Source organism: Nocardioides sp. Z38_18 (assembly GCF_058215695.1).
On sequence record NZ_JBZAJE010000002.1, the window covers coordinates 724,479 to 839,177 of the forward strand.

104 protein-coding genes, 1 tRNA gene and 1 riboswitch (2 of these 106 running past the window's edge) are annotated in these 114,699 nt (G+C 69.2%); of the genes, 45 read left to right on the top strand and 60 right to left on the bottom strand.

Translation table 11 applies throughout. The features are described from left to right. Nucleotides 1-423, top strand: partial view of an MFS transporter gene (locus AC4BGC_RS14660; protein WP_490556408.1) — the end only. It extends 849 nt beyond the left edge of the window; the window shows 423 of its 1,272 coding nt (coding positions 850-1,272); its start codon lies off the left edge, out of view; it ends in the stop codon at nt 421-423. A 31-nt stretch (nt 424-454) separates the two neighbouring features. Here the strand turns inward: AC4BGC_RS14660 and AC4BGC_RS14665 are convergent, their stop codons facing one another. The 9 genes from AC4BGC_RS14665 to AC4BGC_RS14705 all read right to left on the bottom strand — a co-directional run bounded on the left by AC4BGC_RS14665 (nt 455) and on the right by AC4BGC_RS14705 (nt 8,341). Beyond that, a complete protein-coding gene (locus AC4BGC_RS14665; RefSeq protein WP_490547686.1) occupies nt 455-964 on the bottom strand; it encodes an SRPBCC family protein in 510 nt (169 codons plus the stop codon). Nucleotides 965-1,086: 122 nt separating this feature from the next. Beyond that, nucleotides 1,087-2,718 carry a chaperonin GroEL gene (groL, locus tag AC4BGC_RS14670; RefSeq protein ID WP_490547685.1) on the bottom strand — a complete coding sequence of 544 codons (1,632 nt, stop codon included), beginning with the start codon at nt 2,716-2,718 and terminating at the stop codon, nt 1,087-1,089. A gap of 452 nt (nt 2,719-3,170) precedes the next feature. Continuing rightward, nucleotides 3,171-4,097 (bottom strand): ATP-grasp domain-containing protein, encoded by a 927-nt coding sequence (locus AC4BGC_RS14675; protein ID WP_490556409.1) that lies wholly within the window; start codon nt 4,095-4,097, stop codon nt 3,171-3,173. 4 nt (nt 4,098-4,101) lie between these two features. After that, entirely contained in the window at nt 4,102-4,566 is a 465-nt protein-coding gene (locus AC4BGC_RS14680) for a PPOX class F420-dependent oxidoreductase (protein WP_490547682.1), read from the bottom strand. Between the two features lie 103 nt (nt 4,567-4,669). Further along, entirely contained in the window at nt 4,670-4,945 is a 276-nt protein-coding gene (locus AC4BGC_RS14685; RefSeq protein WP_490547681.1) for a MoaD/ThiS family protein, read from the bottom strand. A 45-nt stretch (nt 4,946-4,990) separates the two neighbouring features. After that, nucleotides 4,991-6,280, bottom strand: a complete 1,290-nt coding sequence (gene thrC / locus AC4BGC_RS14690) for a threonine synthase (protein WP_490547680.1) — start codon at nt 6,278-6,280, stop codon at nt 4,991-4,993. An 11-nt stretch (nt 6,281-6,291) separates the two neighbouring features. Then, nucleotides 6,292-6,427: riboswitch (SAM riboswitch) on the bottom strand. Nucleotides 6,428-6,556: 129 nt separating this feature from the next. Further along, entirely contained in the window at nt 6,557-7,402 is an 846-nt protein-coding gene (otsB, locus tag AC4BGC_RS14695) for a trehalose-phosphatase (RefSeq protein ID WP_490547679.1), read from the bottom strand. Nucleotides 7,403-7,520: 118 nt separating this feature from the next. Beyond that, nucleotides 7,521-8,033, bottom strand: coding sequence for a LytR C-terminal domain-containing protein (locus AC4BGC_RS14700; RefSeq protein WP_490547678.1), 513 nt, complete (start codon nt 8,031-8,033; stop codon nt 7,521-7,523). Between the two features lie 5 nt (nt 8,034-8,038). Then, nucleotides 8,039-8,341: a DUF3263 domain-containing protein gene (locus AC4BGC_RS14705; RefSeq protein WP_490547677.1), complete on the bottom strand. Its 303-nt coding sequence runs from the start codon at nt 8,339-8,341 to the stop codon at nt 8,039-8,041. A 148-nt stretch (nt 8,342-8,489) separates the two neighbouring features. Between AC4BGC_RS14705 and AC4BGC_RS14710 the strand changes: the two genes are divergently transcribed. Continuing rightward, on the top strand, nt 8,490-9,494 hold the full coding sequence (locus tag AC4BGC_RS14710) for a Gfo/Idh/MocA family protein (RefSeq protein ID WP_490556410.1): 1,005 nt from the start codon (nt 8,490-8,492) through the stop codon (nt 9,492-9,494). Then, nucleotides 9,491-10,939: an alpha,alpha-trehalose-phosphate synthase (UDP-forming) gene (locus AC4BGC_RS14715; RefSeq protein ID WP_490547675.1), complete on the top strand. Its 1,449-nt coding sequence runs from the start codon at nt 9,491-9,493 to the stop codon at nt 10,937-10,939. The genes AC4BGC_RS14710 and AC4BGC_RS14715 overlap by 4 nt, the downstream gene beginning before the upstream one ends. 31 nt (nt 10,940-10,970) lie before the next feature. Here AC4BGC_RS14715 and AC4BGC_RS14720 read toward each other — a convergent pair whose 3' ends face one another. Next, on the bottom strand, nt 10,971-12,566 hold the full coding sequence (locus AC4BGC_RS14720) for a glutamate synthase-related protein (protein WP_490556411.1): 1,596 nt from the start codon (nt 12,564-12,566) through the stop codon (nt 10,971-10,973). 97 nt (nt 12,567-12,663) lie between these two features. Here AC4BGC_RS14720 and AC4BGC_RS14725 point away from each other — a divergent pair, with 97 nt between their 5' ends. The 5 genes from AC4BGC_RS14725 to AC4BGC_RS14745 all read left to right on the top strand — a co-directional run bounded on the left by AC4BGC_RS14725 (nt 12,664) and on the right by AC4BGC_RS14745 (nt 18,667). Next, a complete protein-coding gene (locus AC4BGC_RS14725; RefSeq protein WP_490556412.1) occupies nt 12,664-14,106 on the top strand; it encodes an alpha/beta fold hydrolase in 1,443 nt (480 codons plus the stop codon). Continuing rightward, nucleotides 14,103-14,990, top strand: coding sequence for an SGNH/GDSL hydrolase family protein (locus AC4BGC_RS14730; RefSeq protein WP_490556413.1), 888 nt, complete (start codon nt 14,103-14,105; stop codon nt 14,988-14,990). The genes AC4BGC_RS14725 and AC4BGC_RS14730 overlap by 4 nt, the downstream gene beginning before the upstream one ends. A 100-nt stretch (nt 14,991-15,090) precedes the next feature. After that, entirely contained in the window at nt 15,091-15,729 is a 639-nt protein-coding gene (locus AC4BGC_RS14735; protein ID WP_490547671.1) for a potassium channel family protein, read from the top strand. A 113-nt stretch (nt 15,730-15,842) separates the two neighbouring features. Then, on the top strand, nt 15,843-17,240 hold the full coding sequence (locus tag AC4BGC_RS14740) for an MFS transporter (RefSeq protein WP_490556414.1): 1,398 nt from the start codon (nt 15,843-15,845) through the stop codon (nt 17,238-17,240). Next, a complete protein-coding gene (locus AC4BGC_RS14745; RefSeq protein WP_490556415.1) occupies nt 17,237-18,667 on the top strand; it encodes a pyridoxal phosphate-dependent decarboxylase family protein in 1,431 nt (476 codons plus the stop codon). Before AC4BGC_RS14740 ends, AC4BGC_RS14745 begins: the two co-directional genes overlap by 4 nt. Nucleotides 18,668-18,698: 31 nt before the next feature. Here the strand turns inward: AC4BGC_RS14745 and AC4BGC_RS14750 are convergent, their stop codons facing one another. Then, a complete protein-coding gene (locus AC4BGC_RS14750) occupies nt 18,699-19,106 on the bottom strand; it encodes a hypothetical protein (protein WP_490547668.1) in 408 nt (135 codons plus the stop codon). Between the two features lie 86 nt (nt 19,107-19,192). Here AC4BGC_RS14750 and AC4BGC_RS14755 point away from each other — a divergent pair, with 86 nt between their 5' ends. Together AC4BGC_RS14755 and AC4BGC_RS14760 are read left to right on the top strand one after the other, a co-directional pair. Then, nucleotides 19,193-19,885, top strand: a complete 693-nt coding sequence (locus tag AC4BGC_RS14755; protein ID WP_490556416.1) for a uracil-DNA glycosylase — start codon at nt 19,193-19,195, stop codon at nt 19,883-19,885. 40 nt (nt 19,886-19,925) lie between these two features. Beyond that, nucleotides 19,926-20,711 (top strand): dioxygenase family protein, encoded by a 786-nt coding sequence (locus AC4BGC_RS14760; protein ID WP_490556417.1) that lies wholly within the window; start codon nt 19,926-19,928, stop codon nt 20,709-20,711. Between the two features lie 225 nt (nt 20,712-20,936). Here the strand turns inward: AC4BGC_RS14760 and AC4BGC_RS14765 are convergent, their stop codons facing one another. Then, complete coding sequence (locus AC4BGC_RS14765; RefSeq protein ID WP_490556418.1) at nt 20,937-22,520, bottom strand: succinic semialdehyde dehydrogenase; 1,584 nt, start codon at nt 22,518-22,520, stop codon at nt 20,937-20,939. 58 nt (nt 22,521-22,578) lie between these two features. Further along, nucleotides 22,579-24,204, bottom strand: a complete 1,626-nt coding sequence (locus AC4BGC_RS14770) for a GMC family oxidoreductase (protein WP_490556419.1) — start codon at nt 24,202-24,204, stop codon at nt 22,579-22,581. Nucleotides 24,205-24,322: 118 nt separating this feature from the next. Between AC4BGC_RS14770 and pdxY the strand changes: the two genes are divergently transcribed. Both pdxY and AC4BGC_RS14780 read left to right on the top strand, forming a co-directional pair. After that, nucleotides 24,323-25,174: a pyridoxal kinase PdxY gene (gene pdxY / locus AC4BGC_RS14775; RefSeq protein ID WP_490547663.1), complete on the top strand. Its 852-nt coding sequence runs from the start codon at nt 24,323-24,325 to the stop codon at nt 25,172-25,174. A gap of 218 nt (nt 25,175-25,392) precedes the next feature. Then, complete coding sequence (locus AC4BGC_RS14780; RefSeq protein WP_490556420.1) at nt 25,393-26,886, top strand: mannitol dehydrogenase family protein; 1,494 nt, start codon at nt 25,393-25,395, stop codon at nt 26,884-26,886. Nucleotides 26,887-26,963: 77 nt separating this feature from the next. Here AC4BGC_RS14780 and AC4BGC_RS14785 read toward each other — a convergent pair whose 3' ends face one another. From AC4BGC_RS14785 to AC4BGC_RS14795, 3 genes are all read right to left on the bottom strand, one after another. Continuing rightward, a complete protein-coding gene (locus AC4BGC_RS14785; RefSeq protein ID WP_490556421.1) occupies nt 26,964-28,616 on the bottom strand; it encodes a copper resistance CopC/CopD family protein in 1,653 nt (550 codons plus the stop codon). A gap of 75 nt (nt 28,617-28,691) precedes the next feature. After that, nucleotides 28,692-29,441: a YcnI family copper-binding membrane protein gene (locus tag AC4BGC_RS14790; protein WP_490556422.1), complete on the bottom strand. Its 750-nt coding sequence runs from the start codon at nt 29,439-29,441 to the stop codon at nt 28,692-28,694. A 151-nt stretch (nt 29,442-29,592) separates the two neighbouring features. Then, a complete protein-coding gene (locus AC4BGC_RS14795) occupies nt 29,593-30,825 on the bottom strand; it encodes a monooxygenase (RefSeq protein WP_490556423.1) in 1,233 nt (410 codons plus the stop codon). 340 nt (nt 30,826-31,165) lie between these two features. Between AC4BGC_RS14795 and AC4BGC_RS14800 the strand changes: the two genes are divergently transcribed. From AC4BGC_RS14800 to AC4BGC_RS14810, 3 genes are all read left to right on the top strand, one after another. Next, complete coding sequence (locus tag AC4BGC_RS14800) at nt 31,166-31,849, top strand: response regulator transcription factor (protein WP_490556424.1); 684 nt, start codon at nt 31,166-31,168, stop codon at nt 31,847-31,849. Continuing rightward, the gene (locus AC4BGC_RS14805; RefSeq protein WP_490556425.1) at nt 31,846-33,285 is read left to right on the top strand and encodes a HAMP domain-containing sensor histidine kinase; all 1,440 of its coding nucleotides are present in this window, start codon (nt 31,846-31,848) and stop codon (nt 33,283-33,285) included. The genes AC4BGC_RS14800 and AC4BGC_RS14805 overlap by 4 nt, the downstream gene beginning before the upstream one ends. A gap of 235 nt (nt 33,286-33,520) precedes the next feature. After that, nucleotides 33,521-33,994, top strand: a complete 474-nt coding sequence (locus AC4BGC_RS14810) for a DUF2231 domain-containing protein (protein WP_490557189.1) — start codon at nt 33,521-33,523, stop codon at nt 33,992-33,994. A gap of 16 nt (nt 33,995-34,010) precedes the next feature. Here the strand turns inward: AC4BGC_RS14810 and AC4BGC_RS14815 are convergent. Together AC4BGC_RS14815 and AC4BGC_RS14820 are read right to left on the bottom strand one after the other, a co-directional pair. After that, a tRNA-Thr gene (locus AC4BGC_RS14815) sits at nt 34,011-34,083 on the bottom strand. Nucleotides 34,084-34,142: 59 nt separating this feature from the next. Continuing rightward, entirely contained in the window at nt 34,143-36,020 is a 1,878-nt protein-coding gene (locus AC4BGC_RS14820; protein ID WP_490556426.1) for a glycoside hydrolase family 2 protein, read from the bottom strand. A 116-nt stretch (nt 36,021-36,136) separates the two neighbouring features. Between AC4BGC_RS14820 and AC4BGC_RS14825 the strand changes: the two genes are divergently transcribed. From AC4BGC_RS14825 to AC4BGC_RS14835, 3 genes are read left to right on the top strand one after another with little or no spacing between them, the layout of a single operon-like run. Further along, nucleotides 36,137-37,486 carry an extracellular solute-binding protein gene (locus AC4BGC_RS14825; protein ID WP_490556427.1) on the top strand — a complete coding sequence of 450 codons (1,350 nt, stop codon included), beginning with the start codon at nt 36,137-36,139 and terminating at the stop codon, nt 37,484-37,486. A 55-nt stretch (nt 37,487-37,541) separates the two neighbouring features. After that, nucleotides 37,542-38,486, top strand: a complete 945-nt coding sequence (locus AC4BGC_RS14830; RefSeq protein ID WP_490556428.1) for a carbohydrate ABC transporter permease — start codon at nt 37,542-37,544, stop codon at nt 38,484-38,486. Continuing rightward, nucleotides 38,483-39,343 (top strand): carbohydrate ABC transporter permease, encoded by an 861-nt coding sequence (locus tag AC4BGC_RS14835; protein ID WP_490556429.1) that lies wholly within the window; start codon nt 38,483-38,485, stop codon nt 39,341-39,343. Before AC4BGC_RS14830 ends, AC4BGC_RS14835 begins: the two co-directional genes overlap by 4 nt. On the opposite strand, the gene AC4BGC_RS14840 is transcribed toward AC4BGC_RS14835, so the two are convergent. From AC4BGC_RS14840 to cysS, 3 genes are all read right to left on the bottom strand, one after another. Then, on the bottom strand, nt 39,336-40,874 hold the full coding sequence (locus AC4BGC_RS14840) for a metallophosphoesterase family protein (RefSeq protein WP_490556430.1): 1,539 nt from the start codon (nt 40,872-40,874) through the stop codon (nt 39,336-39,338). The two genes, AC4BGC_RS14835 and AC4BGC_RS14840, sit on opposite strands and share 8 nt — an antisense overlap. Then, nucleotides 40,874-41,851 carry a 23S rRNA (guanosine(2251)-2'-O)-methyltransferase RlmB gene (gene rlmB, locus AC4BGC_RS14845; protein ID WP_490556431.1) on the bottom strand — a complete coding sequence of 326 codons (978 nt, stop codon included), beginning with the start codon at nt 41,849-41,851 and terminating at the stop codon, nt 40,874-40,876. Before rlmB ends, AC4BGC_RS14840 begins: the two co-directional genes overlap by 1 nt. Nucleotides 41,852-41,962: 111 nt before the next feature. Continuing rightward, entirely contained in the window at nt 41,963-43,441 is a 1,479-nt protein-coding gene (gene cysS / locus AC4BGC_RS14850; protein ID WP_490556432.1) for a cysteine--tRNA ligase, read from the bottom strand. A 127-nt stretch (nt 43,442-43,568) separates the two neighbouring features. On the opposite strand from cysS, the gene AC4BGC_RS14855 reads away from it, so the two are divergent. After that, the gene (locus AC4BGC_RS14855) at nt 43,569-44,861 is read left to right on the top strand and encodes a C39 family peptidase (RefSeq protein WP_490556433.1); all 1,293 of its coding nucleotides are present in this window, start codon (nt 43,569-43,571) and stop codon (nt 44,859-44,861) included. Nucleotides 44,862-44,882: 21 nt separating this feature from the next. On the opposite strand, the gene AC4BGC_RS14860 is transcribed toward AC4BGC_RS14855, so the two are convergent. Next, nucleotides 44,883-45,653, bottom strand: coding sequence for an SDR family NAD(P)-dependent oxidoreductase (locus AC4BGC_RS14860; protein ID WP_490547648.1), 771 nt, complete (start codon nt 45,651-45,653; stop codon nt 44,883-44,885). Nucleotides 45,654-45,702: 49 nt separating this feature from the next. Further along, nucleotides 45,703-47,319 (bottom strand): molybdopterin-dependent oxidoreductase, encoded by a 1,617-nt coding sequence (locus tag AC4BGC_RS14865; protein ID WP_490557190.1) that lies wholly within the window; start codon nt 47,317-47,319, stop codon nt 45,703-45,705. 87 nt (nt 47,320-47,406) lie between these two features. On the opposite strand from AC4BGC_RS14865, the gene ispF reads away from it, so the two are divergent. The 4 genes from ispF to AC4BGC_RS14885 all read left to right on the top strand — a co-directional run bounded on the left by ispF (nt 47,407) and on the right by AC4BGC_RS14885 (nt 50,153). Next, the gene (gene ispF / locus AC4BGC_RS14870; RefSeq protein ID WP_490548448.1) at nt 47,407-47,892 is read left to right on the top strand and encodes a 2-C-methyl-D-erythritol 2,4-cyclodiphosphate synthase; all 486 of its coding nucleotides are present in this window, start codon (nt 47,407-47,409) and stop codon (nt 47,890-47,892) included. Between the two features lie 53 nt (nt 47,893-47,945). Next, nucleotides 47,946-48,509, top strand: coding sequence for a YqgE/AlgH family protein (locus tag AC4BGC_RS14875; RefSeq protein WP_490547646.1), 564 nt, complete (start codon nt 47,946-47,948; stop codon nt 48,507-48,509). 76 nt (nt 48,510-48,585) lie between these two features. Beyond that, nucleotides 48,586-49,455 carry an alpha/beta fold hydrolase gene (locus AC4BGC_RS14880; protein ID WP_490556434.1) on the top strand — a complete coding sequence of 290 codons (870 nt, stop codon included), beginning with the start codon at nt 48,586-48,588 and terminating at the stop codon, nt 49,453-49,455. Then, nucleotides 49,452-50,153, top strand: a complete 702-nt coding sequence (locus tag AC4BGC_RS14885; RefSeq protein ID WP_490556435.1) for an IspD/TarI family cytidylyltransferase — start codon at nt 49,452-49,454, stop codon at nt 50,151-50,153. The genes AC4BGC_RS14880 and AC4BGC_RS14885 overlap by 4 nt, the downstream gene beginning before the upstream one ends. On the opposite strand, the gene AC4BGC_RS14890 is transcribed toward AC4BGC_RS14885, so the two are convergent. Beyond that, nucleotides 50,137-50,739, bottom strand: coding sequence for a 2-C-methyl-D-erythritol 4-phosphate cytidylyltransferase (locus AC4BGC_RS14890; RefSeq protein ID WP_490556436.1), 603 nt, complete (start codon nt 50,737-50,739; stop codon nt 50,137-50,139). The genes AC4BGC_RS14885 and AC4BGC_RS14890 overlap by 17 nt on opposite strands. 96 nt (nt 50,740-50,835) lie before the next feature. Continuing rightward, nucleotides 50,836-51,321 carry a CarD family transcriptional regulator gene (locus tag AC4BGC_RS14895; RefSeq protein ID WP_490547642.1) on the bottom strand — a complete coding sequence of 162 codons (486 nt, stop codon included), beginning with the start codon at nt 51,319-51,321 and terminating at the stop codon, nt 50,836-50,838. Between the two features lie 214 nt (nt 51,322-51,535). On the opposite strand from AC4BGC_RS14895, the gene AC4BGC_RS14900 reads away from it, so the two are divergent. The 3 genes from AC4BGC_RS14900 (at nt 51,536) to AC4BGC_RS14910 (ending at nt 53,661) form a co-directional block, all read left to right on the top strand. Then, complete coding sequence (locus AC4BGC_RS14900; protein WP_490556437.1) at nt 51,536-52,264, top strand: UbiA family prenyltransferase; 729 nt, start codon at nt 51,536-51,538, stop codon at nt 52,262-52,264. Between the two features lie 112 nt (nt 52,265-52,376). Beyond that, entirely contained in the window at nt 52,377-52,898 is a 522-nt protein-coding gene (locus AC4BGC_RS14905; RefSeq protein WP_490556438.1) for a hypothetical protein, read from the top strand. 10 nt (nt 52,899-52,908) lie between these two features. After that, nucleotides 52,909-53,661, top strand: a complete 753-nt coding sequence (locus AC4BGC_RS14910; RefSeq protein WP_490547639.1) for a phosphoglyceromutase — start codon at nt 52,909-52,911, stop codon at nt 53,659-53,661. 156 nt (nt 53,662-53,817) lie between these two features. Here the strand turns inward: AC4BGC_RS14910 and AC4BGC_RS14915 are convergent, their stop codons facing one another. Beyond that, nucleotides 53,818-54,675, bottom strand: coding sequence for a hypothetical protein (locus AC4BGC_RS14915; protein ID WP_490556439.1), 858 nt, complete (start codon nt 54,673-54,675; stop codon nt 53,818-53,820). Nucleotides 54,676-55,001: 326 nt separating this feature from the next. Then, nucleotides 55,002-55,652: a phosphate signaling complex protein PhoU gene (gene phoU / locus AC4BGC_RS14920; protein WP_490547637.1), complete on the bottom strand. Its 651-nt coding sequence runs from the start codon at nt 55,650-55,652 to the stop codon at nt 55,002-55,004. Nucleotides 55,653-55,775: 123 nt separating this feature from the next. Between phoU and AC4BGC_RS14925 the strand changes: the two genes are divergently transcribed. The 4 genes from AC4BGC_RS14925 to AC4BGC_RS14940 all read left to right on the top strand — a co-directional run bounded on the left by AC4BGC_RS14925 (nt 55,776) and on the right by AC4BGC_RS14940 (nt 59,934). Continuing rightward, complete coding sequence (locus tag AC4BGC_RS14925; RefSeq protein ID WP_490556440.1) at nt 55,776-57,002, top strand: sensor histidine kinase; 1,227 nt, start codon at nt 55,776-55,778, stop codon at nt 57,000-57,002. Nucleotides 57,003-57,057: 55 nt separating this feature from the next. Continuing rightward, nucleotides 57,058-57,735: a winged helix-turn-helix domain-containing protein gene (locus AC4BGC_RS14930; protein ID WP_490556441.1), complete on the top strand. Its 678-nt coding sequence runs from the start codon at nt 57,058-57,060 to the stop codon at nt 57,733-57,735. A 56-nt stretch (nt 57,736-57,791) separates the two neighbouring features. Next, nucleotides 57,792-58,898 carry a carboxylate-amine ligase gene (locus AC4BGC_RS14935; RefSeq protein WP_490556442.1) on the top strand — a complete coding sequence of 369 codons (1,107 nt, stop codon included), beginning with the start codon at nt 57,792-57,794 and terminating at the stop codon, nt 58,896-58,898. Between the two features lie 88 nt (nt 58,899-58,986). Beyond that, nucleotides 58,987-59,934: a DMT family transporter gene (locus AC4BGC_RS14940; RefSeq protein WP_490556443.1), complete on the top strand. Its 948-nt coding sequence runs from the start codon at nt 58,987-58,989 to the stop codon at nt 59,932-59,934. Between the two features lie 9 nt (nt 59,935-59,943). On the opposite strand, the gene AC4BGC_RS14945 is transcribed toward AC4BGC_RS14940, so the two are convergent. After that, nucleotides 59,944-60,504: a type III secretion system chaperone family protein gene (locus tag AC4BGC_RS14945; RefSeq protein WP_490556444.1), complete on the bottom strand. Its 561-nt coding sequence runs from the start codon at nt 60,502-60,504 to the stop codon at nt 59,944-59,946. A 111-nt stretch (nt 60,505-60,615) separates the two neighbouring features. Beyond that, complete coding sequence (gene mshA / locus AC4BGC_RS14950) at nt 60,616-61,929, bottom strand: D-inositol-3-phosphate glycosyltransferase (protein WP_490556445.1); 1,314 nt, start codon at nt 61,927-61,929, stop codon at nt 60,616-60,618. A 146-nt stretch (nt 61,930-62,075) separates the two neighbouring features. Here mshA and AC4BGC_RS14955 point away from each other — a divergent pair, with 146 nt between their 5' ends. Continuing rightward, the gene (locus AC4BGC_RS14955; protein WP_490556446.1) at nt 62,076-62,834 is read left to right on the top strand and encodes an SDR family oxidoreductase; all 759 of its coding nucleotides are present in this window, start codon (nt 62,076-62,078) and stop codon (nt 62,832-62,834) included. A gap of 128 nt (nt 62,835-62,962) precedes the next feature. Here the strand turns inward: AC4BGC_RS14955 and AC4BGC_RS14960 are convergent, their stop codons facing one another. The 3 genes from AC4BGC_RS14960 to AC4BGC_RS14970 all read right to left on the bottom strand — a co-directional run bounded on the left by AC4BGC_RS14960 (nt 62,963) and on the right by AC4BGC_RS14970 (nt 65,512). Further along, nucleotides 62,963-63,925, bottom strand: coding sequence for a hypothetical protein (locus tag AC4BGC_RS14960; protein WP_490556447.1), 963 nt, complete (start codon nt 63,923-63,925; stop codon nt 62,963-62,965). Between the two features lie 104 nt (nt 63,926-64,029). After that, entirely contained in the window at nt 64,030-64,974 is a 945-nt protein-coding gene (locus AC4BGC_RS14965) for an N-acetylmuramoyl-L-alanine amidase (protein WP_490556448.1), read from the bottom strand. Nucleotides 64,975-64,987: 13 nt separating this feature from the next. Further along, the gene (locus tag AC4BGC_RS14970; RefSeq protein WP_490547627.1) at nt 64,988-65,512 is read right to left on the bottom strand and encodes an arsenate reductase/protein-tyrosine-phosphatase family protein; all 525 of its coding nucleotides are present in this window, start codon (nt 65,510-65,512) and stop codon (nt 64,988-64,990) included. A gap of 181 nt (nt 65,513-65,693) precedes the next feature. Here AC4BGC_RS14970 and typA point away from each other — a divergent pair, with 181 nt between their 5' ends. Further along, nucleotides 65,694-67,580 carry a translational GTPase TypA gene (gene typA, locus AC4BGC_RS14975; RefSeq protein ID WP_490547626.1) on the top strand — a complete coding sequence of 629 codons (1,887 nt, stop codon included), beginning with the start codon at nt 65,694-65,696 and terminating at the stop codon, nt 67,578-67,580. Nucleotides 67,581-67,642: 62 nt separating this feature from the next. Here typA and AC4BGC_RS14980 read toward each other — a convergent pair whose 3' ends face one another. The 8 genes from AC4BGC_RS14980 to AC4BGC_RS15015 form a co-directional block, all read right to left on the bottom strand. Next, on the bottom strand, nt 67,643-68,545 hold the full coding sequence (locus AC4BGC_RS14980; protein WP_490556449.1) for a protealysin inhibitor emfourin: 903 nt from the start codon (nt 68,543-68,545) through the stop codon (nt 67,643-67,645). 229 nt (nt 68,546-68,774) lie between these two features. Further along, entirely contained in the window at nt 68,775-69,662 is an 888-nt protein-coding gene (locus AC4BGC_RS14985; protein ID WP_490556450.1) for a hypothetical protein, read from the bottom strand. 33 nt (nt 69,663-69,695) lie between these two features. Next, nucleotides 69,696-70,622, bottom strand: coding sequence for an alpha/beta hydrolase (locus tag AC4BGC_RS14990; RefSeq protein WP_490556451.1), 927 nt, complete (start codon nt 70,620-70,622; stop codon nt 69,696-69,698). A gap of 106 nt (nt 70,623-70,728) precedes the next feature. Next, a complete protein-coding gene (locus tag AC4BGC_RS14995) occupies nt 70,729-71,922 on the bottom strand; it encodes an alcohol dehydrogenase catalytic domain-containing protein (protein ID WP_490556452.1) in 1,194 nt (397 codons plus the stop codon). A gap of 77 nt (nt 71,923-71,999) precedes the next feature. Then, on the bottom strand, nt 72,000-72,290 hold the full coding sequence (locus AC4BGC_RS15000) for a DUF2516 family protein (protein ID WP_490547622.1): 291 nt from the start codon (nt 72,288-72,290) through the stop codon (nt 72,000-72,002). Between the two features lie 178 nt (nt 72,291-72,468). Beyond that, nucleotides 72,469-73,134 carry a hypothetical protein gene (locus tag AC4BGC_RS15005; RefSeq protein WP_490547621.1) on the bottom strand — a complete coding sequence of 222 codons (666 nt, stop codon included), beginning with the start codon at nt 73,132-73,134 and terminating at the stop codon, nt 72,469-72,471. A 1-nt stretch (nt 73,135) separates the two neighbouring features. Beyond that, nucleotides 73,136-73,570 (bottom strand): helix-turn-helix domain-containing protein, encoded by a 435-nt coding sequence (locus AC4BGC_RS15010; RefSeq protein WP_490556453.1) that lies wholly within the window; start codon nt 73,568-73,570, stop codon nt 73,136-73,138. Between the two features lie 157 nt (nt 73,571-73,727). Next, complete coding sequence (locus tag AC4BGC_RS15015; protein WP_490556454.1) at nt 73,728-74,690, bottom strand: asparaginase; 963 nt, start codon at nt 74,688-74,690, stop codon at nt 73,728-73,730. 42 nt (nt 74,691-74,732) lie between these two features. Here AC4BGC_RS15015 and cysC point away from each other — a divergent pair, with 42 nt between their 5' ends. The 5 genes from cysC (at nt 74,733) to AC4BGC_RS15040 (ending at nt 81,049) form a co-directional block, all read left to right on the top strand. After that, entirely contained in the window at nt 74,733-75,983 is a 1,251-nt protein-coding gene (gene cysC, locus AC4BGC_RS15020; RefSeq protein WP_490556455.1) for an adenylyl-sulfate kinase, read from the top strand. Further along, nucleotides 75,980-76,954 (top strand): sulfite exporter TauE/SafE family protein, encoded by a 975-nt coding sequence (locus AC4BGC_RS15025; RefSeq protein ID WP_490556456.1) that lies wholly within the window; start codon nt 75,980-75,982, stop codon nt 76,952-76,954. The genes cysC and AC4BGC_RS15025 overlap by 4 nt, the downstream gene beginning before the upstream one ends. A gap of 256 nt (nt 76,955-77,210) precedes the next feature. After that, nucleotides 77,211-78,671: a sugar transferase gene (locus tag AC4BGC_RS15030; protein WP_490556457.1), complete on the top strand. Its 1,461-nt coding sequence runs from the start codon at nt 77,211-77,213 to the stop codon at nt 78,669-78,671. 180 nt (nt 78,672-78,851) lie between these two features. Beyond that, nucleotides 78,852-79,766, top strand: a complete 915-nt coding sequence (gene cysD / locus AC4BGC_RS15035; RefSeq protein WP_490547614.1) for a sulfate adenylyltransferase subunit CysD — start codon at nt 78,852-78,854, stop codon at nt 79,764-79,766. After that, complete coding sequence (locus tag AC4BGC_RS15040) at nt 79,766-81,049, top strand: sulfate adenylyltransferase subunit 1 (RefSeq protein WP_490556458.1); 1,284 nt, start codon at nt 79,766-79,768, stop codon at nt 81,047-81,049. Before cysD ends, AC4BGC_RS15040 begins: the two co-directional genes overlap by 1 nt. A gap of 568 nt (nt 81,050-81,617) precedes the next feature. Here AC4BGC_RS15040 and AC4BGC_RS15045 read toward each other — a convergent pair. Then, entirely contained in the window at nt 81,618-81,968 is a 351-nt protein-coding gene (locus AC4BGC_RS15045; RefSeq protein WP_490556459.1) for a phosphomannose isomerase type II C-terminal cupin domain, read from the bottom strand. Between the two features lie 577 nt (nt 81,969-82,545). Between AC4BGC_RS15045 and AC4BGC_RS15050 the strand changes: the two genes are divergently transcribed. The 4 genes from AC4BGC_RS15050 to AC4BGC_RS15065 all read left to right on the top strand — a co-directional run bounded on the left by AC4BGC_RS15050 (nt 82,546) and on the right by AC4BGC_RS15065 (nt 87,105). Beyond that, nucleotides 82,546-84,126 carry a sugar transferase gene (locus AC4BGC_RS15050; protein WP_490557191.1) on the top strand — a complete coding sequence of 527 codons (1,581 nt, stop codon included), beginning with the start codon at nt 82,546-82,548 and terminating at the stop codon, nt 84,124-84,126. Between the two features lie 103 nt (nt 84,127-84,229). Beyond that, nucleotides 84,230-85,330, top strand: coding sequence for a glycosyltransferase (locus AC4BGC_RS15055; RefSeq protein ID WP_490556460.1), 1,101 nt, complete (start codon nt 84,230-84,232; stop codon nt 85,328-85,330). Nucleotides 85,331-85,341: 11 nt separating this feature from the next. After that, nucleotides 85,342-86,388 carry a glycosyltransferase family 4 protein gene (locus AC4BGC_RS15060; RefSeq protein WP_490556461.1) on the top strand — a complete coding sequence of 349 codons (1,047 nt, stop codon included), beginning with the start codon at nt 85,342-85,344 and terminating at the stop codon, nt 86,386-86,388. Nucleotides 86,389-86,421: 33 nt separating this feature from the next. After that, the gene (locus tag AC4BGC_RS15065) at nt 86,422-87,105 is read left to right on the top strand and encodes a class I SAM-dependent methyltransferase (protein ID WP_490556462.1); all 684 of its coding nucleotides are present in this window, start codon (nt 86,422-86,424) and stop codon (nt 87,103-87,105) included. A gap of 72 nt (nt 87,106-87,177) precedes the next feature. Here the strand turns inward: AC4BGC_RS15065 and AC4BGC_RS15070 are convergent, their stop codons facing one another. The 4 genes from AC4BGC_RS15070 to AC4BGC_RS15085 form a co-directional block, all read right to left on the bottom strand. Further along, entirely contained in the window at nt 87,178-88,953 is a 1,776-nt protein-coding gene (locus AC4BGC_RS15070; RefSeq protein WP_490556463.1) for an ABC transporter ATP-binding protein, read from the bottom strand. Nucleotides 88,954-88,961: 8 nt separating this feature from the next. After that, a complete protein-coding gene (locus AC4BGC_RS15075) occupies nt 88,962-89,816 on the bottom strand; it encodes a hypothetical protein (RefSeq protein WP_490556464.1) in 855 nt (284 codons plus the stop codon). Nucleotides 89,817-89,907: 91 nt separating this feature from the next. Further along, entirely contained in the window at nt 89,908-90,387 is a 480-nt protein-coding gene (locus AC4BGC_RS15080) for a lasso peptide biosynthesis B2 protein (protein WP_490556465.1), read from the bottom strand. A gap of 33 nt (nt 90,388-90,420) precedes the next feature. Continuing rightward, nucleotides 90,421-90,561 carry a hypothetical protein gene (locus AC4BGC_RS15085; protein ID WP_490556466.1) on the bottom strand — a complete coding sequence of 47 codons (141 nt, stop codon included), beginning with the start codon at nt 90,559-90,561 and terminating at the stop codon, nt 90,421-90,423. Nucleotides 90,562-90,703: 142 nt separating this feature from the next. On the opposite strand from AC4BGC_RS15085, the gene AC4BGC_RS15090 reads away from it, so the two are divergent. After that, the gene (locus AC4BGC_RS15090; RefSeq protein WP_490556467.1) at nt 90,704-91,528 is read left to right on the top strand and encodes a hypothetical protein; all 825 of its coding nucleotides are present in this window, start codon (nt 90,704-90,706) and stop codon (nt 91,526-91,528) included. On the opposite strand, the gene AC4BGC_RS15095 is transcribed toward AC4BGC_RS15090, so the two are convergent. Continuing rightward, complete coding sequence (locus AC4BGC_RS15095; RefSeq protein WP_490556468.1) at nt 91,504-92,703, bottom strand: asparagine synthase-related protein; 1,200 nt, start codon at nt 92,701-92,703, stop codon at nt 91,504-91,506. The genes AC4BGC_RS15090 and AC4BGC_RS15095 overlap by 25 nt on opposite strands. A 17-nt stretch (nt 92,704-92,720) precedes the next feature. On the opposite strand from AC4BGC_RS15095, the gene AC4BGC_RS15100 reads away from it, so the two are divergent. After that, on the top strand, nt 92,721-92,978 hold the full coding sequence (locus tag AC4BGC_RS15100) for a PqqD family protein (protein WP_490556469.1): 258 nt from the start codon (nt 92,721-92,723) through the stop codon (nt 92,976-92,978). A 19-nt stretch (nt 92,979-92,997) separates the two neighbouring features. Here the strand turns inward: AC4BGC_RS15100 and AC4BGC_RS15105 are convergent, their stop codons facing one another. Then, nucleotides 92,998-93,801, bottom strand: coding sequence for a class I SAM-dependent methyltransferase (locus AC4BGC_RS15105; RefSeq protein WP_490556470.1), 804 nt, complete (start codon nt 93,799-93,801; stop codon nt 92,998-93,000). Between the two features lie 219 nt (nt 93,802-94,020). On the opposite strand from AC4BGC_RS15105, the gene AC4BGC_RS15110 reads away from it, so the two are divergent. Beyond that, nucleotides 94,021-95,043 (top strand): polysaccharide pyruvyl transferase family protein, encoded by a 1,023-nt coding sequence (locus AC4BGC_RS15110; protein ID WP_490556471.1) that lies wholly within the window; start codon nt 94,021-94,023, stop codon nt 95,041-95,043. Nucleotides 95,044-95,052: 9 nt separating this feature from the next. On the opposite strand, the gene AC4BGC_RS15115 is transcribed toward AC4BGC_RS15110, so the two are convergent. The 4 genes from AC4BGC_RS15115 to AC4BGC_RS15130 all read right to left on the bottom strand — a co-directional run bounded on the left by AC4BGC_RS15115 (nt 95,053) and on the right by AC4BGC_RS15130 (nt 99,773). Beyond that, nucleotides 95,053-96,228, bottom strand: a complete 1,176-nt coding sequence (locus AC4BGC_RS15115; RefSeq protein ID WP_490556472.1) for a nucleotidyltransferase family protein — start codon at nt 96,226-96,228, stop codon at nt 95,053-95,055. A 40-nt stretch (nt 96,229-96,268) separates the two neighbouring features. After that, on the bottom strand, nt 96,269-97,234 hold the full coding sequence (locus AC4BGC_RS15120; RefSeq protein WP_490557192.1) for a glycosyltransferase family 2 protein: 966 nt from the start codon (nt 97,232-97,234) through the stop codon (nt 96,269-96,271). A gap of 62 nt (nt 97,235-97,296) precedes the next feature. Then, nucleotides 97,297-98,385, bottom strand: a complete 1,089-nt coding sequence (locus AC4BGC_RS15125; protein ID WP_490556473.1) for a glycosyltransferase family 4 protein — start codon at nt 98,383-98,385, stop codon at nt 97,297-97,299. Between the two features lie 59 nt (nt 98,386-98,444). After that, nucleotides 98,445-99,773 carry an FAD-dependent oxidoreductase gene (locus AC4BGC_RS15130; RefSeq protein WP_490556474.1) on the bottom strand — a complete coding sequence of 443 codons (1,329 nt, stop codon included), beginning with the start codon at nt 99,771-99,773 and terminating at the stop codon, nt 98,445-98,447. Between the two features lie 160 nt (nt 99,774-99,933). On the opposite strand from AC4BGC_RS15130, the gene AC4BGC_RS15135 reads away from it, so the two are divergent. Continuing rightward, nucleotides 99,934-101,244 carry an oligosaccharide flippase family protein gene (locus AC4BGC_RS15135; protein WP_490556475.1) on the top strand — a complete coding sequence of 437 codons (1,311 nt, stop codon included), beginning with the start codon at nt 99,934-99,936 and terminating at the stop codon, nt 101,242-101,244. On the opposite strand, the gene AC4BGC_RS15140 is transcribed toward AC4BGC_RS15135, so the two are convergent. From AC4BGC_RS15140 to AC4BGC_RS15180, 9 genes are all read right to left on the bottom strand, one after another. After that, nucleotides 101,183-102,457 (bottom strand): hypothetical protein, encoded by a 1,275-nt coding sequence (locus AC4BGC_RS15140; protein WP_490556476.1) that lies wholly within the window; start codon nt 102,455-102,457, stop codon nt 101,183-101,185. The two genes, AC4BGC_RS15135 and AC4BGC_RS15140, sit on opposite strands and share 62 nt — an antisense overlap. Before the next feature lie 145 nt (nt 102,458-102,602). Then, nucleotides 102,603-103,565, bottom strand: a complete 963-nt coding sequence (locus AC4BGC_RS15145; protein ID WP_490556477.1) for a glycosyltransferase family 8 protein — start codon at nt 103,563-103,565, stop codon at nt 102,603-102,605. Between the two features lie 76 nt (nt 103,566-103,641). Beyond that, a complete protein-coding gene (locus AC4BGC_RS15150; protein ID WP_490556478.1) occupies nt 103,642-104,526 on the bottom strand; it encodes a glycosyltransferase family 2 protein in 885 nt (294 codons plus the stop codon). Then, entirely contained in the window at nt 104,523-106,001 is a 1,479-nt protein-coding gene (locus AC4BGC_RS15155; RefSeq protein ID WP_490556479.1) for a tyrosine-protein kinase domain-containing protein, read from the bottom strand. The genes AC4BGC_RS15150 and AC4BGC_RS15155 overlap by 4 nt, the downstream gene beginning before the upstream one ends. A gap of 278 nt (nt 106,002-106,279) precedes the next feature. Next, entirely contained in the window at nt 106,280-107,248 is a 969-nt protein-coding gene (locus tag AC4BGC_RS15160) for a glycosyltransferase family 2 protein (protein WP_490556480.1), read from the bottom strand. 615 nt (nt 107,249-107,863) lie between these two features. Continuing rightward, complete coding sequence (locus AC4BGC_RS15165; protein WP_490556481.1) at nt 107,864-109,828, bottom strand: glycoside hydrolase family 16 protein; 1,965 nt, start codon at nt 109,826-109,828, stop codon at nt 107,864-107,866. A gap of 155 nt (nt 109,829-109,983) precedes the next feature. Continuing rightward, nucleotides 109,984-112,683 (bottom strand): glycoside hydrolase family 16 protein, encoded by a 2,700-nt coding sequence (locus tag AC4BGC_RS15170; RefSeq protein ID WP_490556482.1) that lies wholly within the window; start codon nt 112,681-112,683, stop codon nt 109,984-109,986. 98 nt (nt 112,684-112,781) lie between these two features. Then, nucleotides 112,782-113,393 (bottom strand): CAF17-like 4Fe-4S cluster assembly/insertion protein YgfZ, encoded by a 612-nt coding sequence (gene ygfZ, locus AC4BGC_RS15175; RefSeq protein ID WP_490556483.1) that lies wholly within the window; start codon nt 113,391-113,393, stop codon nt 112,782-112,784. 39 nt (nt 113,394-113,432) lie between these two features. Continuing rightward, on the bottom strand, nt 113,433-114,699 hold the 3' portion of the coding sequence (locus AC4BGC_RS15180; RefSeq protein WP_490556484.1) for a UDP-glucose dehydrogenase family protein. It continues 47 nt past the right edge of the window; the window shows 1,267 of its 1,314 coding nt (coding positions 48-1,314); the start codon falls outside the window, past its right edge; its stop codon occupies nt 113,433-113,435.

Below are 114,699 nucleotides of genomic sequence, written 5' to 3' on the forward strand. Positions count from 1 at the left end.
GCGGGACTGCTCACCACCCGGCTGCCCCAGGTGTTCCGGCTCGAGGCCAGGATCGCCTGCGCCGGCGCCCTGGTCGCTCTCGGCGGCCTGGCGAGCTCGGTCTCGGAGCATCCTGCCCTGCTCGCCGCTTCCTGCCTGCTGCTCGGCGTCGCCCTGGCACCGGCCCTGGTCAGCTCCTACGCCCTCGCCGAGCGCTCGGCTCCCGAAGGGTGGGGCACCACGATGATGACCATGCTCGGGACCGCGAACATCATGGGGATCGCAGCCGGTGCTGCGATCGCGGGCATGCTCGTGGACTCGGTCTCCCCCGGTGCGGCGCTACTCGTCGACGCGGTCGCCGGTGTGCTGGTGCTCGCTGCCGGCTGCGCGGCGCTGCTCACCCACCCCGCTGGCCGCGCGGAGCGGCAGCACCCGGCCCGCTAGGCGACCCCGCTCACCCGCGAGCTCCAACCGCTCAGCCGACGGGGTCGCCCTCGAGGTCCGCCTTCATCGCGGCCAGCGTGCGCGCGATGTTGCCCCGCTGGAACTGCGAGAAGAGCCGGCCACCGGTCGCGGCCTTGTCGAAGATCGCCGCGGCCCAGTCCGGCCACCGGTCGCGCAGGTCGGTCCAGGTCTCGGTGACGCGGGTGCCGTCGGCGACCGGCTCGAAGGTGTACTCCCACGACGCGATGCGCCCGGCGAGCAGCGGCTTGCGCGGCCCGATCTTGCGCACGTCGAAGGCGAACCGTTGCCCGGGCTCCGCGGCGATCACCACGCACTCGGTGCTCCACCGCGCACGACCACGCTTGTTCGACCCGTCGAAGACCTCACCGACGCGCAGCGTGCGACCGGCGCTCGTGGTGGTCGCGCCGGTGTTCTCCGGGCTCCACCGGGCCATCTGGGTGGGGTCGGCCACCTGGTCGTAGATCGTGTGCGCGTCGATCTCGATGACGATGCTGTCGCTGACCTGCATCTCGCGGCCCATGGATCTCCTCGGTGGTGGGTGTGCCCTGCCTGTGTACCCCGGACATACCCGAAAGGGCCCCCGCCGAAGCGAGGGCCCTTCCGGGTGATGCCTGTGAAGCGGTGGTTCCTGAGCGGGTGGGCTCAGAAGTCCATGCCGCCCATGCCGCCGGTCGGGTCGCCGCCACCCATGGCGGGCGCCTTCTCCGGCTTGTCGGCGATGACCGCCTCGGTGGTGAGGAACAGCGCGGCAATCGAGGCTGCGTTGAGCAGCGCCGAACGCGTCACCTTGGCGGGGTCGGGGATGCCGGCAGCGAGCATGTCGCCGTACTCCCCGGTCGCAGCGTTCAGGCCGTGGCCGACCGGAAGACCGGCGACCTTCTCCGCCACGACGCCACCCTCGAGACCGGCGTTGATCGCGATCTGCTTGAGCGGAGCCGCGAGCGCGACCTTGACGATGTTGGCACCGGTGGCCTCGTCGCCCACGAGCTCGAGCTTCTCGAACGCGTTGACGCCAGCCTGCACCAGGGCCACGCCGCCACCGGCGACGATGCCCTCTTCGACGGCAGCCTTCGCGTTGCGAACGGCGTCCTCGATGCGGTGCTTGCGCTCCTTGAGCTCGACCTCGGTGGCCGCGCCGACCTTGATGACCGCAACGCCGCCGGCCAGCTTGGCCAGGCGCTCCTGCAGCTTCTCGCGGTCGTAGTCGGAGTCGCTCTTCTCGATCTCGGCGCGGATCTGGTTCACGCGGCCAGCGAGCTGGTCGGTGTCCCCGGCGCCGTCGACGATGGTGGTCTCGTCCTTGGTGACGACGACCTTGCGGGCCTGGCCGAGCAGCTCGATGCCGGTCGACTCCAGCTTGAGGCCGACGTCCTCGGACACGACCTGCGCGCCGGTCAGGATCGCGATGTCCTGCATCATCGCCTTGCGGCGGTCACCGAAGCCCGGAGCCTTGACGGCGACGGACTTGAAGGTGCCCCGGATCTTGTTGACGACCAGGGTGGACAGGGCCTCGCCCTCGATGTCCTCGGCGATGATCAGCAGCGGCTTGCCGCTCTGCATGACCTTCTCGAGGAGCGGCAGCAGGTCCTTGACCGTGGAGATCTTCTGGTTCGCGATCAGGATGTAGGGGTCGTCGAGGACGGCCTCCATGCGCTCCGGGTCGGTCATGAAGTACTGGGAGATGTAGCCCTTGTCGAAGCGCATCCCCTCGGTCAGCTCGAGGTCGAGCCCGAAGGTGTTCGACTCCTCGACGGTGATGACGCCTTCCTTGCCGACCTTGTCCATCGCCTCGGCGATGGCCTCGCCGACGGTGGTGTCCGCGGCGGAGATCGAGGCGGTCGCCGCGATCTGCTCCTTGGTCTCGACGTCCTTGGCCATTCCGAGCAGCTGCGCGGAGACGGCCTCGACGGCCTTCTCGATGCCGCGCTTGAGCTCCATCGGGTTGGCGCCGGCGGCGACGTTGCGCAGCCCTTCGCGCACCATGGCCTGGGCCAGGACGGTGGCGGTCGTCGTACCGTCACCGGCGACGTCGTCGGTCTTCTTGGCGACCTCCTTGACGAGCTCGGCGCCGATCTTCTCGTAGGGGTCCTCGAGCTCGATCTCCTTGGCGATGCTCACACCGTCGTTGGTGATGGTGGGCGCACCCCACTTCTTCTCGAGTACGACGTTGCGCCCCTTGGGACCGAGCGTGACCTTGACCGCGTCGGCGAGAGTGTTCATCCCTCGCTCGAGCCCGCGGCGGGCCTCCTCGTTGAATGCAATCAGCTTCGGCATGGCTAGGTGATTCCTCACGCTAAAAAGTGTGGTGGCCGCTTCGTCGCCCGCGACGGACGATCCGGGCTGACCCGGCGGACCCTTCCCGCCAGCGCCTTCGAACCTCGACTCAGACGGCCATGGATCGATGCTGCGTTGTCACTCTCATAGGGAGAGTGCCAGCTTCATTTTTAGCACTCGCCCTATCCGAGTGCAAACACCGGGGGGCCTGTTCCCGGCGCGTGCCCGACGTGGGGCTCAGCGAGGCCGCCCTCCTCGTCACCGTCGTTCTGGTGGATGACGGTGTCGACGTTCTTGGTCCGGATGATGCTCGTCCGAGCGGCCACTAGGCGGTCCTCCCTATGCGCCGACAGCCGGTACGTCGGCAACCGGTACGTCGGCAACCGGGGCACACAGACTGTTCGCGTCACCAGTTCGTTGTGACGCTCAACCTTTCCGGTGCCCCGTTCCCGTCAGGGAGATCGCAAACGATCACGCACCAGGTCTGCGAACGCGCTCGCGTTCTGCGGCAGGACCTCGAGGTAGAGGCCGGGTTCGGTCAGCTCGAGCTCGCTGACGGCGAGGGTGCCGTCGACCAGGCGCATCAGGTCGACGCGGGCGTAGTCGAGCCGCTCCTCGAGCAGTGCCTGCGCCGCGGTGACCGCGCGGTTGGCCACCTCGGCGGCCTCATCGGTCAGCGGTACGGCGACCGTCGACCCGCCGTACCGCTCGTGTACCCGGAGCTCACCGCTCGCCGGCACCTTGCGGGCCGAGGAGACGACGCGGCCGTCGAGCACGAACACGGACGTCTCGCCCTCGGTGCGCACCGACTCGACCAGGGGCTGCACCACCCAGGGTCCGTCGCTGAGGCCGGACTCGTCGAGGTCGGCCGGGCCGCCGTCGACGCCGTCGAAGACGACCAGGCCCCGCCCTCCGGCCCCCACCGTCGGCTTGACCACCACGTTCGGGACGCCCGGGTCGCCGGGGGCCTCGCGATCCATGGAGAGCTCCGCGATCGCGGCCGGCAGCTCCTCCTCGTGCTCCACGACGAGGGTCGGGACCACGGGGACGCCGGCTGCTGCGAGCTCGACCAGGTAGCTCTTGTCGGTGTTCCAGGCGAACACCGCGGCGGAGTTGAGCATCCACGGCACCGTGCCCGCCCAGCGGAGGAACTCCTCGCGGCGCTGGTCGTAGTCCCAGGTCGAGCGCACGGCGACCAGACCCTGGGACCAGTCGGCCCCGGGGTCGTCCCAGACCACCCAGCGCCCCTCGATCCCCCGCTCGGCCAGCGCCGGCAGCAGGTGGTCGGTCCCCGCCCACTCCTCGCCGGCGGGGAACCAGGAGCAGGTGGCGAGCAGTACGACGGGACGCGGCGGCGCGGCGCCGTCCTCGACGGTCATCGGCTCAGTCGGCCAGCTCGGGCGGGAAGCCGCCCGTGGCGATCGGACCCCAGGAGTCGATGGTGACCCGGATCAGGGACTTGCCCTGCTCGCGCATCGCCTCGCGGTACTCGTCCCAGTCGGGGTGCTCCCCGGAGATGCTGCGGAAGTAGTCGACGAGCGGCTCCACGGAGTCCGGCAGGTCGATCACCTCGGCGGTGCCGTCGAGCTGGACGTAGGGCCCGTTCCAGTCGTCGCTGTGGATCAGCAGGGTGACCTCGGGGGTGCGGCGCAGGTTGGCGACCTTGGCGCGCTGCGGGTACGTCGAGATCACCACCCGGCCCTCCTGGTCGACGCCGCAGGTGACCGGCGAGACCTGCGGCCGGCCGTTCCTGCGGGTGGTCACCAGGGTGGCGTTGTGGCGGGGCCGGACGAACTCGAGCAGCTCGTCTCGGCCCACCCGGTCGGCGGTGGCGAGTTTGCGTGGCATCACCACAGTCTGCCCGATCGGGGTGCCGGCGAACCGGCCGATCACCGCGCCGATCACCGCGCCGATCTCCGCGCCGATCTCCGCGCCGATCTTCGCGCCGGCCTCAGCCGCCGGCGACCGCCGGGATGATGCTGATCTTGGTGCCGTCGGGAGTGCTGCTGTCGAGGCCGTCGAGGAAGCGCACGTCGTCGTTGCCGACGTAGACGTTGACGAAGCGACGGATCTTGCCGGCGTCGTCGAGGACGCGCGCCTTGATCCCGCTGTGGTTGGCCTCGAGGTCGTCGAGCACCTCGGCCAGGGTGTCGCCCTGAGCCGCGACCTCGGAGGCGCCGCCGGTGTAGGTGCGCAAGATGGTGGGGATCCGGACCTGGACGCTCATCTGTCTCTCCTGCTGTGGTGTGGGAATGCCTGCTGCGGCTGGGACTCAGACCAGGCCGCTGGCGCTGAACGCGGCGTACGACGGCTCGATCGTGGCCGCCGGGCCCACCGCGTCGCTGACCGCGTCCAGGGTCTTGAGCCCGTGCCCGGTGTTGATCACCACGGTCTCCAGGGTGGTGTCGAGCTGGCCGGTGTCGACGAGCTTCTTCAGCACGCCCACGGTGGTGCCGCCGGCGGTCTCGGTGAAGATCCCCTCCGTGCGGGCGAGGAGCACGATGCCCGCGCGCACCTCGTCGTCGGTGACGTCCTCCACGGCGCCGCCGGTCTCACGGCAGACGTCGAGGACGTAGATGCCGTCGGCCGGGTTGCCGATCGCCAGGCTCTTGGCGATGGTGTCCGGCTTGACCGGGCGGATCGCGTCGATGCCGGCCTTGTAGGCCACCGAGACCGGGGAGCAGCCCGTGGCCTGCGCACCGAAGACCCGGTAGGGCTTGTCCTCGACGAGCCCGAGCTTGATCAGCTCCTGGAAGGCCTTGTGCACCTTGGTCAGCTGGGAGCCGGAGGCGACCGGGATCACGATCTGGTCGGGCAGGCGCCAGCCGAGCTGCTCGGCGATCTCGTAGCCCAGCGTCTTGGAGCCCTCGGCGTAGTAGGGCCGCACGTTGACGTTCACGAACGCCCAGCCCTCCTCCTCGCCGGCAATCTCCGAGGCGAGCCGGTTGACGTCGTCGTAGTTGCCGTTGACGGCGACGAGGTTCTCGGTGAACACCGCGGAGTTGACCTGCTTGGGCTTCTCGAGGTTCGAGGGGATGAACACGACGGTCTTGATGCCGGCCCGGGCCCCGGCCGCGGCGACGGCGTTGGCCAGGTTGCCCGTCGAGGGGCAGGCGAACACCTTGCTCCCGAACTCCCGCGCCGCGCTCAGCGCGCAGGCCACCACCCGGTCCTTGAAGGAGTTGGTCGGGTTGGTGGAGTCGTCCTTGACCCAGAGGTTGTCGATGCCGAGCTCACGACCGAGGTTGTTCGCCTTGAGCAGCCGGGTGAAGCCGGGCTCCATGTTGGGGCTCTGCTCGATGTCGTCGGGCACCGGCAGCAGCGCCTTGTAGCGCCAGATGTTGCGCGGACCCGCCTCGATGTCCTCCCGGGTGACCGCCGGGAAGTCGTAGGAGATCTCCAGGGGGCCGAAGCACTCCGGACACGCGTAGTTCGGGCCCAGGGCGATCTGGTGCCCGCACTCACGACAGGACAGGCCGGTCGCGTTGCCGAAGGCGCGCTCCCGGAGAGTGGTGCCGGCGCCGGTTGCGGTGGCGGGCGAGAGTTCTGTTGCAGTGCTCAAAGGAGGCCTCCTTCTCATCTTCCCTGGACCGGATTTCGGACCAAGACGGATTTGGCACCGCACCACACGAATCCGAAAGATCGGAGGCTCGGTGTGGCGGTTGCCGGGACTTCAACGGGCCGTTCCCTCAGTCCCTCTCGATGAGCTGTGCACCACAGTAGGTAGCCGTCTCAGAATGTGCACACCGATTCCGCCATTCGAGACGGCGCGGTCTCGCACCGCGGGAGACCCACGGCCCGGACAAGGGCGACATGGGTTGTCCGGGGGTGATCCGGCTCAGGCGCGGGCGTTCTTGATGTCGGCGGTGAGCTCGCGGAGCAGCTCCAGCACGCCGTCGGGTCCCTGCACCACCACGTCGGCGAGGTCGGCGAGGGCGTTCTCCTCCTCCGAGGCCGAGCACACCAGCAGGCCGGGGAAGCCGCGGCCGCGCAGCTCCTCGACCGCCTTGAACGCCTCCACGTCGCCGAGGTCATCGCCGCAGAACACGAACGCCCGGGCACCGAGCTCGTCGCTCAGCCGGCGTACGGCGGCACCCTTGTTCATCCCGTGCGCCCGCACCTCCACGACCCAGCGGCCCGGCTCGATGTCGAGGTCGTGACTCTTCGCCGCGTCGGCGAGCAGCGGCAGCAGCCGCTCGAAGGCGCCCTCGGGGTCCGGCAGCCGGCGGGTGTGCACGGCCACGGCGAGGCCCTTCTCCTCCACCCAGGCGTCGCTGGCGTCGGCCTTGCGCAGCAGGCGCGGGATCTCCCCCATGAAGCTGGCCAGGCCGCGCGGCGGCTTGGGCGAGATCACCCGGCGGTTGGTGGAGGTCCAGCGCTCGTTGCCGTACTGGCCGAGGACGAACAGCTCCCGGCCGGTGTCCCCGATGGCGTTGCCGACCTCCTCGAGGCCGCCGAGGTCGAGGGCCTGCCGCGCCGGGCGCCCCGTGATCACCGCGACCGCACGCACCTGGGCGGCGAGGTCGACCAGCACCTGGTCGGCATCGGGGTGGATGTGGGCCCGCTCCGGGTCCTCCACGATCGGGGCCAGGGTGCCGTCGAAGTCGAGTCCGACGACGAGGTCGTCCGCGGTGCGCACCAGCGCGGCGTACTCCTGCTCACCCGACGTCGAGCCGAACTCCATGGGGCCCATCGTCCCAGCCCGGTTCGGCGCTTGTCCAAACGGGCCACCAGGCGGGCGGCACGCACGAGCCGCCCGGAACGGTCGCCGTCAGGGCGAGCCGGTAGAGGAAAGCGGCAGGTCAGCGGTAGTCGTCGGTGAGGATCACGGTGACACGGTCGAAGCGCATCGGCTCCTCGGCCGGGCGCAGCTTCTTGATCCCGAGGTCGCGGCCGAGCTCGCGCGCGGCCTCCTTGAGGCGCGGCGGGAAGTAGACCGAGGTGCCGTCGATGGTGCCGTACCAGTTGTCCGAGCCCACGACGTTCCACCCGGCGGACTTGGCCTTGTCGGCGACGCCGCCGGCCAGGCCCTTGGTGCGGGTGTTGTTGAAGACCTCGACGAGCACCTCGCCGCGCTTGATCGGCTTGGGCTTGGGCTTGACCGGCGCCGGGTCCGCGGTGGGAGTGCTCGAGGGAGTGGCGGACGGGGTGCTCACCACGGGTGCTGCCGTCTCGTCGGGCGCCTGGTCGGGGTCGTTGGCCACGAACACGAGGCCCGCAACGGCGACCGCCGAGATGCACAGCACCAGCAGGCGCGTGGGCAGTACGACGCCGCGCTCGTCGCGCGGGCGCGAACCCCCAGGCAGCCTGGACATCGAGGTCACTCCGAGAGGTCGAAGCCGAGTCGGCGCGCGGAACGCTGGCGCTGACGGGTGGCGCGCAGGCGGCGCAGGCGACGCACGAGCAGGGGGTCGTGGGCCAGCGCCTCGGGCCGGTCGATCAGGGCGTTGAGGACCTGGTAGTAGCGGGTCGAGGACATGTCGAACTTCTCGCGGACGGCCTGCTCCTTGGCGCCGGCGTACTTCCACCACTGGCGCTCGAAGTCGAGCATCTCGGCGTCCCGGGCGGACAGCTCCGCGGGTCCCTCCGACTGGGAGTGGTTGAGCGCGTGGCTGGCGACCATCAGGACGACTCCTCGGACGGGTAACGGTGTGGCTGCGGGCTCATCATAGGCGAGGAAATACATCAGTGTCATTCGGTTCGCGGCGTGGCGCGTGCGGCTCGCGCGCGCTCGCGGGGTCGGCTGGCTCGGGCTGGGTACGGTGAGCGCCATGGAGACCATTCGCTGGGGCGTGCTGGCGCCGGGCCGGATCGCACGGACCTTCGCCACCGACCTGGCGCTGGTGCCCGACGCGACCCTGGTGGCCAGCGGCTCACGCAGCCGGCAACGGGCCGAGGAGTTCGCGGCCGAGTTCGGGGGCACCGCCCACGGCTCCTACGAGGAGCTGGTCAGCGACCCGGACGTCGACGTGGTGTACGTCGCGTCCCCGCACGCGTTCCACGACGAGCACGTGCGGCTCGCCCTCGAGGCGGGCAAGCACGTGCTCTGCGAGAAGCCGATGACCCTCGACGCCGGCTCGACCCAGGCGCTCTTCGAGGAGGCGCAGGCCCGCGGGCTGTTCCTGATGGAGGCCATGTGGATGGCCTGCCACCCCATGATCCGCACGATGCTGAGGCTGCTGGCCGACGGCGAGCACGGCACCGCGCGCCAGGTGCACGCCGACCTCGGCTTCGTGGTCCCGAACGACCCGCACGACCGGCTCTTCGACCCCGCGCTCGGAGCGGGAGCCCTGCTCGACATGGGCATCTACCCCCTGACGTTCGCCCACCTGGTCCTCGGCGCCCCCGAGCAGCTCAGGTCGGTGGCCCACCTCTCCGAGAGCGGGATCGACCTCGACATCGCGATCGCGGGCCGCTACGCCGGTGGCGCGACCGCCGCACTGACCGCGTCGATGACCTCCCAGTCCCCGCGCTCGGCCTCGGTCGCCACCGAGATCGGCCGCTTCGACCTGCCGTGGGGCTTCCACCACCCCGAGCGGATCCGCTGGACGTCGTACTGGACCCAGCAGGGCGAGAGCGAGTGGATCCTCCCCGACGAGCCGGTGGTCGGCCGGGGCTACGGCAACGAGATCCTCGAGGTGCACCGCTGTCTGCGCGCCGGGGCGCACACCAGCACCCTGGTGCCGCCCGCGCAGACGATCGCGCTGATGGAGCAGATGGACGAGCTCCGGGCCCAGATCGGTGTCACCTACCCCGTGGATAGGGTCGGCTCGTGACTTCGAGCTCGCAGCGCCGTACCAGCGCCGACCTGGTCGTCGTGGCCAACAGGCTGCCCGTCGACCGGGTCGTCGACGCCGACGGCGAGACCTCCTGGCGTCCCTCTCCGGGCGGCCTGGTCTCGGCCCTCCAGCCGGTGATGAGCCGCAACCGGGGCGCCTGGATCGGCTGGCCCGGGGACTCCGGCGAGGTCCCCGAGTCGTTCGAGGACGAAGGGATGACCCTGGTGCCGGTGCCGCTCTCGGCGGAGGAGGTCAACGAGTTCTACGAGGGGTTCTCCAACGACACCCTGTGGCCGCTCTACCACGACCTGGTGGCCAAGCCGTCCTTCCACCGTGAGTGGTGGGACTCCTACGTGGCGATCAACCACCGCTTCGCCGAGGCGGCCGCCAAGTTCGCGGCCAAGGACGCCACCGTCTGGGTGCAGGACTACCAGCTCCAGCTCGTCCCGGCGATGCTGCGCGAGCTCCGTCCGGACCTGCGCATCGGGTTCTACCTGCACATCCCCTTCCCCCCGCCGGAGCTCTTCTCCCAGCTGCCCTGGCGCCGCCAGATCCTCGAGGGGCTCCTCGGCGCCGACCTCGTCGGCTTCCAGCTCGCCGGCGCGGCCCAGAACTTCGTGCGCCTGGTCCGGCAGCGGGTCGGGCACAAGACCCACCGCGACTCCGTCTACCTGCCCGACGGCCGGGTGGTGATCGCCAAGGCGTTCCCGATCTCGATCGACACCGCCGGATTCGAGGAGCTCGCCCGCTCCGAGCCGGTGACCGCACGCTCCGCCGAGATCCGCGAGGAGCTCGGCAACCCCCGCAAGGTCTTCCTCGGGATCGACCGCCTCGACTACACCAAGGGCATCTACGCCCGGCTCCGCGCCTACAGCGAGCTGATCGCCGACGGGCACTTCACCGTCGAGGACGCGGTCTTCGTCCAGGTCGCCACCCCGTCGCGGGAGCGGGTCGACCAGTACCGCCGGCTGCGAGATGACATCGACCGGCTCGTGGGCCGGATCAACGGCGACCTCGGCCGCATCGGCCGGCCCGCGATCTCCTACCTGCACTCCTCCTTCCCCCGTGAGGAGCTGGTCGCGCTGTACGGCGCCGCGGACATCATGGTGGTGACCCCGTTCCGGGACGGGATGAACCTCGTCGCCAAGGAGTACGTCGCCAGCCGGTTCAACAACAACGGGGCGCTGGTGCTCTCGGAGTTCGCCGGCGCCGCCAACGAGCTCCGGCAGGCCTACCTGGTCAACCCCTACGACATCAACGGGATGAAGGCGACGATGCTCCAGGCCTACCAGGCCGAGGAGAAGGACCTGACCCGGCGGATGCGGGCGATGCGCAAGACCGTGGCCGAGAACGACGTGGCCCGCTGGGCCACCACCTTCCTCGACCACCTCGCGGGCTCCCAGACCCACACCCGGGAGCTGCACCCGGCCAGCCGCGGCTGAGCCACCTCGACCGGGCCCGGATCAGGCTCGCTCAGTCACCCGTGTCGGTGCCGACCGGGTCGTCCTTCTCTCCCTCACCGGCCTCGATGGACTCGCCCTCGGAGCGCATCCCGCCGGGTTGCATCACGTGGCGGATCTCCTCGGCGAGCTTCGGGCCCAGCTCTCCCCAGCCGTGCCTGTAGCCGTAGATCTCCCGCAGTGACTGCGCCTGGTAGTCGCCGCTGAGGATGTCGACGTCGTCGGCGGTGATCAGGCCCGGGTGAGCGACGCCGACCGACTCCGAGACCTTGACCAGCTCGTTGCGCAAGGTGCGGATGTACTGCGCGCACCGCTCGGCCTTGGAGACCGGCTCCAGGCCGTGCGCCAGCCAGGGATCCTGCGTGGCGACCCCCGTGGGGCAGCGGTCGGTGTGGCACTTCTGGGACTGGATGCACCCGATCGCGAGCATCGCTTCACGGGCGACGTTGACCATGTCCGCGCCGAGGGCGAAGGCGACCACGGCGTTGTCCGGAAGCCCCAGCTTCGCGGAGCCGATGAAGGTGACGTCGTCGGTGAGCCCGGCCTCGGCGAACGTGGCGTAGACCCGGGAGAACCCGATCCGGAACGGCAGCGCGATCGAGTCGGCAAAGATCGGCGGCGAGGCACCGGTGCCGCCCTCGCCCCCGTCGAGGGTGACGAAGTCGACCCCCCGGTCACCGCCGGCCATCAGGCGGGTGAGCTGGTGCCAGAACCCCATCTCCCCGACGGCGCTCTTGATGCCGACCGGCAGGCCGGTCTCGGTGGCGACCAGCTCCACGAAGTCGAGCAGGCTGTCCTCGTCGCTGAACGCGGTGTGCCGGGCCGGGCTGGCGCAGTCGCGGCCCATCGGGATGCCCCGGACCTCCGAGATCTCGCGGCTCACCTTCGCGGCGGGCAGCAGTCCGCCGAGACCGGGCTTGGCCCCCTGGGACAGCTTGATCTCGATCGCACGCACCGGGGCCGACTCGACGACCTCCTTGAGCTTGTCGAGGGAGAAGTTGCCGTGCTCGTCCCGGCAGGCGAAGTACGCCGTACCGAGCTGCAGCACCAGGTCCCCGCCCTGGAGGTGGTGCGAGGAGAGCCCACCCTCACCCGTGTTGTGCATGCAGCCCGCCTGCCGCGCACCGGAGTTCAGCGCCTGGATGGCGTTGCCCGACATCGACCCGAAGCTCATCCCGGAGATGTTGACCAGTGAGTCGGGGCGGAAGGCCTTCGCCCGCCCACGAGGGCCACCCAGGACCTTGGCGCTCGGGAGGCCGGTCGTCCTGGCGTGGTCGTGGGGCAGCGAGCTGGCGAAGGTGCGGTGCTTGATGATCGCGTAGCCCGGCAGGTGCTCGGTGTCGTTGTCGGTGCCGAAGCCGGAGTAGTTGTTCTGCTGCTTGGAGGAGGCGTAGATCCAGATGCGCTGGTCGCGGCTGAACGGGCGCTCCTCGTCGTTGCTGGTCACGATGTACTGACGCAGCTCCGGGCCGATGGTCTCCAGCCAGTAGCGGGCGTGCGCGATCACCGGGAAGTTGCGCATCAGTGCGTGCCGCTTCTGGGTGAGGTCCCGCGCTGCGACCGCCCCGAGGGCAACGCCCACACCACCCAGCACCCGAGAGATCTTCATGGCCCAGTCCTACCTCGCACCCACGACGATGTCCATGTCGTGGATGGGCCGCGCGTGGGCGCGGCCCGGGTACGCGCGAGTCGGTAACCTCTCGCCCATGGACTTGATCCCCAAGCCGGACCAGGTCGCGTCCGCCGCCAGCAACGTCGCGCACAAGGTGCTCTACGGGGGGCTGGCGGACCTTCGCCCCATGCCGCGCACGCTCATCGACGACGGGCCGCTGCGCGAGGTCTACCACTACCGGCCGCAGAAGCGGACCCGCGAGAGCGGTGACCCGGTGCTGCTGATCACGCCGTTGGCCGCCCCCGCGATCTGCTACGACCTGCGGCGCGGCTGCTCCCTGGTCGAGCACTTCGTCACCCAGGGCCGGCCCACCTACCTCGTGGAGTACGGCGAGGTCTCCTTCAAGAACCGCACCATGGGCCTCGAGCACTGGGTCGAGGGAGTCGTCCCCGAGGCGGTCAAGACCGTGAGCGAGCACGCCGGCGGCCGACCGGTGCACCTCGTCGGCTGGAGCCTGGGCGGCATCTTCGCCGCCCTCGCCGCCGCCGACGACGCCAGCCTCCCGATCGCGTCGTTGACCCTGCTGGGCACCCCGTTCGACGTCAAGCAGGTGCCGATGGTCGCCCCGATCCGGCCCATCCTGCGACTCACCGACGGCGGGCTGGTCACCCAGCTCTACCGGATGCTCGGCGGGGCACCGGCCCCGCTGGTGCGCCGGGCGTTCAAGCTCACCGCGGGCACCAAGCTGCTCACCAAGCCCCTCGCGATGCTGCAGCACCTCGACGACAGCGAGTGGCTGGCGCAGATCGAGGCGGTGGACCGGTTCACCGCGAACATGCACGCCTACCCCGGCCGCTCCTTCGGCCAGCTCTACCACCGGATGCTCAAGGGCAACCAGCTGCTCAAGGGCAAGGTGGACCTCACCGACAAGGTGATCGACCTGGCCGACGTCACGGTCCCGGTGCTGGTCTTCGCGGGCAACACCGACGGGATCGCGCCGATCAAGGCGGTGCAGGCCGCGGTCCCGCTGTTCACGGGCTCCCCCGAGGTGCGCCTGGAGATCGTGCCGGGCGGACACCTGGGCATGCTCACCGGTCGTGCCGCCCGGAACACGACCTGGGTGGTGCTGGACGAGTGGATGGAGCAGCACTCCGCCCCGGAGGAGTCCACCGGCAAGCCCGCCCGCCGACGGGCCGCGAAGAAGACCACCAAGAAGCCCGCGGCCAAGAAGAGCGCGGCGAACAAGAAGGCGACCAGCAAGAAGGCCGCCGCCGCGAAGACCGCCGCGAAGAAGAGCGCCACCAAGAAGACCGCGGCCGAGAAGACCACGACGAAGAAGACGGCCACCAAGAAGTCGGCGACCAAGAAGTCGGCGACCAAGCGGACCGCGACCAGGAAGACGGCGGCCACCAAGAGCGCGAGGAAGCAGGCCCGGCCGGCCGTTGCCGAGGTCGCGCCTGACCGTTCGGCCATCGGCTCCAACCCCGCCCGCAGGTTCGCCTCGACCAGCTCCCGGAACCTCGCCCGAGGCTCTTGAACCTGCCGGCGAGGCACGTTTCGCGACAGGCGCTGCGCCTCGTCGCAGCGCTGCTGCTCGTCCTGCTCGTCCTGGCGCTCGGCACCACCAGTGGCCCGGGGCCGGCGCGCCCGGCGTACCAGCACTACGTGGCCCTGGGTGACTCCTACACCGCCGCGCCGTACGTGCCGCTCACCGATCCCGCCCGTGGGTGCTTCCGCTCGAGCAACAACTACCCGCGGCTGGTGGCCACCGCGCTGCACGTGGACGACCTCCAGGACCGGTCCTGCATCGGGGCCCAGACCAGGGACCTCCCCGGCAGGCAGCTGACCGGCCTCGGGGAGCGGGTGCCGCCGCAGCTCGACGCGCTGTCGGAGGAGACCGACCTCGTCACCGTCGGCATCGGCGCCAACGACTACCGCCTCTACGGCCGGATCGCGACCGTGTGCCGCCGCTCCACCCACGGATGCCCGCTCTTCGACCAGCGCGCCGAGCTGGGCTCGATCGTGGCGCGCCTGCGCCCCGCGCTGGTCGCCACCCTCGGGCAGGTGCGCGAGCGCGCGCCGAACGCCCGGGTGCTGCTGATCGGCTACCCGCGGCTCTACCCGCCATCGGGGAGCTGCAGCCTCATCCCCAGGATGCGTGAGAAGGACCGGGAGACGTTCCGCGAGGTCAACCTGGGGCTGCGCAACCAGATGCGTGCGGCCGCCGCTGACGCCGGGGTCGAGTTCGTGGACTTCTACGCCGCGTCCCTGCGCCACCACGTCTGCTCACGGCAGCCGTGGGTCCAGGGGCGGGTGACCAACGTCCGGCTCGGCGCCGCCCTGCACCCGCTGCCGGCCGGCCAGGCCGCGTTGGCCCGGCTGGTCGAGCAGACGCTGCGGCAGCCCGCGCCCGCTGGGTAGGGGCTCAGTCCTCGGCGAGCACGATCAGCCGATCGCCCTTCTCGACGGTGAAGACCTGAGACTTCCAGTTTGGAGCAGCTGGCACGGCTAGCCTGCGGCCATGACCCGAGTGCAACGCTGGGAACGGCGCAGCGAGGTCCCGCTCCTACTGCTTGCAGCCGCATTCCTCGTTGCCTACGCCTGGCCCGTCGTACACCCGGGAATCGACTCCCGGCTGCAAGTCACCTTGGCAGCGATCTCGTGGGCAGTCTGGGGTGCCTTCGCAGTCGACTTTGCCGCCCGGGTCGTCTTGGCGGAGGACCGCAAGACCTATCTTGTCCGCCACTGGTACGACGTCGCCCTGGTTGGCCTGCCGATGCTGCGGCCCCTACGGCTGCTTCGACTGCTGGCGCTTGCCCGCGTGCTCAATCGCTCCGCCGCCGGGTCGCTCGCCGGACAAGTATCCACTTATGTCGTGGGAACCGCCGTCATGGCTGTGGGCCTCGGATCACTGGCCGTCCTCGACGCAGAACAGAAGGCGCAAGACGCCAACATCACTACCTTTGGCGACGCGCTGTGGTGGGCAGCAACCACGGTGACGACTGTGGGCTACGGCGACCACTTTCCAGTCACGCTCCAGGGGCGACTGATCGCAGTCGGTCTGATGGTCATCGGGATCGGCACCGTGGGTGCCATCACCGCGTCGGTTGCAACCTGGATGGTCTCTCAGGTCGCCTCGCGGCCCCAGCCCCCCGCCTAGTCTGCGGACGCGCTCGACGCGATCAAGGAGGCAGTGACCACCGGGCGGCGAGCCAGGATCGGCACGGCCTCGAGTCGCGGACACAGCGGCCTCCAGCCACTAGGTTGACCCGCGTGACCCCCCTCGATGACCGGTCCCGACCCCCGACTGCTGACGCGCTCCCGCGCAAGGTCCGTGCCGGCTACGGCTTCGGCTCGGTGGCCACCGGGACGTTCGGGACGGTTCCCGGGCTGATGCTGCTGCCCTACCTGACCGACACCGTCGGGATCGCCGCCGTTCTCGCGGGGCTGATCGTGTTCCTCCCCAAGGCGTGGGACGTGGTGCTGAACCCGATCGCCGGGCGGATCAGCGACCGGTCCACCGACCCGCGGGGACCTCGTCGGCCGTTCCTGCTCAAGGCCGGGCTCCTGCTCGCGTTCTTCTTCGCACTCCTGTTCGCGGCCCCCGACCTGGACTCGAAGGTGTTCGACGCCGCGTGGGTGCTGGTCATGTTCGTCGCGTGCGCCACGGCGTACGCCTTCTTCCAGGTGCCCTACGTCGCGATGCCGGCCGAGATCACCGACTCCTACGACGAGCGCACCCGGCTGATGACCTGGCGGGTCGCGATCCTCGCGCTCGCGATCATGCTCAGCGGTGCCACAGCCCCCGCCATCCGGGACGCGTTCGACGGCCGCACCGGCTACCGGGTGATGGGACTGGTGATCGCCGGGCTGCTGGTGATCGGCGTAATCGGGGCCTACGTGGGCACCCGCTCGGCGCCGATCGGCCAGGTGGCCTCGAGCCCGGGAAGCCTGCGTGACCAGCTGCGGGTGGTGGCCCGGGCGCGCGACTTCCGGCTGCTGCTGACCACGTTCGTCATCCAGGCCCTCGCGACCGGCGCCATGCTCGCCGGTGTCGCCTACGTGGCTCGCTGGGTCCTGGTCGACAAGGGTGCCGCGACGATCCTGTTCGTCTGCTTCGTGGGGCCGGCCCTGCTGCTGACCCCGGCCTGGAGCGCCCTGGGACAGCGGATCGGCAAGAAGCGGGGCTACCTCGCCTCCTCGCTGGTGCTCGCCCTCGCGGCGCTGCTGCTCTTCTGGTCGCGCTCGGCGCCGTCGTGGTGGGTCTACGCGGCCACGGCGCTGGTCGGCGTCGGGTACGCCGGCGCGCAGGTCTTCCCGATGGCGATGCTTCCCGACGCCGCCGCGGTGGACGCCCGCCGGACCGGCGAGAACCGCATCGGCGTCTACACCGGGGTGTGGACCGCCGGGGAGACCCTCGGACTCGCGTTCGGCCCCTCGCTGTACGCCGTGGTGCTGGCCCTGGGCAGCTATCGCTCCTCGGACCTCAACGCCGACTGGACCAACCAGACCCAGCCCGACTCGGCGCTGACCGCCATCGTCCTGGGCTTCTCCCTCATCCCGGCCCTGCTCATCCTGCTCAGCCTGTGGACGCTCTCGCGCTACTCGCTGGACCACACCGCGGTCGACGAGGCAGTCGCCGACCCGTCCGACCGAGGAGACCAGCAGTGAACGACATCCTGGGGCGGCTGCGCGAGATGCAGTCCGCCGACGTCCCGGTGACGGGCGGCCGCACGCTGGCCTACGTCTACGACTCCGGCCTGGTCGAGGCCGACGAGGTCGGCCGGTCGGCGGTGGCGGCGTACGCCGGGTCCAACGGGCTCGACCCGACGGCGTTCCCGAGCCTGCTGGCGATGGAGAACGAGCTGGTCGGCTTCGCCACGCGGTTGCTCGACGGCCCCGACGGCGCCGTCGGCACGGTGACCTCCGGCGGCACGGAGTCGGTGCTGCTGGCGGTGCAGGGCGCGCGCGACTCACGCCCCGACATCGAGCGTCCCCGGATGGTGCTGCCGGTGACCGCGCACGCGGCGTTCCACAAGGCGGCCCACTACTTCGGCGTCGAGGCGGTGATGGTCGACGTCGACGAGGAGTTCCGGGCCCGTCCCGGCGCGATGGAGGCCGCGATCGACGACCGCACCGTGCTCGTGGTGGCCAGCGCCCCGTCGTACGCCCACGGGGTGGTCGACCCGGTCACCGAGATCGCCGCCGCGGCCGCCGCGCGCGGGGTCCGCTGCCACGTCGACGCCTGCATCGGCGGCTGGGTGCTGCCGTACGCCGCCCGGCTGGGCCGTCCCGTCCGGCCGTGGACCTTCGCCGTGGAGGGCGTCACCAGCATCTCGGTGGACCTGCACAAGTACGCCTACGCCCCCAAGGGCACCTCGATCCTGCTGCACCGCAGCGCCGCGCTGCGGCGGCCGCAGTTCTTCGCCAGCGCGAAGTGGCCCGGCTACACGATGCTCAACCCCACGATGCAGTCCACGAAGTCCGGCGGGCCGCTCGCAGGCGCGTGGGCGGTGGTGAACACCATCGGCGACGAGGGCTACCTCGAGCTCACCCGGAAGGTGCTCGACGGCGTGGACCGGTTGGTCGAGGGGATCGCCCGGATCGAGGGCCTGCGGGTCGTCGTACCCCCGGAGTCGACGCTGGTGGCCTTCGCGACCGACGGCAGCTGCGACGTCTTCACGATCACCGACGCGATGACGCGAGCCGGGTGGTACGTCCAGCCCCAGATGTCCTTCGAGGGGCAGGAGCCGACGATCCACCTGTCGCTGAGCGCGGCGACCGCCGAGCACACCGAGGAGTTCCTCACCGCGCTCGCGGCGGCCGTCTCGGACGCGGTCGCGGCCGGCCCGATCGCCGTGGACCCCGGCGTCGTGGAGTTCGTGCAGTCCCTGGACCCCTCCGGGCTCAGTGACGAGGACTTCGACGGTCTCCTGGCCGCGGTCGGGATGGCCGGCGGATCCGACGACGGTGCCGTGGGCCTGCCCGACTCGATGGCCGAGATCAACGCCCTCCTCGACCTCGCCGCCCCCGCGCTGCGCGAGGCCCTGCTCACCGCGTTCCTGGACCGGCTGCTGCGCCCCGCCCACCCCGCCTGAGTCGGTTGTTCGTCGCTTGTGACGCGGGCGCTCAGTCGAGCGGCGCGGTCTCCGGGTCGAGGTCCCGGCGGGGAGCCCGGCGGTTCAGCGCGAGCAGGGAGCCGGCGAGCGCCATCCCCACGACGAAGAACTCCAGCGCCGCGAAGACGCGGCCGAGCGGACCGCCCGGGTCGAAGGCGTAGCCGATCACCGGCGCGAGCAGCCCGACGGCGACGGCCACCGGGAGGGTGCCGCGCTCGCCGTACCCGCTCTCCCGCCCGCCGGCGAACACCATCACCAGCGCCAGCCCGACGAACAGGTCACCGATCGCCTTCGGCCAGTAGCTGCCATCCGTCGGCGAGACGTGCATCAGCAGGGAGCTGAACGCGGAGATCAGGAAGGCCACCATCCACGCGCGCCGCTCGAGACTCCACGGCCGGCGTTCCCGCACGGTGTCCATCCCACGTCCCTTCAGCTCGGGTCCTCGCGCCAAACCTAGTGGCGTCCCGGTGGCAACGATGACCCGGGCGCGCCTACGCTGCGGGCGTGAGCGCGCTGGCCGGACTCGTGGACAAGGGCCTCGTCGCCCCCGACTGGGCCGAGGCCCTGGCCCCGGTCGAGGACCGGATCGCGGCCATGGGCCGCTTCCTGCGGGAGGAGATCGCCGCGGGTCGGGGCTACCTGCCCGCGGGCGAGCAGGTCCTGCGGGCGTTCAGTCGTCCGCTGGCCGAGGTCAAGGTGCTCATCGTCGGCCAGGACCCCTACCCCACCCCGGGGCACCCGATCGGGCTCAGCTTCTCGGTCGCCCCCGGAGTCGCACCTCCCAGGAGCCTGGTCAACATCTTCAAGGAGCTCGTCGAGGACCTCGGCGTGCCTGCGCCCACCAGTGGTGACCTCACCCCGTGGGCCGACCACGGCGTGATGCTGCTGAACCGGTGCCTGACGGTGCGGGCGGGTGAGCCGGCCTCCCACCGCGGCCGTGGCTGGGAGGCCGTGACCGACCAGGCGATCCGGACCCTGGCACGCCGGGCCGCGGGCGGGGACCCGCTCGCCGCGGTGCTGTGGGGCCGCGACGCGCAGTCCCTCAAGCCCGAGCTCTCCCCGATGCCGTGGGTGGAGTCCACGCACCCCAGCCCGCTCTCGGCGCACCGGGGGTTCTTCGGGTCGCGCCCGTTCAGCCGGGTCAACCGGATGCTGGAGGAGCAGGGCGGTACGCCGGTTGACTGGCGCCTTCCCTGACCCGGGAATATAGTTGTCGCATCAACTAGTTAGGGAAGTCATGGACACCTCCCCCGCGATGCCTGCGCTCTACATCGGCCACGGCGCTCCCCCGCTGCTCGACGACCCGGGGTGGTCGGGTGAGCTGCGCTCCCTGGCCGCCGACCTCCCCCGCCCCAAGGCGATCCTGATCGTCAGCGCCCACTGGGAGTCGGCGCCGCTGTCGCTGTCGGCCTCGGGCCCGGGCGCCGACCTGGTCTACGACTTCGGCGGGTTCCCGCAGCGCTACTACGAGATGACCTACCGGACCCCCGACGCCACCGCACTCGCCGCGCGGGTGGCCGCGATGATGCCCGACACCGAGCCGGTGCACCAGCACGCCAGCCGCGGCCTCGACCACGGCGCCTGGGTGCCGCTGAAGGTCATGTACCCCGACGGGGACATCCCGGTGCTGCAGATGTCGCTGCCGACCCAGGACCCCCACAAGCTGCTCGTCCTCGGCAGCCGGCTGCGCGAGCTGCGCCACGAGGGCGTGCTCGTGATCGGCTCCGGCTTCCTGACCCACGGGCTGCCGTTCCTCAAGGAGTTCCGCATCGAGGCGCAGGCCCCGGGCTGGTCGGTCGACTTCGACTCCTGGGCCGCCGACGCCCTCTCCCGCGGCGACGTGGCCGAGCTGGCGGCGTACCGCTCGCAGGCCCCGGGCATGCCCTACGCCCACCCCACCGTCGAGCACTTCACCCCGCTGTTCGTGACCCTGGGCGCGGCCACCGACGCCGAGGCCCCCGGCCAGCAGGTCATCGACGGCTACTGGATGGGCCTCTCCAAGCGCTCCCTGCTCGTGGCCTGACCCGAGCCCGCCCGACCCGGACCGGTCGACCCGGACGCGGTGCGACGGGTGGGCGCGGGGCGAGGTCGCGTGAGAGCGACGCGCGGCGCTCGATGACCAAGCCGTGCGCGGCAGGGAAGTCCGAGCGACGCGGGCCGCCAAGCGACTCGTCCCGTGACCGGACGGCGCACCGCGGCCGACCCTGCGGCCGACCCTGCGGCCGACCCCGGGGACGGGCCGCCCGACCTACCGGATCCCGAGCCGCCGCATCATCGTGAGCCCCTTGAGGGTCTGGTCCACGTGCTTGTCGAACGGCTCGTCCCGCGGCGCGGAGAGGACCTGCTTCTTGAGCACGGCGAGGTTGATCGCGTCGGTGTACTTCAACAAGCCCTGGTCGCCGTGGCGGGCGCCCACGCCGGACTGCTTGACGCCACCGGACGGCGTCCCCTTGGCGGCGTACGCCGCGGCGAGGGCGTCGTTGACGTTCACGTTGCCGGCGTGGATGCGTCGCGCGACCGCCTCGGCGGCCTCGAGGTCGGTGCCCCAGACGCTGGCGTTCAGGCCGTAGTCGGTGTCGTTCGCCAGCTCCACCGCCTCGTCCACCGAGGAGTAGCGGTGCAGGGCCACCACGGGACCGAAGGTCTCGCAGGACCCGGTGAGCATCTCGGTGGTGACGCCCTCGAGGACCGTGGGCTCGTAGAACGCCGGCCCGAGGTCGGGACGCTCGCGCCCGCCGGTGAGGACGGTCGCGCCCTTGGCCACCGCGTCGGCGACGTGCTCGGCGACCCTGTCCTTGTGGTCGACGGAGATGAGCGACCCCAGCTCGGGGGTGTAGTCGTAGGCCGCGCCGATCCTGAGCGCCTTGGTCGCCTGGACGAAGCGCTGCTTGAAGGCTTCGTAGATCGAGTCGTGGATGTACATCCGCTCGATGTGCATGCAGATCTGCCCGGTGTTGCCGAAGACGCCGAACAGGGCGCCCTCGACGGTCTCGTCGAGGTTCGCGTCGGGGAGCACGATCATCGGGTTCTTGCCACCGAGCTCGAGGCAGGCGCCGATGAGGTTCTGCCCCGCCCGCTGGCCGATGTAGCGACCGGTCTGGGTGGACCCGGTGAACATCACGTAGTTGGCGTTGTCGATCAGGGTCGGGCCGACGTCGGGGCCCTCGCCGCACACCACCTGGAACAGCCCCTCCGGCAGGCCGGCCTCGTAGAGCAGGGAGACACCGAAGAGAGGCGAGAGCGCCGTCTTGTTGTCCGGCTTGAGGACGACGCCGTTGCCGGCCATCAGCGCGGGGATCGCGTCGGAGAGACCGGTGGCGAACGGGAAGTTCCACGGGGCGATGATCGCGACGACGCCCTTGGGCTGGCGGATCTCGGTGGAGGTGCTCATCACCGGCACCGGCCCCCCGCGCTTGACCGGGGTGAGCAGCTTCGCGGCGCGCTTGAGGTAGTGCGAGGTGACCATCGCGGGGTCACAGGTCTCGTCGAACGCCATCCGCCGGGCCTTGCCCGACTCGGCCTGGATCAGGTCCACGATCGTGGTGTTGTTCTCGATCAGCAGCTTGTGGAACCGCTTGAAGACCGCGAGCCGCTTGCGGACCGGCCACTGCGACCAGGCGCGCTGCGCCTGCCGCGACCGGGCGTACGCCGCCTCGATGTCCTCCGGCGTCGACTGCGGCAGCGCGGTGATCACCTCGCCCGTGTAGACCTCGGTGAGCTTCCAGGTGGCGCCGCCGCTGGAGGCGACCCGGGAGGTGATCCGGTCGAGCAGGGCGTCGGTGATCGTGGCCGGCCTGGTCAGGGGCTGACTGGTCAGGGTGTCGCGGGTCATGTCCACTTCCTCGGCAGTTCCTGGAGCAGGGGTACGGCGGGCGCGTGACGGCGGGCCGTCAGGAGCCCAGGATCAGCTCGGCGGCCTTCTCGCCGATCATGATCGCGGGCGCGTTGGTGTTGCCACCGGTGATGGACGGCATGATCGAGGCGTCGGCCACGCGGAGCCCCTCGATGCCGTGGACCTTGAGGTCCGGCCCGACCACGGCGCGCTCGTCCACGCCCATCCGGCAGGTGCCGACACCGTGGTAGACCGACGTGGCCCGGTTGAGGATCTCCCGGCGCAGGTCCTTGCCCGTGAGCTGGGCGCCGGGGTGGATCTCGTCCTTGACCGTCCCGCCGAAGGCGGCGCCGGCCATGATCGCGCGGACCATCTCCGACCCTTCGGCCAGCAACTCGAGGTCGGCCGGGTCGGAGAGGTAGCGCGGGTCGATGAGCGGCGCCTGCATCGGGTCACCGGACGCCAGCCGCAGGGTGCCCCTGCTCTTGGGGTAGATCAGCGTCGCCAGCACGGTCAGCGCCGGGCGCAGGTCGACGTTGTGCCGCACGGGTGCGTCCTGGTTGGGCGAGACGTAGGCCCACGGCAGCAGGTGCAGCTGCAGGTCCGGTACGTCGGTCGCCTGCGACGTACGCACGAAGCCCACCGACTCGAAGACCGAGTTGGCCAGGAACGTCGTACCGGGACGCAGCACCTCCTTGGCCACGCCCTTGGCGAAGAAGAACGGCGTGCCCTTCAGCGTCGAGGTCGTCACGTGGAAGGTCAGTGCGTGGAACATGTGGTCGTGCAGGTTGTCACCCACCGGGAGGTCGGCGATCGGGGTGATCCCGTGCTCGCGCAGGTGGTCGGCGTGCCCGACGCCCGAGAGCATCAGCAGCTGCGGTGACCCGACGACGCCGGCCGAGAGGATGACCTCCTTGCCTGCGCGGATGATCCGGGCGGCCCCGCTGTGGTCGACTACCGCGACTCCGACGGCACGGCCGTTCTCGATGATGATCTTGGTGACCACGACCTGGGTCTGCACCTGCAGGGTGGGGACGTCGAGGTCGTGGAGGTAGCCGCGCGCGGCGCTGTAGCGCGTGCCGTTGGCGGCGTTCTGCTGCATCCGCGCGATGCCCTCCTGGGCGTCGGCGTTGTAGTCGTCGAGCACCTTGACGCCGAGCTCGTCGGAGGTCGCCTGGATGAACTGGAGGGTGCCCTCCTGGGGGATCTTGTTGCGGGTGATCTTGATCGGCCCGCCGGCGCCGCGGTACTCGTTCGCGCCGTCCTCGAAGTCCTCCATCCGCTTGTACGCCGCGTTCACGGAGTCGGCGTCCCACCCGGTGTTGCCCTCGGCGGCCCAGGAGTCGTAGTTGGCGCGGTTGCCGCGAACGTAGACCATCCCGTTGATCGAGCTGGATCCGCCGACGACCTTGCCGCGCGGCACCGGCATCCGCCGGTTGAGGATGTGCTCCTGCGGCGTGGAGTAGTAGCCCCAGTCGTTGATCCGCTTGATCTTGGGCTCGGCGTGCATCGGCCCGATCATCCCGGGCTTGCTGGTCAGGAACTGCTTGTCACTCTTGCCCGCCTCCAGCACGATCACGCTTGCCCCGGACTGGGCGAGCCGGCCCGCGACGGCCGCCCCTGCACTCCCGGACCCGACCACCACGTAGTCGGCCTCGTTCTTGTAGGGCGCCTGCTTCGCCATGCTCAACCTCTTCGAACTCGTTGACATACCGCGGGAATGTGCCCTGGAGCACACAGGCCACAACTATAACCTGTTCTAGTTTGTGCGCCTAGGCCGCCGACCCGTCAAGATGTGCCTCATGGAGCTCCTCTCGATCCAGTCATCGGTGGCGTTCGGCCACGTCGGCAACAGCGCTGCGGTCTTCCCGCTGCAGCGCCTCGGGATCGAGGCCTGGGCGGTGAACACCGTGCACTTCTCCAACCACACCGGGTACGGCGAGTGGCGCGGGCCGCTGCTCTCCGCCGACGATCTGCGGGCCGTGATCCTCGGGGTCGAGGAGCGGGGCGCGCTGGCCCGGGTGGCCGCGGTCCTCAGCGGCTACCAGGGTGCCGAGGAGGTCGGCGGCGTCATCCTCGACACGGTGGCACGGGTCAGGGAGCTCAATCCCGCAGCCGTCTACTGCTGCGACCCGGTCATGGGCGACGTGGGCCGGGGCATGTTCGTGCGGCCCGGGATCCCGGAGTTCCTGCGCGACCGCGTCGTCCCCACCGCGGACGTGATCACGCCGAACCACTTCGAGCTCGACTTCCTCTCCGGCAAGCAGACGCGGACGGTCGACGACGTGCTCGAGGCCGTCGACGCGGTCCGGGCCACCGGCCCCTCCACCGTCCTGGTCACCAGCGTGCTCACCGACGAGACCCCCGAGAACTCGGTCGACGTCGTCGCGGTCTCCGACGAGGGCGCCTGGTCGTGCCGCACCCCCCTGCTGCCGATCACCCCCAACGGGTGCGGCGACGTGACCGCCGCGGTCTTCCTCGCCCACCTCCTGCGCACCGGCTCCGCCGAGACAGCGCTGCAGCGGGTCACCTCCACGGTCTTCGGCATCCTGGAGAAGACCATCGAGGCCGGCACCCGCGAGATCCAGCTGGTCGCCTCCCAGGACGTGATCGCGACTCCACCCGAAAGGTTCCAGCCCACCCGGCTGCGGTGAGCTGGGGGGTGGTGGCCCGCTGCTGCCGGCGGCCGGGCCACTGCTGCGGGCGGCCGGGCCGCACAAATGTTGGATTGTGACGTCTGAATCGACGATCCGGCTGTCACAACCCAACACTTGTGGGGTTGGCCCAGCCACCACGTCCGTCCCGGGAAGACCGAGTCGTAGAACCCGGCCTGACCGCGTTCTGGCCGGGTGTTCGCGGCTACGGTGAGGCGATGACCGACCTGAACGCGCAGACCCTGGGACAGCTCGGCCCGCGAGTCGCCGGCCCGTCGTACGACCGCTCGGCCGTGACCGGCGGCATCGTCCACCTCAGCGTCGGCGGGTTCCACCGCGCGCACCAGGCGATGTACCTCGACGCCCTGATGAACCAGGGACTGGCCCACGACTGGGGGATCACCGGGGTCGGGCTGCTCGGGCCCGACGCGGCGATGCGCGAGGCGATGCTGGCCCAGGACTGCCTCTACACCCTGGTCGTCAAGAACACCGACGGGACCACGGAACCCCGCGTCATCGGCTCGATGGTCGACTACCTGTTCGCCCCCGAGCAGCCCGAGGCGGTGCTGGACCGGATGAGCGACCCCACCACCCGCATCGTCTCCCTGACGGTCACCGAGGGCGGCTACCACGTCAGCGAGACCGATGGGGCCTTCGACGACAGCGACCCCGCGATCCAGGCCGACCTCCGCGCCGACGGCCCACCGACCACGGCGTTCGGGTTCCTCACCGAGGCGCTCGCCCGCCGCCGCGCGGCGGGTACCGAGCCGTTCACGGTGATGTCGTGCGACAACCTCCAGGGCAACGGCGACCTGACCAGGGCCATGGTCACTGCGTTCGCGACCAGTCGCGACGCGGAGCTCGGAGCCTGGATCGGCGAGCACGTCGCCTTCCCCAACTCGATGGTCGACCGGATCACCCCGGCCACCACCGACGCCGACCGGGCGTTCGTCGCCGCGGAGTACCAGATCGACGACCGGTGGCCGGTCGTGTGCGAGTCGTTCGCGCAGTGGGCGCTGGAGGACCGCTTCCCGCTCGGTCGCCCTGAGCTCGAACGTGTCGGGGTGCAGGTGGTCGACGACGTGGCGCCCTACGAGCTGATGAAGCTGCGGCTGCTCAACGCCGGCCACCAGGCCCTCGGCTATCTCGGCTACCTGGCCGGCCACCGCTACGTCCACGAGGCGGCCGGCGACCCCCTCCTCAAGGGGTTCCTGCGCGGCTACATGGACGAGGAGGCGACGCCCACGCTGCAACCGGTTCCCGGCGTCGACCTCGACGACTACAAGGACAGCCTGCTCGAGCGGTTCTCCAGCCCCGAGATCAGGGACACCCTGGCCCGGTTGTGCGCGTTCAGCTCCGACCGGATCCCCAAGTGGCTGGTCCCTGTGATCAGGCAGCAGCTCGCCGCGGGCGGTGAGGTACGCCGCTCGGCGCTCGTCGTGGCGGCGTGGGCCCGCTACGCCGAGGGGATCGACGAGTCCGGCGACCCGATCGACGTCGTGGACCGGCGCAGCGAGCAGGTGACCGAGCGGGCGAGCCGACAGGCCGGGGAGCCGCTGGCGTTCCTCGAGGACCGGGACCTGTTCGCCGACCTGCACGACCAGCCCGCCTTCACCGAGCACTACCTCGCGGCGCTGGAGTCGCTGCACTCCGTGGGGTCACGGGCGACCCTCGAGGCCTGGGCAAAACCTCGGGAAGAACAGGTCCGGTGAAAGGAGTCGAACCCGCGACATCCTCATGACAAGTGATCCCGTCCGGCACCACGCGCCTCCACAGAAGCCGGTCACGGTCACCGTCCGGGAGCGGGCACCCGGAACCTGAGCGAGGCCACCGGGTTCTCGAACTCGCCCAGCCGTAGGCTCACCTGCACCCGGTAGGTGCCGTCGGTGGGGATGACCACCTCGGCGCGGAACGTGCCGGCGTCGCTTGGCCTCAGGGCGAGTTCACCGAGGTCGACGCTCTCCGAGCGCACTCGCACCGTTGGTGGTCGCGCGGGCTCATGGGGCGCACCGGTCGGGTCCTGCAGCTGGATCGTGACCGTGTTGGTCCCCCGTGCGCCGGGCGAGAGGGTGCCCAGCACCTTCACGTCCTCGCCGAGCTGCCCGGTGGAGACACCGGTCCGGTTCGGCGCGATGACCGGCGGCGCCTGACGGGGTGACTGGTTGACCAGGAACCCGGTGACCAGCAGGACCGCGACCAGGACCACGGCCTCTGCGGCCACGGTCCGGCGAATCGCGGCCGCGGCGTCACCTCGCTCCGCGTTGTTCCCTGCCCGGTGCACGCGGGGCAGCAGCGCGAACCGGTTGAACCCCGCGATGCCCACCGCGAGGGCGGCGACCATCACCTTGATGATCAGCAACCGGCCGTAGGTGGTGCCGAACAGGTCCTCCCAGGAGCCGATCATGCGCCAGGCCAGCAGCGACCCGCTGGCCATCAGCGCGACCAGCAGTCCCGCCGCGACGGACGAGAACCGAGCCAGGGTCGCCGCCGCCGCACTGGGCCGGCCTGCGAGCACGGCCAGGCAGAGCACGAGACCCACCAGGCCACCGAGCCACACCGTGCCCGCGGCGACGTGCAGCACGTCCGTGGCGAGCAGCAACCACTGCGGCGGGAACGCCCGGGAGTGCCCGACGACGGCCGGCGACACGATGGCCAGTGCCGCCCCAGCCGTGGCCGTCGCACGCCGCGCGCGCCTCAGAGGACCGGTAGGGAGCGCCCCGACCGCGGCTCCCAGCCCGCCGACCAGGAGCAGCAACGCCAGCAGTTCCCGTCCGTCCACAGCCGCCCACCCACCCCCTCCCGCGACGCCGTGGAGGCCGAGCCCTTGCCGGTAGGCGCCGCTCAGTGGCACCTGCAGCAGCCCGGCAAGTGCCGCCACGACTGCCGCCACCCGGGCGACCCGACGCAGCCGCCCGCGCAGTGCCTCCAGACGCGCGACCCCCGGCAGCAACCATCCGAGGAACAGCGCCAGGCCGGCCGCCACGAACAGTCCGAGGTAGCCGACGCCCTGGACGGCACTGAGCACGCCACGAACCGTTCCGTCCGCACTCGCCTGGGTGGTCGGTGGGCTCTTGATGACGGCGCTGGGCTCTCCGACCGAGAACGAGAGGGCGCCGGCGACCGGGTGACCATCGGCCGACACCACGCGCCAGGAGACGACGTAGGTGCCCTGGTCCAGGGTGTCCGGCAGGTCCACGGTCAGCACCGCGTCACGGGCGGCCGCCTTCGAGCTCACCGACTCACCGCGGGCGTCGAACACCTGCACCCCGTCGGCCGCGACCGAGACCGTCTCATCAAAAGTGAGTCGCGCCTCGCCCGGGGATGCGGGAAGGACCGTGGCCTCGGTCGGGTCGGTTTCGAGCAGACTGGCATGTGCGGCGGCCGGTGACGCCGGCAGGAGCACCAGCATGACGCCCACCAGCACGCTGGTGAGGAGAGCCACCGGGTGGGCCCGTCCTCGCCAGCGTCCCCGGGACGCCGTGCCGGTCACGTGTTCCGCTCCCCTACCGCTGCCGGATCAGGCGCGTCGCCGTACCTGCGCCAGCGCGGCGCCGCCGGCCGCCAGGCCGAGTGCACCCAGCACCAGCCCGATGGCGCCCAGCGTGGTGCCCGAACCGCCGTCCTCACCGCCGCCGGTCTCGGCCGAGGTGTTCTGGGTCTCGGCCGCGGCAGCCTCCTCGGACCGCTGCGCCTGGGTGTCACTGGCGGCACTGTCGTGACCGTCGCCCTCGGCTTCGGTGATCTCGAACGCCGGCGCCGGGTGCGCGAACTCCTCGCCGTCCTGCCCCTGGGCGGGCACCTCGGTCCAGGCGGTCGCACCCTTCACGCAGGTCTGGATCGCCGGGAAGCTGATCGTCTCGCCGGCCTTCTCGGGCAGCTGCAGGGAGAGCTCGAAGGCATCTCGCTGACCGTCGGGCAGCGGCGTCTTGGCGGTGTACTCGACGCTGGCCACCCGCTCGGTCACCTCGTTGCCGTGGGAGTCCTTCACCGGGGTGGCGAGCTTCTCGATCTTCTTGGCGACGTCGTAGTAGGCGTTGCGGGTCGGGGTGATCGCGAGGATGTCTTCGGGGATCTGGATCGCCACCTGGGTGGTGGGCGACCCGTCGCAGCCGTGCGGGACGCCGAGGGTGAGCACGGTGTACGAGCCGGCCGCCGTCCCCTCGGGTGTGACGGTGATGTGGGCGCTGGCCGGGGCTGCCAGCGAGAGGGTCAACAGGCCGGCGGCCGCGGGAGCGGCGAGCAGGCGTGCAGCAGTGCGTGTCCTCATGGGTGTCCTTCTGGTTCAAGGTGGGGAGAGGGTGCGCGTGCGGATGCCCCCGCGACGACGCACGGGTGTGGGTTCAGTGCGGACGTGTGTGAGCTCAGAGCTGATTTTCGGCCTGTTGACCTCAGTGAGCCCACACACGTTCGACGCTTCTTCAGGGCTTGCGCGGGGAGACCGTCATGATGCCGATGCACATCTCGTCGCCGGTGCCGTCGCCCCACACCACGTAGCGCGGCGGCGCCTTGCTCAGCTGCGGCACCTGTTTGCGCAGCCCCACGTCGTGCGTGCACGTCACCCGCAGCGTGTCCCCCGGATCGACCTCCACCGGCGACGGCAGCTTCACCATCCGCTGGTTGTCGAAGTCGAACTGCGGCACGTCCAGCAGGACCTTGGCCTTCGGCGTGCCCGGGTTCAGTTCGACCTTCATGGACCGCCCGAGCATGTGCATGTGACCGAAACCGGCGAACACCGTCACCGGCTCCTCCACCTCGTGGTCGCAGGACTGGGTGTCACCGGGCTTCGGCACGCCGCCCTCGCTGCACTCCTCCACCTGCTCGTCCGCGAATTCGCCGACCTCCGGCCCGAACCGCTTCGTCACGTCCGCGATCGAGGCCGCCCGGTCACAGAGCGGACCCGCCTCGTCGGCGGCACAGGGCAGGTCGGTCGGCGCGTCGAGCGACCACGTCTCGAGCTCCCGGGTCTGCGGCGTGCCGTCCTTCAGCCGCAGCCGCACCGCCGAGCGGTCCGACCCGCCCGCCTTGCCGTCGGTCGCGAGCAGGTTGTAGTGCATCTGGAAGACGATCAGGCTGCCCGGCTCCAGCTTGAAGCCGGCGTCCTGGTCGAGCAGCGTCTCCGTGGCGCCCGGCGCCCAGGTGTCCACCCACGCCGCGCCCGGGTCGGCGCCCTCGTCGTCGTCCTCCACGTCGGCACCCTTCACACCGGTCCCGCCGAAACACTGCCAGCCGAGGCCGGGAGTCTTCGCGTCCTGCTCGCGCACCGCGGCAGCGTCGCCCGGCGGCACCGCGTAGACGATGCCGTGGTGCGCGATGTCGACGTTCTCCGGCATGACCTGGGTCCCGGTCAGGAACGCCTCCTTGGTCAGGCCCGGATCGAGCACCTGGCACCGGTACTCGTCCACGGCGCCCTCCGGCGGCGCGGGCGTGTAGGCCTCGGCCATCTTCAGGTCGACGAACCGCTCGCCGGCGCGCAGCGGCTGCGGTGGAGCCGACGACGCGCCCGCGTGTGCGCTGTGCGAGCCGGCCGCGGAGGGCTCCGCGCTGTTGTCGGCGTCCGCACCACAGGCGGCGACAGCGAACGCCATCGCCATCGCCATCGTGGCCGCCCCGAACTTCCATAAAGAACCTGACGGCGCTGGCTTGACTGCCATTACGAGCCTCCTATGCGGGTTACATCGCTTGTCTGAGGCCTTCGTCCTACCGAGCGAAACTTAGACACCTGTTAGAGCGACGATCTCGAGCGGCAGTAGGTGCCCCTGGGCGGTCACGTCGGTGCACATCCGTCGGTGAGCGCCGTGACCGGCGCGGAGGATCTACTGTCAGGCCGCCGGGTGCGATGCTGGTCGTCTGGTCCTCCCCCTGCTCATCAGCCGACGGTCGTAGGTCTCCGGATGATCGCGGTCCTCAGCGACGCTAATGCTGGCCTCAGGTTGACCGGGGACGATGAGCGGCAAAGCATCGACTGGAAGGGGGCGGGCCGGCGTGCGGATCATGATCGCGGACGATGACGCGGCCATCCGTGAGTCGCTGGAGCGGGTGCTCCAGGTCGAGGGTTACGACACCAGCACCGTCGCCAACGGCCTCGCCGTGCTCGAGGAGGTCGGTGGGGCCGGCGGTGACACGCTGGATCTGCTGATCCTCGACGTGATGATGCCCCGCCTCGGCGGGTTGGAGACCTGCCGGCGGTTGCGGGCCGCGGATCGGGATCTGCCGGTGCTGATGCTGACCGCCCGTGACCAGGTCTCCGACCGGGTCGCGGGGCTCGACGCGGGCGCCGACGACTACCTGCCCAAGCCGTTCGCCACCGAGGAGCTGCTGGCCCGAGTGCGGGCCCTGCTGCGCCGGCGCACGCCGACGGACGAGGAGTCGCAGATCCTGTCGTTCGCCGACCTCCGGCTCGATCCCGACAGGTTCGAGGCGTGGCGGGGCGAGCGACCGCTGCGCCTCACCCGGACCGAGTTCTCCCTCCTGGAGGTCCTCATGGGCAACGCGACCCGGGTCTTGACCCGCGACGTGCTGTTCGAGGCGATCTGGGGCTTCGACATGAGCGCCACCGCCAACAACCTCCAGGTGTACGTGAGCTACCTGCGCCGCAAGATGGAGGCCGGGGGTGAGCCGCGATTGATCTACACGCTGCGCGGCCTGGGGTACACGTTGCGGGAGACTCCTCCGTGAGCAGGCCCACCCGCCGGGAACCGCGCCGGCTGACCCGATGGTGGCGCCGGCGGTCCCTGCGAACCAGGCTGACGGTAATCGCGGCGACGGCCATCGCGGTCAGCGTGTTCGTGGCCTTCCAGCTGGCCAGCGAGCTGCTGGACTGGGAGCTACAGGACACCGCCGAGGATCAGCTACGCGCCGAGTCCCGCGTCCTGGCGAGGAACGCGGAGCGCGCCGGTCTGAGGCAGGTGCAGCTACCACCGTATCCCGGATCCGGTCCGCTGGTGCGGGTCATCCTGCCCGACGGCTCGACCCGGACCCCGGCCGGCCAACCCGCGCTGCCCCGGGTCAGCGAGCGCGCCGCGCGCGTGGCGCAGGGCGCGTCGGCCGACCTGATGGAGTCGAAGGACAGCGAAGAGGGGTACTTCATCTACACGCTGCGGGCGGACGGCGGCGCGGTCCAGGTGGCCCGCGCCGCCGACGACAGCCCGGTCAACCAGTTCGGGTTCGGCATGCTGCTGATCGGGCTGCTCTGCGTGGTCGGCGGCGCCCTTGTCGGGCGGACCGTGGCGCGGACCGGGCTGGCACCGATCGACCGGTTGACCGCCGCCGCGGTACGTGTCGCGCACACCCAGGATCTCGACGCCGACATCCCGGATGAGGGCGGTGGGGAGATCCGGCGGCTGATCCAGTCGATCAACGACATGCTCGCCGCGCTCCGGGACTCCCGTCGGGCCCAGCGGCTGCTCGCCGAGGACGCCGCCCACGAGCTCAAGACCCCGCTCACCAGCCTGCGTCTCAACGTCGAGCTGCTGATCCGGCTCGATCGGCGCGGCACCCTGGACAGCGCACTGCCGGCGGAGAGCCGGACCCGGCTGCTCAACGACCTCGGCGCCCAGGTGGCCGAGCTGAGCACCCTTGCCGCCGAGCTGACCGACCTGGCGCGTGGTGACGTCAGCGACGAGAGCGCCGAGCTGCTCGACCTCGCCGACGTGGTGGTGGCCGCCGCGACCCGGGCGCGTTCCCGCGTGCCCGACATCGAGATCGCGCTCGACGTGACCTCCGTGTGGGTGAGCGGGCGTCCCGCTGCGCTCCAGCGGGCGGTGCTCAACCTCATCGACAACGCCGGCAAGTGGTCCCCCGCGGACCAGCCGGTCCAGGTCCGGCTCCGTGCCGAGGGCGCGTCGGCAGTGCTCGAGGTCGACGACGCCGGGCCGGGCATCGACGCCGACGACGTACCGCGGGTGTTCGACCGGTTCTACCGTGCCGACAGCGCCCGGGCGTTGCCGGGATCCGGTCTGGGGCTCTCGATCGTGCAACGGGTCGTCGACGCCCACGGCGGCCGGGCCACCGTCGCCCGCTCCGCACGCGGTGGCGCGCTGCTTCGGGTCGACCTTCCGGCCGCGGCAGACGATGGAGATCGTCGAGGAGCAACGCGAGATCGTCCGCGCTGAGACCGCCTCGTCCTCCGCCACTCCCGGTGAGTGGTTCGACCAACCAGCCTGAGCGTCGCTCTAACAGTTACCTCAGATTCGCTCGGTAGGAAGTCGGCGTCAGATAGGCGATGTAACCCGTATGTAGGAGGCTAGTGATGGCAGTCAACGCAGCGCCGTCCATGGAAGCGCCGTCCGGTCGGTTGGCCGGTCGGTGGGTGCCGTGGTCAGTGATTGGCTCGTGGGTGGTGCTCTCATGGAGCTAGGTGGACTACCCCTACACCCCCTCGTCGTGCACGCCGCCGTCGTGTTCACACCGCTGGCGGCGACCCTGGCGGTTGTTTTCGCCGTCGTGCCACGGTGGCGGTGGCTGACCCGATGGCCCGCCGGGCTCGCGGCGCTGACTGCGCTCGGGGCGGTGCTGCTGGCCAAGTTCTCCGGGAGGAGCCTTCTGGAGCAGCGTCCGGAGCTCGCGCCGCTGGTGAAGGTTCACGAGGAGCGAGGCGACCTGTTGGCCTGGTTCGCGATCGGGTTCTTTTTGATCGTGGCCGCCGCGGTCTTGATGTTGGGCAGCACCTCGCCGCTCCCGAGCGGTCGCGGGATCAGGGCCTCCGCGGCGCCCTGGGCTGACAGGCTGCTTCCGGTGCTCGTCGTGGTCTCCGCGCTGGCGGTCGTCGCAGTAGTCGTGCTGACTGGGGACGCCGGAGCCCGAGCTGTCTGGGAACGGTGACCTGCGGTTGCCTGAGGGCCGGTGACAGGAGTCGAACCCGCGACATCCTCATTACAAGTGAGGCGCTCTACCAACTGAGCTACACCGGCCTACGGCCTCCCACGCTGTGGGCGACCGAGCCGCCATCGTAGGCGACGGCCCCGGGCGGTCAGTCCTCGATCCACCCCACCGTCGAGGTCGCGGGCGATCCGCCGACCTCCTGGCCGGTGACGATCTCCCGGATCCGCTCCAGCGGGAGCTTCGGGGTGCCGTCGGCGTACAGCAGGCCGTTGGTCTCCTGCCCGGTGTCCAGGTACTGCGTGTAGCAGAACCCCTGCACCTCGCGGCAGGATCGCAGCGCCTCGAACTGGGCGAGCAGCATCTCGTCGTACTCCTCCTCCGAGGCCGCGTTGCTGTAGCCCCAGGCGTCCGCCTGCTGCTCGCGCAGGTGGTCGGCGACCAGCGAGATCCCGCCGAACTCGGTGATCATCAGCGGGGTCTCCCCTGCCAGGAACGCGCGTTCCTGGGCCCCGCTCGCCAGGGGCCGGCGCCCGTGCGGGGTGCGCGCCTCGAGGACGACCTCGGCGACCGCCTCCCTGCTCGCGTAGCGCTGCCGCAGCTCCTCGGGGTCGCTGTAGTCGTGCAGGCCGAGGATGTCGCTGGCCACGTGCTCCCAGCCCTCGTTGGACAGCACCGGCCGGCTCGGGTCCAGGGCCCGCGTGACCTCGGCCAGCGCGCGGGCATAGCTCTGCTGCGCCGGGTCGGAGGCGATGTCCTGGACGCCCCAGCTCTCGTTCACCGGCACCCACACCACCACCGAGGGATGCGAGCGGTCCCGTCTCACCAGGTCCATCCACGTCGGGACGTACGACGCCACCGCGGCGGGCGAGAACCCGTACGCCGCTGCCGCCTCCCCCCACACCAGCAGCCCGAGCCGGTCGGCCCAGTGCAGCCACCGGGGGTCCTCGGCCTTCTGGTGGAGCCGGGCCCCGTTGAAGCCCATCTCCTTGATGGTCTCGACCTCGGCGCGCAGCTCCTCGCTGCCGTGCGAGGCCAGGTGCGTCTGCGGCCGGTAGCCCTGGTTGAGGACCGAGCGCAGGTGGTAGGGCTGGTCGTTGAGCCGGAAGGCGCCGTCGGCCACCGCGACCGAGCGCAGGCCGGTGTAGCCGGCCACGGTGTCCAGCACTCGTCCCGAGGCCTGGTCGCGGACCACGACCTCCACGTCGAGGAGCGTCGGGTGCTCCGGCGCCCACAGCAGCCGCGCCCGGTCCTGCCCGTTGCGCAGGGCGTCGATCAGCACGTCCATGCCGACGACCCGGTCCCGCGCCAGGGTCGACTGCGCGGCCAGCACCTCCTCGCCGAGCCGGACCGTCACCTCGACCACGGTGTCGGCCTCGGGTCGCTGCGCGAGCCGCACCTCCCCGCGCAGCCCGGAGGTGATCTCAGGGGTCCAGGCCACCTCGACGACGTGCTGGTCCGGGACGCACTCGGCCCAGACCGGCTGCCAGATGCCGGTCGTCCGCTCGTACCAGATGCCGCGGGTGCGTTCGCGCCAGTCCTGCTTGCCCCGGGGCTGGTCGGGGTCGGTCGGGTCGTCCTCGGCGCGTACGACGAGCACGTGCTCCTCGCACCCGGGGACCAGCGCATCGGTGAGGTCCGCGGTGAACGGGGTCTGCCCGCCCTCGTGCACGGCGACGAGCTGCCCGTCGCACCACACGCGGGCCAGGTGGTCCACGGCTCCGAGGTGGAGCAGCACGCGATTGCCCGCCGCGCCATCGGGGGCGAGCTCCTCGAGCCGCACCGAGCGCCGGTACCAGACCACGGGGTGGAACTCCCGGCGACCGATCCCCGAGGCGGGCGACTCCGGCGGGAACGGCACCTCGATGGTCCCGGGGAAGGGTGCATCGAGGTCCGGGTCGAACCAGTGGGCGCCGAGACCGGCATCCTCGTCGTCGTACGCGAAGTCCCAGGTGCCGTCGAGGCTCAGCCACTGCTCGCGGCACATCAAGGGGCGGGGATAGCTGCCGTCCTGCGTCGTCGCTCTCACGCGATGTCCCTTCGTCGTGGCGGCTGCGTCCGCGGCTTGCCGATCCTTGCCGCTCGGCAGGGTGTGTGCCACAGTCCGATGTAACGCACGTCACACCATGTCGGGACGGAGTCAACGTGTCCAGAGGTCTGTCACGTCGACAACTGCTCAGAGCCGGGGGCGGGCTGGCCGTGGCCGGGCTCGCGTCCGGGTGCTCCTCCCCGATCGCCACCAGCCTCTTCGGGACCCAGCCGGCGACCGCCGACGTCATCTACTGGCACCTCTTCGGCGGTGGCGACGGCGAGAACATGACCAAGATGGTCACCGACTTCGAGAAGTCGAGCGGCACCTCGGTGGAGTCGACGCTGCTGTCCTGGGGCAACCCGTACTACACGAAGCTCGCGCTCGCCGCCTCCAGTGGGCGGCCTCCCGACGTCGCGGTCGCGCACCTGTCCCGGCTGCCGCTGCTGGCCCAGGCCGGCCTGCTGGAGACCGTCGACGACGCGGGACTGACCGACGTCGGCATCACCGAGGACAAGTTCACTCCCGCGGCCTGGAAGAAGGCCACGGTGTCCGGGGCGACGTACGCCGTCCCGCTCGACACGCACCCGTTCGTGATGTTCTACAACGTCGACCTCGCCCGCAAGGCCGGGCTGCTCGGCGAGGGCGACAAGCTGAAGGCGATCTCGGGCAGCAAGGAGTTCGTGGACGCGCTCACCGCGATGAAGGAGGCGGGTGCTCGGTACGGCGCGATCAGCTCCAACACCGGCGACCCGTCGACGACCTGGCGGTTCTTCCTGATGCTGTACTCCGGCCTCAACCGGGATCCGATCGTCTCCGACGCCGGCACCCGGATCACCCTGGACGAGGACGCAGCGCAGGAGGCGTTCGGGTTCATGCAGACCCTGACCGGTGAGCGGGAGCTGATGCCGGGGAGCGCCACGATCACCACCACCTCCACCCTGTTCGGGCAGGGCCAGGCCGGTTTCCTCTTCGACGGTGTCTGGCAGATCCCGACGTACTCCGGGGTCAAGCTCGAGTCGGGGGAGCCGCTCGCGTTCAACGTGGTGCCGTTCCCGGCGATTCTCGGCGACGAGGCCGTCTCGTACGCCGACTCGCACGCGCTGGTCATCCCACAGAACCCCGAGCGCTCGGCGCGGCGCTCGCAGGACGCCGCCGAGTTCGTCAAGGCGCTGCTCGAGAGTGGCGACACCTGGGCCGGTGGTGGTCACGTGCCGGCCTGGCTCCCGAGCCAGGAGAGCGCCGCGTTCCGCGAGATGGAGCCGCAGAGCAACTACGTGCAGGCCGCCTTCGAGGCGGTCTACGACCCCGCAGGCTGGTACACCGGCGCCGGATCGGACTTCCAGACCGTGATGGGCGGGGTGATCTCCGGCGTCCTCGCCGGGCGCACCAGTCCCCGGGCAGCGGTGCGGAACATGCGCGATGGCCTGCGCACCTTCTCCACAGCCATCCCCCCGGTCCGATGAGCACGGTCCGATGAGCACGGTCCGATGAGCACGGTCCGATGAGCGAAGGAGCGTCATGACCACCACCGCCATCGGTCGCGCGATCCCCGTGTCCGAGGACACCGAGACCACACCGGCCCGCGAGTCGCGCAGTGCCGACAACCGCGCAGGCTGGCTGTTCGCCGCGCCGTTCCTGGTGCTCTACGCGCTCTTCCTGATCGGCCCGGTCGTGATCGGGCTGGTGGTCAGCTTCTTCAACACCGCGACGGTGGCCCCCGGGCTCGGGGACTGGGTGGGAACCCAGAACTACGCCGATGTGCTCACCAGCAGCGACTTCTGGGCCTCGATGTGGCACTCCGCACTGTTCACGCTGCTGACCACGCCGATCCTGGTGCTGCTGCCGCTGGTGTTCGCGATCCTGGCGTCTCGGATGGTCAGCCAGCAGTGGTTCTTCCGACTGGCGTTCTTCGCGCCGTACGTCGTGCCGTCGGCGATCGTCTGCCTGATCTTCGCTTTCATGTACACCCCCGAGACCGGCCTGATCAGCAACGCGTTCGGCTGGTTCGGCCTCACCGCGCCGGACTTCCTCGGCACCGAGTCCGGCGGCTGGTTCGCGGTGGTGCTGCTGACCGTGTGGTGGACGTTCGGCTTCAACTTCATCCTCTACACCGCCGCCCTCCAGGACATCCCCGAGGAGGTCTACGAGGCGGCCACGCTGGACGGCGCCTCTCCCCTGCAGCAGATCTGGCACATCGTCGTGCCGCTGCTGCGTCCCACGATCAGCCTGGTGCTGATCCTCCAGGTGCTGGCCTCGTTGAAGGTGTTCGACCAGATCTACCTGCTGCTCCGGGGTGGCCCCGACCAGGCCACCCGGCCGGCGATCCAGTACATCTTCGACACCGGGTTCACCTCCTACCGGGGCGGGTACGCCGCGGCCGCCACGATGGTCTACTTCCTGACGCTGGTGATCGTGGCCGCGACGTGGGCGTTGCTGCGCCGGCGACGGGAGGCCCGCGCATGAGCGGCGGAGCGCACACCCTGCGGGGCAGCTCGGCCGAGTCGAGCAGCCGGGCCTTCAACCGGCTCGCGGCGACCTGCGTGGTGCTGTTCGCGCTGATCTGGCTGGTGCCGTTCGCGTGGGCGGTGATCACCTCCCTGCGTCCCAACGACGAGATCACCGCCGAACCGGTGAACTTCTGGGGAAGCAGCTGGACCCTCGACGCCTACAGCAACGCGTGGAGCAACAACCCGATCGGCTGGTGGTACGTCAACAGCTTCCTGATCTCCACGCTCGCTGCGATCTTCACGGTGCTGGTGTGCTCGATGATCGGGTTCGCGATGGCGCACCTGCAGTTCCGGGGCAAGTACGTCCTGATGGCCGTGATCCTCGCCGGGATCATGCTGCCGATGGAGGCGCTGGTGCTGCCGCAGTTCATGGAGTTCCGCGCCCTCGGCCTGCTCGGCACCTACTGGGCGCTGATCCTGCCCGCGGTGGCCGCTCCGGTGGCTGTGTTCATCTTCCACGCCTTCCTGCGCCAGGTCCCGACGTCACTGATCGAGGCGGCCCGGCTCGACGGTGCGGGCTGGTGGCGCATCTACCGCCAGATCTGCATGCCGCTGTGCCGTCCCGCGATCTCGGCGGTGGCCATCCTCACCTTCATCACCAGCTGGAACGCCTTCTTGTGGCCGCTCCTGGCGCTCACCCAGACCAAGTCCCAGACCATCCCGGTGGGCCTGAGCAGCCTGATCGGCGGCTCCACGATCCAGTACGCCGAGACGATGGCCTCCTCGGTGCTCGGCATCCTGCCGCTGTTCGCGGTCTTCCTGGTCCTTCAGCGGCAGATCGTCCAGGGCGTCGCGCAGACCGGGATCAAGTAGCCCCCTGGAGGTCCAGCTCCACGTAGTCGGCCACGACCAGGTCGCCCGTCGTACGCACGGTGACCGGCTGGATCCCGACCGGGCGGCCCTTGCTGTAGGTCACGAAGGTGAACTGGGCGTCGCGGCGCAGCTTGCTCCCGATCGCGATGGCGTACGCCGCCCCGCCGGTCGTCCCGTTGGTGTAGCTGTAGCCCGCCTTGCCGTTGCTGCCGACGACGCGGTCCGGGCCCACCTGCACGTGCAGGTGGCCGCCGAGGACCAGGTCGGTGCACCCGCGTTCGAGCGCGGTGGCGCCGAGCTTCGCGTCGTGGACCAGCAGGGTCGCGATCCGCTCGTCCTTCTCGTCGAGCTCGCACACGTCGTCGGCGATGCGCTCCCTGACCTCGGCGAAGCTGAGCCCGTTCTCGTCGCGCCAGTTGCCCAGGCCGCTCGAGCGCGGGTCGTCGACACCGGTGATCCGGACCCCGGCGAACGGCTCGACGGCCTCCCCGTCCAGGTGGGTCCAGCCGAGTGACTTCAGGTGTCGGTTCACGAAGGTGCCGTTGTCGTGGTTGCCCGCGATGGCGACCTTCGCGGAGTACCCCTCGAACGCCTTGTCGAGGGAGCCCAGGCTGAACTCCTCCCAGGGCTGGCCCGTCGACGTGTCGTCGCCGGCGTCCAGCACGACCGTGGCACCTGCCGCGTCCGCGGCCCGGCGGACCACCTCGTCCATCCCGATGTTGTCGTGACGGTCGCTGACCAGCACGGCGACGGTCTCGTCCTCGCTCGGCTGGCGCAGCTCGGTGGCGATCTGGTCGACGCGGTCGGCGACGGCCTCGTAGAACACCGTGCTCTTCTCGTAGGTGTCGAACAGGCTGCTCAGCAGCCGCCGGGTGCCCTGGGTGAGCAGCCCACCCTGGACCTGCCAGCTAGCCAGCTCGGAGGGCACGGTCACCTCGGGGACCGCCTGCTGCACCGGCATCCACACGGTGGCCTGGACCCGCTCGGGATCCTCGCGCCACGGCTGGGCGACCAGGACCACGACGAGCGCGCCGAGCACCACCACCGCGGACCCGGTCCGCCAGTCGCGGGACCAGCTCAGGCCGCGCAGCCGGTGCCACAGCTCACCCCTGCGACGGGCGCCGACCAGGAGCCACCCGGCGATCGGCACCACGGCGATCACCGCCGCCCGCAGGGCCGCGTCCCCGGCGAGGTCGAGTACGGCTTCCTGCACCCGGTCGATCTCCGCGCTGGGGCGAGCCGCGATCGCGGCATACCGCTGCGCGAGCTCGGGGGTGGTGGTCGCGGTGGTCTTCCCCATCTTCACCTGGACCCCGATCCGCTGACCCGCCGAGGTGCGCAGGTCGGGCAGGTAGGGACCCATGTCGAGGTGGACCTCCCCGTCGAAGGTCGGCCGCACCACCGCGTCGTGGCTGCCCAGCACGAGCTCGGTGCTGGAGCTGGCGAAGATCAGTGCCCAAGCGGGGACGGCCACCACCACCCAGGCCAACAGGTAGCCGACGAGCCGGACCACGCGTCGTCGCGGGGCCACTACTTCTGGTGAGCGGCGGCCCGTTCCTGGGCCACGGCGTAGAGGGCCACGCTCGCGGCGACGCCCGCGTTGAGCGACTCCAGCGAGCTGGCCATCGGGATCGAGACGAGCTGGTCGCAGGTCTCGGCCACGAGCCGGGAGAGCCCCTTGCCCTCGGAGCCGACCACGATCACCAGGGGGCCGGTCGCGAGGTCGAGGTCGGTCAGGGAGACGTCACCGTCGGCCGCGAGCCCGATCACCATGCAGCCGGCCTGCTGGTAGGCCTTCAGCTGCCGGGTCAGGTTGACCACCTGCGCCACCGGGACCCGTGCCGCTGCTCCGGCCGAGGTCTTCCAGGCGCTCGCGGTCATCCCTGCTGCCCGGCGCTCGGGGATCACCACGCCATGCGCGCCGAAGCCGGCGGCGGAGCGTACGACGGCGCCGAGGTTGCGCGGGTCGGTCACCGAGTCGAGCGCGACGATCAGCGGCGGCTCGTGGTTGGCGGCGGCCCGGTCGAGCAGCTCGGCCGGGTCGGCGTACTCGTAGGTGGGGATGCGGGCGGCCAGTCCCTGGTGCACCGCGCCGGCCGTCATCTTGTCGAGCTCGGCCTTGGGCACCTCGAGCAGGGAGATGCCCTTCTCGGCGGCGATCGAGAACACCTCGCGCAGGCGGCTGTCGCGCTCGGCCCCCTCGGCGACGTACACCGAGATCACGGGCAGCTCGGCGCGCAGCGCCTCCACGACCGAGTTCCGCCCCGCGATCCACTCGTGGTCCCCGGAGCCCTTGCCGGTCTTGACACCGGCCCGGCGCGGACGCCCGGTGGGTGCCTTGTCGTCCTTGACCGGCTTGACGTAGGTCTTGTGGTACGGCCGGTCCTTGGCCTTCGGCGTCGGTCCCTTGCCCTCCAGCCCGCGCCGCACCCGCCCTCCGGACCCGGCAGTGGGGTTCCCCTTGCCAGTCTTCTTGATGGCGCCCTTGCGCTTTGAGTTGCCTGGCACGTCAGTGTCCTTTTCGGTGGTCGAGCAGCGAGCGAAGCCTTGCGTCGAGCAGGGAGCGCCAGCGAGCGGTCAGTCGAGACGAGTGGTGGTCGAGCAGGGAGACCCGGGGCATCACAGGCTCCACTTCGGCCCCGTGGGGGTGTCCTCGATGGTCACGCCGGCCGCCTTGATCCGGTCCCGGATCGCGTCCGCGGTGGCGAAGTCCTTGTCGGCCCGGGCCTGTGCTCGTTGCTCGAGCATTCCCATGACCAAGGCGTCGACCACCGCCGTGAGGTCGTCGGAGCCCCCGCCGGCCCAGTGCTGGTGCCCCGGGTCGAGCCCGAGCACATCCAGCATGGCACGCACCTGGGCGGCGTACTCCTCCGCGGCGGCCTGGTCCCCCTCGCCGAGCGATCTGTTCCCCGCCCGGACCACGTCGTGGATCACCCCGACCGCGGCCGGAGTGCCGAGGTCGTCGTCCATCGCGGCGACGAAGGATTCGGGCAGGTCCCGCCTCGCGGAGGGGCCATCTCCCTGCAATTGCTGGGAAAAGTCAGTCTGATCGTTGATCGCACTGTCATTTGCCAGCAATTGCGTGGCGGCGGCCTCCGAGGAGCTGTCGACCCGCTCCAGGAATCCCTCGATCCGCTGGAACCCCGCGGCGGCCTCCTCGAGGGCCTCGAAGCTGAACTCCACGGTCGAGCGGTAGTGCGCGGCGACCATGTAGTAGCGCAGCTCGATGCCGCGGACGCGCTCGAGCACGTGCGGCACCAGCAGCGAGTTGCCCAGCGACTTGCTCATCTTCTCGCCGCTGGTGGTGATCCACGCGTTGTGCATCCAGTACGACGCGAACCGGTGGCCGGCCGCGCGGGACTGGGCCTGCTCGTTCTCGTGGTGGGGGAAGCGCAGGTCTACGCCGCCGCCGTGGATGTCGAAGGCCGGGCCGAGGTACTTGCCGGCCATCGCGGAGCACTCGATGTGCCAGCCGGGCCGGCCGCGTCCCCACGGGGAGGCCCAGGAGGCGGTCTCGGGCTCGGAGGCCTTGTGCCCCTTCCACAGGGCGAAGTCGCGCGGGTCCCGCTTGCCGCGGGGGTCGGCGTCGGGCGCCGCCTCCATCTCCTCGACGTTCTGCCGGGTCAGCTCGCCGTACGCCGGCCACGACTGCACGTCGAAGTAGACGTCCCCCGAGCCGTCCTCGGCGGCGTAGGCGTGACCCCGCTCGATCAGCCGCGCGATCAGCTCCAGCATCTCCGGGACGTGGCCGGTCGCGGCCGGCTCGTAGGTCGGCGGCAGCACGTGCAGCGCGTCGTAGGCCCGGTCGAGCTCGCGCTTCATGTCGTAGGCGAGGTTGTACCAGGGGCGGTCCTGCTCGGCCGCCTTGACCAGGATCTTGTCGTCGATGTCGGTGATGTTGCGGATGAACGTGACGGCGTACCCGCTCGCGCTCAGCCACCGGCGGAGCACGTCGAAGTTGACCGCCGACCGGACGTGCCCGACGTGGGGTTCGGACTGCACCGTCAGCCCGCAGACGTAGATCCCGACCGAGCCGTCCTCGAGCGGGACGAAGTCGCGGACTGCGCGGGCGGCGGTGTCGTAGATACGGAGGGGCACCGGGCAATCCTAGAGGCCGCACGGGCTGCCCACGGACGGCGGTGAACAGGGCGATACCCGACGCCGGGCTTCCGCAAAATGTGACAAAACCTTACCGATGTGACTGGAGAGCATTATCGTGGTTGTCGTGACTTCCAAGATCTCCGCCTCCTTGCGGCTCCGATCCGCAGCGGTCGCCGCCGTGAGCCTGGCGCTCGCGGGCACCCTGCTGGGCGAGCCGGCGAGCGAGGCCGGGACCCTCGACCAGGCTCGCCTGGTCGCGAGCGGGACTGCTGCCCAGCACCGGTTCAGCATGTTCACCACCGACGCCCAGTTCCGGTCCGGCACCAACGAGGGCGTCCGGGTCGCGAACGGCGCGGTCAGCATGGGCAAGCCCCGCGGCAAGGTGAGATACGCCGGCAAGCGCTGGGCGTGGTCGCGGTGGACCTCCCCGCTGATCAACCCGGGCCACCCGTTCACCGAGGTGGTGCCGACCTGGAACATCGTCACCCCGGCCAAGACCCTCGTCCTCGTCCAGGCCCGCGCCCGCAACTCCGCCGGCCGGTTCAGCACGTGGAAGACGATGGCCTACTGGAGCACCCGCGACGCAGGCCTGCGCCGCACCAGCGCCGGCGCCCAGAAGGACCCGGTGGCCCGCGTCAGCACCGACACCCTGCTCTCCAGCGCGGGGAACCTCACCGCCTACCAGCTTCGGGTCGCCCTCCTCAAGCGACCCGCCAGCACCGCGACCCCGTCGGTGCGATCCCTCCAGGCAGTAGCCAGCCGGCCCGCCGCCGCCCTCCCGGCGACGAGCCGGCGGCTACTGCCCCCCAAGACCCTCAACGTGCCGCGCTACTCCCAGATGACCCACCGCGGCCAGTACCCGAAGTACGGCGGCGGCGGCCAGGCCTGGTGCTCGCCGACCTCGGTGTCGATGCTGCTGGGCTACTACCGCCGGCTGCCGTCCGCGGCGAACTACTCCTGGGTGAACAAGAAGTACGCCGACCCGTGGGTCGACCACGTCGCCCGGGTCGTCTACGACTACGGCTACCGCGGCGCGGGCAACTGGGCGTTCAACACCGCCTACGCCGCCAACCTCACCGGGGACGCCTTCGTCACCAGGCTCGGCGACCTGCGCGAGGCCGAGCGGTTCATCGCCGCCGGGATCCCGCTGGCAGCCTCGATCACGTTCTCCCGCGGCCAGCTCAGCGGCGCCCCGATCAGCGCCACGGCCGGTCACCTCGTCGTGATCGCCGGCTTCACCAGCAACGGGGACGTGGTGGTCAACGACCCCGCGGCCCCGACGAACGCCAGCGTCCGCAGGGTCTACAACCGCGGCCAGTTCGAGAAGGCCTGGCTGCGCAAGTCCAACGGCACCGTCTACGTCGTCCGCGACGCCGCCCACCCGCTGCCGGCCCGGGCCGCCAACCGCAACTGGTGACCGCAGGGGCTCGGGTGCCGCTCAGGCCCCGTATCCCCCGTCCACGTCCACCTTCTGGCCGCTGATGAACGCGGCCCGGTAGGAGGCCAGGAAGCACACCACCTCGGCGACGTCGTGCGCGAGCCCGAACCGGCGCAGCGGGATGTTGGCACGTGCCGCGTCCAGGGCACGTTCGTCCAGGTCGCCGTCGGCGATCAGCCGCTCGGCCATCCCGTCGGTGAGCATGCCCGGGCCGACGCAGTTCGCGCGTACGCCGAAGCGCCCCTCCTCCACCGCGAGGGCCCGCACCAGTGCCTCGACCGCGGCCTTGGGCGCCGAGGAGAGCCCGTCGCGCACGGGGAACCGCGTCGTGGCCGCAGTGGTCACGGCGACGATGCTCCCCTGGCTCTCGCGCAGGTGCGGCAGGGCCGCGGAGACCACGTTGAAGAACGAGCCGGCGTCGAGCCGGAGCTGCTCGGCCAGGTCACCGGGCTCCACCTTGCTCAGGTGGACCATCGGGACGTGCGGGCCCGCGGCGTGCACCAGAGTGTGCAGGGCGCCGTGGTGCTCCACCGCCTCCTCGACGACGCGCGCGCAGGCTGAGGCGTCGGTGGCGTCGAGCTGGTGGAGGGTGACCCGGACGCCGTACGACGCGAGCTCCTCGGCCAGGCGCTGCGCCGCCTCTTCACCGGAGCGCCAGGTCAGCGCAACGTCGCTGGACCGCTGCGCCAGCAGCCGTACGACGGCGCGACCGATTCCCCCACTGCCCCCCACCACGAGGGCCGCACCGGCGGCCTCGGCGAAGTCGTCCATGGGTCAAGGCTAGGCACCCGGTCCACGCGGCCGGGGCGAATCGAGCGACTCAGAGCGCCTTGAACGCGACCGAGTGCCATCCGGTGGCACCGTCCGGTACGACGTCGGTGCGCACCGAGGTCTGGGTGTAGCCGCTCGAGTCGGTCGCGCGCACCACCACCCGGTGCTCCCCGGGATCGACCCGCACCGTGGCCGCCCACTGCACCCAGGTGTCGGCGCCGGGGACCCGGCCGAGCTCGGCCTGCGCCCAGTCGGCGCCGTCGAGCTGGTACTCCACCTTCTCGACCCCGGTGTGCTGCGCCCACGCGCTGCCACCGATGCGGAGCACTCCTGCCTCCACCGAAGCGCCACCGACCGGTACGTCGATCCGCGACTGGGTCTTCACCGGGCCCTTCTCGCCCCAGCCCCGTTCGGTCCAGAACGCCGAGAACCGGTCGAAGGTGGTCACCTCGAGGTCCACCAGCCACTTGGTCGCCGAGACGTAGCCGTAGAGCCCGGGCACCACCATCCGGACCGGGAACCCGTGCTCGACCGCCAGCGGCCGGCCGTTCATCGCCAGCGCGAGCATCGAGCTGCGCTCGGGGTCGGTGAGCGCCGCCAGCGGGGTGCCGCAGTTCCAGCCGTCGCGCGAGGTCTGCAGCACCGCGTCGGCGCCGGGCTGCACGCCCGCCCCGGCGAGCAGGTCCCTGACCAGCACGCCGGACCACCACGCGTTGCCGACGAGGTCTCCCCCGACCTCGTTCGACACGCAGCACAGCGTCACCCACGCCTCGGTCAGCTCGCGGTCCACCAGGTCCTGGTAGCTGAAGGTCAGCTCGCGGTCGACCATGCCGTGGATGCGCAGCTCCCAGTCCCGCGGCGAGATCGACGGCGGCGCGAGCGCCGTGTGGATGATGTAGAAGTCCTCGTTGGCCGTGCGCCACGGCTCGATCCCCGGGACCCCGAGCGAGGCCCCGGCCGGCACCTCGCCACCGTGGACCGGCAGCCGCAGCAGCCGGCGTGCGCGCTCCACGTTGCGGCGCCCGCTGCCGGCGAACCGGCCCGCGGCGCCCAGCACCGCGACCCCGGCGACGACCCAGGCCGTCCGCTTGAGGAAGTCGCGACGCGGTGACCCGGCCCCGGGGTCGCTCTCCTGGCCCGCGCCCGCCGGGACCGGCGTCTCGCCGAGCAGGGGTGCGGTGAGCAGGCGCAGCGTGACGATCCAGGTGACGAACCCGATCATCAGCGCCAGGGAGGACCCGATCCCGGCCTGCGGCTCGCGCAGCACGGCCACCAGACCGATGCCCGCGAGCACGAAGAACACGACATCGGGCACCAGCGGGTAGCGCCGGACCCAGGAGGCGGCGTACGCGCAGATGCCCAGGACCGCCAGCACCGTGCCGGCCAGCAGCAGGGGCTTGTCGGCCGCGCCGACGAGGTGGATCAGGAACAGGGCGACCGGTCCCGGGGTCAGGTCGCGAACGGCCCCGGCCACGGCCTCGACCGGGCTGGACCCGGAACGCAGCGCGGTCGCCGCCGCCTCGCTCAGCACGAGCCCGGCGGCACCCGCGACCACCCCGGCGAGCGCGAACATCCGTCGCGACACCTCGCCCCTGGCCTCGCCCCGGTCGGGAGCCGGTGCGTCGGGAAGGGCGTGTCCGGTGGGGCTGGGAAAACCGGGGGACATGCTCACCTTCCCATCGTCGCCCATCGTGGTGGCCGCCGCGAAGTCCCCTCACCGCGCGTGCAGCCGATCCGAGGCATGATCACTCCCGTGAACCTGCGCATCGGCATCGGAACCGACGTCCACCGCCTCGCTCGAGGTCGTTCGATGCGGGTGGCCGGCCTGGATTGGCCCGAGGAGGAGCTGGGCCTCGAGGGCCACTCCGACGGCGACGTCGTGCTGCACGCGGTCTGCGACGCGCTGCTCTCGGCCGCCGCCCTCGGCGACCTCGGCAGCAACTTCGGTACGGCGGAGCCGCAGTGGGCCGGCGCCGCCAGCGACGACCTCCTCGCCGAGACGCTGAACCGTGTGCGCGCCGCCGGGTGGGAGGTCACCAACGTCGCGTGCCAGCTGATCGGCAACCGGCCGCGCTTCTCGGCCCGGCGCGAGGAGGCCGAGCGCGGGATCGCCCACCGGCACGGCATCAGCGTCTCGATCAGCGCCACCACCACCGACGGCCTCGGACTGACCGGCCGGGGCGAGGGGCTGGCGGCCGTCGCGACCGCGCTGCTCCAGGCGCAGGGCCCGCAGGGCTGAGGCGGCGGGCCTCGACCGCGAGCCCGCCTTGGGGCGGGTGCCACGATGGAATCATGCAGCCGGCCGCTGGATCCCTGCTGATCGCCTCGGCGACCTTGGTCGATCCGAACTTCGCGCGCTGCGTGGCCCTGATCCTGGACTGCAACGACGAGGGCAGCCTGGCCGTGATCCTCAACCGGCCCTCGAAGATCCCCGTCGGCGAGGTACTCACCCCGTGGCAGGACGTCACCACCGAGCCCGGGGTGTTCTTCCGCGGCGGGCCGGTCGAGCTCAACGCGGCGCTCGCCGTGGGCTCGATCGCCGAGACCGCGAACGGCGACCTCGAGCCCCACGGCTGGCAGTCGCTGGGCGGTGCGCTCGGGATCGTGGACCTCGACACCCCGCCGGAGGAGTTCCTGGGCCGCCTGACCGGCCTGCGCGTGTACGCCGGCTACACCGGCTGGTCGCCGGGCCAGCTCGAGGACGAGATCGAGGAGGGCAGCTGGCACGTCGTACCGGCGCTGACCTCCGACCTGTTCAGCCACACCCCCGACCAGCTGTGGCGCGACGTCCTCCGGCGCCAGCCGCCGCCGCTGTCGATGCTGGCCACGCTCCCCGAGGACGCGAACCTGAACTGACGGCGCCGCGGCCTCGCGGCGGCGGGGTCGTAACATCCGGGGCGACCTTGAGTTTCCCCCGAGTCGGAGGACACGGATGCGCACCTACGACGGGCTGAACCTGGCCGTGACCACCTACGGCCCGGTGGACGCCCCGCTCACGGTCTTCCTGGCGCACTGCTGGACGCTGAACCAGCAGGACTGGCACTACCAGGTGCGCGACCTGCAGCGGGAGTTCGGCCACGGCATCCGGATCGTCACCTGGGACCACCGCGGGCACGGCGACTCCGACCCCGTGCCCCGGGCGCAGGCCACCATCGAGAACCTCGCCCGCGACTGGGCCGACCTGATCGACGAGCTCGCGCCGACCGGTCCCCTCGTCCTCGCCGGGCACTCCATCGGCGGGATGACCCTGATGCAGCTCGCCGATCTGCGGCCCGACCTCTTCGAGCGGGTGGTGGGGATGGCGTTCGTCTCCACCTCGGCGGGCGAGCTCGACACCGTGACCCTGGGGCTCCCGGAGATGGGCGAGCGGATGCGCGCCCAGATCCCCCGACTGCTCGCGTTCCGCTCCCGCACCCTCTCGCGGCGGGCGCGGCGCCGCGCCCCGGTGGTGGAGCGGCTGGTGATGCGCCGCTACGTCTTCGGGCGGCCGCTGCGGCTGGCGGACGCGGCCCTGGCCGTGGACGGGCTGATCAACTGCCCCAGCGACACCGTCGTCGGGTTCTACGAGGACTGCATGCGCCACGACCGGCTGCACGCCCTCAAGGTGCTCTCGGGGATCCCCACCCAGGTCCTGGTCGGCAGCCGCGACGTGCTCACCCCCACCGCCCACGCGCGCCGGCTCGCCGAGAACATCGAGGGGGCGGTGCTCACCGTGGTCCCGGAGGCCGGGCACATGCTCCCGCTCGAGCGCGACCAGCTCGTCTCCGGCGTGCTCATCCGGCTGATCCGGCCACACCTGTGAGCGCACCGGCGAGCATCCGCACGGCCGCGGTGCTGCTGGCCGCGGGGTCCGGCACCCGGGTCGGGTCCTCGGTGAACAAGGTGCTGCTGCCGCTGGCCGGGATCCCGATCCTGGCGCGGTCGGTCCGCACGGTCCTCGAGGTCGACGGCGTGCACCGGGTCGTGCTCGTCGTACGTCCCGAAGACCGGGCCGAGGTGCGCGACGCGGTCGCCCCGCACCTCGGCGCCCACGACCTGTGGGTCGTCGACGGCGGCGCCCAGCGCCACGACTCCGAGTGGCAGGCGCTGCGCACCCTGGCCGACGAGATCGAGGACGACGAGCTCGACGTGGTCGCGATCCACGACGCGGCTCGTCCGCTGGCACCGGCGCCGCTGTGGCGCGAGGTGATCGACACCGCGGCCGAGCACGGGGCCGCGATCCCGGTCGTCGCGATGCCCCGGCTCTCCCACCGCAACGGCACCCTGGCCCCCGCTGGCTTGGGCGGCGTGCAGACCCCGCAGGCGTTCCGGGCGCGCGACCTGCTCTCCGCGCACCGCCGCGCGGCGCAGGACGGCTTCGTCGCCACCGACACGGCGGCGTGCCTGGAGCGCTACACCGACCTCGTGGTGCGCGGCGTGCCGAGCACCGCCGGGAACCTCAAGGTCACCTTCCCCGAGGACGTCGCCCTGGCCGAGGAGCTGCTCACCGGCTCTCGCTGAGGGCGGCCAGGACCTCGAGGTCGGCCTCGTCCTGGATCCGTCGCCCCTGCGCCGGGGCCTCGAGGGTCCGCAACGGGTACCGCCGGGCAAGCGCGTCCACCAGCGCAGCGAGGTCCCCGCAGGCCAGCTCCGCGACCGGGTCCCTGCCGCTGTCCCCCACCTCGGCGGCCAGCGCAGCCACCACGGCCGCGGGCAACACGACCGGGGAGGTCACACAGACGAGTTCGTCCCGGTCGACGGTGACGCCGAGCGAGGCAGCCGCGGCGTCGTACTCCTTGACCGTGTCGGTGACCGGTCGTACGCCGGCCACGACCGCCCCGGTGCGCCGCGCCTCCTCGACCGCCTGCTCGATGAACCACGCAGGGGTGAGCGGGCACAGCGGGTCGTGCACGACCAGCATCCGGCCCGACTCGCTCACCGCCGCGAACGGGACCCCCTGGTCGAACAGCTCGACCTCGGCGGCACCCAGCGCCCAGGAGGCCGCGGCGACCAGCGACTCGCCGTGGACCAGCAGGAACGGCAGTGTCCCCCGGCCCTCCAGCGGCACGACGCCGAGCGGGGGGGCGAGCCCCTCGTAGATCTCCATGGCTCAGTAGTTTCCCTGCACCTCGCCCGGACATACATCGAGCCCCCGGACTCAAGGTCACGGAGGCTCGACGGAGACTGTCGATAAGTCAGTTGTTCAGGAAGCGAGAACCTCGTCGAGGATCGACTCGGCCTTGTCCTCGTTGGTGTGCTCGGCCAGGGCCAGCTCGGAGACGAGGATCTGGCGCGCCTTGGCCAGCATCCGCTTCTCACCGGCGGACAGGCCCCGGTCACGCTCGCGGCGCCACAGGTCGCGGACGACCTCGGACACCTTCATCACGTCACCGGAGTGCAGCTTCTCGAGGTTGGCCTTGTAACGGCGCGACCAGTTGGTCGGCTCATCGGGGACCACTGCCCGGAGCACGTCGAAGACGCGATCGAGGCCGGCCTTGTCGACGACGTCGCGGACACCCACGAGGTCGAGGTTGCACGCCGGCACTCGGACCACGAGGTCCTGCTGCGCGACGATTCGGAGTACCAGGTACTGCTTTTCTTCACCCTTGATGGTGCGCATCTCGATGTTTTCGATGACCGCGGCCCCGTGATTGGGATATACGACCGTTTCGCCGACAGTGAATGACATATGTAGTGAACCCCTTTCGAGGGGTCTAGTCTAACACGCCCGGAGGTGGCCCCAATCACACGTATTCGCAGGTCAGAGGGCCTGTTGGGGGTTGACAGGATCCGGATCCATGTGGTGCGACCAGTCGGACATGGGCAGATTGGGTTCGGGTGACAAGCCGGTCAGGGCCTGCGAAACGTCGCCAACCGTGTGGTGATGCTCAATACTGCGACCCATGAGCACACAGACAGCCTCGAGCACGACGGGACAGCTGCGGTCCTTCATCCGTGCCGCCCACCCCCGTCAGGCCGTCGCCTTCGCCGCGGTCGTCGGGCTGCTCTCCGCACTGATCGGCCGGCCCGCGCGCGAGGTGCTGGCCGCTGCCGGGGCGGTGCTGGTCGCGCAGCTGCTCCTGGGCCTGCTCAACGACCTGATCGACCACGACGTGGACCGCAACTCCGGCGCTCCCGGCAAGCCGATCGCCGAGGGGCTGATCCCTCCGGGGAACGCCAGCTTCGGCATCGCCGTACTCCTGCTGCTGGTCCTGCCCCTGTCGCTGCAGAACGGTCCCACCGCAGGGCTGTTCCTGCTCTCCACACTGGTCGTCGGGTTCGTGCACAACCGCTGGCTCAAGGGCACCGCACTGTCCTGGCTGGGCTGGGCAGTCACCTTCGCGCTGCTCGCCTGCTTCGTGACCTACGGCGGCTGGGGCCGGGAGACCGAGGGATCGGCACCGTTCACCAGCTTCGTGGTGCTGTGCGCACTGCTCGGTGTCGCGGTCCACTTCCTCACCGCCCTGCCCGACCTGGTGCTCGACCACGTGGCCAAGGTCCGGCACCTGCCGCTGCGGGTCGCGCTGCGCACCGGAGCCCCCCGGTTGCGGCTCCTGACGCTGGTCGCGACGGCCCTGGTCCTGGTCGCGATCGTGTGGACCACAGCCCTGAACTCCTCCATCGCTCACTGAGCGATAGGCTCGCCGGACGACGAACCCGTTCGTGACACGTTCTATGATCAACGAGCCTGGACACTGCCCCGGACCGAGCGCCCGGCGGCGCTCCGAGAGGAACCGCATCGCCATGTTGACGCCCGTCCGCCGCCGTCTGGCCCCGCTGGCCGCACTCGCGCTCGTGCCCGTCCTGGGCGGGTGCGGGATCCCGGGCTTCGCCGGGTCCGAGTACCAGACCGATCAGGTCTACCAGCCCTCGGTCGGCGCCAACGAGACCTCCGGCACGGTCAAGGTGCTCAACGCCGCGATCGTCAGCTCCGACGACGGCGAGGGCACGTTCGTGGGCTCGTTCGTCAACCAGGACCGCACCGAGACCGCCACGCTCGACCAGCTGACCGGTGACGGGGTCAAGGCCGAGATCGCCACCCCGGTGAGCATCAAGCCCGAGAGCCTGGTCGCGACGGCCGACACCGGCTCCATCCTGATCACCGGTGACGACGTCACCCCCGGCAAGTACGTCCGGCTGACCATGGTCTTCAGCACCGGCCAGAAGACGACGGTCAACACCCCGGTCGTGGCCGCCGCCGAGGAGTTCGAGGACATCACCCCGGCCACCCCCGCCGCCACCCCGAGCGCCTCCCCCACCAGCTGAGGACCGTGCGATGAGCGAGTCGACCCACACCCTGATCCTGCTGCGCCACGGCCAGAGCGACTGGAACGCCAAGAACCTGTTCACCGGGTGGGTCGACGTGGCGCTGACCGACCAGGGTCGTGCGGAGGCGATCGCGGGCGGTGAGCAGCTCGTCGAGGCGGGCCTGCTGCCCGACGTCGTACACACCTCGCTGCTGCGCCGCGCCATCACCACCGCGCACCTGTCCCTCGACGTCGCGGACCGGCACTGGATCCCGGTACGCCGCTCGTGGCGGCTCAACGAACGCCACTACGGCGCGCTCCAGGGCAAGGACAAGAAGCAGACCCTCGAGGAGTACGGCGAGGAGCAGTTCATGACCTGGCGCCGCTCCTTCGACGTCCCCCCGCCGCCCATCGACGACGCCGACGAGTGGTCGCAGGCCGGCGACGTCCGCTACGCCGACCTCGGCGAGGAGATGCCCCGCACGGAGTGCCTCAAGGACGTGATCGAGCGGATGCTGCCCTACTGGGACGCCTCGATCGTCCCGGACCTCCGGGCCGGCAACACCGTGCTGATCGCTGCCCACGGCAACAGCCTCCGCGCGATCGTGAAGCACCTCGACGCGATCAGCGACGAGGACATCGCCGGCCTGAACATCCCCACCGGCATGCCCCTGGTCTACGAGCTCGACGCCGACCTCCGCCCCACCGTCCCCGGCGGCCGCTACCTCGACCCCGAGGCCGCCGCTGCTGCGGCTGAGGCTGTCGCGAACCAGGGCCGCTGAGCGGTCCCGTTCCCCGGCGGGCGGGGTCCGTTTCGCTCGGTCGAGCTCAACAAATGTTGGGATGTGACGTTCAGACGCCTGTTCTGCACGCCACAACCCAACAAATGCGCGTCCCCGTGGTCCAACTGTTGGGGACCGCTGGCGTACGAGACTGCTTCACCGGCCTGGGAAGTGGACCCGCCAGTCATCGCGCACCGGTCCGATCCGCATGCCACGCTTCCTGAGCACCTTGGCGACCCGCATGATCGTCTGCTCGGGCACCTGGAAGATCCCCCGACTCGTCACGACCAGCAGCCGCCAGTCGTGGTCGTCGATCTCCTCACGCCGCTCGAGGTCTGCGTCCCACTGATCCCTGTCCTCCGCATGGTGCCGGCCGTCGTACTCCACAATTGTGCGAACTGATAGATAGCTGAGGTCGAACCGGCGCAGAACCCGGCCGTGGCTGTCGACGATCGTGTGATTGACCTTCGGTTCGGGCAGGCCCGCAAGGACCAGCAGCATCCGGAGCCGGCTCTCCATGGGGGAGTCCACCTCGGCCCGCCCGTACCGCGCGCCGCGACGAGCACGACGGGAATGCCAGCGCGCTGTCGAGGCGCAGAACTTCTGCAGCTCATGGACGGTGAAGAGCCCGAGTCGCACCATGGCATCGCCCACCACGACGAGATCGACCAGGCTGAGCCTTCCGGCGAGCTCGATGAACAGGTCGAGTGGCGCACTGGTCCGTACGTTGTTGACCTCCTCCACCACCGTCTCCTCGCAGGCAACGTGACATGCGATCCCGTACCGCTGGACTCGCTCCTCCTGCCTCATCACCGAGACGTGTGCCCGATCGCACGGCGGAACGGGCAGTCCGCGCAAGGCCGCAGCCGATTCATGACTGGCGATCGCGGTCTCGGGATGCAACGCCAGGGCACCCATGACATGGATCTCCGGGGTGTTCGGGACACGCGCGTCGACGTACACACCCCGGAAGATCCGTCGGAACAGCGACGTGCGCAGGATCCTCGGATCCATGCCCGCCGCGACGGCGTCCGCCCGGGTGAATGGGCGTCGCGTGTCGATCGGGCGCTTGCGAGTAGACGGAACTGTCGACATACGTGCAAGCGGACAGCCTCTGCGGAGCACTCGCCGGACACATCTGTGGGTCTGGGGACGAGAAGCACTACCTGCGGGGCTGGGCGCGGAAAGTGGTCGAGTGCACCGCACTCCACAAATGTTGGGTCGGGACGCCTAATCGGCCCGGTTCGACGTCGCAACCCCACAAATGTTGGGGTTCCCCGTCGCTCTTTGCTCCCACGACGCCGCAACCCAACATTTGTGTGGGCGCAGGCCCACCCCACTCACACGTACTGCGGGTGCTCCCCCGTGACCAGGAAGACGACGCGGCGCGCGACCGAGACGGCGTGGTCGGCGATGCGCTCGTAGTAGCGGCCGAGGAGGGCGATGTCGACCGCGGGCTCCACGCCGTGGGTCCAGTCGGAGCCGAGGAGCTCGCGGAAGGAGTTGCGGCGCAGCTTGTCCATCTCCTGGTCGGCCTCCTCGAGCTCCTCGGCCGCGGCGACGTCGGAGTGGGCGATCACGTGCTCGACCTTGCCGATCATCACCTCGGCGACCGCGGCCATCCGCGCCACCATCGGCACCACCTGGTCGGGCACGGCGACGTCGGGCACGCGGAGGCGGGCGATCTTGGCGATGTGTACGGCGAGGTCGCCCATCCGCTCGAGCTCGCTGACCATCCGCAGCGAGGCGACCAGCATCCGCAGGTCCCCGGCGACGGGGTTCTGCAGGGAGAGCAGCTCGAAGCTGTGCTCCTCCAGCTTGCTGCGCAAGGCGTCGATCGTGGCGTCACCGCTGATCACCCGCTCGGCCTGCTGGGCGTCTCCCTCGAGCAACGCGGAGGTCGCCTCGGAGACGGCCTCGCGCACGAGGCGGGCCATCGTCACGAGGTCGTCCCGGATGGAGTCGAGCTGGTCGTTGTAGGCATCACGCATGACAGGGAACCTAGGGGCGCGAGGTGAAGGACTGGCGTCGTTGCGTGAACCGGAGGTGAACAGCGACCGAAGGTGTGGTCCAGAGGCCACGAGCACGCGGGGTGGCTGCGTACGATCGACCGCGTGAGCCCGACTCTGCAGGCCCTCCTCTTCGCGCTGCTCGGAGCAGTGCTCGGTGGCGGCGCCGTGCTCGCGTTCTGGGTCAGCGAGCGCCAGCTCCGCCCGACGGTCCCGGTCGAGCCCGAGCTGCCTCCCGGCGTGGCCGCGGTGCTCTCCGTGCTCCGCAGCAGCGCCCTCGTCGTCGATGCCAGCGACACCGTGCTGAAGGCGTCGGCCCCCGCGACCGCCATGGGCATCGTGCGTGACGGGGAGATCACCGAGCGCGAGCTCGCCGACCTCGTGCGCCAGGTACGCCGGGACGGGCAGATCCGCGAGACCGAGCTGAGCATGCAGCGGCCCGGAATGCCTCCGCGCCACGTCACCGCCCGGGTCGCCCCGCTGAGCTCCCAGCTGGTGCTGGCGCTGATCGAGGACCGCACCCGCGAGCGCCGGGTCGAGTCGATCCGGCGCGACTTCGTGGCCAACGTGAGCCACGAGCTGAAGACCCCTGTGGGCGCGATCAAGCTGCTCGCCGACGCGGTCCTCGACGCGGCCGACGACCCCGACGCCGTACAGCGCTTCGCCGGCCGGATGCACACCGAGAGCGAGCGCCTGACCCGGCTGGTGCAGCAGATCATCGAGCTCTCCCGGCTCCAGGGCGACGACCCGCTGGAGCAGCCCGTGCCCGTCGAGGCCGACCACATCATCGCGCGGGCCCTCGACGAGAACCTCACCGACGCAGCAGCCCGTCGCATCGACCTGGTCCGCGACGGCACCGAGGGCCTGGTCCTCCTCGGCAACCGCGAGCAGATCGCCGTCGCCCTGAGCAACCTGGTCGCGAACGCGGTGGCTTACTCCCCCGAGGGCTCCTCGGTCGTGGTCACCGCCACCGCCCACGAGGGCGCGGTCGACCTCAGCGTGACCGACCGCGGCATCGGGATCCCCTCCCACGAGCTCGACCGCATCTTCGAGCGCTTCTACCGCGTCGACCCGGCACGGCACCGCTCCACCGGCGGGACAGGCCTGGGCCTCTCGGTCGTCAAGCACGTCGCCGCCTCCCACGGCGGGGAGGTGCGGGTCTGGTCGGTCGAAGGGCAGGGGTCGACCTTCACGCTCACCCTGCCGCGCAAGCCCGGCCAGCTGCCGGACCCGGCACCTGGCCCCACGACCAGCCCCACCGCGACCGACCCCAGCACCACAGGCCCGACCCCGCGCACCGACCGCACCGACCGCACCAAGGAGAACGTGTGAGCACGCCCCGAGACCGAGCTCGTTCGACCGGCCCCCGACCAGCCGGGACGCCCGCGTGACCCGCGTCCTCGTCGTGGAGGACGAGGAGAGCTACAGCGACCCGCTCGCCTACATGCTCCGCAAGGAAGGGTTCGAGGTGGCCATCGCCGCCACCGGTCCCGAGGCGATCGCGGAGTTCGACCGGGCCGGCGCCGACATCGTCCTGCTCGACCTGATGCTGCCCGGCCTGCCGGGCACCGAGGTGTGCCGCCAGCTGCGGCAATCCTCCAACGTGCCGATCATCATGGTCAGCGCCAAGGACGAGGAGGTCGACAAGGTGGTCGGCCTCGAGCTCGGAGCCGACGACTACGTCACCAAGCCGTACTCCTCGCGCGAGCTGGTGGCGCGGCTGCGCGCCGTACTGCGCCGGGGCGCCGAGCCCGACCCCGCACCGGCCACCCTGGAGGTCGGGCCCGTGCGGATGGACACCGAGCGCCACGTCGTCACGGTCTCGGGGGCCGAGGTGCGGCTGCCGCTCAAGGAGTTCGAGCTCCTCGAGATGTTCCTGCGAAACCCCGGGCGGGTGCTGACCCGCGGTCAGCTGATCGACCGGGTCTGGGGCTCCGACTACGTCGGCGACACCAAGACCCTCGACGTGCACGTCAAGCGGCTCCGGTCCAAGCTCGAGGCCAACCCGGCCGAGCCGAAGCTGCTCACCACCGTGCGCGGGCTGGGCTACAAGCTCGACCTCTGACACGAGGAGTCGCCCGGCACCGATTCGACCGCGGGACGCTGGGCACTGGGCCCGACGTGGGCATACGCAAGATCGGGGTCGAGGAGGAGATGCTGCTCCTCGACCCGGCGACCGGTCTCCTCAGCGCCGTGGGCCGTCGCGCCGTACGCGACCAGACCTGGCGCGACCAGGAGACGTCCGAGGACGATCCGCCGGTGGAGAAGGAGCTGTTCCTCGAGCAGTTCGAGACCCAGACCCCACCGTGCGAGAAGCTCGAGGACCTCGCGGTGGAGCTGCGGCGCGGCCGCAGGGTCCTGGTGGAGGCGGCCGAGAACGCCGGCGCTGCGGCGGCCGCGGTCGCCGTACCGATGCTGCCCGGCGACGTGCACGTCACCCCGAACCCGCGGTACCGCCGCATCCACGAGGAGTTCGGGGAGGTCGCGCGCTCGGCGCTGGCCTGTGCCATGCACGTGCACGTCGACATCGAGGACCCCGAGGAAGGTGTCCGGGTCCTCGACGGGATCGCCCCGTGGCTGCCGGTGCTGCTCGCGATCAGTGCGAACTCGCCGTACTTCCACGGGCGCGACACCGGTCACGCGAGCTGGCGCGCCCGGGTGTGGGGCCGGTGGCCCTCCCAGGGCAGCGGCGAGCCGTTCGGTGACGTGAGGACGTACGACGAGGTCACCCGCCACCTCGTGGAGTGGGGCGCCGCGCTCGACGACGGCATGGTCTACCTCGACGCGCGGCTGGCGAGCAACTACCCCACGGTCGAGGTGCGGGTGGCCGACGTGTGCACCGACCTCGACGACACCCTCCTCGTCGCGGCCCTGACCCGCGCGCTCGTGACCACCGCGGCCGCGCAGGAACCCCGGCGGTGGCGCAGCGACCTGCTGCGTGCGGCGTCGTGGCGGGCCTCGCGCTACGGCATCGGTGACCGGCTGGTCGACCCGCGCCGACGCGATCTCACCCCGGCCCGGGAGGTGATCGAGTCGTTCGTCGAGCACGTGCGCCCGGCCCTGGAGGACGCCGGTGACCTCGAGACCGTGCGCGCGCACGTCGAGCGACTGCTGGCGACCGGCAACGGCGCGATCCGGCAGCGGCGCCGCTACGAGGCGAGTGGCGGGTCCCTGCCGGCAGTGGTCCAGGACGTGCTGGACCGCACCCGGGAGTCGGCGGACTCCTGAGCTCGGGGCGCGGACTGGCCGGATCTCGACGTACGACGGCCGTGGTTCACCTGCCGGGTTGTCGGTGCTCGCACCTAGGCTCTCGGGAGTGACCGAGACGACGCGAACGCCTGCCTGGCTCCCGCTGGCCGCGGTCGGGTGCACGCTGGTGTTCTGGGCCTCCGCCTTCGTCGCGATCCGCCACCTCGGGCACGACTTCGGCCCCGGCGCGCTGTCCCTGGGGCGGCTGCTGGTCGGCTCGCTGTGCCTCGCCGTGGTCGCGCTCTCGCGCGGCGTCCCGCGGCCCACCCGGCGCGAGCTCGCGTCCATCGCCGCCATCGGCCTGCTCTGGTTCGGGCTCTACAACGTCGCGCTGAACGCCGGCGAGCGGATGGTCGACGCCGGCACGGCCGCGATGCTGATCCAGGTCTCGCCGGTACTGATCGCGCTGCTCGCCGCGCTGTTCCTCGGCGAGAGGTTCACCGCCCCGCTCGCGATCGGGCTCACCCTCGCGTTCGCCGGGGTGGCGCTGATCGCGTTCGCCACCAGCCCGCCCGGGTCGGTGGACGGTCACGACTACGTGCTCGGCGTGCTGCTGTGCCTGGTCAGCGCGGTGGCGTACTCGATCAGCCTGATCCTGCAGAAGCCGCTGATGGTGCGGCTGCCCGCCGTGCAGGTGACCTGGCTGGCGTGCACCGTGGGGGCGATCAGCTGCCTGCCGTTCGCGGGCCAGCTGCTCACCCAGGTCCGGGAGGCGCCTGCGTCCTCGACGTGGTGGCTGGTCTACCTCGGGGTCTTCCCCACCGCGATCGCGTTCACCACCTACGCGTTCGCTCTCAAGCACATGAGCGCGAGCAACCTGGGGGTGACCACCTACCTGGTCCCGCCTATCACGATCGTGCTCGGCGTGCTCTTCCTCAGCGAGGCGCCGCCGCTGATGGCGTACGTCGGCGGGGTGCTCGCCCTGGTCGGGGTCGCGGTCACCCGGCGCAAGCCGCGCGCGCGGCCCGTCGACCCGGTGGACTCGGCCCACCCCGAGTCGAGCCCGGCCCGCTGAGCGTCGCGGTCAGCCAGCCGACTCCGGGGTCCCGCGGGTGTCCAGGTCGAGCGGGCCGCGGAACGCCTCCAGGTTGCGGATCGACTCCCCTCGCGAGACGCGCCAGTCCCACTCCTTGCGGATCGAGGAGGCGAAGCCCAGCTCGAGGATGGTGTTGAACGAGCCGTCGGCGTACTCCAGGACGGCGCCCAGCAGCCGGTCGATCTCGGCGGGGGTCACGCCCTGGAGCGGGAGCCGGGCGTCGAGGTAGATGTCGCCGACCCCGTCGAGGGCGAAGGCCACGGCGTACATCTTCATGTTGCGTTCCAGCAGCCAGCGGTAGACGCCCTCGAAGTTCTCGTCGGGCTTGCGGCACACGAACGCGTGCACCTCCAGGGCGTGCCGGCCCACGTCGAAGCGGCACGGCGTCTGCTGCTTCTTCTCCCCCGGCAGCACCACGTTCAGCGAGGTCGGCGAGAGCTGCGACCACTCCAGGTCGCCCTCGGCGAAGATCTGCTTCAGCGCGTCCAGCACCTGCTGGCGCTCGGCGGAGATGGGCTCGTCGGTCACGGCTTCATCGACATCGGTCACGTGTCCGATGATGGCACCCGCCCCGCAAATGCTGGGAAATTCCCCTGTCCCAGGACGATCCGACTGTCATTTCCCAGCAATTGCGCCGCGGGGGACGGTCGAAAGCGCGAGCTACAGCGCGATCCCGCTGAGGTCCCCGCGCATCTTCGCCTGGGCCTCGGCGTAGACCTTGAGCATGGTGTCGGCGGTGCGGTCCCAGCCGAACTGCTGGGCGTGGGTCCGGGCGCCGGCGGCGAGGGTGTCGCGGAGGCCGGGCTCGAGCAGGACGCGTTCGAAGGCGGAGGCGTACGACGCGGGCTCGTGGCCCTCGATGAGCAGGCCGGAGCGGCCGTCGCGGACCGCGGTGGTGAGGCCGCCGACGGCTGCCGCTACCACGGGGGTGCCGGCGGCCTGGGCCTCGACGGCAACCAGCCCGAAGCTCTCGTTGTACGACGGCACGCACACCAGCGTGGAGGCGGCGTACCAGTCGACGAGCCCGTCCTGCCGCACCGGCGGGACGAAGCGCACCGAGCCGGTGATGCCGAGGTCGTCGGCCAGCCGGACCAGGGAGTCGGGCCGGGCCAGCCCGGAGCCCGACGGCCCGCCCACGACCGCGACGGTGAGCGAGGAGCGCAGCTCGGGACGGCGCTCGAGTAGCACCGCGACGGCCCGCAGCATCACGTCGGGAGCCTTGAGCGGCTGGATCCGGCCCACGAAGGTGATCACCGGTCCCGAGGGGGGCAGGCCCAGCCGAGCACGCGCCGCGGCGGGATCGGCGGGACAGAAGGTGGCGAGGTCGACGCCGGGGTGGACCACCTCGACCCGCCCGGGGTCGGCGTCGTAGAGGTCGATCAGCTGCTTGGCCTCGTCGTCGGTGTTCGCCACGAGCATGTCCGCGGCGCTGACGACCTGCTCCTCGCCGATCAGCCGGGCCATAGGCTCGGGGCTGTCCCCGGTCGCCAGCGCGGCGTTCTTCACCTTGGCCATCGTGTGCATCGTGTGCACCAGCGGCACGCCCCAGCGGTCGCGGGCGAGCGCGCCCACCTGGCCGCTGAGCCAGTAGTGGCTGTGCACGAGGTCGTAGTAGCCGGGCGCGTTGTAGGCCTCCGCGCGCAGCACCTCACGGGCGAAGACGCACAGCTGCGCGGGCAGCTCGTGCTTGGTCAGCCCCTCGTAGGGCCCCGCGGAGACGTGGTGCACCCGGATGCCGTCGCTGACGTCGACCACCGGGGGCAGCGCGCTGCCCACCGCGCGGGTGAACACGTCGACCTCGACCTGGCGCTGGGCGAGCCGGCGCGCGAGCTCGAGCACGTAGACGTTCATCCCGCCCGCATCACCCGTGCCCGGCTGGTCCAGGGGCGAGGTGTGCAGGCTGATCATCGCGACCCGGCCCAGGCGGGGAGCCGGTGCCGTGTTCGCGTCGTACGCCGATGAGTGGTGCCGCAATTGATGAACCTCCCCATCGGTAACCGCGACCGGGCCCGCTCCATTCCGCCGAGTCTCGCTCTTATCATTGCTGGGCGGCCACGGTGGGACGACACCGGACCTGCGCCGCTCCGGCGGACCCGCCCGCGACCTGTCGAGGAGACCCCATGACCCGTACCGCAGTCGTCACCGGCGCCAGCAGCGGCATCGGCGCCGCCAGCGCCCGCGCCCTGGCCGGCGACGGGTTCCAGGTCATCTGCGTGGCCCGCCGCGAGGACCGGATCAAGGCGCTGGCCGAGGAGATCGGCGGTCACGCCGTGGTCTGCGACGTCACCGACCCGGAGTCGGTCGCCGCCCTCGCGCAGTCGGTCGGCGAGCTCGTCGGGGACGCCGGGGTGGAGGTGCTGGTCAACAACGCCGGCGGGGCCTTCGACCAGGCCACCGTGGAGGACGCCGACCCGGAGGTGTGGGCGCGGATGTTCGACCTGAACGCCCTGAGCATCGTCCGGGTCACCCAGGCACTGCTGCCCGCGCTGCGGGCCGGCGAGGGCGGGCTCGTGATCAACATGGGCTCGACCGCCGGGAGGGTGGCCTACGAGGGCGGTGGCGGCTACACCGCTGCCAAGCACGCGGTCCGCGTGATCACCCAGACCCTGCGGCTGGAGCTGGTCGCCGAGCCGCTCCGGTTCACCGAGATCGCGCCCGGCATGGTGAAGACCGAGGAGTTCACGCTGAACCGGGTCGCGGGTGACCAGGAGCGCTACGACCAGGTCTACCGGGGCGTCGCCCAGCCGCTGGTGGCCGAGGACATCGCCGAGATGGTCCGCTGGGTGGCCTCGCTCCCCTCCCACGTGGACATCGACGAGCTCGTCGTACGCCCGCGCGCCCAGGCCGCGCAGCACAAGGTGCACCGCACCGAGGAGTGACCGCAACTCCACAAATGCTGGGAAATGACGTCCGATCCCGCGATCCAGACGTCATTTCCCAACATTTGTGGGGACGGGCCGGCACTGACCGGGGCGGCGCTGAACGGGACGGCGCACGGCCGCCCCCGCTACCCCCGGTTGAACACCGTCCCGGTGATCGGCGGCGGCGGCTCGAACGGCTTCAGCGCGAAGCAGCTCGCGACGTACTTGCCCTCCTTGGTCGGCCACTGGTCCGCCGATCCCAGGTAGGCCCGTCCCTCGACGCCGTCCTTGACCCGGGAGACCCGGGACAGGAAGTTCTGGCACACCTTGTCCAGACGGGCGAAGCTCGCCTCGCTGAGCGCGACGTAGCGACCCTTCGGCCCCTGCCGGACCGCCTGCCGGCCGCGCAGCTGCCCCTTGGCCACCGCGTCGTTGACCACCAGCTCCGCGATGTTCTCGGCCTGGTGCTTGCCGCGGCAGGGCACATAGGTCCCCGGGGTGTTCAGGCAGACCCGCGCCGCGAGCGGGACCTTGGCGGTGGTGAGGTCGGCGAACCGCAGCGTGCCCGGCTGCTCCTGCTCCAACGTGCACACGAACTTGCGCTGGCCCCGCTCCCACAGGTCGGCGGGGAAGGGATCCCAGGCGACGTGCACTCCGCCTTCGGTGTTCAGGAAGGGGCTCAGCTGCACCGACAGCCCGCCGGCGACGCCCGCAGGCACGGCGTACGGCGAGCCCGCCAGACAGCGCTCGTTGACCTGGTCGCTGACCTTCTGGAACAGCGGCGACCCCTGGTCGAGCAGGTCGGCGTACTCCTCGACCCGGGCCGCCGTCTCCGGCGCCAGCTCAACCACGTTGTAGAGCTCCAGGGAGTGCGGCTTCGCACAGTCGATCTGCTGGGCGAACGCGGCGTCGTCGCGCATCGAGTCCGCCAGCGCCGACTCGCCTCGGGCGTACTGCTCCACCCAGTCGCCGAACTCCTTGTCACCGAGCACCCCGAGCAGCTGCTGGTCGTCCCAGCAGGTCCCCGGAGCCAGCTCCCGCTCGGGCGAGACCTTCGGCTTCGCGTCCTTCTCCGAGGCGATGTCGGCGCTGTTGCAGCCAGCGAGCACGAAGAGAATCAGGGCGAGGGCGAGGCCAAGCGGGGCCCTGATCCCCGGGCGCGAGGTCGTTCGGGAGCTCGAGGAGCCCCTGACGTGCGTGGTCAAGTCAAGGTTCACTTTCCGAGGTAGGCCCGGATGCCCCGCACGATCGCGGTGGCGTGAGTCGCCTGCCCGCTGCTGGAGGTCATCCGCTGCGCATCCCCCGAGTTGCGCATGTTGCCGATCTCGATCATCGCGACCGGCACGTCGGACAGGTTCAGAGTGCCCAGATCGCTGCGCAGATTCAACCCGGAGCCGCCGGCTGTGTAGTTGGAGCGGGGTACGCCCGAGGCCGTCAGCGAGTCGCGCAGAGCGGTGGCCAGCCGCAGGGACGGGGCCGCGATGTCATCGGACCACGGCGCCCGCGCCACCGGCGCGATCACGTGAAAGCCCTGATCAGAGGGGCCGGCGCCATCGGCGTGCAGCGAGACCATCACCTGCGCGCCGACCCGCTGGCCGAACCTGCCGCGCTCGTCGACACACGGACCCCACTGCTCCCGTGAGTCGGCGGTGCGTGTCATCTTCACCACAGCGCCGAGCGCTCGCAGCCGCTGCGCCACGGCCTGGGCGAGCTGGAAGTTGACCGTCGCCTCGGCCACGCCGGCGTCGGTCGCGGTCCCGGTCGTGTTGCACGGCTTCGAGGAGCCTCCGGCCGGCACGAGCGCGTTCGTCTCGGCGGGGTGGGCGGCGTTGCCGAGCTGGTGGCCCGGGTCCAGCGCGATCGTGACCGATCGCAGCGGCGCCGGGGGCACGGTGGCCGGCGCGGCCGAGGGCGGGACCGACGGGGCCGGAGCCGACGGCCGGGCGGATGACTGGGCGGACGACTGGGCGGACGACTGGGCGGACGGCTGGGGCGATCCCAGGGGTGACGGCTGGGTCGCGCGCGCCGTGGGCACCGGACGTTCCGCAGCCGGGGGCGTGCTCGGCTCAGGTGAGGCGACGAGGGTCCACAGCACCACCCCGGCGGCCGCGAGGAAGATCACCGTGAGCACGACCACCACCCAGCGCGGCGGCGTCACGGCGCCGGGCTCCTCACCCGGCCAGGCCCTTTGCGATCCGGTCCACGGCCGCGGCCATCGCACGGGCAGCGACCAGGTGGGCCTCGTCGCCGCGCCCGTAGGGATCGGGGATGTCGTAGTCGTCCAGCACCGCCCGCGACCGCTGCTCGGCTGCGGTGCGCACCACCACGGACGGGTCCTCGCGGACGGGTACGGCGTCGAGGAGCGCGGCGAACTCCAGCACGGTGAACGTACGCCGCAGGGCTGACGGGTTGTCCTCGAGGATCCGCGAGCGGATCGCCGTCGTGGCGGCCAGCACCAGGTCGCTCTCGCGCACGATCGCCGGGGTCAGCTGACGGGCTGCGAAACCGGCCCCGGAGCCGCCGTACGTCTCGAGCAGCGCCGCTGACTCCGGCGCCATCGGGGAGCCGACCATCGCGCCGACGCCGGCACTGGTGACCTCGAACTCCCCCTCGGGCAGCTTCGTGGCCAGCAGGCGCGCCCCCAGCGGGGAGCGGCAGATGTTGCCGATGCACACGAACAGGATCCGGAACGTCATCGAACACCTCGTGCGTCCGAGGCTGCCGCCTGCTGCCTGGTCCGGAAAGTCACCCGGACCACGATAGACTCAGGGGTCGCGTCCTCGACGCACACATCCCAGATCCCCGATCCTGCCGCTCCGCGCGCCCGCGATCTGCCTCCTCCGGGCGGTAGCGGGCCGCGACCGGCTGAAGGCACAGATGACTCAGCAGTCCCGTATCGATCTCCGCAACGTCGCGATCGTCGCGCACGTCGACCACGGCAAGACCACTCTCGTCGACAAGATGCTCTGGCAGGGCGGTGCCTTCGGCGAGCACCAGCACGTCGACGAGCGGGCGATGGACTCCGGTGACCTCGAGCGCGAGAAGGGCATCACCATCCTCGCGAAGAACACCGCGATCCACTACGCCGGCCCTTCCGCGGACGGCAAGCCGATGACGATCAACATCATCGACACCCCCGGCCACGCCGACTTCGGTGGCGAGGTCGAGCGCGGACTGTCCATGGTCGACGGCATCGTGCTGCTCGTCGACGCCAGCGAGGGCCCCCTCCCCCAGACCCGGTTCGTGCTCCGCAAGGCGCTCAACGCCGACATGCCCGTCGTGCTCGTGGTGAACAAGACCGACCGTGGTGACGCGCGGATCGCCGAGGTCGTCGACGAGACCTACGAGCTCTTCATGGACCTGCTCGACGACTCGCACAGCCAGGACGCCCTCGACTTCCCGGTCGTCTACGCGAGCGCCCGCGCGGGCAAGGCCTCCCTGGTCGCTCCCGAGAACGGCGACGTCCCGGACTCCCCGGACCTCGAGCCGCTGTTCAAGACGATCCTCGAGACGATCCCCGCCCCCGTCTACACCGAGGGCGCGCCGCTGCAGGCCCACGTCACCAACCTCGACGCCAGCCCGTTCCTGGGCCGGCTCGCCCTGGTGCGCGTGCACGAGGGCACCCTGAAGAAGAACCAGACCGTCGCGTGGATGCGCACCGACGGCACGGTGAAGAACGTCAAGATCACCGAGCTGCTCATCACCGAGGGCCTCGAGCGCAAGCCCGGCGAGGAAGCCGGCCCCGGCGACATCGTCGCGATCGCCGGCATCCCCGACATCATGATCGGCGAGACCCTGGCCGACGCGGAGAACCCGGTCGCTCTGCCCCTGATCAAGGTCGACGAGCCCGCGATCTCGATGACGATCGGCACGAACACCTCGCCGCTGGCCGGGCGCGGACCCACCAAGAACACCAAGGTGACCGCCCGCCTGGTCAAGGACCGCCTCGACGCCGAGCTCGTCGGCAACGTGTCGCTGCGTGTGCTCCCCACCGAGCGTCCCGACGCCTGGGAGGTCCAGGGCCGTGGCGAGCTGGCGCTGGCGATCCTCGTGGAGCAGATGCGCCGCGAGGGCTTCGAGCTCACCGTCGGCAAGCCGCAGGTCGTCACCCGCGAGATCAACGGCAAGCTGCACGAGCCGATGGAGCGCCTGACCATCGACGCCCCCGAGGAGTACCTCGGCGCGATCACCCAGCTGCTGGCGGTCCGCAAGGGCCGGATGGAGCAGATGACCAACCACGGCACCGGCTGGGTGCGGATGGAGTTCCTGGTCCCCGCGCGTGGGCTGATCGGGTTCCGCACCGAGTTCCTCACCGAGACCCGCGGCACGGGCATCGCCCACCAGGTCTTCGAGGGCTACGAGCCGTGGGCCGGGGAGATCCGCTCCCGCTCGAACGGTTCGCTCGTCGCCGACCGCGCCGGTGCGGCCACGGCGTACGCCATGACGAACCTGCAGGAGCGCGGCGTGATGTTCGTCGAGCCCACCACGGAGGTCTACGAGGGCATGATCGTCGGCGAGAACTCCCGCGCCGACGACATGGACGTGAACATCACCAAGGAGAAGAAGCAGACCAACGTCCGCGCCTCCTCCTCGGACAACTTCGAGAAGCTGATCCCGCCGAAGAACCTCTCCCTGGAGCAGTCCCTGGAGTTCTGCCGCGAGGACGAGTGCGTCGAGGTCACCCCCGACAACGTGCGGATCCGCAAGGTCGTCCTCGACGCCGGCGAGCGCGGTCGAACCGCCTCGCGCGCCCGCAGGGGCTGACGCAGGGCCGGATCGTCCTCACTCGTCGAGGACGATCCGGGCCAGCTGTTGGAGGTCGGGGGTCAGGCCCTGCTCGGGGACCCGGCCTCGGTCGTCCGGTAGCGGAACGAGTAGCTGAACCGGTCCGGTTGCGGCGCCTCGTCCGCGAGCTGCGCGAAGTCGATCCGCTGCACCAGCTGCCGCACCTGCGGCACGCGGGGGTCGTCGGAGTCGAGGTCGACCACGCCCTCCTTGGTCATCCCCGCGAAGCCTCCGGAGCGGCGTACGGCGACCGCGGCGTGCGACCCCGCCCCCGGGCCTGACCCGGCCGAGACGGACTCTGCCTGCGCGGGGACCAGGCCGACCTGGCGCCAGGCGTCCTCGACGACCTCGGCGTGCTCGCCCGCGGCCGCGATCGTGACCGCTGCGAAGGTCGCGAAGTCGGCGTCCGCGGCGAGGCCGGTGAGCGCGGCGAACCAGATCCGGCCCGCGCCGCTCCACGACTCCCCGCCGATGGCGCGGGCGGCGATCACGAAGGCCCGGTTGGGGATGCCGCTGTTGAGGTGCACCCCGCCGTTGTCGTCCTCGGTCTGGACGTAGTCGGCCATCGACCCGACCTGCGGGTCCTTGCCCAGCCGCGGGTCGTCGTAGGAGGTCCCTGGCTCGGCCATCGAGCGCAGCGCGCGGCCCTGGATGCCGGGCAGGAAGATCCCCTCCCCCACCAGCCAGTCCGCGCTCCGGGCGTCATGGCCGAGGTGGCGCTGCTTGATGCAGGCGCCGAAGACGTCCGAGAGCGACTCGTTCAGGGCACCGGACTGTCCTTGGTAGACGAGGTCGGCGGTGTGCTGGACCACGGCGTGGGACAGCTCGTGTCCCAGCACGTCGATCGGCTCGGTGAACCGGCCGAAGACCTTGCCGTCGCCGTCACCGAAGACCAGCTGGGTGCCGTCCCAGAACGCGTTGTCGTAGTTCTGCTCGAAGTGCACGGTGGCCACCGTCGCGCCGCGGTCGTCGTAGCTGTCGCGCCCGAGGTCGGCGAACAGGGCCAGCGAGGCGGTGATCCCACTGGGCGAGCGTCTCGTCGGTCTCGACGAGCCGGTCGAGCAGGCACTGGGGGATGAAGTGGCACCTCACCACGCCCTCCTTCCCCACCCCTCCCCGCCTAGCAAGGGTGAGCGCCACAAGGACGGGCAGTTCGGGGTCATCCGGCACCGCTCAGGCGGGCCGTTGGCCGCGTCCCGGCCGAACTGCACGTCCTTGTGATGCTGCCCTGGCCTCGAGCCAGGTGCGGAACGTGTCGCGGACGTAGTCCTGGCGCAGCATCGCGTGCTCCCAGGCGAACCGGAGCAACCAGCGCCCCTCGACAGCGCACGCGTTGTAGCGCTCCACGTCGCGCACCAGCTGGGGACGGGCTGCGTGGAAGGCGAACGAGTCACACTCGACGATCAGGCCCAGGCTCTCGTCGACGAGGTCGGGCCGGCCGATGCCCGGGACGACGACCTGCGGCACGAGTGCCAGCTCGGCGAACTCCTTGGAGATCGCGCGGACCACCGATTCGAACGGGTTGTCCGCTCGGCCGTCGGCTGCCTCCGCGACCCGCACCGCGGCGGCGCGGCCTGTCCGCGGTGACGTCTCGGCGGCGGCGATCAGCTCGCCGCGTCCGACCAGCCTTGACCTCAGTGCTGAGTCGGCGACACACAGCGCCTCGTCGAACGGCAGCGCCCGGGCGCAGTCGACGACCGTCTGGACCGGCGTGGTCACGATGCCGTCGGCAGCCACCTCCCCGTAGTGCAGGAGCACGCCACGACGTCGTTGCACCGAGACCTTGCGGTTGCGCGGGACGGTGACGTGCGGGCGCGCAGGCGGAGCCTTCACCGCCCAGCCGTGGTGGAGCGCGGCACTCGTCAGCGACAGCACTCCGTTCAGCCGGCGGGCCGCCCGCGTCGCCTCCTCGAAGCCGGGCAGGCCGTAGGTGCCACGCCCGATGCGGACGATGTCACCGTTCGCGACTGCTGTTCTCACCCGTGACGGAGAGGACTCCGCGACGAGCTGGCGCCACGAGGCCACGCCTCCCAGGCGCAGCAGCAGCACGTCGATCTCCACGAGCCAGCAGCATGCCCCGGCGGGAGGGGACGCTCAGGCGTCGTCCACAGGTACTTTTGCCAGCAATTGCGCGAACAGGTCGATGGAGTCGGAGAGGGCGGTCCTCGCCGCGGCGCAGAACGCGCCCATCTCGGTGAAGCCGTGGATCAGGCCGTCGTAGCGGCGCACGACCACGGGGACGCCGGCGGCCTCGAGCTTGGCGGCGTAGGCCTCGCCCTCGTCGCGGAGGGGGTCGTACTCGGCCGTGACGACCACGGCGGGCGGGAGCCCGGCGAAGGAGTCGGCCCGGATCGGCGAGAACCGGACGTCGGCGTCGTCGGGCGCGTACTGCTTCATGAACCAGACCATCGTGTCGAGGTCGAGGAAGTAGCCAGTCGCGTTCTCGGTGCGCGAGGGGTACTCCCCCGCTCCGTCGACCGCCGGGTAGATCAGGAACTGCGCTGCCAGCCCCGGCACGTGCTGGGTGACCACGGCGGACAGGTTGCCGCCGGCGCTGTCCCCGGCCACCGCGACCCTGCCGTCGCCGCCGAGCTCCCCGCCCCGCCCCATCAGGTCGCGGGTGGCCGCGATCGCGTCGTCGACGGCAGCCGGGAACGCGTGCTCCGGCGCGAGGCGGTAGTCCACCGAGACCACGATCGCCTCGGCACCGCGGCAGATCGCGCGGGCCAGGTTGTCGTGGGTCTCGAGGTCACCGATGACGAACCCGCCGCCGTGGAACAGCACGACGAGGGGGAACGGGCCCGGCCCCTCCGGGCGGTAGAGCCGCGCCCCGAGCGGCCCCTGCGCGCCGCGCACAACGAGGTCCTCGGTGGCACGGACCGGGACGACGTCCTCGGGCCTGCGGAAGTCGACGGCCAGCCGGCGGAACGACTCCCGGGCCTCGTCCGGGGAAAGCCGGGACATGGGCACGCCTGCCTCGACGATGCTGAGCAGGCCGGCGATCTCTGGGTCGATGGGCATGCTCGCAGTCTGCCCCACGCCTGTTCACCCCGGCAGGACCCGGCGACGTCCGGCGCACCCCCCGATTCTGGTGCCGGGGGGTACGCCGGACGGCCGGGTCGAGCGTTCAGGCCTTGGTGCCGGGCTTGAAGACGACCTTCACGGTGTCGTCGGACTTCTTCTGGAAGTTCTCGTAGGCCTCGGGGGCCTGCTCCAGCGGAAGCTGGTGCGTCGCGAAGGTCTCGGTGCCGAGCGGGTCCGCGTCGTCGACGAGCAGCGGCATGATGTCGTCGACCCAGCGCTTGATGTTCGCCTGGCCCATCCGGAACTGCAGCTGCTTGTCGAACATCGTCATCAGCGGCATCGGGTCGCTCTGCCCGCCGTACACCCCGATCAGGGACACGGTCCCGCCGCGGCGTACGGCGTCGATGGCGGTGTAGATCGCCGACATCCGGTCGAGCCCGGCCACGTTCATGATCTTGGCGCTCAGTCGCTTGGGCATCGCGCTGAACAGGCGCTGGCCGATCTCCGCGACAGGCGACCCGTGGGCCTCCATGCCGACGGCGTCGACGACGGCGTCCGCGCCACGGCCCTGGGTCCGAGAACGGACCTCCTCGCCGATGTCGTCGACCTCGTCGAGGTTGATCACCTCGGCGCCTCGCGCCGCGGCCCGGGCCATCCGCTCGGGAACGCGGTCGACGGCGATCACGCGCTTGCCCTGGAACAGGGCGACCCGGGTGGCCATGTCACCGATCGGCCCCAGTCCGAGCACGAGCAGGGTGCCGCCCTCGGGGACGTCGGCGTAGACGACCGACTGCCAGGCGGTGGGGAGCACGTCGGAGAGGTAGAGGAACCGCTCGTCGACAGGTCCCTCGGGCACCTTGATCGGCATGAACTGCGCCTGCGGCACCCGCAGGAACTCAGCCTGGGCCCCGGGGACCTCCCCGTAGAGCTTGCTGAACCCGAACAGCGCGGCACCCATGCCCTGGTCGCGGACCTGCGTGGTCTCGCACTGCGTGTACAGCCCCTGGTTGCACATCCAGCAGTGCCCGCAGCAGATCTGGAAAGGAATCACGACCCGGTCCCCGACCTTGAGGTCGCCGGACTCGGGGCCCACCTCCTCGACGATGCCCATCGGCTCGTGGCCGAGGATGTCGCCCTCGCCCATGAAGGGCCCGAGCGTCTCGTAGAGGTGGAGGTCCGAGCCGCACAGCCCGCTCGAGGTGATCCGGACGATCGCGTCGGACGGGGCCTCGATCCGGGGATCCGGAACTTCCTCGACGCGGATGTCGCGGCGGCCGTGCCAAGTCACTGCCTGCATTCACTGCTCCTAGCTGATGGGGAAGATATGTCCCCGTCCCTTACCCCGATCCCAGCGGACCGAACCGGGGTCGGGCCTCAGCGGCGGCGGGTGATCGACGCGAGTGCAGGCTTCACGTCGAGGATGTAGACGAACGCAGCGACGGTTCCGATGATCGAGAACAGTCCGAGTGGGGAGCGCCACAGCAGCGAGCTGACCACCGTGAGTCCCAGGATCAGCGTCCAGGCCTGCTTGGTGAGCTTCCCGGTGGCGACGTACGCCTCCGCCGGGCGCATCAGGGCGTCGACCAGCGCCCAGATCTTCACCGCGATCAGCGCGAGGAAGGCCAGGCTCGTGATCAGGTACTGGAGCTCGAACAGTTGGGACACGTCCCGAGGATATCGGGCAACTGGCTGATACGCCCCAGACACAACCCCACGAGTTCCGGCTACGGACAGAGCAACGGGCCCCCGGATCAGATCCAGGGGCCCGCCGGCTCGTCTCTGGGGAAGGGAGGGATCACCAGAGGACGAGCTCCTCAGCGCCCGTCGACGCCGAGTGTCTGGGTCAGGACGTGGCCGCGGCGGCCGTGTTCGACGCCGTCTTGGTGGCCTTCTTGGCAGTCGTCTGGGCCGACTTGGCCGTGGACTGCGCGCCCTTGGTCGCGGCCTTCTTGGTGGCCGTGGCCTTCTTGGCGGTGGTCTTGGCCGGGGTCTTCTTGGCGACCGCCTTCTTGGTGGCCGACTTCTTGACCGGACGGCTGCTGTTCTTGGGCTTGTCAGCAGCGACCTTGGCCCGCTCGCGGCGTACGACCGAGGACTTGTTCGGGGACGTGCGCACCGCGGTCACGGCCTTGACGCCGTCCTTGCGGATGGCGGCGACGATCTTCTCGCCGCGGTCGACGAGGTCGGCGTAGGTGCGGGCGAGCTCGGTGACGGTGTCGTCGATCTCGTTCTGCACCTTCTTCGGCAGTGCCAGCGCGTCCTTCTGGAGCTCGGCGACGCGGGCCTCGAACTTCGCCTGCGCGTCCTTGGCGTCCTTCTGGATCTCCGTGACGCGGGCGTTCACCGCAGCCAGGGCCTGGTTCTGCAGGGCCTTGGGCTCACGCTCGATCTTGCTGACGCGGGTCTGCACGTCGTTCAGCGCCTCGGTGGTGTAGCCACGAGCGAACTCGTAGGCAACCTCGGTGGCGCCGGCAACGGCGTACAGCGGCTTCAACTGGGTCTTGGCCATGTCATTCTCCTTGCTTGTCAGTCTCGAGACCGATGACTTCGTCGACCGGTTGGGACTCGAGCACATCTGTGGGTAGGGCGTGCTGCGCGACTGCCCTGAAGGACTGGTAGACGTCCAGCAGGGACTGCTTCTGCCGCTCACTGAGCATCGGATCCCCGAGAATGGCGAGCTCTACCGAGCGAACCTGTCCGTCGTCGGGGTTCAAGATCCCGGCCTGCACGTAAAGCTGCTCGGCAGAGATCCGGAGTGCCTTGGCCAGCTGCTGCAGCACTTCGGCGGATGGCTTGCGCAGACCACGTTCGATCTGGCTCAGGTACGGGTTGGACACACCCGTCTGCTCCGCCAGCTGCCTCAGCGAGAGCTCGGCAGCGACTCGTTGCTCGTGGAGGTACTCCCCGAGCGACGAGACGGTCTTGCCGACCTGGATCTTTGCCATGCCCCACATAGTGCTAACTCTTGCTAGCAAAAGCAACCCATGAACGGCATCCGTGGACAGAAAAACCCCTGGTCTCACGATGAAAGACGCTGTTGAGCGGTGCTAGCCACCAGACAGCAAACGTCTAGACCACAGCTGGTCCGACAACTGATCCGGTTCAGATCCGGACCACCGGCCGGATCTCGCCGACCGGCCGGCCACCACCGAGCAGCACCGACTCCCCGGTACGCCGAACGGCCTCCCCGTCGACGCCGGGCTCCTCGGTGACACCGGCCTGGTCGAGCAGCGAGGCCATCACCACCGGGCGGACGCGAGCCGCCCCGTCGGAGGTCTTCGTGGCGAACGCGCGACCGTCCCGCAGCGCCACCACGTAGCAGGACTCGGCACCCGCCTTGCCGATCGCACCGGGGATCGCGCGCAGCAGGGTGAGCTCGTCGCGACGGGTCCCGGAGACGTACTCCGGGTGCGCCCGGATGGCCTCCGCGATCCGCGTCGCCTCCGGCGAGGCCCCGGTCGCGAGCCGCGAGAACGCCCGCGCCAGGCCGGTCAGCGAGGTGGAGAGCAGCGGCGCACCGCACCCGTCCACGGCGACCTGGGCCGGCTCCCCGGTCATCTCCTGGAAGGTGGCGAGGATCTGCTGCTGGAGCGGGTGCTCGGGGTCGAGGTAGCTCTCGGTCGGCCAGCCGTTGACCACACAGGTGGCGAGCATCGCCGCGTGCTTGCCGGAGCAGTTCATCAGCACCGGCTCCTTGACGCCGCCGGAGCGGATCAGCTGCTCGCGGGCCTCGTCGTCGAGCGGGTAGTCCGCAGGGGTCTGCAGGGCGTCCTCGGCGAGGCCGGCGGAGGCCAGGATGCGTCGTACGCCGTCGACGTGGAAGTCCTCCCCCGAGTGCGAGGCGCACGCCAGCGCGAGCAGCTCGTCCTCGAGGGGGAGGCCGGCCCGGACCATCGCCAGCGCCTGCAGCGGCTTGTTGCACGACCGCGGCAGCATCGGGGCCGCGACCTCGCCGGCCGAGGCCCGCACGGACCCGTCGGGGTCCAGCGCGACCCAGGACCCGTGGTGCTGCCCCTCCACGAACCCCGAACGGACGATCTCAGCGATGACTACGGGAGCGACCATGCTGCGACGCTATCCGCAGGCACGGTCTGGCAGGATCGTGCGGTGCCCGCACCGCAGTACTGCCCGAGCCCACGCGAGCTGGACGACCTCGAGCTCCTCGTCTCCGGGGCCCTGGCACCGCAGACCACCTTCGACCCCACCGGCGCTCCCGGCAGCGTGACCCTCGCGCTGCCACCCGAGCTCGCGGACGCCCCGGAGGTCGACCTGGTCGACCCCGAGGGGCTGCCACTGGCCCGCTACCGGCCCCCGGTGGCCGAGGGGCACGCGTCAGCGAGCGTCTCGGGGCTCACCCCGCTGAACACCCCTTCCTACGGCCCGTTCCGCCGGCTGCACCTGACCCCCGCCCAGGCGCGGGAGCAGTACGCCGGGTCCCTGACCGTTCCCGTCGCTGCGCCGCTGACGGTCGAGGACCTCGAGCTGGTCGAGGCGAACGCCCGGGACCGCGACGTGGTGCTCCTCGCCCTCGCCGGCACGGGAACGCCCCAGGGCGTCTCCCCGGTGGGTCTGGTGCGCGCCACCCTGGCCGCCGCCACCCTGCTGCACGAACGAGGGCTCGCGGCGCACGTCGTGGTCGTCCCCGTCCCTGCCCACGGCGACCCGGAGCTCGACCACCGGCTCGGCGCCCGGGTGGTGGAGAACTACGCGAGCTCGGACGTGATGGGGGTCACCGGCGAGGGCGAGTGGCCCGAGGAGATCGCGGCCGTCGTCGACCAGGACCAGCCCGGCCCCGACGAGCGCGGGTTCGTGGTGTTCTTCACCGGCCTCTCCGGCAGCGGGAAGTCCACGCTCGCCCAGGCGCTGCGCGACCTGGTCCTCGAGGACGGCCGGCGCACGGTCACCAGCCTCGACGGCGACGTCGTACGCCGGAACCTCAGCGCGGGCCTCACCTTCTCCAAGGCAGACCGTGAGACCAACATCCGGCGGATCGGCTGGGTGGCGGCGGAGATCGCCCGGCACCGCGGGATCGCGATCTGCTCCCCGATCGCGCCGTACGACGAGACCCGTAAGCAGGTTCGTCAGATGGTCGAGGACGCCGGCGGCGAGTTCGTGCTGGTGCACGTGGCCACCCCCCTGGAGGAGTGCGAGCGGCGTGACCGCAAGGGCCTCTACGCCAAGGCGAGGGCCGGGGAGATCCCCGAGTTCACGGGCATCTCCAGCCCCTACGAGGTCCCCGAGGACGCAGCCGTGCACATCGACACCACCGGGCGCACCATCGAGGACGCGCTCGCGGACCTGATGCCGCACCTGCCCTTCCACGTCTCCGAGGACGAGTCCCGAGAGGCGGCCCTGTGAGCGACCTGCTCACCCTCTCCGCCCTCTCGGTCCTGGTCGTCAGCTTCGGCGTTGGCATCGTGGTCGGCCTGACCGGCATGGGCGGCGGCGCCCTGATGACGCCGGCGCTGATCTTCCTGGGGGTCAACCCCACCGCAGCAGTGGCCAACGACCTGGTCGCCGCCAGCATCAACAAGTCGGTGGGCGCGGGCGTCCACTGGCGGCGGGGCTCCCCCAACCTGCGCCTGGCCGGCCTGCTGATGGCTGGCTCGATCCCGTTCGCGCTCGCGGGCGGCTTCATCGTCAAGAGCGTGGGGGCCGCCGAGGAGCAGCAGGAGTTCCTGCTCACCGCCATCGGCTACGCCCTGTTGTTCACCGCGCTGACCTACGCGCTGCGGATGTACCTCCAGCTGCGGCACGTCACCTCCGGCAACGTGATCAGCGAGGACGACCCGCACGTCCGTGTGGTCCCGACCGTGCTGGTCGGTGCTGTCGGCGGCCTCCTCGTCGGGATCACCTCGGTCGGCTCGGGCTCGCTGATCATGGTGGCGCTGCTGCTCATCTACCCGACCCTGTCGGCCGTCAAGCTCGTCGGGACCGACCTGGTCCAGGCGGTGCCGCTGGTGCTGGCGGCCGCGATCGGTCACGTGTTCGTGGAAGGGGTGACCTGGTCGGTGCTGATCCCGCTGGTTCTCGGCGGTACGCCGGGCACCTTCCTGGGTGCCCGGATGGCCGCCTGGGTCTCGCAGTCGGTGATCCGCCGCGGCATCGTCATCGTGCTCACCCTGACCGGGCTCAAGATGCTCGGCGTGCCCCCGGTCTGGGTCGGGATCATCGGTGCCGGACTGCTGCTCCTGGGGCCCCTGGCGTGGGGCTATCTCCGGCAGCGGAGAGGGCTTCCGGCCTTCGACAACAACTCCGCTGCGTGGCGACTTCCGGACTCGCCGGATAGGGCCCCAAGGCCCGACAGCGGCTCAGACCTCGCTGGGTGACAGCGCCCGATTCTTGTGGGCTCTCACGCCCGCCTGTGAGCGCCCAGTCGCCCAGCGACTTGTCCGCATTGATGGGGAGATGTCAACACCATTTGTACGATCTGTCGAACTCGCCGCCAACGGACAATTTGGCCCACATCTGGACTAGACCGCGAATGCGGATCTCGCCTCCGCGTAACCCCCAAACCGCCCTGTCGTATCTAAGGTAGGAACTCGGTACCCAACAAGGGATATCGATTGAAATCGGGGGATTCCAATGACCGCATCGGTCGTTCAAGCGACACGCATCAGTGCGCCTCCACGGGGCGGGCTGCGCTACATCCCGGTTCTTGCCTTCGGCCTGGACCTGGTCATGATCACGTTCAGCGTGCTGGCGGCGATCCTGGGACGCGGCGCGCTGGGCTTCACGCCGCGTTCCTCCAACGCCGAGATCGTGGCCACGCTCGAGATCGCCGGCCCGGTGATGATCCTGGGGTGGGTGCTGGCGATCTTTCTCCTCGGTGGCTACCGCACGCCGGTCTTCGGCGCAGGCCTGGAGGAGTACCGCGCGACCATCAACGCCTCGCTGGTCACGGCCGCAGCGTTCGGCATCGGCTGCTTCCTGCTGGAACTGTCGCTCTCCCGCGGGTTCTTCGTGCTGGCCTTCGCAATCGGGATCCCCGCCCTCGCCTCGGGCCGACTGCTGCTGCGCCGCAGCGTGCAGCGCGCCCGCAGCCTGGGCTCGCTGCAGCACCGCGTGATCATCGCCGGCTCCGAGGGCCACGTCGACGAGATCGCTGCCGTGCTCGGCCGGGAGACGTGGCTGGGCTACCACGTCGTCGGCGCGCTGACCCCCGAGCCCGGAGACCGACCCGCGACCCATTCCGGCATTCCCCTCCTCGGCGCATCCCGCTCCCTGGCGGAGGTGGCCGTCGACGCCGAGGCGGACGTGGTCTTCCTCGCCGGTGGTGCGTTCAACAGCTCGGACGAGATGCGACGCCTCGCGTGGGACCTCGAGCACGAGGACATCGCCGTGGTGATCGCCCCCAGCGTCACCGACGTCTCCAGCGAGCGCATCCGCATGCGCCCGGTCGGCGGGCTGCCCCTGATCCACCTGGAGAAGCCGCGCTCGCAGGCGGCCGTCCGCCGCGCAAAGCGCACCTTCGACATCGCCGGGAGCTCGGCGCTCCTGCTGCTGTTCGCCCCGGTCTTCGCCTTCTCCGCGTGGAAGATCTGGCGCTTCGACCGCGGGCCGGTACTGTTCCGCCAGACCCGGGTGGGTCGTGACGGAGCGTCCTTCCACTGCTGGAAGTTCCGCACCATGGTCACCAATGCCGAGGAGCTCCTCGCCGACCTGCACGCCCAGCAAGGTTACGTCGGGGGGCTGTTCAAGATGGAGAACGACCCCCGCGTCACCGCCCCCGGGAAATGGATGCGCCGTTTCTCCCTCGACGAGCTGCCCCAGCTCATCAACGTCCTCAAGGGCGACATGTCCCTGGTCGGGCCTCGACCGCCACTGCAGCACGAGGTCGCCCAGTACGACGACGCCATGGCCCGGCGTCTCCGGGTCAGGCCGGGCATGACCGGCTTGTGGCAGGTCTCGGGACGCTCCGAGCTCGCCTGGTCCGAGGCCATCCGGCTCGACCTCTACTACGTGGACAACTGGTCTATGTTCCAGGACCTCACTATCCTGGCCCGCACCTTCGGCGCCGTCTTCGGCTCCCGCGGCGCCTACTGAGGCCACGCACGATCCGCGCCCGGCTGCTCGTGGGCACCGGGCGCGGATCGTGCCGGGTGTGACCCTCGGCACGGACGTCGTCAACGCACTCCGTCTCGGCCAGAGCCTCCGGGCGGCCGGACTGCGAACCTGTCGATACGATGGCGCCGCTGTCTTCAGATGAGAGGCCAACCCAAAGCGATGACGCAGACCCATTCCGACTACCGGCTCAGCCAGCTCGACCAGCTGGAAGCCGAGTCGATCCACATCTTCCGCGAAGTCGCGGCCGAGTTCGAGAAGCCCGTGCTGATGTTCTCCGGCGGCAAGGACTCCATTGTCATGCTCCGGCTGGCCGAGAAGGCGTTCTACCCGGCGAAGATCCCGTTCCCGGTGCTCCAGGTCGACACCGGCTACGACTTCCCCGAGGTCCTCGAGACCCGTGACAGCTGGGTCAACCGCCTCGGCCTGAAGCTGATCGTCGCCAGCGTCGAGGAGGCGCTCGCGAACGGCATCGTCGTCGACGACGGCAAGACCAGCCGCAACCGCCACCAGATCGGCACCCTGCTGCACGCCATCGAGGAGCACGGCTTCACCGCCGCCTTCGGTGGTGGCCGCCGCGACGAGGAGAAGGCCCGCGCCAAGGAGCGCGTCTACTCCCACCGCGACGACTTCGGCCAGTGGGACCCCAAGATGCAGCGCCCCGAGCTGTGGAGCCTCTACAACGGCCGCATCCACGGCGGCGAGCACATGCGGATCTTCCCGCTCTCGAACTGGACCGAGCTCGACATCTGGCACTACCTGGCCCAGGAGGAGGTCGAGATCCCCTCGATCTACTTCTCCCACCAGCGTCGCGTCTTCAAGCGGGACGGCATGTGGCTCTCCGAGAGCGACTTCAACCCGACCAAGCCCGGCGAGACGGTGGAGGAGAAGACCGTGCGCTTCCGCACGGTCGGCGACCTGACCCTCACCGGCTGCGTGGAGTCGGAGGCCGACACCTACGAGAAGATCATCGACGAGGTCGCCATCGCCCGGGTCACCGAGCGCGGCGCCACCCGTGGCGACGACCGGTTCTCCGAGGCCGCCATGGAGGACCGCAAGAAGGAAGGCTACTTCTGATGAGCACCCCCGCCTCAGCCGCGATCGGGGAGATGGACCTGCTCCGCTTCGCCACCGCAGGCTCCGTCGACGACGGCAAGTCCACCCTGATCGGGCGGCTGCTGCTGGACTCCAAGGCCATCTTCGAGGACCAGCTGGAGGCCGTCGAGGCCACCAGCGCCTCCAAGGGCTACGACTACACCGACCTCGCGCTGCTCACCGACGGCCTGCGTTCCGAGCGCGAGCAGGGCATCACCATCGATGTCGCCTACCGCTACTTCGCGACGCCGAAGCGCAAGTTCATCATCGCCGACACCCCTGGGCACGTGCAGTACACCCGCAACATGGTCACTGGCGCCTCCACCGCCGACCTCGGCCTGGTGCTGGTCGACGCCCGCCAGGGCCTCACCGAGCAGTCCCGCCGACACGCGGTGATCCTGTCGCTGCTCCGGGTCCCGCACCTGGTGCTCGCGGTCAACAAGATGGACCTGGTCGGCTACGACCAGGAGGTCTACAACCGCATCCAGAAGGAGTTCACCTCCTTCGCCACCAAGCTGAACATCCCCGACCTCGAGGTCATCCCGATCTCGGCGCTGAACGGCGACAACGTCGTCAACCGCTCCGAGAACATGCCCTGGTACAACGGCTCCTCGCTGATGCACCACCTCGAGAACATCCACGTCGCCTCCGACCGCGACCTGGTCGACACGCGGCTGCCGGTGCAGTACGTCGTACGCCCCAAGTCCGACCAGTTCCACGACTACCGCGGGTACGCCGGCATGGTCGCCGGCGGTGTCCTGAAGCCGGGCGACGAGGTCGTCGTGCTGCCCAGCGGCATGACGAGCAAGATCGCGGGGATCGACCTGTTCGACAAGGAGATCACCGAGGCGTTCCCCCCGATGTCGGTCACCGTGCGGCTCGAGGACGACGTCGACGTGAGCCGCGGCGACATGATCGCCCGGGTCAAGAACGCGCCGAAGCCCAGCCAGGACATCGACGCGATGATCTGCTGGATGACCAACGAGCCCCTGCGCAAGGGCCAGAAGCTCGCGATCAAGCACACCACCCGCAGCGGTCGCGCGCTGATCAAGGACATCCAGTACCGCCTGGACATCAACAGCCTGCACCGCGACCAGGAGACGAAGGACCTGGGCCTCAACGAGATCGGTCGCGTACAGCTGCGCACCACGGTGCCGTTGCTGTGCGACCCGTACGCGAAGAACCGCACCACGGGCTCGTTCATCCTCATCGACGAGGCGACCGGTGTGACCGTGGGCGCGGGGATGATCAACAGCAGCAGCTGACCCGGTCATCGGATCGGGCCAGTTGCTCAGGTCAGCGCCGGCCACCGGCCCGCTTGGCTTCTTGGGCACGACCGGGGCGGAGTGGCCCTCCGGTTTCCAGCCGAGGGAGTTGAGGGCGCGTACGGCGACCAAACTTTCTTCTTCCCCCATTCCTGCCACCGTGAGCTGGCTCCTGCCTGCGGGCACCCGGAGCGCCTTCTCGCCGGCTCGGACCTGGATCGCGGCGATCGGGCCACCGGGGACGTTCACCGACCCCCTCACCGACTCTTGCCGCGGGCCGACCTGGACGCGGACGGCTTGGGGATCACCATGAGGTAGGTGCTCCTCGCTGCACGTTGCTGTAGGCAATCGCGTGCTCAACGAGCGATGACCCCGATGGTCAGTCCGAGAAGTCGAGACCAGCTCGCCCAGTTCGCCTGGCTTCCGGGCCACGTGCCCGGAAGTCGCCGGGGATAGCGTGACGTCACCGGCCCCTGCTCGTTGCCCAAGTGGGGTCCGGTCGTACCGCTCGGGGGGGCGGCCGGGCCTCTGCGTCTCGGCAGATGGGCTGCCACGTCTGGAAGGACGGTCAGTCGCTGCGCCCGTAGTCGTCCTCATAGCGGCAGATGTCGTCCTCGCCGGTGTAGCCGCCGAGCTGGACCTCGACGATGACAAGCTCAACTTGACCCCGGTTTCCGAGGCGGTGCTTGGCTCCCAACGGGATGCTGATCGACTCGTCGTGCTTGACGACAGACTCTTCGCCATCGACCTCAGCCGTGGCCTCCCCTTGGATGACCACCCAGTGCTCGGAGCGGCGCTCATGGCTCTGCAGGGAAAGGCGCGCACCCGGGTTCACGTGAATGCGCTTGATCTTGTAGCCGTCAGCTACCTCGATCACGTGCCAGGAACCCCATGGACGATCTTCGGACTCAAGAATCATGGCGCGAGGCTACCGGCCGATGCGCCAGTCGCGCAGATCCTCTCAGAAGAGGTAAGAAGCTCTTCGCCACGACTGGGCGGCACTCGACCGTTGAACTTGGTGAGCCCGTCGTACCGCTCGCGGGACGTCCCTAGCAGCATCATCTCGGGAGAGTTGCTCGACGCCGGTGACCCGCCCTGCGAAGGGAGCGCGTCTCCCCCACACCCTTCATGTTCGTCCAGATTGCCCCGTATTTGGGTTCCTCTACGGGGCCAGTGTTTCCGGCAGGTCACGAGCGGCTGCAAATCCCGCAAAAAGATTGTGGCCACACTGGAGAGCGACAATTCATATCAAGTGCGGCCTAGACCGCCCCGCTTAACGTCTCATTCCCCAAGAACGGAACTGGGTGGCTCGCTTCCCTTTCTGTGACGGTGGGGCGCATAGCGTTCATTCGCTCATTCCGGAAACGGCTGGCGTTCCCTACAACCGCCCAGGTAGCGGCGCTTCGGATCATAACTTTGGGGGAGATTACGCGTTGATCACGGAGAAGCGTTCCAAACACATCCGGTCCAACAAAATGGACCTGGGGGGCTCAGCAATGCCACTGACTGAGGGTGACCACCGGCCCGTAACCGTGCCGCGGCAACGACCGACTCCCGTGACGGGGCAACGGCCAGATACTTTGCCGGATCCCGGTGAGCCAGTTGCTCGACGTATCAGGTACCGCGAGAGATACATCCGCCGCCTGCGAAGACAATCGCCGTCCGTCGCGGTTGCACTGATACCCACGATCGCGTTGGGCATCGACCTAGTGCTTGTGGCCGTGGTTCTAGCAACCGCAAAACTCGGTCGGGACACACTCGGCATATTCGAACCGACGTCCGGCAACTTTGAACCAGCGCTAGCCATCGCTGCTCCGATGATCGCGGCGGGATGGATTGTCGCCATCGCCCTGCTCGGTGGTTATGACGGTCAGGTGATGGGCGCTGGCACCGACGAGTACCGGCGTATCGCGAACGCATGCCTGCTCACCGCGGCTGTGATCGGGATCGGCTGCTTCTTCCTGCGTTACGACCTTTCGCGCGGTTTCTTCGCACTTACGATCATCCTCGGCGCCCCAGCCCTCCTCCTCGGGCGAATGTCGCTGCGCCGGATCGTCAGGCAGGCTCGGAAGCGCGGCCTGCTTTCGCACCGCGTGCTCATTGTCGGATCCTCGGCCCACGTCGATGAAGTGGCTGCGGTCCTGGCGAGGGAGCCATGGCTGGGGTATCACGCCATTGGCGCACTCACACCCACGCAGCCGGATCGCCTGCTGACTCAGGCTGGCATCCCTATTCTCGGCAGCCCCGCATCGGTGATCGACCTGGCTCACGACGTCCACGCCGACGTGGTCTTCTTGGCCGGTGGAGCTGTGGAGTCCGCTGCCGAACTCCGTCACGTGGCTTGGGAGCTCGAGGACTCGGCGTGCCAGGTCGTGGTCGCTCCAAGTCTCACCGACGTCTCGAAGGAGCGCGTCCGCGTCCGTCCGATGGGCGGGCTTCCGCTGCTTCACCTCGAGAAGCCACGCGCTGCGGCGGCAGCTCGTCGCGCCAAACGGACCTTCGACGTGGTGGGCTCGTTCAGCCTGCTCGTCCTGCTTTCACCGCTGATGGCCTTCGCCGCGCTCCAGGTCTGGCGCCACGACAGGGGTCCCATCCTGTTCCGCCAGGACCGGGTGGGGCGCAACGGCGACGTCTTCCACTGCCTCAAGTTCCGCACGATGGTGACAGATGCAGAGGCCAGGCGGACTGAGATCCACGAGCAGCAGGGGTCGCAGGAGGGCGTCTTCGCCAAGATCAAGGATGACCCCCGCATCACGCCGCCGGGCCGCTGGCTGCGCAGGCTGTCACTCGACGAGCTTCCTCAGCTGGTGAATGTCCTCCGCGGGGACATGAGCCTCGTGGGTCCCCGACCGCAGGTCGACCACGAAGTGGCTCTCTACGACAACGTCATGTACCGGCGCTTGCACGTGCGGCCGGGCATGACCGGACTCTGGCAGGTTTCTGGCCGCTCCGACCTGTCTCCGGAGGAGGCGATCCGCTTGGACCTCTACTACGTGGACAACTGGTCAATGATTCAGGACCTGACCATCCTGGCTCGCACCTTCGGTGCTGTCGTGGGCAGTCGCGGCGCCTATTGAGCGGCCAGGTAGCCGTTCCTACTATTCCGACTCCATGCCTTGCGCGCGGTCGTCACGAGGAGTGCGTCATCCAGCCGAACACAGAACCGTCTGAGGGACGCTCATGACCGGGGTACTGGTGCACGAGTGGATCGCGAAGGCCGGGGGCTCCGAGAACGTCTTCGAGGCAATGGCGCGGATCTATCCCGAAGCAGATCTCTTGTGCCTGTGGAACGACTCCGTCGGACGTTTCGACGAAGATCGTCTCCAGGAGTCGTGGCTTGCCCGTACCCCCTTACGTCGCAACAAGGTCGCCGCCCTTCCGTTTCTGCCGACAACCTGGCGGCATGCTCCGGGCCAGGGCTACGATTGGGCGCTCATCAGCTCACACTTGTTCGCTCATCAGGCTCGCTTCGACGGGGTGAGCGCCGAGAACCGGTTCGTCTACGTACACAGTCCCGCTCGATACATCTGGACACCTGATCTCGACCGGCGAGGCCACAATCGCCCGGCGCGGGTAGCCGCCGCAGCGCTCAAGCCACTGGACCGCAAACGGGCACGCGAGACCCGCCACATAGCAGCCAACAGCGAGTTCGTGCGCAAGCGCATAGCTGACACGTGGGGCGTCGACTCGATTGTCATCCACCCACCTGTCGAGGTGACGAAGATCCAATCTCGGGTCAATTGCACCGAGGGTCTCGACTCTGACGAGCGTCGACTGCTGGACGCGCTGCCACCACATTTCCTGCTGGGAGCCTCTCGTTTCATCCCCTACAAGCGGTTGGATGCGGTCATCCGAGCCGGCGAACTCTCCGGCACCGCTGTCGTCATCGCGGGGGCAGGGCCAGAGGAGGAACACCTGCGAGCCCGGGCAGCGGAGGCGTCGGTCCCAGTCACCTTCGTGATCAGTCCGACCACACCCATGTTGTACGCCTTGTACGCCCAAGCCGACGCCTTCGTGTTCGCCGCAATCGAGGACTTCGGGATCATGCCGGTCGAGGCGATGGCTGCCGGCACCCCCGTCGTGGCGCAGGCGGTCGGTGGCGCCGCCGAATCGGTGGTGCCGGGCGTCACTGGTGCGCTGACCACCTTCGACTCCGACGATGCGCTCCGCGCCGCAGTGGAGACGGCGCTCACCCGGGACGCCGACCCGTGTCGCAGTCGCGCACGGGAGTTCTCCGTCGAGGTGTTCAACCAACGGATCCGCACCTGGACCGGGCGATGAAGCGGCGCAGGGTGTTCATCAACGAAGCATTCAAACCGCAGCGGGTCAGCGGTCAGCAACGCTACGCACACGAGATCTCAGCGCGCCTGCCCGAGGATTTCATCCACGTCGCGCCGGGCAACTTCTGGTCTCGGTCCTCGGTCCGGACCTGGCTGTGGACCCTGCTCATCCTGCCCCTGCGCACGTGGCGGGGCGTCCTGATCAGCATGACCGCCCGGGCACCGTGGTATCACCCCCGGCACGTCCTCGTCGTGCACGACCTCTTCGTCGTGGACCACCCCGAATGGTTCTCCCGGACCTATCACCTGACCCACGCACCCCTGCTCTCGTTCCAACTCCGAACGGCTGGCGCGTTGGTTGCCGTGAGCGGGCCGGTGGCCGAACAGGTGCAGGGCATCGGGCGCCGTCATGAGGTGCCAGTCGTCCCGAACGCGCCGAGCGAGGTCTTCTCCCGTGGCGCCGACCGCGCAGCCGACGCGCTGGGCCGCTTCGGTCTGCTGCCGGATCGCTACTTCCTGGTCGTTGGAAACCTGGAGCCCCGCAAGAACCTCTCCCGCCTGGCATCGGCGTACGGAATGCTCACTCCGGGGATGCGCGAGCAGTTGCCGTTGGTCGTAGTCGGTGGAGGATCGAACATCTACCAGTCCGACGAAATCGCTTGGCCGAAAGGCACGAAGGCCCTGGGCTATGTCGATGACTCCGACCTCAGGTCGCTGTACGCACACGCTCGAGCCGTCGTGTTCCCCAGCTTGGCAGAGGGCTTCGGCCTCCCCATCGTGGAGGCCGTGGCCGCTGGCGCGAAGCACCTGCTCCTGTCCGACATTCCGGTGTTCCGGTGGATTGCCGGTGAGTCTGCGAGCTATTTCTCTCCGACATCGGCGGAGTCGATCCACAACTCACTCGTGACCCTCGTAGATCGGCCCGACGAGGTGCCGACGATCAGTCCTGCCGCGATGGCGAGCTTCACCTGGGACCACAGCGCTGCACTGATGGCCGGCACTGCCTCTCGTCTCGCCGGTCGAGCCACCGGCGCGAAGAAATTGACCGCCTCCAAATAGAGTTGGAATCAATCAGTCACCCTGGAGTTTGCGATGACAGTCGACCACAGTTATTACGATCACTACTGGACCTCTGACGGCTTCAAACCCCCACGAAATGACAATCCCTTCCTGCAGGCAAACATTCAGCGCTTCTCCACGCCTGGGGCCGAAGTGGCTGACCTCGGTTGCGGGGATGCCGAGACCGTCGGTGCTCGTCTGCTGAACACTGGCGCGAATTACACCGGCGTCGACATCAGCAGGTCTGCTGTGGAGTCAGCCGGGAAACGAGGTATCAACGTTCGTCTGGTCTCGGACATCACCCAGACAGAACTTCCCGATGACTTCTACGACGCCGTGTTCATCATCGAGGTGTTGGAACACCTCTTCGATCCCCTTGCGGCCGTGACAGAAGCGAGACGGATCCTCAAGCCCGGTGGCGAGCTCATCGTCACGGTTCCCAATGCAGCCGTCTGGCCCCGGCGAGTGGAACTGGCCCTTCGTGGTCGGCCCAACGCCATGGGTGACGAGCTTTCGAGGGAGCAGCCCTGGCGTGACCCCCACCTGCGCTCCTTCACCCTCACGTCCTTGGCTGCGCTGCTCCGGCACGCCAACTTCACCCGCCTTGAGGTCGCAGGAACCGAGCCGGTCCCGGGCACGCCCCGGATTGGCCCCTGGTTGGCCTCGGCGCGACCCACCCTGTTTGCGCGGCGATGCACGGCCATCGCAGTCGCCTGAAGACTTCCAATTGAGGTCTCGCGGGCGGAGCAACGATCAGCGCTGGTCAGTGGCCAGGCAGCGCGAACATGATCAGGGGATCTCACGCTCGAAGTAGGCCCGCGCCTGCAAGTTGTAGAGCTCCGCGAACCGTCCGCCGTCGAGCACCATCAGGTCGGCATGGGTCCCTTCCTCGACGATCTCTCCGTCGGCCATCAGGTAGATGTAATCGGCCAGGTGCGCACTGGAGTACCGGTGCGAGATGAGCAGAGCCGCACGCCCATCGAGGACCGCGCGCACGTCCTGCATGAGCTGCCACTCAGCGAGTGGGTCAAGCGCCGAGCTGGGCTCGTCGAGCACGACCAAGGGGGAATTCCGATAGAAGGCGCGCGCGATGGCCAAGCGCTGCCACTGCCCGCCCGACAGCTCGGCGCCCTTCACGAGTTCAAGCCCGAGCCAGGTGTCGAAAGACTGCGGGAGTGCATCGATCGTGTCCGCGACGTTGGCACGCTCAGCCGCGAGCCTCACGGCAGCCTCGTCCACCTCGCCCGGGCGAGCGATCGCGATGTTGTCTCTCGCCGTCATCTGATATCGAACGAAGTCCTGGAACAGCACGCTCACGCTGGCCCGTAGGTCCTTGACGGGCACCTCGGCATCACCGTCCCATGAGACAGATCCGGCGTCCGGCTCGTACAGCCCAGCTGCGACCTTGGCGAGGGTGGACTTGCCCGAACCGTTCTCACCCACCAGCATCACGATCTTCCCGCGTGGCAGGTCGATGCTAACTCCCGCCAGGGCCGGTGCCTCGCGTCCTTCATACGCGAAATGAACATCCCTGAGGCGAAGCGATTCTGTAAGCTCTCTCGCGGTTCCGCGCTCGAGGTACGACGGATCATGCATCGCGGCGAAATCCTCAAGGTCGCGCAGGAACGGGCCGCACTCGACCAAGGAACCGACTGCGCCGAAAACCGAGGCCAGCTGACCGGACAGCAATCGGGCGGCAATCGCCGCGGCGCCTGCAGCGGCGACGCTCATGCGATCCGAGATCAGCAGGAAACCGATCAACCCGAAGGTCGCCGAAAGGGTGAGGACAGAGAACGTCGCGGACAGCAACGCAAGCCGTTGTCGCCGACTGACGTGGTGACGTAGGGCGGTGTAGGCCTCCTTATTGCCCAGCGTGTGTCTGCCGAGCAGGAACCGCGCACTAGCGAAGGCGCGAACCTCAGCAGCACCCCCGCGTTCCGTCATGAGTCGCTTCAGATACCCCTGTCGTCTCAGGACCGGGTTCACCTCGACGGCGTAGGTGAACTCCAACTTGCTCACGCGCCGGGAGATCAGTACTGCGGGTACACCGGCGAGGAGGAGAAGGGGAATGAGCAGGGGTTCGAGGGCGAAGAGCGTGACGATCAGGGCAACCGCGCTCGTGGCTGCTCCGATGAGGGTGAACAGGGAGGTGACCACCGAGGTCGGTTGGTGCAGGGAGTTGAGGCGAATTCGCTCGACGCGGTCCATGAAGTCGCTGCGCTGCCACGTCTTCAGATCGACACTGACAGTGGTGCGCATCAGCTCGTCCCACACGAACTGCATCACCCGCTCGCTCAACAGCCGTTGCTGCAGCGATTGAACGACTCCGATCATCTGTGAGACCGAGACCGAGAGGGCTAGCAGGCCCAGCCCGAGGACCAGACGGAGCGTGGAGTCATCGGCCCCTGTGGTCACCGATTCGATGGCGATCTTGCTCGCGAGCACCACGCCGAGCGCGCTGACTGCGCCCGCCAACTGCAGGCCACCCGCCAGACATGCGCCGCGGCGATCGGCCCCGAACACGGCCGAGACCGCCCAGCTCAACACCGAGATCTGTTGACGCACCGCCGCTCTCATGTCTCGACCAACGCTTCGCTCGTGCCGAGCAAGGCTTGCACGACACCGACGAGCTCCGCCCGATCGACCGATTCCAGGCCCCTGCCCCACGGCACCTCCAGCTCCATCACCCGAACCCTGCTGGCCAGGGCCACGGCCCATCTCAAGCGCTCCGCGAGCAGCTCGTGATCCTGTACGCCCTGCAAGGGCCAGTTGGCAGCAACCACATGGACGGCCTGAGCCGTGGTCAGCCTGCGCAGGCGGGGACGATCGAAGGCCGCTGAGAGGAGTGGCCGCAGCAGCACTCTCAGCCGGTCAGTGGCAGGCGCCTGCGTCGGGTCCGACAGCAGTAGCCGGCCGTCAACGCTGGTGGTGGGTCGATCACCGATACGGATGGCAGCTGTCGAACGGAGCCTGGAGTTGATCGTCCCCCGGTGCACGCGCACCCGGTCGGTGACGTCCACCCTCAGGGCGTCGTCGGAGAGCAACAACCGGTCCGGACCGACCAGCAAGCGAGCAACGGTGCTCTTGCCCGAGCCGGACGGTCCCACCACGCCCACGGCCCCCGACGACCCCCACGACACAGCACTGCTGTGCAGGAGCGCGTGGCCGCGCCAGAGGGCCAGTGCCACCAGGATCGGACCACCGATCAGGATTGACAGGAGCGCCGACGGCACCGAGTCCACGACTCGGACGGTGACCTCGGTGGAATCACCTCGAAAGGTGGCCGTGGCGACGTCGGGGAACGTGATGGTCCACGATTCCGCGGTACGCGTGACGACATGCCCGGTGGACCGATCTAGACCACCAGTGGAAATGAGCACCTCTCCCGGCGGTTGCTCGACGGGCCCCACAGTGACCGTGACGGTCACGTCAGCGCTGGACGTGGACCCAGGGCGCGCCGCCAACTCGACCGGACTCTCCACGGTCAGGCCGTGAATCAGGTAACGAGGCATCGCGAGCTCAGGCGAGCGCGAAGGAGGTAAATTCCTCCGAGGTGGGGTCCACCGACCGCCCGCAGATGATGAGCCAGGAGTGCGCCACGATCGCCCCTGAGGCTTCGCGCTTGACTCCGATGGCCATTCTCGGTTCGTGGTCTCGCAGAACGCTGCCGAGGAGCAGACAGCGCCGCAGGCAGGTGTCCTCGAATGGCCACCAGGCGAGGACACGCCAAGCGCGCGCCGCCGCTCGGTGGAGGTCATCCCAAGGCGGCACCCCAACCTCCGCAGCCGCCTTTTCCTCAGTATCGAGGCGTATCCCCAAACGGCTGCACAAGGCCGGGATCTCATCCCGACGAAGTCCCCACTCAATACGGACGAGGACGAACACCGCCCAACCAAGGAATCCAAGTTGCACTGCTGCCCTGACTGGCCACGCAGAGGGGGCGCCTCGGATGAAGACCCGCCCACGCTCCCGCATACCGATCAAGGGCGCCGCCAGCATGGGTGCGGAGAACCTGCGCCTTTTCCTATTTCCCTACGACAGCGGCAGGAGTGAACCAAGGAGAGGGGTTACCGCGCTGTACACGTCGGTCTTGCTTCCCACTTTGCTGAAGGTCTGCTGGGTCAGGTCGCGAACCGTGCCGAGGTCGGTGATGCAAGGAGGCTGGTAGGTCATGATGTTCTCCAAAAATCTGAATCCGCGTGAAGGCATGCACACTGCCTCTTGTGTGGTTCAGCATTCTCATGGAATCAACACGATGCAAGCGGCGTCTCAGACTGAACACTTCCGTCTCACAACGAGTTGAAGAGGTTGACAATTGTTCGCATATGGCCTTGCCATCGAGGCCTTGCCGAATGGCGACGCTCCCGACGGGCCGCGCGATCACACGTGGTTCGCCATGGACCTGCGTCAGAAGGCGGGCGCCGCCCCTTCTGTCACCGACATGGAAGTAGACGACGACCAGGCTCGACTGCAAGCGCGGGGTCTCGCCACCATCTCGATGACGCGATCGCCTCTCCGATGTGTCGTGTCAGCGCCGACCCCTTTCTCCGAGGCCGGACTAGCTCACCCCTTGCTGGCCTTCGTGGGTGCCGTGGCCGCTCGCTGGCAGGGCCGCAGCGCCTTCCACGGCGCGGCAGTGGTGCTCGACGGCCGCGCTTGGATCCTCCTTGGTGAGGCTGGGAGCGGGAAGACCACGCTCAGCTCGCAACTGCACGCGGACGGGCAGACTGTGCTCGCTGACGACCTCAGCGTGATCGCCGATCTGGATGTGCTGGCCGGTCCACGATCAGGCGACCTGCGTGCCGAGTCCGCGCGACACCTCGACCGAGGCGAGGAGCTTGCAGAGCACATCGGACGACCTCGCTGGCGACAGACGTTTGGACCTGCTCCCTACGAGACGCCTCTGGGCGGCTTTGTTGAACTCACCTGGGCCGACCAGCTGTCCGTCGATCCGGTGCCGGCGCCCGAGCGACTGAAGACCCTCGCCCGGTACGAGGCCCTGGCCCTGGGGCCCAGCGCCCACCGTTCGTTCCTCGACCTGCTGCAGTTCCCAATGTGGCGCCTTGCCCGACCGGCTGACTGGCGCTCAGCTCGGGCAGGTCCTGACGCCGTGACTCAGATCGCACGCGCCGCCCGCTGATCCAACCACGCTTTCTGGGCGAGGAGCATGGCCGGGTAGATGGGGGTCTGGGCCCGCCAAGCCTCACGCAGCGCGTCGGTATCGATGAGACGGGCGATCTGCGGCTCCAGGGTTCCGGGGTCCCACCCCTCCACGAACTCCTTGAACTCACTGCCCCACACGAGGCCGCCGAACGTGGCCTTGCTCTGCCTGGTGAGGAGCAGCTCCGGCAGGACATCCTGTCCGAGGGCACGCATCGCCTGCTCCCTGCTGCGCGGTCCCGCCATCCCGACCTCCCCCGCGAAGGCGGCCACAAAGCGCTCGTCGGCAAGGGGGCTCTCGACTCGGACTCGGGGGTGTCCCACCCGGTTGAGCGCGTCCTGGCCGAGCATCCGCGTCCGGGATCGCGCGTGGAGCACGGCTCCGACATCCCAGCGCACCCGCGTGTTGGCGATGTCCCAGGCCAGGCGGCGGTTGACCTCCCGAGCGGCCTCGGGCAGCAGCCACGGTGGACCGGCCTCACCGTAACTGGCCAACACTCGTAGACGAGCACGTGTCGGGGCGCACGCCAGAGCGAGAAGAGCGAGGTCTCGCATCTGCGGGGACCTCCGACGAGTCAACACCTGCGCCAGCCGCCAGCTCTCCGTTCCCAGAATCTCGTCGCCTCCGGCGCCCGTCAGCAGTGTGCCCGTCGGAGCGACGTCGACCATCGCGAGGTGCAGGTAGGCGTTGGGAGGCGCGACGACTCCTTCTCGCAGAAGAAATCCGGTCGCGACCGCACCGAGCACACCCAAGGTCTCGGCAACGTCGACCTTCACCCAGTCCGCGATCCTGAGGTGCCGCACCACCGCCTCTTGGTAAGAGTCCTCTCTGGACTCGGGCGAGGGGTGCCGCATCGTGATCGGCAGAGGATCAGCGAACCCGTTGCTTCGGGCGATGCTGGCGGCTCGGGCCAAAAGGAGCGAGGAGTCCCGGCCACCGGAGAATGAAATCGATACCGGCCCCCTTTGCAAGGCGCTGAGAAGCAACGAATCGAGAGCCGCCCGGCCGGCTCCTACCGGTTGTGGTCTAGGACGGTCCGCGCGCCGAAGGCGGGGCGGGGGCATTTCCTCGAGCACGATTCCGGCAGCAAGTTCGATGGGCTGGAGCGGGGCTATCTCACCAGCTCCTGACAAAGACCGCTGCACTGTCACCATCGGGCTAGGGTACGGGAATGCTGAAGTTGCGGGCAGAATCAATTACTTGGCAAGCCGTCGACGATGAGATCGTCTGCCTCGACATCACGGAATCGCGATATCTCTCAATCAACGCAGCCGGAGCCGCGTTATGGCCCCGACTTGTCGTGGGCGCCGAGACCGAAGATCTGGTGTCCACACTGATCGACAAGTTCAACATTGACCAAGCCGCCGCCATTCGCGACGTATCAGCATTTATCAGCATGCTCCGTGAGCGCAACCTGCTACAGGCGTGACTGGAACAACGAGTGGGCGTCATCTCCGCCGGGCCAACGCATGGCCGTACGGTGCCGTCGCCATGTACATCACGTCGAACCCAGCGACGTCGAGTTCGCTCTTGATCTCTCCGCGCGTGAAATAGTGCACGAAGTTGGGGGAAAGTGCGTCCCCAAGCTCCAACGGAGGGCCACCCCGAGCGCGGCGGATCGCGTTTCCGATCCTCTGGACGAGCGCGAAGTACTTCCCCGGTGGCCGCTCGAAGTAGGAGACCAGCAACAGTCCACCCGGGGCCAAAACAGATCGTGCGTCCTCCAGAAGGGTGACTCTGGTGTCCCGGCCACTGAGAAGCATGTAGGACCCCCAGCCGATGATCACGGCATCGGCGACACCGCTAAAGGGTGGAAACGCGTCCCAGGGCCCGCATTGCAGTCGGGAGGCATCCCGCAAAACAGGCCGACCCGCCTCTACGAGCGAGCCGTTGGGCTCGAACCCATGCACGTCGTAGCCGAGCTCCATCAAGGCGAGGACCTCGCGGCCGGCTCCCGCTGAGGTGACGACCACCGTGGCGCCGGCCGGGAAATGGGTCAGCGCCGATCGCTCCCACTCGCTCAACCCTTGACGGATGTGGGCCGGGTCCGCATACGTCCGGGCGAATCCGTCGACCTCCTCGGTCGCGCTGGCATAGAACCTCTGATCGATCTCTCGCAGATCCGCAGAGTCCAGGAGACCGAGCCAGATCCCGTCATGAACCGCTTCTGTGGCCCGTCGCCACCGGGCACGCCACGCGAACGAACGCTGGTACGCCCTCACCTTGAAGTCGCCACCAGCTTGCAAAGCCATGTTCGTGCTCCATCCCTGCGCGGTCCGAAAAGTGATGACGTGGCATTCAGGTCTACGCCCTGCTGCTCGCTTGCAGCCTCCCCACGTAAGCGGAGCTCAACCTTTCCCGAACACGCACGGGGCGATTTGCCCGAGTCCGGAACTGGAAATGGCTGGGCACTCTCAGCGAGAGTTCGGGTAGGGTCCGTTGCGGACTCGTGGCGAAGCCGGGAAAAGAGGGTGCTTGCCGTGCAATTATTCCACTATCGTTCGACGCGAGCCAATTTCGGAGATGAACTGAACTCGTGGCTTTGGCATGCGATCAGCCCCGGCTTGTTGGACACAAGCGAAGACGAAGTGCTTGTGGGAATCGGAACGCTCCTCGCCGCGGATGTACCCAAGAAGTTTCCACGCGCAAGGAGAATCTACGCCCTTGGAAGTGGCGCTGGTTACGCCGAGCTTCCAGATGTCAGCCGCGCCCCCTGGGCGAAAACGATCGTGCGCGGTCCGGTCAGCGCCAGGCTGCTTGGAGTGCCTGAACAGGCAGTCGGCACTGACTCAGCGATCTTCCTTGCCACCCTGCCGGGTATGTCCCCAGTGCCAGCCAGCCAGCGCAACGAGATCGTCTTCATGCCTCACTTTGCCGCCTCGGACAAGGAGCAATGGCGGGCCGTCTGTCAAAGATTGGGCATAAGCTACCTCGACCCGAGCTGGGACGACCGAGCCTTGATTCACCGCATCCGATCGGCGAGCCTGGTGCTGGCGGATGCCATGCATGCTGCCATCGTGGCCGATTCCATGCGCGTGCCTTGGATCCCGGTGTCAACGTCGAAGCACATCAGTACGACGAAGTGGCTTGACTGGACAGCATCGATGAGCGTCTCCTACCGCCCGAACGCCGCTCCTCACGTCTCTGTGCAGGCGCGTACTGAGGACAGGTTCTTGGCGGCTTACGGCGAGGCGCATCAAATAAATCCACCCCGACTCGACAATCCTGAGATATTCGACAGGTTCAAGCGGATAAAAACCCCCACTCGCCTGTCTTGGGTACGCACTCGGCTCACGAAAGCCACGACCCGTGCAGCCTCGAAGGCGTACGAGGCCACCCGAAAACCCCTGCTGGACCAAGCGGCACCCCTGGACTTTCTGAGTGACCTGACGCGGGTCGAGCCGTGCCTGTCAGACAACGAGGTGTTCCACGAAAGGCTCGAGTTCATGAAGGCGCAACTGCGCGAGCTTGAATGCAGGCCGAAGTTGAATTGACACCCGTTGTCAGTGGAGATTGCGGTCCCCCCGTGTCGGCTTTAGACGAGTCTCCGCTCGGTCAAGGAAGCGCTCGAAATCAGGCGAATTCACCTGCGAGACCGGGCCACTCACTTGCGTCTGATCGGCTCGCACCAGACGCGCCACCCGGTTGGCCGCGTAGCCACCAACTCCGATCACTGATCCGACGGTGGTGGGGGTGATGTAACGGGTCAGTCTCCTGGTCACCCCGTTGACGATTGGGCTGCCGTCGGGACGGCGAGTCAGGTAGAGCACCGCTCGTGCCGCCACAGTCGCTCCGGTGATCGCATCGCACCACCGCCTCAAAGTCGGGTCGACCGCATCGGCCGTCATCGAAAGGACCAGCCACGCTGGAGCACCGAGTCTCCGGCTGGCAGCCCGATCGGCCAGGTCGCTGGGCGACCATCCCATGGCATCAAGCCAGATGAGGCACTGCTGGGCGTCAAGGAAGGCGCGCAGACGCCCACAACCGTCGAGACACGCATGCAGCAGGACGTGCAGCACAAGGTCCAGGTCATCGAGGGTGGGCACCTCGACCCCACCCAGATCTCGGACGACCCGGGCTTCAAGCACGGACTCGGTACCGAGTCCGTACGCGCGGCGCATCGCCGGGCGGTTGATCAGGTGCCAGTGAAGGTCGATGATCGTGCCGGATGGCAGCACCATAGGGACCTCGGCTCCCTTGGCCCAGGTTCGCTGACTCCAGTCGACACCGAGGAGTTGGACTTGACTCTCTCTGAGTACGGCCAAAGCGCGCCGAAGGTGTCCAGGAGCAACCAGGACGTCCAGATCCGCGCTCTCACGGGTGCCGCTCCGGAGGTACACGATCTCGCTCAGCACCGGACCCTTCACAACGACCCAGTCCACCTCAGCCGAATTGAGCGCCGTCGCCACGACTGCTAGATCGTGCTTGATCGTCAGGGCCCGCAGCCCTGCGGCAGTGCGGCTCGCATCGAGCTCTGGTCGCAGCCGTCTCCCGGAAGCCCGTAGCGCACCGAGCAGCGGAATCAAGATGCCATGTCGCACGGCGCGCTCCACCCATCGGTCGCCGGGGGGCGCTGCTGGAACTTCCGACGCCCGCGCGATCCCACGAACCACCTCCAGAAGAAAGTGATCCTCAACGGAGGCACGTTTGTCCCGGGGTACGGCCAGTGGGTCTGTCATGTTCCGGACCTCCATCGGCGCGGCTCGCTCCGCACTCTCCTCATCGCCGATATCGCAGCGTGACCAGCCTTGTCGCCAGACCACGTGGCAAGACGACGGCCGCGAGGCACCACAACGCCACTACGAGCCGCTGCTGCATCTTCTCTGGCCCGGGATGGATCGGAGAACGGATGGCATCCCACGCCATGCGGCGGCGACCGTCTCCCGGCAGCGCGGCGGGGGTTTGTGGTGTCATCACTAGGGCAGCCACCCTCAGCTGCAACAACTCTCTGCTACGAAAGAGGGCAGTTTCATCGAGACGCTGAGTCGGCGCTACCTCACGAGCAAACGCCCACCGCGCGCGTGCGCGTTCGACTTCGCGCCCGAAGCGGCTGGGTTCGTTCAGCAGATTGCTGTCGTTCGATGCGTGCTGTCGGTAACCAACGATCACCTCTGGCACCGTGACGACTTCACCCAGCAGCGGCGCCGCCGCTAGCAGCGCGGAGTCAGCGGCGTTGCCCAATCGATCGTCCACCGGTGCCAGCAGGTCCACGAACCAGCGGGCGTATGCGTTCCCGGAGCCTGGCGGCGTCGGGTAGGCCGACGTCCGGGTGAGCCAGGCCCTGATCTGGGCTGGCGACGGTTTGTCCACGTACCGAGGAAACGGGCTACCCAGCGGGGACCCGCTCTCGTCGATGCGTTGCATGCGGAATTGAGCCTTGCTGACGTCAGGGGCCCAGGCGGAGGCGAGGTGGCGCGGGAGCTCAGGGGGGAGGACGTCGTCGGAGTCGAGAATGATCACGATGTCACCGGTCGTGGCCGCGAGGCCCCGGTTGACGGCCACGCGCTGGCTCGCATTCTCGGTCGCAAGCACCCGAACCCGATCCTCGTAGCGCCGGATGACCTCGAGCGACCCGTCTGTCGATCCGTCGTCGACCACGACGACCTCGACGTCGGACCAGTGCAGGGCCAAGGCACTCTCGATCGCATCCGCGACGAACCGCTCGTAGTTGTAGTTCGGGATCACGACGCTCAACCGTTGCAAGGGTCGGCCCCCCCCCAATGGCGCACCATGAAACTTCACCTGAATCAGGCTCCCCGGACACCGGCGGGACGGTGGACCGGTCCGCGTCGAAGAGCCGACTCGTACACCCTCAGGTGGTCATCAGCCATCCGTCGCACCGTGAAGAACTCGGAGCCGCGCAGAGATCGTTCGCGCCAAGCCTCGAGCTCCTCCGGATCACCCATGAGGCCGCGCAGCCCGGCAGCCATGGCCGAGGGCCTCCCAGGCGGGACCAGCTGACCTGCGCCTCCCTGCTCGAGAGTCTCCGGGATGCCACCGACTGCCGTGGCGACGATGGCACAGCCAGCCGCCCTCGCTTCCATGACGTTCAGCGGACACGGATCGGCCAGGGTAGCGGTGGCAAAGATGTCTGCCTGTTCCAGCAGCGCCCGGGGTGCAGGCGAGGAACCGAGCATGTGCACCACCTTGCCGAGGTCGAGCTCCTCGATACGAGACCGCAAGCGATCAGCGTCTGGTCCCGCCCCGACGACGTTGAGATGCCAGTCAGGAAAGTCCGCAGTGAGACTGGCGAAAGCAGTGACGACGTCGTCGACGGCTTTGCGTGGATGGAGCCCCGACAGAGTCATCACGCAGGGGCGTTCAAGCACACGGTCGTCGCGCGGGAGGGTGTCCCGCGGCGAGGCGGCGGCACCGTTCAAGACCGTCACGACTCGATCAGCGCGGTAGCCGCGAGAGAGCAGGAGCATCCGCTCAGCCTCACTGACAGCGATGACGACCCGGCCGAGCCGCATCAGGACGGAGTGACGGTCGAACGAGTTGTGCATCGTGGTTACCAATGCGATCCCCATCGCCTTCGCAATGGGGTAGGCCAGCACCGCCGAGGACATCATGTGCGCATTGATGATGTCGGGGCGAGTACGGCGGCACAGCTGCCACAGTTCAAGTCCAGAGCGCGGTACCCGCCCGATCGACGAGGGCTCTGCGAGGTCGATGACGCGGACGCCGTGGTCGCGCATCAGGTCGCTGTACGTCGATCGCGCTGCGGCGAAGGTGACTTCGTGCCCGGCCGCGACCTGCGCGCAGGCAAGGTCCACGGCGACGTGAACGTGCCCGTTGCCCTGCTGCCCGTGCTTGAGAAGGTGCAGGATTTTCATGCCGCCGTCCCCATCTCGGTTCGCCCCAGGGACGCGCCTCTTGAAGTCTCCACGGGACGTCATTGTCGCGGTGAGCCTAACGCGGACTCCGCCTCCAACGTCGAGGTGCGAGCCGTGGGCTGATACTGAAATCCGCCCTGGCGACCGAAAGATTCGATCCCAGCCCTGGCAAGCCTGGTTCGGGCCGCAACAGCTCGGTTGCCGCTCCCCTTGACGTAGATGGGATAGGCCTCTTCCAGGATGTGATGGCCCTCCAGACGCAGCTCGCCATGGAACAGGCCCAAGGAGCTCACGTGGTTGCGGAACCCCTCATCCGCCTCGTTGACCGAAGTATGGCCTGAAAGTCCTCCCACCACCTCGACCGTGAAGTACTCCCGGCCGCCAACCGCGCCATAGAAGTCGGAATAGACGGTCAGTCGCTTCCACCGTTCCTCGTACGAAAAGTTGTAGACAATGGGGTCGGTGAATCCGCGATCCCCCGTAAAGCTGTAGAAGAGGCTGACAAGTGTCACCGTCGGCAGCGGCGGCGAGGTGAGTCCGACGAGACCCAGGGCGCGTCGCACTGGGATCGTCGAGATCACTCGACCGGCGGAAATCAGTCCCGATCTTGTCTCGAGCTCGAAGCCATCCACCGTGCGCCGGATCGCGCGCAACTCTCGCCCGAGCTCGAAGCGAACGCCTCGCGACGTGAGGTTACCGACCACAGGTTCGTAGAGCGCAGCGAACCCGGTTCGGGGCCGCGCGAGCTGGACGTTGTCGGGGGGAGGGGGCGGCAGCGACCGCAGCGCTCTCCACAATCGCCCCGCGACGGCGCGAGGTCGGGTCTGGTCCCCCACCCATGCCATTCGGGACTCGGCGAAAGAGAGCTCGATCTGATTGATGGGGCAGCCGCAGAATCGCTCCATGTAGTGCTCGAGACCGGACCTGCGCAGGAATCGAGCGCCGAGGGCCCTCCGGGCGTAATCGCGTGCGGTGTGTAGGCGCCGCCGATCCAGCCGGCCGCCGATGGCCGAGGCGATCATGCGTGCCATCTCGACGGGCCCGGCGGCGACGAAGTCTTCTCGCAGCGAGAACGGGTACTCCGTGACGACGCCTTGTGGATTCACTCGCGACCAAGCCGGAGCGATCGGCAAGTAGCGCAGCATCAGCTCGGGGAAGTGGTCGAGCAGAGGAGAGTCGTCCTGGAAGATCAGGCTGCCGACATCAAAGGAATAGGCACCGATTTGAATATCGATGTGATTACCGCCCACACGGGCGTATTCGTCCACGACCAGGACCGATTCGCAACCTTGACTCAACAAGACAGAAGCGCCGACCAGTCCGCTTATGCCGGCACCGAGCACCACAACCTCGGCGTTCAGTGAGCCCCCTGACCCGACATCATCCACCGGCACTCCTTCGACTTCGGAGATCCTGCCACTTCTCGTCAGGCAAGGCAGCCCGCCGCTCAGTGGGCGGGATACGCCGTCGAAGAACGAAAGGGCCGCCTATTCTGCGACAGTGGCGATAGGAACGGGGGATCCCAGCCTAAAACGGGCTATTGCCCTGATGACCGGAGCGAGCTTCCTCGTTCCTGCCGTCGGACTCGTCACCGCTCCCCTGCTGGCAAGAGCACTCAGCCCGGAGGGCCGCGGCGACCTGGCCGCAGCAATGGGTCCCGCCACACTCATGCTCGCTGTCGCCACCCTCGGCCTGCCGGAGGCCTTGACCCACCTACTTGCAAGGCGACCGCAGGACACCCGCGTCGCCATGCTCTGGGCCGCTGCGATCACACTGGCGATCGGGTCTGTGGCGGTCGCCGTGATCTGGCTGGCGGCACCGTACCTCTCGGGCCAGGACCAAGCTTTGGCCCACCTCATGGTGGTGGGCGCACTGGTGACGCTGCCTTCCCTGCTCGTGAACATTCAGCGCGGGGCGGCCAGCGGACATCAACGATGGAACAGGGTGGCTCTCGAACGCGTGGTCGTCACCCTCTGGCGGCTCGCGTGGTTCGGAGGCCTGTTCGTCACCGGTCACCTCACCGTTCTGTCCGCGCTGCTGGTCATCGTCACAGCGCCGTTCGCGGGTGGCATCGTCTATCTCCCGAGGATGCGCGCGCAGGGAGCGCACCCCTCGGACGAGGACGCCTCAGCCTTGCCGGCGTTGGCCGGTCCGGTACTCGGGTCGCTGGTGAGCTTCGGCGCGCGGGTGTGGTTCGGAAGTGTGGCCAGCATGCTCTTGGCCCGCGTCAGTCAACTCTTCATGGTGCCACTGTCCTCCTCAAGGGAGCTGGGTCTCTTCAGCGTCGCGATCACCGTCGCTGATGTGCCCCTGATCGTGGCCTTCGCCATCCAGGGCGCCGTCTTCGGCGTCAACAGCAAGAGCCAGGACGCCAACCAGCTCACCACCACGTCAAGGCTGACGCTTCTGCTCGGCATCCTCGGGTGCGGAGCGATGGCGGCGGCGCTCCCGTTCGCCATCGTGCCGCTGTTCGGTCCGGAGTTCAGCGATGCGCTCGTCCCAACGCTCCTGCTGCTCCTGACCGCACTCATCTCGATCCCGGGTCTGATGGCCGCCAGCGGGCTGGCCGCTTGGGGACGCCCTGGTCTGAGAAGCCTCGGACTGTCCGCCACCCTGGCCGGCAACATCGCGGTGTTCTTCCTGCTGGTCCCGAAGTTCGGGGTCTACGGTGCCTGCTATGCCGGACTGGTGAGCACGCTGGTGATGAACCTCTTCATGATCGTGGGCGCAAAACGAGTCATGGCGGTGCCCGCCGGTGACTTCTGGCTCATCCGTGCCTCAGACTTACAACGCCTGTTCACCGAAGCCACTGCGGTACTCGGCGGTCTCTGGAGGCGACTTCCCAACTCTCGTCGATGACGGCGTTGATCTTGCCGCCAGCGACGGCGCGGGTCGTGGACCCAGCACGAAGCGCAGCGTTCGACAGCACCCCGAGGCTGATCCACAGGGTGCCGCTGGGGTCGGACAGGTCGGGAGCCGACGTCACCTTGACGACCAGGAAGGCGACGAGCGCACACGCGACCGGACGGCACGAGCGGTCCCCCATCGCCGCGAGCACGATCGTGACGAGTGCGGCCAGCAGCAGGATCGACCCGACCAGGCCGACTGAGCTGAGGAGGGTCGGCACGAACGACGATGCTCGAGCAGAGCCGAGTCCGACCCCGACCCCGTAGGTCTCCAGAAAGATCCCGAAGGACCTCGCGTCGGCAGATGACCGATTCTCGAAGGAACTGGATCCGACCTTGTCGCCAATGCTCGACTCCACGAACGCCACCACAGTAGGCATCACCAGTGCTGCTGCCACGATCGCCCCACAGACCGCGAGCCCCACCGCGAGACTCATGGTCGACCGACGCGCCGCGAAGGCCACCAGAGCCACTGCCCCGAAGATGCCCGCGCTCACCAGCCCGGCGACAACGAAGGTCGTCGAGGTCGACACGACTCCTAGGTAGCCGGCGACCCCGGTCATGGTCAGGCACCCCACCCGACGCCACCCGTTCACTGCCGCCGCGCGCGGAACGAAGTAGGCGATGCCAGTGACACAGGTCATTGCCAGAGCAGCGGGTTCGGAGAGGATGCCGCGGACCCTCTCGAGGCCACCAGCAGCGGTCTCGATGTAGTTGAAGTTCGGCGAGCTGTCGAAGAACCCCTCGGGGAACGGCAGGCCGAGCTCCAACGCCAGGTAGCGGGCGAAGGAGAGGGCCAGGCACAGGCCGAGAGCCAGCCCGAGCAGCGCTGGTCGGGTGCTGGCGGAACGCGCTAGGAAGACCACGACGCAGATGCCCAGGGAGAGGTAGGCGATCTGGGCGAAATTGGACGAGGTCAAGGTGCCGGCCGAGAGCTTGCCGGCAACCGGGTGCACCACGGCGAGCTGATCGAACAACAGCGGCGCCGTCAGGGTGACCAGAACGGACCAGCACAGGAACAGGACGAGAAGAAGCGCTCCCGGTGGCAGCGGCCTGCGCGGGCTTCGGCCCCCCTGCCTCACCGCAAGCACACCCATGGCGGATGCGGCAGCCACAGCCATCGCGACGGCGTAGAACGTAGGCACCACGGCGGAGCCGACGATCAACGCCGCCCCGGCCGGCGTGGCTCCCCCGATGGCCAGGGCCTGGCCGTACGTCAGCCACCCTGCGAGCGCAGCGAGGATCACGAGCGCCGTCACCACCATCAGCCCGGTCACTGCCCCGCCTCCTCTCCCGCCGCTTGCCAGCTCGTCATGCGCCGGCCCGCCCCGTCGGCGCATCGGCACGGGCTTCCAGCTCACGCATCAAGGACTCCGCACGTCCGCCCGCGAGCACGCGGCGCTCGGCGACTTCCTTGTAGGCCTGCTGCGCGGTGTAGCGAAGTGACGTCAGCGTGCTGAACCGCTGCCAGTACGACTGCAAGGCTGGTTCGCCGTACGCAAGCAGCTCGTACGGTTCGTAGAACCGGTGACCCCATGGCCTGAGGCTGGCGTTCCACGGCCTGGGCATCGACATGAAGTGCACCAGCCGCGGAGGCGCAACTCTCTCCGCCGCAGTCCCCAACAGGAACCCGGGAAAATTCCAGCATGTCGACAGCAGCCTCACCCGCTCGCCCAGCACGACGTTGAGTGCGTCCTGGTCCGGGAAGACGAGCTGGGGATGCGCCCTGGCGTGCGCAGTGACCTCCCGACGCAAGGTCGTGAGGTATCCGCGATCCATCAGGAAGACACCTGAGTTGATGTACCGCTCACGAAAGGGTTCCGGGATCCCCGAACGTAGCCACCATCGGGCGATTTTGGCGTGCTGGCGCCCACCAACCCGAGAGAGGAGCACCATGGGGTCGAGGCATGCTGCGACACCATCAGCCGGCGGCGAGACCTTCAGGAGCAGACTCAGGTCACTGAGGATCTGGGTATCGCCGTCGAGGTAGAGGACCCGGTCCACCTCCGCAGGCAAGACGGCGTCGATGAAGAACCGACCGAAGGTGGGGGGCAGGTCTTTCAGCACCGTGCGGGGTAGCCGCAGCAAACGCACGCTGTGCCGGTCCAGGACTCCCTCGAAGTCCGCCGCCTCAGCTTCGCTGGCCGCCCCCTCGGTCAGGAACACCACGAAGATGCTCACGGCATCATCGCAGTGACGGCGCGCCTGAAGAGCGCTGAGAGCAGTCTGGAACATGTGGCCCGCGCTGGCGACATAGCAAACAGCGACCGTCATGCGTGCACCTGGCGACCGGAACGCGCCGCGTGGGGGCCGTGCGCGAAGACGCTGAGAGTGACGCTCATGGTCTGCCCTAGAGATGGACGATGCGTTCGGGTGTGATGCGTCCGCGAACCGCGTCGCGGAAGGCCAGCGCATTGCCGCGCAGCCGCTGCCGCCGCCACTGGTGCGATGACCCGGCCACAGCGAAGACGGCGTTCTTCGCCACGCGCCGCCCCAGGTGGCCAACAGCCAAACCGAGCGGGAAGCTGCCCTTGTGGTGCAGGTAGAGCGGGTTCATGACCTGGGAGTAGCCGAGCCGCACGTGATTTTGCCGGCCTCCCGATGCGGCGGCCCGGTGCACCACGACACAGTCGTCGACCTTCGCCAGGCCGCCTCGCCTCAGGAGTCGCCGTGCCATGTCGTGGTCCTCCAGCCAGGAGTAGAGAGGCAGCCGCTCGTCGAAGCGCTCGTCCCCTATGCGGTCCAATCGGATCGCGAAGTTGCAGCCGTAGAGCTCCTGCCACTGGTGCCAACGGCCGGATGGGGGCTCGCTCATAGACGCCATCAGCGCGGCTCGGGTGCGCTCCTTGGAGATCTCTCCGGAGACTGCTCCGTCGAGCAGTACCCTGCCCGTCAGTCCGACGACCTCGGGATGCTGCTCGAGGAAGTCAACCGCTGTGACCATCCAGTCGTTGCGTGGCACGCTGTCATCGTCGAAGAAGGCCACCACCTGCGTCCCCGGGACCAGGGCGGCGAGGCCCGCGTTGCGTTGAGCAGCGAGTCCCCTGGTCCCCGTTACCAGGCGGACGTCCCGTAAGAGCTCAGGATCATCCGGGAGGCTCTCCGCGTCCGGGACTGAGACAACGGTTTCGAACACCACACCCTGCTGAGCAGCGACGGCCTGCAGGGCCTCGCCCAGGAGGTCCGGTCTGCCCGCGGAGGCCAACACCACGGCGGATCGCAGAGTCGGACTCACCGAGTGCCTCCGGCACCCCGGCGAGCGAGCTCGAAGCGTGCAGACGGCGACACAGATCGCCCTCCGCGGGTGCGTAGGTTGTCGGCGACAGAGACCCGGGCATCGCTCAGCACGAGACCCAGTGGGGTCACTCCTACGTTGGCGAGCACACCGATGGCGCGGGTGAGGTCGGGCGCCTTCGTGTGACCGGCACGCACCAGGACAACCGTTTGCCCGGCTGCTCGGGCAACGACGGCTGCGTCGGTATAGCTGAGGAGCGGTGGGGCGTTGATCACCACGTTGTCATAATCGGCCTCGGCGCGCTCCATCAAGGTGTCGAGGACCCGGCTACTGAGCAGGTCCGAGGGCGCTTGGTTCGCGACCCCACCAGGGACGAGGTGCAGGTTGGGATGGGTGGTGGCCACGACAACGTCCTTGAAATCGGCGCGACCCTTCAGTACGTCCGCCGCCCCCGGACTCCCCGGGAGCCCGAACAGAGCCGCTACGTGGGCGTGCCGGAGGTCGAGGTCAACCAGCAGAACGCGACGTCCTGTCTGGGCCAACGACCACGCGAGGTTGACCGACACCTGCGTCGCGGACGGATCGTGACTCACGGCGGAGACCAGAACGCTGGACCGCTCATCCGGCCTGAGCGCTCCCAGGTTGGTGCGCAGGACGCGGTAGCCCTCCACGGACACACTCGAGGGGAAGTCACGCACAACGATCGCCGAACGGCCCCCCTTCCGCTCCTTGGCCAAGGTAGCCAGCAAGGGGATCCGGGTCACCTCCGTAATGTCCTCCGAGCGACGCAGCCGGCTGTCCAGTGACTGGCGCACCAGCGTGACCGCCAACCCTGCAGCCAGTCCGACCGCGAGGAACAGCACGAAGATCCGCTTGTCATTGGGGGCTGAAGGACCTGTGGGGGGTTCGGCACGCTGGATCACCTGGAGCTCCAGCAGCGGCGACCCGGGCGACCGCTGGGTGCTCACCAGCTCCGGCACCCGCGCGACGGCCCTGTTCGCGACGATGTTCGCGATCGCCGCCGCAAGCGCTGCGTCCGGAGCATTGGCCGTGACGTTGACCACGGCCGAAGACTCGGCCGAGGAAGCTGTCACCATCGTGCGCAGCTCGTCGGGCGACAGCGCGGCGCCGGAGTCCTCGACCTTGAGGTCACGGACTGCCGGCCTGAGCACCGCCGTGGTGCCGATGAGAAGGGCGATGGTCCCGGCTGAGGACTGGGCGTACTGAGCACCGACCTGGAGCTCACCGATCGTTCGCGGGTTGGTCGGAGAGACGAGGATCGCGGCATTGGCCTGATAGACCTTGGGGGTCGCCTGGAGATAGAACGCAGCGAGGACGGCGGACAGAAGGACGGCTGCCGCGATGGTGAGGGCACCCCTCCGCAGCAGCCTCAGGTAGTCACGTAGGTCCATCGACACGTCTCCGGCACCGGCAGGGGATCGCCGATGATCCAGTTGGGCGGCGCCGCGTTGCACCGTCGGGGAAGGCAGACCCTACGACACGGGTCGCTTCCACACCCCCGTTATCTCGACTGCCAGACCATGGCAACAGTGCGGCTAGGACTAACAAGCGCCATCACTGCCGTGAATCCAGTCACCAGACCCCACGCATTCTCGGCGCTAATAACCCTTGGTGGGAGATCACCCAAATAACAAATGCGCAACAGGAACGTGTGCCGGCAGGACTCATCGCAGACCATGGGTCTCATGGGGGATCAAGTACACGTTGCGGTATCGGCATCGAACCCGCGATCTCAGACGAAGGGCTCAATTAGGCCGGCTTGCTCCAGCGCTTCCGGGTTGTTAAATGCCGCTGTGAGCGGCCCGACGAAGCGCATCTCGTCCAGCGAAACGTAGGAGTCGTACTCCCCTGTGTGCTGCGCACGATAGGCCGGGTCGGCAATTTTGCTCCCAGCAACGTCGGTGAACTTGAAATGGAGCAGAGCCCCTCCGAGGCGCGTACGACCATTTAAGCGTCGCGGCCAGAGTTGATGAGCGGACTTAAGAAACACGTAGTGTCTCCGCCAGCGTACGAAGGGCGTCTTGTTGAGTGCGGGTGAGGCCGCCAAATCCTCAAAAAAGAGTCGGCCCCGCACTCCACCCTTGATCCAAGCCGTGTGATTGCCGGGGTCGAAAGTCTGGCGATAACCCGATCTATCAAAAAGGTTGCACACTGACAATGGGTCCTGCCCCGAATGCAGAGCGTTCTGGCGCGCCCGATTGTTGCTATACATGTCAATCATAATGGTCTGAAGTGAGCGTCGCCCCACTTCCTCAAGGCGCGCCACTAATTCGGACAGCGAGGTTTGCCGAAAGGAGAAGACCAGCAGTTCATCCGCATCCACCCACAATATCCACTTGTCGGCGCAGTAGCGGCGGAGAACGCCGTTGAGCCAATCGACGCCGTACCTCGAATCCCTATAACTTCCCTGCGCAGTTATAATCGATACGTCCTGGCAGTCGACCAAGAAATCGCGAGTGCCGTCTGTGGAATCATTGTCAATCACGAGAAAGTGCTGGACGCCGAGGCCCCGATAGTAGTCGAGGTGGTACTCAAGCCTCGGCAACTCATTCTTGATCACCATCACCACTACGAGGGTGGCGCCAGAAAGCCCATTGCGCATCACGACCGGTCGCCATTCACGTCGCTTCACGCTGGCCCGAAGGTGCGCCACGACGCTTTCGCCAAAATTCACGTGCGCCATTTGCCACCAGATGCTCAAGCGACTTCGCCTCCGCGTAAGCACCTGTACAGCGTCTCGTTCATCAGCTGCTGAATGCATTGCCCAATCTCCTCGACGGGTACTGGCCCTCATGATCCTCGGAGAATCTCTGCGGGTGCATCATGGCTGCGTCTCCTACGGCTCAACAAAGCGTTCGGGGGTGATCCCCCCACCCAGAGCATCGCGGATGGCGAGCGCGTTGCCTCGAAGTCGCTCTCGACGACACCGACGTGACGGGCCGACTACCGACAACGCCAAGTTCTTCATGAATCGTCGTTCCAAGTGGCGCGCAGCCATGCCAAGAGGGAAACTACCCTTCTGGTGCAGACAGAGAGGGTTCATAACCTGCGAGTAGCCCAGCCGTAGATGACTCTGCCGGCCACCGAAGGCCGCCGCGCGGTGAACCGCGACGCACCCCTCAACTCTTGCCAAAGTCCCTCGTCGCAGCAGGCGGCCAGCCATGTCGTGATCCTCCAGCCACGAGTACACTCTGGTGGGTCGGCCCCAAACCGAGGCAGGGCCCTACTCTAGTGATTACCCATTGTTCTGGCATCGGTTGTCTCGTCTTTCGGCCCTTCGGGCAGCGCGAATCTGATTAGTATTCTTTGTTCTCTGCTATACGTAGACGCGAATCCAATCGACGTAGAGCGAGGCCCGCCCGCGCACGGAGGACAGGTCGACTGGCCAGCCGCCCCCCAGAGCGAGGTCGAGCATGAAGAACATCGGCTGCTCCGTTGCCCCTACTCGCGGCACGTCACCGATCGGCTCGCCGTCGATGAAGTAGCGGATGCGGTCGGGCCGCACGTCGACGCCGTACGTGTGCCACCCCAGCGCTTCTCGCGCGGATGCCCAACGCTTTCCACACAGCGTCTTTCCCACCTTCTCGGGGTCGGGATACTGGTGGCTGGTGTGGCAGGCGGAAACCGGCTCATGGCCGTACATCTCGACTGCGTCGACTTCGGCGACCACGGGCTGCTTCTCCACCAGGTTGGGGTTGGTGAGCAACCAGAACGCAGGCCAGGTGCCCGGCTCGGCCGGGCTCAGCATGCGCGCTTCGAAGTAGCCGTACTGTGCGGAGAATCCCGAACCACCAGGTCGTGCCGAGGCCACCATTGCGCCGACGTACGCAGGGTCGGCCCCTTGCCCATCTCCAACCCCGACGGGCCGCGGACGTACCGAGAGGCGCAGGTATCCCTTCATCTGGCCCAGGTTGTCCATTCCCAGAGCCGGGTCTGCGAAGGGGGCGTCCCCGAAGTCGACGACCCCGGAGTGCTCCGGCTTTCCCACGACGTAGTCCGCACCCTCTCCCGTGCGACTGGCCGAGATCACCCCGTCGAAATCTTCCTCGAACACCTTGGCGCGACCGGGAGGACCGGTGTCCGGAGCCGCGGCCGGCTCTCCTGGTCTGACGAGCTGGAGGTGGACCGACCTGGCGCGGCCGTCTGCCGCGCTCGCGGTGATGGCCATCACGAAGGGCCCTGGACCCAGGGTCGAGACGTCAACGTCCATGTCTGCCTCGCCAGCATCGTCAAGTGCGACGCGTAGGGGTTTCATCGGGGCGCCGTCGCCCCAGGGGACAGCCGACACCGAGTCATAGGCCCTACCCGCGGCTACCCGGAGATGCACCATGTCGGCAACGATCGCGCCGTTGCTGGGACAGAGCACCACGACGCCGGTCGGGTCACTCGGTCGTGGGCCGGACGGAGCGCAACCCAGGTCGCCCGGGTCCTCGACCGGGTCTGAGGATCGGACGCCGAGTGGGCGCACCGGATCGGCGCCACGCCCGAAGACAGCCAAGGAGGACAAGCTCAGACCACCCTCACCCGACAGTGAGTCGACGGTGAGGCGAAGTGAGGTCGCGCTGCGGGGCATGAAAGCGATGACGGTGGGCCGAGCCGAGTCGCTCGTCACCGCTCCAAGCGGCAGGGTGGAGCCATCGGAGAAGGAGAGTGTTCCGCTGCGCAGCGACGAACTGCCGCTGACTCCTCCCACCGATACCCGGGTCAGCTCGTGCGGACGCGCCCACTTCAACTCGATCACACCGCTGACGGCGGATGCTGTTGTGCTCCGTCGGTCAACGAGGGCCGGGGTCGCTCCGCTCAGGTGTGCCGAGCCGGCAACATCCCCGTCCGCGGGGACGTCAGACGCCACTGGCCCCTCAGCGCCGGCCCGGTCAACGGCATCCAGCTCGGCCACTCCGGCCGAGCTCTGCGTCTTGGCCACCTCGCTGAGCGTGAGACGCATCCACGTGACGCGGCGGGGGTTCAGGGCGATCTCCGAGTCCGGGCCGCCCAGCTGCACGCTTACCTGGGAACCATCGCTGAAGCGCAGGTATCCCGCCTGGGGCCTGCCACCATGCTGCTCCTCAGCTCGGACCCTGACGGTGCGCACGACCACAGCCCGGTCCCAGGTTCGTTGCAGCCACGCGCCGGCGGTCTTGCCGGTCGGACGCCACGACCCAGGCACGCCCGGGGCAGCAAGCTCGGCTGCATGTCCCGCCCGGCTCGAGCTGGCACTCATGGTGCCCGTCGGCGCATTCACGAGCATCCACGTGACGAAAGAGGCCACCACGACCAGCACGAGGCACACGGACGAGATCGCCGTACGCCGTCCTGGACGCCTCATGGCCACCCCCGAGCGCACATCCTAGGCAGCCCGTCAGCGCGCGCCACCGCGCTGACCACCAACCGGGACGGCCCAGCAGGTCACCCTCCTCTGGCTACCAGACGGTGCCCTCAGCTGTAGACCCGCACCCAGTCGACCCACATGTCGGCCGTCTTGTCGGTGGCAGTCAGGTCGACGGGCCAACCACCACCGAGCGAGAGGTTGAGCATGAAGAACATCGGCCGGTCGGTGAAGTCCTGCCCCCGGCGCTTGGCGACCAAGGTCCCGTCGATGTAGAAATCTGCCCCATTGGGAAGGATCTGCACACCGTAGGTGTGCCATCCCAGAGCCCAGTCACCGAAGCCGTTCGGGTCTGGGCACACGCCGGAGCCGGACCTCGTCGCCCCCCAGGTATGGATCGTGTGGCAACTGCCGAGAGTGGAGTGTCCGTAGAGCTCGACCGCGTCGGTCTCCGCCGCGCCTGCATCCTTCTGTGTGGCCCCGGTGACGTCCATCATCCAGAAGGCGGGCCAGGTGCCCTTGCCCGGCGCGCCCAGCATGCGGGCCTCGAAGTACCCGTGTTGGGCTGAGAAGCCGGATCCACCCACGCGCATCGAGGACATGATGCCGCCGACGTGGGTGCGGCCCCAGCCATTGGGGTCCTTGCCCGTCCCGATGTCCTGGGCCCGGATTCGGAGATGACCCGCGTCCGTGCCGAGGGTCGCCAGTCCAGCTTCCGGCTTGGCGAAAACCGCGTCCCCGAATGGTCCCTCGCCCCAGTACTCCGGCTTCACGGCAGCGTAGGTCGCCCCCCGACCCCAGCCGGAAATCGACAGTGGGCGATCGAACTCCTCCGCCCACTGCAGGGTCATTCCTGCCCGTCCGGGCCTCGCGCTCGGGACCGCCACACCTCCTCGATTCACCAGCTGCGCATAGACGAACGGTTTCGCAGAGGCGCTCTCCCCCCTGGCGACGCCGACGTTGACCGGCCCCGAAGGCAGTTGGGTCGCATCCACCGACAGCGAGGCGATTCCCGCTCCGCTCGTTCGAGCGGTAGCGATGGTGACGACCCCGCGACCCGGCACGAAGGTGCGGGCGCTCACGACCGAGCCAGGGTCGGCTCGCACCGCGACCGTCGCACGTCCCTCGACGCTGGCGCCGGTCAGGGGACACAGCAACACCCGAGAAGGGACCGCCGATCTCGACACCGGGTCGCAAGAGGCAAACCGAGCAGGCTCGATGGAGTATCCGTAGCCGGTGGCCTCCGGGCGTGCGGGAGTGGTGCCGACGTCGTAGAAGGCCACCTCGCGCGCCCCAAGGCTCGCGCCCGGGGCCAGACGTGTCAGTCGCACGGTCGCCCTGTCGACGATCCGTGGTGTGAAGGCGACCAGGGTCGGCTCCGCTGCGCCACCCGAGATTCCTGGCAGCGGGACACGGCTCCCGTCGGAGAAGAGCACCTCGCCGCGAACCGGAGGAGACGATGTCGCCGCAGGGTTCACGACGTTCTGTTCCAGGCCGATGATCTGCACTGACGCAACGGACCGTGGCGAGGACCACTTGAGGGTGAGCTCGGTAGAAGCGACCTTGCCGGCTGACCACGCGTACCCGAGGCGACCCGTCGCGAGGTCACCATCAACAGCCGCTGCGGCGACCCCCTCAGTCGCAGTGGGTGTCGTGGCGAAGGCCTGACCCTTCTTCCACGTGCCCGAATCATCGAGACGAAGGGCCGAGAGACTGACGGTGGTGGCCGAGGCCGCGTGGACCCCTTCCACAATCAGCGACGCACTGGTGACTGACCGCCGCGGAAAGCTGACGTCGATGTCTCCCGAGGCATCGGTCGTGACCTGCAGCGACGAGCCATCGGAGAAGCGGAGAACACCGGTGCGGAACATGTCATCGGCAAGCGTGCCTGCAATGCGGAGACGCGAGATTTTCACCGAGGACGGCCACACGAGGTCCAGCTTCGCCCCACGCATCTCTCTTTCGCTACGCCAGGTGACAGCGCGCCAGCCGGCGTCATCCTTGAGTCCTGGCACGCGAGGGGCGGTACTGACGGCTTTCTTGGCTGCCTTGGCTGCCTTGGCTGCCTTGGCTGCCTTGGCTGCCTTGGCTGCAGCCGATGCCGCCGCGGCCCGGGTCGCCGCCGCCACGTGCCTCGCGCGTCGCGCGACTGCGACGGCCCGCTGAGCCCTTGACTTGGCCACCCGAACTGAGGCCCGGGCCTTGCGCGCTGCGGCGCGACTCCGCTTGGCCATTTTCGAAGCCCGCTTCACGGCCTTCCTCACCGCCAGCTGCGCGCCGGCTGCGGCCCTGTCGGCAACCTTCGTGCGGTTGACTGCCGCCAGGGCTGAGGCTCTGGCTCGTTGAGCTGCAGCGGCCGATCGTCTCTCAGCCTCATCGGCAGCCTGTTCCGCGCGCTCAGCCTGCCGCAGCCGATCGAGGGCATCCGCGGACGGCGTCGTGGCCGTTACTCGGGCGGTCTGAAGGTCAACGGCGCGAGTTCCCGGCTGCTGGCTCGAAGCTGTGATGGAGGCACCCGGCGACGCTGTGGTCGGCGTGACTGCGGATGGACCCGAGAGTGCGGAAGCGGGGTGAGAGACTTGCGGCAGCTCCGCAGCGAGCAGCGCAAGGACGGCGACGAACGCCACCCGAGTTGCTGCCCGGGACCAGTCGAAGGAGGTCCTCTGCGACCACCGATTTAGGGGAACCATTCGCGCATCCCTCACCTGACGAACGCCACGCGACCGACCGGACCACGCAGCCGCTTTTGCGACATCCACACCATAGTGGAGTAATAGCCCAATTATGCCTATATGGGAATAATCGGACATTCATGGATTCGACGGTAGTTCCTACGTCGCTCCAACGGCCGAGTCGATGCAAATGCGAATTAAGGGGCCGGCCGGATACCGCCTGACGGCGCGGCTAGTCAGCGCAGGGGACGGACGTGCAGGCCCACCTCGGGGTCGACCACGACCTCCTGCATGGCCGGGAGGCCGTCGGCGTCGAGCTCGGCGTCGACGGGGACGTTGCGCTTGATCATGGCCAGGGCGATCGGGCCGAGCTCGTGGTGGCGGGCGGAGCTGCCGACGAAGCCGACCTCCTTGCCGACGCCGTCGGCCGAGCCGGTCGAGAGCCGCACGGGAGCACCGCGCTTGGGGAGGCGGTTGTCGGAGCCGTCGAGGTGCAGCAGGGTCAGCCGGCGGGGCGGGCGTCCCAGGGTGTGCACCCGGGCGACGGTCTCCTGCCCGCGGTAGCAGCCCTTGTCGAGGTGTACGGCGGACGGGATCCAGCCCACCTCGTTGGGGATGGTGCGGTGGTCGGTGTCCTGGCCGAAACGGGGTTCGCCGCGGGCGATCCGCAGCGCCTCGAACGCCCACATCCCTGCGGCGGGGCCTGCCGCCTCGGCGTACGCCTTGAGCTCCGAGCGTGCGAAGACGTCGTACTTGCCGGAGCTGGGTCCGGTGGGCTCCGCTCCACCGCTCGAAACCACGGGGCGCCAGGCGACGGCGAGGTCCTCGGTGACGACTTCGACCTCCACGCGCATCATGAACCGCATCCGGTCCAGGAAGCCCGCTAACTAGCGGCGGCCGAGAGCGCGGTAGGTCCAGCCGGCAGCGCGCCACTGGTCGGGGTCCAGGCAGTTGCGACCGTCCAGGACTCGGCGGTCGCGCACCAGCCGACCGACGCGCTCGGGGTCGAGCTCCACGAACTCCGGCCACTCGGTGAGCACCAGGACCAGCTCGGCGCCACGCAGCGCCACGTCCACGTCGGCCTCGAAGACGAGGTCCGGCCACTTGCGCTGCGCGTTGGGGATCGCCTTCGGGTCGGAGATGACGACGTCGGCACCCTGGAGCGACATCTGGGCGGCCACGCTCAGCGCTGGGGAGTCGCGTACGTCGTCGCTGTCGGGCTTGAACGCTGCCCCGAGCACCACGATCCGGCGGCCGCCAATCGACCCTCCGCACTCCTCTCGCGCGAGGTCCACCATGCGCACGCGACGTCGCATGTTGATGGCGTCCACCTCCTTGAGGAAGGTGAGGGTCTGGTCGGCGCCAAGCTCGCCGGCCCGGGCCATGAACGCCCGGATGTCTTTGGGCAGACAGCCCCCGCCGAACCCGAGGCCGGCGTTGAGGAACTGACGTCCGATCCGGTCGTCGAGCCCGATCGCGTCCGCCAGGAAGGTGACGTCTCCGCCCGAGGCCTCGCACAGCTCGGCCATGGCGTTGATGAAGGAGATCTTGGTGGCCAGGAACGAGTTCGCGGCGACCTTGACCAGCTGGGCGGTGGCGAGGTCTCCGACCAGTCGGGGGGTGCCGTTCTCGATCGCGGTCGCGTAGACCTCGTCGAGCACGTCGACGGCGCGGGCACCCGCATCGCCGTCGGGGACCCCGTAGACGAGACGGTCCGGTGTCAGGGTGTCCTGGACCGCCTTGCCCTCGCGGAGGAACTCGGGGTTCCAGATCAGGTCGGCCCCGGGCGCGGCCTCGTGGACCCGGAGCGCCAGTCGCTCCGCGGTCCCCACCGGCACGGTGGACTTCCCGACGACCAGGTCCCCGGCCTCGAGGTGAGGGAGCAGCGACTCGATGGCTGCATCGACGTAGGTGAGGTCTGCGGCGTACTCCCCCACCCGCTGCGGGGTTCCGACGCACACGAAGTGGACCTGCGCGCCCCGGGCGTCGGCGATGTCCTCGGTGAACTTCAGCCGGCCGGACTCCAGCGCCGAGGCGAGCAGCTCGGGCAGCCCGGGCTCGAAGAAGTGCGCCTCCCCGACCGACAGCTTCGCGATGGCGGCCGCGTTGACGTCGACTCCGACGACGTCGTGGCCGAGATGGGCCATGCACGCG

Bases quoted from the DNA above. Each gene is read 5' to 3' on its own strand.
- AC4BGC_RS14665 (WP_490547686.1), bottom strand. From the start codon at position 964: ATGGGCCGCGAGATGCAGGTCAGCGACAGCATCGTCATCGAGATCGAC.
- groL (WP_490547685.1), bottom strand. From the start codon at position 2,718: ATGCCGAAGCTGATTGCATTCAACGAGGAGGCCCGCCGCGGGCTCGAG.
- AC4BGC_RS14675 (WP_490556409.1), bottom strand. From the start codon at position 4,097: ATGACCGTCGAGGACGGCGCCGCGCCGCCGCGTCCCGTCGTACTGCTC.
- AC4BGC_RS14680 (WP_490547682.1), bottom strand. From the start codon at position 4,566: ATGCCACGCAAACTCGCCACCGCCGACCGGGTGGGCCGAGACGAGCTG.
- AC4BGC_RS14685 (WP_490547681.1), bottom strand. From the start codon at position 4,945: ATGAGCGTCCAGGTCCGGATCCCCACCATCTTGCGCACCTACACCGGC.
- otsB (WP_490547679.1), bottom strand. From the start codon at position 7,402: ATGGAGTTCGGCTCGACGTCGGGTGAGCAGGAGTACGCCGCGCTGGTG.
- AC4BGC_RS14700 (WP_490547678.1), bottom strand. From the start codon at position 8,033: ATGTCCAGGCTGCCTGGGGGTTCGCGCCCGCGCGACGAGCGCGGCGTC.
- AC4BGC_RS14705 (WP_490547677.1), bottom strand. From the start codon at position 8,341: ATGGTCGCCAGCCACGCGCTCAACCACTCCCAGTCGGAGGGACCCGCG.
- AC4BGC_RS14710 (WP_490556410.1), top strand. From the start codon at position 8,490: ATGGAGACCATTCGCTGGGGCGTGCTGGCGCCGGGCCGGATCGCACGG.
- AC4BGC_RS14720 (WP_490556411.1), bottom strand. From the start codon at position 12,566: ATGAAGATCTCTCGGGTGCTGGGTGGTGTGGGCGTTGCCCTCGGGGCG.
- AC4BGC_RS14725 (WP_490556412.1), top strand. From the start codon at position 12,664: ATGGACTTGATCCCCAAGCCGGACCAGGTCGCGTCCGCCGCCAGCAAC.
- AC4BGC_RS14735 (WP_490547671.1), top strand. From the start codon at position 15,091: ATGACCCGAGTGCAACGCTGGGAACGGCGCAGCGAGGTCCCGCTCCTA.
- AC4BGC_RS14750 (WP_490547668.1), bottom strand. From the start codon at position 19,106: ATGGACACCGTGCGGGAACGCCGGCCGTGGAGTCTCGAGCGGCGCGCG.
- AC4BGC_RS14760 (WP_490556417.1), top strand. From the start codon at position 19,926: ATGGACACCTCCCCCGCGATGCCTGCGCTCTACATCGGCCACGGCGCT.
- AC4BGC_RS14765 (WP_490556418.1), bottom strand. From the start codon at position 22,520: ATGACCCGCGACACCCTGACCAGTCAGCCCCTGACCAGGCCGGCCACG.
- AC4BGC_RS14770 (WP_490556419.1), bottom strand. From the start codon at position 24,204: ATGGCGAAGCAGGCGCCCTACAAGAACGAGGCCGACTACGTGGTGGTC.
- pdxY (WP_490547663.1), top strand. From the start codon at position 24,323: ATGGAGCTCCTCTCGATCCAGTCATCGGTGGCGTTCGGCCACGTCGGC.
- AC4BGC_RS14780 (WP_490556420.1), top strand. From the start codon at position 25,393: ATGACCGACCTGAACGCGCAGACCCTGGGACAGCTCGGCCCGCGAGTC.
- AC4BGC_RS14790 (WP_490556422.1), bottom strand. From the start codon at position 29,441: ATGAGGACACGCACTGCTGCACGCCTGCTCGCCGCTCCCGCGGCCGCC.
- AC4BGC_RS14795 (WP_490556423.1), bottom strand. From the start codon at position 30,825: ATGGCAGTCAAGCCAGCGCCGTCAGGTTCTTTATGGAAGTTCGGGGCG.
- AC4BGC_RS14800 (WP_490556424.1), top strand. From the start codon at position 31,166: ATGATCGCGGACGATGACGCGGCCATCCGTGAGTCGCTGGAGCGGGTG.
- AC4BGC_RS14810 (WP_490557189.1), top strand. From the start codon at position 33,521: ATGGAGCTAGGTGGACTACCCCTACACCCCCTCGTCGTGCACGCCGCC.
- AC4BGC_RS14830 (WP_490556428.1), top strand. From the start codon at position 37,542: ATGACCACCACCGCCATCGGTCGCGCGATCCCCGTGTCCGAGGACACC.
- AC4BGC_RS14835 (WP_490556429.1), top strand. From the start codon at position 38,483: ATGAGCGGCGGAGCGCACACCCTGCGGGGCAGCTCGGCCGAGTCGAGC.
- AC4BGC_RS14860 (WP_490547648.1), bottom strand. From the start codon at position 45,653: ATGGACGACTTCGCCGAGGCCGCCGGTGCGGCCCTCGTGGTGGGGGGC.
- AC4BGC_RS14865 (WP_490557190.1), bottom strand. From the start codon at position 47,319: ATGTCCCCCGGTTTTCCCAGCCCCACCGGACACGCCCTTCCCGACGCA.
- AC4BGC_RS14875 (WP_490547646.1), top strand. From the start codon at position 47,946: ATGCAGCCGGCCGCTGGATCCCTGCTGATCGCCTCGGCGACCTTGGTC.
- AC4BGC_RS14880 (WP_490556434.1), top strand. From the start codon at position 48,586: ATGCGCACCTACGACGGGCTGAACCTGGCCGTGACCACCTACGGCCCG.
- AC4BGC_RS14890 (WP_490556436.1), bottom strand. From the start codon at position 50,739: ATGGAGATCTACGAGGGGCTCGCCCCCCCGCTCGGCGTCGTGCCGCTG.
- AC4BGC_RS14895 (WP_490547642.1), bottom strand. From the start codon at position 51,321: ATGTCATTCACTGTCGGCGAAACGGTCGTATATCCCAATCACGGGGCC.
- AC4BGC_RS14900 (WP_490556437.1), top strand. From the start codon at position 51,536: ATGAGCACACAGACAGCCTCGAGCACGACGGGACAGCTGCGGTCCTTC.
- AC4BGC_RS14905 (WP_490556438.1), top strand. From the start codon at position 52,377: ATGTTGACGCCCGTCCGCCGCCGTCTGGCCCCGCTGGCCGCACTCGCG.
- AC4BGC_RS14910 (WP_490547639.1), top strand. From the start codon at position 52,909: ATGAGCGAGTCGACCCACACCCTGATCCTGCTGCGCCACGGCCAGAGC.
- AC4BGC_RS14915 (WP_490556439.1), bottom strand. From the start codon at position 54,675: ATGGATCCGAGGATCCTGCGCACGTCGCTGTTCCGACGGATCTTCCGG.
- phoU (WP_490547637.1), bottom strand. From the start codon at position 55,652: ATGCGTGATGCCTACAACGACCAGCTCGACTCCATCCGGGACGACCTC.
- AC4BGC_RS14955 (WP_490556446.1), top strand. From the start codon at position 62,076: ATGACCCGTACCGCAGTCGTCACCGGCGCCAGCAGCGGCATCGGCGCC.
- AC4BGC_RS14970 (WP_490547627.1), bottom strand. From the start codon at position 65,512: ATGACGTTCCGGATCCTGTTCGTGTGCATCGGCAACATCTGCCGCTCC.
- typA (WP_490547626.1), top strand. From the start codon at position 65,694: ATGACTCAGCAGTCCCGTATCGATCTCCGCAACGTCGCGATCGTCGCG.
- AC4BGC_RS14990 (WP_490556451.1), bottom strand. From the start codon at position 70,622: ATGCCCATCGACCCAGAGATCGCCGGCCTGCTCAGCATCGTCGAGGCA.
- AC4BGC_RS14995 (WP_490556452.1), bottom strand. From the start codon at position 71,922: ATGCAGGCAGTGACTTGGCACGGCCGCCGCGACATCCGCGTCGAGGAA.
- AC4BGC_RS15005 (WP_490547621.1), bottom strand. From the start codon at position 73,134: ATGGCCAAGACCCAGTTGAAGCCGCTGTACGCCGTTGCCGGCGCCACC.
- AC4BGC_RS15010 (WP_490556453.1), bottom strand. From the start codon at position 73,570: ATGGCAAAGATCCAGGTCGGCAAGACCGTCTCGTCGCTCGGGGAGTAC.
- AC4BGC_RS15015 (WP_490556454.1), bottom strand. From the start codon at position 74,690: ATGGTCGCTCCCGTAGTCATCGCTGAGATCGTCCGTTCGGGGTTCGTG.
- AC4BGC_RS15030 (WP_490556457.1), top strand. From the start codon at position 77,211: ATGACCGCATCGGTCGTTCAAGCGACACGCATCAGTGCGCCTCCACGG.
- cysD (WP_490547614.1), top strand. From the start codon at position 78,852: ATGACGCAGACCCATTCCGACTACCGGCTCAGCCAGCTCGACCAGCTG.
- AC4BGC_RS15040 (WP_490556458.1), top strand. From the start codon at position 79,766: ATGAGCACCCCCGCCTCAGCCGCGATCGGGGAGATGGACCTGCTCCGC.
- AC4BGC_RS15045 (WP_490556459.1), bottom strand. From the start codon at position 81,968: ATGATTCTTGAGTCCGAAGATCGTCCATGGGGTTCCTGGCACGTGATC.
- AC4BGC_RS15050 (WP_490557191.1), top strand. From the start codon at position 82,546: ATGCCACTGACTGAGGGTGACCACCGGCCCGTAACCGTGCCGCGGCAA.
- AC4BGC_RS15055 (WP_490556460.1), top strand. From the start codon at position 84,230: ATGACCGGGGTACTGGTGCACGAGTGGATCGCGAAGGCCGGGGGCTCC.
- AC4BGC_RS15065 (WP_490556462.1), top strand. From the start codon at position 86,422: ATGACAGTCGACCACAGTTATTACGATCACTACTGGACCTCTGACGGC.
- AC4BGC_RS15080 (WP_490556465.1), bottom strand. From the start codon at position 90,387: ATGCTGGCGGCGCCCTTGATCGGTATGCGGGAGCGTGGGCGGGTCTTC.
- AC4BGC_RS15085 (WP_490556466.1), bottom strand. From the start codon at position 90,561: ATGACCTACCAGCCTCCTTGCATCACCGACCTCGGCACGGTTCGCGAC.
- AC4BGC_RS15095 (WP_490556468.1), bottom strand. From the start codon at position 92,703: ATGGTGACAGTGCAGCGGTCTTTGTCAGGAGCTGGTGAGATAGCCCCG.
- AC4BGC_RS15100 (WP_490556469.1), top strand. From the start codon at position 92,721: ATGCTGAAGTTGCGGGCAGAATCAATTACTTGGCAAGCCGTCGACGAT.
- AC4BGC_RS15105 (WP_490556470.1), bottom strand. From the start codon at position 93,801: ATGGCTTTGCAAGCTGGTGGCGACTTCAAGGTGAGGGCGTACCAGCGT.
- AC4BGC_RS15115 (WP_490556472.1), bottom strand. From the start codon at position 96,228: ATGACAGACCCACTGGCCGTACCCCGGGACAAACGTGCCTCCGTTGAG.
- AC4BGC_RS15125 (WP_490556473.1), bottom strand. From the start codon at position 98,385: ATGAAAATCCTGCACCTTCTCAAGCACGGGCAGCAGGGCAACGGGCAC.
- AC4BGC_RS15135 (WP_490556475.1), top strand. From the start codon at position 99,934: ATGACCGGAGCGAGCTTCCTCGTTCCTGCCGTCGGACTCGTCACCGCT.
- AC4BGC_RS15145 (WP_490556477.1), bottom strand. From the start codon at position 103,565: ATGACGGTCGCTGTTTGCTATGTCGCCAGCGCGGGCCACATGTTCCAG.
- AC4BGC_RS15170 (WP_490556482.1), bottom strand. From the start codon at position 112,683: ATGTCCGATTATTCCCATATAGGCATAATTGGGCTATTACTCCACTAT.